The organism is Streptomyces sp. NPDC107550, assembly GCF_055639095.1.
Map to the genome: position 1 here is coordinate 225,234 of NZ_JBVKBC010000005.1, position 113,506 is coordinate 338,739.

At 70.7% G+C, this 113,506-nt stretch carries 104 protein-coding genes and 3 tRNA genes (2 of these 107 only partly in view); 61 read left to right on the forward strand and 46 right to left on the reverse strand.

Annotation, left to right across the window (positions count from 1 at the left end; all coding sequences use genetic code 11):
* Positions 1-1,440, reverse strand: partial view of a phosphomethylpyrimidine synthase ThiC gene (gene thiC / locus ACZ7LY_RS10060; protein WP_471624042.1) — the 5' portion only. It extends 369 nt beyond the left edge of the window; only the first 1,440 of its 1,809 coding nucleotides appear in the window; the start codon lies at positions 1,438-1,440; its stop codon lies beyond the left edge, outside the window.
* Between the two features lie 220 nt (positions 1,441-1,660).
* Here thiC and ACZ7LY_RS10065 point away from each other — a divergent pair, with 220 nt between their 5' ends.
* Entirely contained in the window at positions 1,661-2,992 is a 1,332-nt protein-coding gene (locus tag ACZ7LY_RS10065; RefSeq protein WP_471624043.1) for a YibE/F family protein, read from the forward strand.
* A 76-nt stretch (positions 2,993-3,068) separates the two neighbouring features.
* Here ACZ7LY_RS10065 and ACZ7LY_RS10070 read toward each other — a convergent pair whose 3' ends face one another.
* From ACZ7LY_RS10070 to ACZ7LY_RS10085, 4 genes are all read right to left on the reverse strand, one after another.
* A complete protein-coding gene (locus tag ACZ7LY_RS10070; RefSeq protein WP_471624044.1) occupies positions 3,069-3,539 on the reverse strand; it encodes an SsgA family sporulation/cell division regulator in 471 nt (156 codons plus the stop codon).
* A 101-nt stretch (positions 3,540-3,640) separates the two neighbouring features.
* Positions 3,641-4,417: an IclR family transcriptional regulator gene (locus tag ACZ7LY_RS10075; protein ID WP_471624045.1), complete on the reverse strand. Its 777-nt coding sequence runs from the start codon at positions 4,415-4,417 to the stop codon at positions 3,641-3,643.
* A gap of 235 nt (positions 4,418-4,652) precedes the next feature.
* Complete coding sequence (locus ACZ7LY_RS10080) at positions 4,653-4,868, reverse strand: DUF5326 family protein (protein WP_471624046.1); 216 nt, start codon at positions 4,866-4,868, stop codon at positions 4,653-4,655.
* Between the two features lie 160 nt (positions 4,869-5,028).
* Positions 5,029-5,346, reverse strand: coding sequence for a cupin domain-containing protein (locus ACZ7LY_RS10085; protein WP_471624164.1), 318 nt, complete (start codon positions 5,344-5,346; stop codon positions 5,029-5,031).
* 70 nt (positions 5,347-5,416) lie between these two features.
* Here ACZ7LY_RS10085 and ACZ7LY_RS10090 point away from each other — a divergent pair, with 70 nt between their 5' ends.
* The 8 genes from ACZ7LY_RS10090 (at position 5,417) to ACZ7LY_RS10125 (ending at position 11,474) form a co-directional block, all read left to right on the forward strand.
* Positions 5,417-5,794: a phage holin family protein gene (locus ACZ7LY_RS10090; protein WP_471624047.1), complete on the forward strand. Its 378-nt coding sequence runs from the start codon at positions 5,417-5,419 to the stop codon at positions 5,792-5,794.
* 22 nt (positions 5,795-5,816) lie between these two features.
* Positions 5,817-6,305 carry a low molecular weight protein-tyrosine-phosphatase gene (locus ACZ7LY_RS10095; protein ID WP_471624048.1) on the forward strand — a complete coding sequence of 163 codons (489 nt, stop codon included), beginning with the start codon at positions 5,817-5,819 and terminating at the stop codon, positions 6,303-6,305.
* 35 nt (positions 6,306-6,340) lie between these two features.
* Positions 6,341-6,757: a hypothetical protein gene (locus ACZ7LY_RS10100; RefSeq protein ID WP_471624049.1), complete on the forward strand. Its 417-nt coding sequence runs from the start codon at positions 6,341-6,343 to the stop codon at positions 6,755-6,757.
* 80 nt (positions 6,758-6,837) lie between these two features.
* On the forward strand, positions 6,838-8,280 hold the full coding sequence (locus ACZ7LY_RS10105; RefSeq protein ID WP_471624050.1) for a hypothetical protein: 1,443 nt from the start codon (positions 6,838-6,840) through the stop codon (positions 8,278-8,280).
* On the forward strand, positions 8,277-8,786 hold the full coding sequence (locus tag ACZ7LY_RS10110) for a hypothetical protein (protein WP_471624051.1): 510 nt from the start codon (positions 8,277-8,279) through the stop codon (positions 8,784-8,786). The genes ACZ7LY_RS10105 and ACZ7LY_RS10110 overlap by 4 nt, the downstream gene beginning before the upstream one ends.
* A 235-nt stretch (positions 8,787-9,021) precedes the next feature.
* Positions 9,022-9,927 (forward strand): LysR family transcriptional regulator, encoded by a 906-nt coding sequence (locus ACZ7LY_RS10115; protein ID WP_471624052.1) that lies wholly within the window; start codon positions 9,022-9,024, stop codon positions 9,925-9,927.
* Positions 9,928-9,986: 59 nt separating this feature from the next.
* Positions 9,987-10,469, forward strand: coding sequence for an NUDIX domain-containing protein (locus tag ACZ7LY_RS10120; protein WP_471624053.1), 483 nt, complete (start codon positions 9,987-9,989; stop codon positions 10,467-10,469).
* A 138-nt stretch (positions 10,470-10,607) separates the two neighbouring features.
* Positions 10,608-11,474 carry a GNAT family N-acetyltransferase gene (locus ACZ7LY_RS10125; protein ID WP_471624054.1) on the forward strand — a complete coding sequence of 289 codons (867 nt, stop codon included), beginning with the start codon at positions 10,608-10,610 and terminating at the stop codon, positions 11,472-11,474.
* A 158-nt stretch (positions 11,475-11,632) separates the two neighbouring features.
* Here ACZ7LY_RS10125 and ACZ7LY_RS10130 read toward each other — a convergent pair whose 3' ends face one another.
* The gene (locus ACZ7LY_RS10130; protein ID WP_471624055.1) at positions 11,633-12,841 is read right to left on the reverse strand and encodes an MFS transporter; all 1,209 of its coding nucleotides are present in this window, start codon (positions 12,839-12,841) and stop codon (positions 11,633-11,635) included.
* A gap of 144 nt (positions 12,842-12,985) precedes the next feature.
* Between ACZ7LY_RS10130 and ACZ7LY_RS10135 the strand changes: the two genes are divergently transcribed.
* Together ACZ7LY_RS10135 and ACZ7LY_RS10140 are read left to right on the forward strand one after the other, a co-directional pair.
* Positions 12,986-13,453, forward strand: coding sequence for a MarR family winged helix-turn-helix transcriptional regulator (locus tag ACZ7LY_RS10135; RefSeq protein WP_471624056.1), 468 nt, complete (start codon positions 12,986-12,988; stop codon positions 13,451-13,453).
* A 65-nt stretch (positions 13,454-13,518) separates the two neighbouring features.
* The gene (locus tag ACZ7LY_RS10140; protein ID WP_471624057.1) at positions 13,519-13,971 is read left to right on the forward strand and encodes a GNAT family N-acetyltransferase; all 453 of its coding nucleotides are present in this window, start codon (positions 13,519-13,521) and stop codon (positions 13,969-13,971) included.
* A 174-nt stretch (positions 13,972-14,145) separates the two neighbouring features.
* On the opposite strand, the gene ACZ7LY_RS10145 is transcribed toward ACZ7LY_RS10140, so the two are convergent.
* Positions 14,146-15,525 (reverse strand): serine hydrolase domain-containing protein, encoded by a 1,380-nt coding sequence (locus ACZ7LY_RS10145; protein ID WP_471624058.1) that lies wholly within the window; start codon positions 15,523-15,525, stop codon positions 14,146-14,148.
* 195 nt (positions 15,526-15,720) lie between these two features.
* On the opposite strand from ACZ7LY_RS10145, the gene def reads away from it, so the two are divergent.
* Both def and ACZ7LY_RS10155 read left to right on the forward strand, forming a co-directional pair.
* Entirely contained in the window at positions 15,721-16,386 is a 666-nt protein-coding gene (gene def / locus ACZ7LY_RS10150; protein WP_471624059.1) for a peptide deformylase, read from the forward strand.
* A gap of 221 nt (positions 16,387-16,607) precedes the next feature.
* Positions 16,608-17,846: a hypothetical protein gene (locus ACZ7LY_RS10155; RefSeq protein WP_471624060.1), complete on the forward strand. Its 1,239-nt coding sequence runs from the start codon at positions 16,608-16,610 to the stop codon at positions 17,844-17,846.
* Positions 17,847-17,927: 81 nt separating this feature from the next.
* Here the strand turns inward: ACZ7LY_RS10155 and dnaB are convergent, their stop codons facing one another.
* On the reverse strand, positions 17,928-19,400 hold the full coding sequence (dnaB, locus tag ACZ7LY_RS10160; RefSeq protein WP_471624061.1) for a replicative DNA helicase: 1,473 nt from the start codon (positions 19,398-19,400) through the stop codon (positions 17,928-17,930).
* 470 nt (positions 19,401-19,870) lie between these two features.
* Between dnaB and ACZ7LY_RS10165 the strand changes: the two genes are divergently transcribed.
* Positions 19,871-21,208, forward strand: a complete 1,338-nt coding sequence (locus ACZ7LY_RS10165) for an MATE family efflux transporter (RefSeq protein WP_471624062.1) — start codon at positions 19,871-19,873, stop codon at positions 21,206-21,208.
* A 302-nt stretch (positions 21,209-21,510) separates the two neighbouring features.
* On the opposite strand, the gene rplI is transcribed toward ACZ7LY_RS10165, so the two are convergent.
* From rplI to rpsF, 4 genes are all read right to left on the reverse strand, one after another.
* The gene (gene rplI / locus ACZ7LY_RS10170) at positions 21,511-21,957 is read right to left on the reverse strand and encodes a 50S ribosomal protein L9 (protein WP_471624063.1); all 447 of its coding nucleotides are present in this window, start codon (positions 21,955-21,957) and stop codon (positions 21,511-21,513) included.
* Between the two features lie 18 nt (positions 21,958-21,975).
* The gene (gene rpsR / locus ACZ7LY_RS10175; protein ID WP_003949403.1) at positions 21,976-22,212 is read right to left on the reverse strand and encodes a 30S ribosomal protein S18; all 237 of its coding nucleotides are present in this window, start codon (positions 22,210-22,212) and stop codon (positions 21,976-21,978) included.
* A 90-nt stretch (positions 22,213-22,302) separates the two neighbouring features.
* Positions 22,303-22,896, reverse strand: a complete 594-nt coding sequence (locus ACZ7LY_RS10180; protein WP_471624064.1) for a single-stranded DNA-binding protein — start codon at positions 22,894-22,896, stop codon at positions 22,303-22,305.
* Between the two features lie 72 nt (positions 22,897-22,968).
* Positions 22,969-23,259 carry a 30S ribosomal protein S6 gene (gene rpsF / locus ACZ7LY_RS10185; protein WP_005482942.1) on the reverse strand — a complete coding sequence of 97 codons (291 nt, stop codon included), beginning with the start codon at positions 23,257-23,259 and terminating at the stop codon, positions 22,969-22,971.
* A gap of 287 nt (positions 23,260-23,546) precedes the next feature.
* On the opposite strand from rpsF, the gene ACZ7LY_RS10190 reads away from it, so the two are divergent.
* The 3 genes from ACZ7LY_RS10190 to ACZ7LY_RS10200 all read left to right on the forward strand — a co-directional run bounded on the left by ACZ7LY_RS10190 (position 23,547) and on the right by ACZ7LY_RS10200 (position 26,318).
* On the forward strand, positions 23,547-23,870 hold the full coding sequence (locus ACZ7LY_RS10190; protein ID WP_471624065.1) for a hypothetical protein: 324 nt from the start codon (positions 23,547-23,549) through the stop codon (positions 23,868-23,870).
* Positions 23,871-24,060: 190 nt separating this feature from the next.
* Positions 24,061-25,182 (forward strand): peptidoglycan bridge formation glycyltransferase FemX, encoded by a 1,122-nt coding sequence (gene femX / locus ACZ7LY_RS10195; RefSeq protein ID WP_471624066.1) that lies wholly within the window; start codon positions 24,061-24,063, stop codon positions 25,180-25,182.
* A gap of 104 nt (positions 25,183-25,286) precedes the next feature.
* The gene (locus ACZ7LY_RS10200) at positions 25,287-26,318 is read left to right on the forward strand and encodes an alanine racemase (RefSeq protein ID WP_471624067.1); all 1,032 of its coding nucleotides are present in this window, start codon (positions 25,287-25,289) and stop codon (positions 26,316-26,318) included.
* Between the two features lie 95 nt (positions 26,319-26,413).
* On the opposite strand, the gene ACZ7LY_RS10205 is transcribed toward ACZ7LY_RS10200, so the two are convergent.
* Positions 26,414-27,955, reverse strand: a complete 1,542-nt coding sequence (locus ACZ7LY_RS10205; protein WP_471624068.1) for a glycosyltransferase family 87 protein — start codon at positions 27,953-27,955, stop codon at positions 26,414-26,416.
* Between the two features lie 176 nt (positions 27,956-28,131).
* A complete protein-coding gene (locus ACZ7LY_RS10210; RefSeq protein WP_471624069.1) occupies positions 28,132-30,852 on the reverse strand; it encodes a transglycosylase domain-containing protein in 2,721 nt (906 codons plus the stop codon).
* A gap of 371 nt (positions 30,853-31,223) precedes the next feature.
* On the opposite strand from ACZ7LY_RS10210, the gene ACZ7LY_RS10215 reads away from it, so the two are divergent.
* The 3 genes from ACZ7LY_RS10215 to ACZ7LY_RS10225 all read left to right on the forward strand — a co-directional run bounded on the left by ACZ7LY_RS10215 (position 31,224) and on the right by ACZ7LY_RS10225 (position 34,469).
* Complete coding sequence (locus tag ACZ7LY_RS10215; RefSeq protein WP_471624070.1) at positions 31,224-31,907, forward strand: PadR family transcriptional regulator; 684 nt, start codon at positions 31,224-31,226, stop codon at positions 31,905-31,907.
* Positions 31,908-31,950: 43 nt separating this feature from the next.
* Entirely contained in the window at positions 31,951-33,033 is a 1,083-nt protein-coding gene (locus ACZ7LY_RS10220) for an inositol-3-phosphate synthase (protein ID WP_471624071.1), read from the forward strand.
* A 125-nt stretch (positions 33,034-33,158) separates the two neighbouring features.
* Entirely contained in the window at positions 33,159-34,469 is a 1,311-nt protein-coding gene (locus ACZ7LY_RS10225) for an MFS transporter (RefSeq protein WP_471624072.1), read from the forward strand.
* Positions 34,470-34,555: 86 nt separating this feature from the next.
* Here ACZ7LY_RS10225 and ACZ7LY_RS10230 read toward each other — a convergent pair whose 3' ends face one another.
* The gene (locus tag ACZ7LY_RS10230; RefSeq protein ID WP_471624073.1) at positions 34,556-36,004 is read right to left on the reverse strand and encodes a CCA tRNA nucleotidyltransferase; all 1,449 of its coding nucleotides are present in this window, start codon (positions 36,002-36,004) and stop codon (positions 34,556-34,558) included.
* A 195-nt stretch (positions 36,005-36,199) separates the two neighbouring features.
* On the opposite strand from ACZ7LY_RS10230, the gene ACZ7LY_RS10235 reads away from it, so the two are divergent.
* The 7 genes from ACZ7LY_RS10235 to trxA all read left to right on the forward strand — a co-directional run bounded on the left by ACZ7LY_RS10235 (position 36,200) and on the right by trxA (position 45,945).
* On the forward strand, positions 36,200-38,557 hold the full coding sequence (locus tag ACZ7LY_RS10235; RefSeq protein WP_471624074.1) for a DUF6049 family protein: 2,358 nt from the start codon (positions 36,200-36,202) through the stop codon (positions 38,555-38,557).
* A 45-nt stretch (positions 38,558-38,602) separates the two neighbouring features.
* A complete protein-coding gene (murJ, locus tag ACZ7LY_RS10240; RefSeq protein ID WP_471624075.1) occupies positions 38,603-40,843 on the forward strand; it encodes a murein biosynthesis integral membrane protein MurJ in 2,241 nt (746 codons plus the stop codon).
* Positions 40,844-40,962: 119 nt separating this feature from the next.
* The gene (locus tag ACZ7LY_RS10245; protein WP_471624076.1) at positions 40,963-42,690 is read left to right on the forward strand and encodes a protein kinase family protein; all 1,728 of its coding nucleotides are present in this window, start codon (positions 40,963-40,965) and stop codon (positions 42,688-42,690) included.
* A gap of 31 nt (positions 42,691-42,721) precedes the next feature.
* Positions 42,722-43,459 (forward strand): RNA polymerase sigma factor SigM, encoded by a 738-nt coding sequence (gene sigM / locus ACZ7LY_RS10250; protein ID WP_471624077.1) that lies wholly within the window; start codon positions 42,722-42,724, stop codon positions 43,457-43,459.
* Positions 43,456-44,442 carry an anti-sigma factor gene (locus tag ACZ7LY_RS10255; protein ID WP_471624078.1) on the forward strand — a complete coding sequence of 329 codons (987 nt, stop codon included), beginning with the start codon at positions 43,456-43,458 and terminating at the stop codon, positions 44,440-44,442. Before sigM ends, ACZ7LY_RS10255 begins: the two co-directional genes overlap by 4 nt.
* A gap of 142 nt (positions 44,443-44,584) precedes the next feature.
* Positions 44,585-45,562: a thioredoxin-disulfide reductase gene (trxB, locus tag ACZ7LY_RS10260; RefSeq protein WP_471624079.1), complete on the forward strand. Its 978-nt coding sequence runs from the start codon at positions 44,585-44,587 to the stop codon at positions 45,560-45,562.
* 50 nt (positions 45,563-45,612) lie between these two features.
* Entirely contained in the window at positions 45,613-45,945 is a 333-nt protein-coding gene (trxA, locus tag ACZ7LY_RS10265; RefSeq protein WP_471624080.1) for a thioredoxin, read from the forward strand.
* A 114-nt stretch (positions 45,946-46,059) separates the two neighbouring features.
* Here trxA and ACZ7LY_RS10270 read toward each other — a convergent pair whose 3' ends face one another.
* From ACZ7LY_RS10270 to rpmH, 9 genes are all read right to left on the reverse strand, one after another.
* Positions 46,060-46,677 carry a GNAT family N-acetyltransferase gene (locus tag ACZ7LY_RS10270; RefSeq protein ID WP_471624081.1) on the reverse strand — a complete coding sequence of 206 codons (618 nt, stop codon included), beginning with the start codon at positions 46,675-46,677 and terminating at the stop codon, positions 46,060-46,062.
* A 298-nt stretch (positions 46,678-46,975) separates the two neighbouring features.
* Positions 46,976-48,106: a ParB/RepB/Spo0J family partition protein gene (locus ACZ7LY_RS10275; RefSeq protein ID WP_471624082.1), complete on the reverse strand. Its 1,131-nt coding sequence runs from the start codon at positions 48,104-48,106 to the stop codon at positions 46,976-46,978.
* Complete coding sequence (locus ACZ7LY_RS10280) at positions 48,103-49,179, reverse strand: ParA family protein (RefSeq protein WP_471624083.1); 1,077 nt, start codon at positions 49,177-49,179, stop codon at positions 48,103-48,105. The genes ACZ7LY_RS10275 and ACZ7LY_RS10280 overlap by 4 nt, the downstream gene beginning before the upstream one ends.
* A 371-nt stretch (positions 49,180-49,550) precedes the next feature.
* Positions 49,551-50,267 carry a 16S rRNA (guanine(527)-N(7))-methyltransferase RsmG gene (gene rsmG / locus ACZ7LY_RS10285; RefSeq protein WP_471624084.1) on the reverse strand — a complete coding sequence of 239 codons (717 nt, stop codon included), beginning with the start codon at positions 50,265-50,267 and terminating at the stop codon, positions 49,551-49,553.
* A gap of 106 nt (positions 50,268-50,373) precedes the next feature.
* A complete protein-coding gene (locus ACZ7LY_RS10290; RefSeq protein WP_471624085.1) occupies positions 50,374-50,886 on the reverse strand; it encodes a Jag family protein in 513 nt (170 codons plus the stop codon).
* 54 nt (positions 50,887-50,940) lie between these two features.
* Complete coding sequence (yidC, locus tag ACZ7LY_RS10295; protein WP_471624086.1) at positions 50,941-52,248, reverse strand: membrane protein insertase YidC; 1,308 nt, start codon at positions 52,246-52,248, stop codon at positions 50,941-50,943.
* 8 nt (positions 52,249-52,256) lie between these two features.
* Complete coding sequence (yidD, locus tag ACZ7LY_RS10300) at positions 52,257-52,607, reverse strand: membrane protein insertion efficiency factor YidD (RefSeq protein ID WP_471624087.1); 351 nt, start codon at positions 52,605-52,607, stop codon at positions 52,257-52,259.
* A complete protein-coding gene (gene rnpA, locus ACZ7LY_RS10305; RefSeq protein ID WP_471624088.1) occupies positions 52,604-52,975 on the reverse strand; it encodes a ribonuclease P protein component in 372 nt (123 codons plus the stop codon). Before rnpA ends, yidD begins: the two co-directional genes overlap by 4 nt.
* 20 nt (positions 52,976-52,995) lie before the next feature.
* Positions 52,996-53,133, reverse strand: a complete 138-nt coding sequence (gene rpmH, locus ACZ7LY_RS10310; protein ID WP_003949374.1) for a 50S ribosomal protein L34 — start codon at positions 53,131-53,133, stop codon at positions 52,996-52,998.
* Positions 53,134-53,517: 384 nt separating this feature from the next.
* Here rpmH and dnaA point away from each other — a divergent pair, with 384 nt between their 5' ends.
* The 9 genes from dnaA (at position 53,518) to ACZ7LY_RS10355 (ending at position 66,835) form a co-directional block, all read left to right on the forward strand.
* Entirely contained in the window at positions 53,518-55,776 is a 2,259-nt protein-coding gene (gene dnaA / locus ACZ7LY_RS10315; protein WP_471624089.1) for a chromosomal replication initiator protein DnaA, read from the forward strand.
* Positions 55,777-56,877: 1,101 nt separating this feature from the next.
* The gene (dnaN, locus tag ACZ7LY_RS10320) at positions 56,878-58,008 is read left to right on the forward strand and encodes a DNA polymerase III subunit beta (protein WP_471624090.1); all 1,131 of its coding nucleotides are present in this window, start codon (positions 56,878-56,880) and stop codon (positions 58,006-58,008) included.
* A gap of 189 nt (positions 58,009-58,197) precedes the next feature.
* Entirely contained in the window at positions 58,198-59,073 is an 876-nt protein-coding gene (gene gnd / locus ACZ7LY_RS10325; protein WP_471624091.1) for a phosphogluconate dehydrogenase (NAD(+)-dependent, decarboxylating), read from the forward strand.
* Positions 59,074-59,152: 79 nt separating this feature from the next.
* On the forward strand, positions 59,153-60,277 hold the full coding sequence (recF, locus tag ACZ7LY_RS10330; protein ID WP_471624092.1) for a DNA replication/repair protein RecF: 1,125 nt from the start codon (positions 59,153-59,155) through the stop codon (positions 60,275-60,277).
* Positions 60,274-60,831 (forward strand): DciA family protein, encoded by a 558-nt coding sequence (locus tag ACZ7LY_RS10335; protein ID WP_471624093.1) that lies wholly within the window; start codon positions 60,274-60,276, stop codon positions 60,829-60,831. Before recF ends, ACZ7LY_RS10335 begins: the two co-directional genes overlap by 4 nt.
* A 275-nt stretch (positions 60,832-61,106) precedes the next feature.
* A complete protein-coding gene (gene gyrB, locus ACZ7LY_RS10340) occupies positions 61,107-63,185 on the forward strand; it encodes a DNA topoisomerase (ATP-hydrolyzing) subunit B (protein WP_471624094.1) in 2,079 nt (692 codons plus the stop codon).
* 43 nt (positions 63,186-63,228) lie between these two features.
* Positions 63,229-65,847 carry a DNA gyrase subunit A gene (gene gyrA, locus ACZ7LY_RS10345; RefSeq protein WP_471624095.1) on the forward strand — a complete coding sequence of 873 codons (2,619 nt, stop codon included), beginning with the start codon at positions 63,229-63,231 and terminating at the stop codon, positions 65,845-65,847.
* 18 nt (positions 65,848-65,865) lie between these two features.
* A complete protein-coding gene (locus ACZ7LY_RS10350; RefSeq protein ID WP_471624096.1) occupies positions 65,866-66,639 on the forward strand; it encodes a DUF3566 domain-containing protein in 774 nt (257 codons plus the stop codon).
* 122 nt (positions 66,640-66,761) lie between these two features.
* A tRNA-Ile gene (locus ACZ7LY_RS10355) sits at positions 66,762-66,835 on the forward strand.
* A gap of 701 nt (positions 66,836-67,536) precedes the next feature.
* On the opposite strand, the gene ACZ7LY_RS10360 is transcribed toward ACZ7LY_RS10355, so the two are convergent.
* Positions 67,537-67,884 (reverse strand): DUF6344 domain-containing protein, encoded by a 348-nt coding sequence (locus ACZ7LY_RS10360; RefSeq protein WP_471624097.1) that lies wholly within the window; start codon positions 67,882-67,884, stop codon positions 67,537-67,539.
* Between the two features lie 317 nt (positions 67,885-68,201).
* On the opposite strand from ACZ7LY_RS10360, the gene ACZ7LY_RS10365 reads away from it, so the two are divergent.
* A complete protein-coding gene (locus ACZ7LY_RS10365) occupies positions 68,202-68,330 on the forward strand; it encodes a DLW-39 family protein (RefSeq protein ID WP_003999697.1) in 129 nt (42 codons plus the stop codon).
* 194 nt (positions 68,331-68,524) lie between these two features.
* Complete coding sequence (locus tag ACZ7LY_RS10370) at positions 68,525-70,081, forward strand: hypothetical protein (protein ID WP_471624098.1); 1,557 nt, start codon at positions 68,525-68,527, stop codon at positions 70,079-70,081.
* Here ACZ7LY_RS10370 and ACZ7LY_RS10375 read toward each other — a convergent pair.
* Both ACZ7LY_RS10375 and ACZ7LY_RS10380 read right to left on the reverse strand, forming a co-directional pair.
* Complete coding sequence (locus ACZ7LY_RS10375; protein WP_471624099.1) at positions 70,047-71,699, reverse strand: serine/threonine-protein kinase; 1,653 nt, start codon at positions 71,697-71,699, stop codon at positions 70,047-70,049. The genes ACZ7LY_RS10370 and ACZ7LY_RS10375 overlap by 35 nt on opposite strands.
* 583 nt (positions 71,700-72,282) lie before the next feature.
* Positions 72,283-72,831, reverse strand: coding sequence for a helix-turn-helix domain-containing protein (locus ACZ7LY_RS10380; protein ID WP_471624100.1), 549 nt, complete (start codon positions 72,829-72,831; stop codon positions 72,283-72,285).
* A 182-nt stretch (positions 72,832-73,013) separates the two neighbouring features.
* Between ACZ7LY_RS10380 and ACZ7LY_RS10385 the strand changes: the two genes are divergently transcribed.
* A tRNA-Ala gene (locus tag ACZ7LY_RS10385) sits at positions 73,014-73,086 on the forward strand.
* Positions 73,087-73,219: 133 nt separating this feature from the next.
* On the opposite strand, the gene ACZ7LY_RS10390 is transcribed toward ACZ7LY_RS10385, so the two are convergent.
* From ACZ7LY_RS10390 to ACZ7LY_RS10400, 3 genes are all read right to left on the reverse strand, one after another.
* The gene (locus ACZ7LY_RS10390) at positions 73,220-73,576 is read right to left on the reverse strand and encodes a hypothetical protein (RefSeq protein WP_471624101.1); all 357 of its coding nucleotides are present in this window, start codon (positions 73,574-73,576) and stop codon (positions 73,220-73,222) included.
* Between the two features lie 167 nt (positions 73,577-73,743).
* Positions 73,744-74,103 (reverse strand): PadR family transcriptional regulator, encoded by a 360-nt coding sequence (locus ACZ7LY_RS10395; protein WP_471624165.1) that lies wholly within the window; start codon positions 74,101-74,103, stop codon positions 73,744-73,746.
* A gap of 102 nt (positions 74,104-74,205) precedes the next feature.
* Positions 74,206-74,934: a DUF5324 family protein gene (locus ACZ7LY_RS10400; protein WP_471624102.1), complete on the reverse strand. Its 729-nt coding sequence runs from the start codon at positions 74,932-74,934 to the stop codon at positions 74,206-74,208.
* A 350-nt stretch (positions 74,935-75,284) separates the two neighbouring features.
* Here ACZ7LY_RS10400 and ACZ7LY_RS10405 point away from each other — a divergent pair, with 350 nt between their 5' ends.
* Both ACZ7LY_RS10405 and ACZ7LY_RS10410 read left to right on the forward strand, forming a co-directional pair.
* Positions 75,285-75,812, forward strand: a complete 528-nt coding sequence (locus ACZ7LY_RS10405) for a peptidylprolyl isomerase (protein ID WP_471624103.1) — start codon at positions 75,285-75,287, stop codon at positions 75,810-75,812.
* Between the two features lie 169 nt (positions 75,813-75,981).
* Positions 75,982-76,878: a rhomboid family intramembrane serine protease gene (locus ACZ7LY_RS10410; protein WP_471624104.1), complete on the forward strand. Its 897-nt coding sequence runs from the start codon at positions 75,982-75,984 to the stop codon at positions 76,876-76,878.
* A 310-nt stretch (positions 76,879-77,188) separates the two neighbouring features.
* On the opposite strand, the gene crgA is transcribed toward ACZ7LY_RS10410, so the two are convergent.
* Positions 77,189-77,446, reverse strand: a complete 258-nt coding sequence (gene crgA, locus ACZ7LY_RS10415) for a cell division protein CrgA (protein WP_471624105.1) — start codon at positions 77,444-77,446, stop codon at positions 77,189-77,191.
* Between the two features lie 153 nt (positions 77,447-77,599).
* On the opposite strand from crgA, the gene ACZ7LY_RS10420 reads away from it, so the two are divergent.
* The 6 genes from ACZ7LY_RS10420 to ACZ7LY_RS10445 are packed head-to-tail and all read left to right on the forward strand — an operon-like array spanning position 77,600 to position 82,311.
* A complete protein-coding gene (locus ACZ7LY_RS10420) occupies positions 77,600-78,391 on the forward strand; it encodes a DUF881 domain-containing protein (protein WP_471624106.1) in 792 nt (263 codons plus the stop codon).
* Between the two features lie 29 nt (positions 78,392-78,420).
* On the forward strand, positions 78,421-79,146 hold the full coding sequence (locus tag ACZ7LY_RS10425) for a class E sortase (RefSeq protein ID WP_471624166.1): 726 nt from the start codon (positions 78,421-78,423) through the stop codon (positions 79,144-79,146).
* A gap of 22 nt (positions 79,147-79,168) precedes the next feature.
* Positions 79,169-79,348 carry a hypothetical protein gene (locus tag ACZ7LY_RS10430; RefSeq protein WP_471624172.1) on the forward strand — a complete coding sequence of 60 codons (180 nt, stop codon included), beginning with the start codon at positions 79,169-79,171 and terminating at the stop codon, positions 79,346-79,348.
* Entirely contained in the window at positions 79,345-80,001 is a 657-nt protein-coding gene (locus ACZ7LY_RS10435; RefSeq protein ID WP_471624107.1) for an aminodeoxychorismate/anthranilate synthase component II, read from the forward strand. Before ACZ7LY_RS10430 ends, ACZ7LY_RS10435 begins: the two co-directional genes overlap by 4 nt.
* A 5-nt stretch (positions 80,002-80,006) precedes the next feature.
* Entirely contained in the window at positions 80,007-81,518 is a 1,512-nt protein-coding gene (locus ACZ7LY_RS10440) for a class E sortase (RefSeq protein ID WP_471624167.1), read from the forward strand.
* 52 nt (positions 81,519-81,570) lie between these two features.
* Positions 81,571-82,311, forward strand: coding sequence for a class E sortase (locus ACZ7LY_RS10445; protein ID WP_471624108.1), 741 nt, complete (start codon positions 81,571-81,573; stop codon positions 82,309-82,311).
* A 108-nt stretch (positions 82,312-82,419) separates the two neighbouring features.
* Here ACZ7LY_RS10445 and pknB read toward each other — a convergent pair whose 3' ends face one another.
* From pknB to ACZ7LY_RS10475, 6 genes are all read right to left on the reverse strand, one after another.
* The gene (pknB, locus tag ACZ7LY_RS10450) at positions 82,420-84,432 is read right to left on the reverse strand and encodes a Stk1 family PASTA domain-containing Ser/Thr kinase (protein ID WP_471624109.1); all 2,013 of its coding nucleotides are present in this window, start codon (positions 84,430-84,432) and stop codon (positions 82,420-82,422) included.
* Positions 84,433-84,634: 202 nt separating this feature from the next.
* On the reverse strand, positions 84,635-86,095 hold the full coding sequence (locus ACZ7LY_RS10455; protein WP_471624110.1) for a peptidoglycan D,D-transpeptidase FtsI family protein: 1,461 nt from the start codon (positions 86,093-86,095) through the stop codon (positions 84,635-84,637).
* Positions 86,092-87,519 (reverse strand): FtsW/RodA/SpoVE family cell cycle protein, encoded by a 1,428-nt coding sequence (locus tag ACZ7LY_RS10460; RefSeq protein WP_471624111.1) that lies wholly within the window; start codon positions 87,517-87,519, stop codon positions 86,092-86,094. The genes ACZ7LY_RS10455 and ACZ7LY_RS10460 overlap by 4 nt, the downstream gene beginning before the upstream one ends.
* A gap of 24 nt (positions 87,520-87,543) precedes the next feature.
* Positions 87,544-89,103, reverse strand: coding sequence for a Stp1/IreP family PP2C-type Ser/Thr phosphatase (locus ACZ7LY_RS10465; protein ID WP_471624112.1), 1,560 nt, complete (start codon positions 89,101-89,103; stop codon positions 87,544-87,546).
* A 131-nt stretch (positions 89,104-89,234) separates the two neighbouring features.
* Complete coding sequence (locus ACZ7LY_RS10470; RefSeq protein ID WP_471624113.1) at positions 89,235-89,753, reverse strand: FHA domain-containing protein FhaB/FipA; 519 nt, start codon at positions 89,751-89,753, stop codon at positions 89,235-89,237.
* Positions 89,754-89,763: 10 nt separating this feature from the next.
* Positions 89,764-90,603: an FhaA domain-containing protein gene (locus tag ACZ7LY_RS10475; protein WP_471624114.1), complete on the reverse strand. Its 840-nt coding sequence runs from the start codon at positions 90,601-90,603 to the stop codon at positions 89,764-89,766.
* 514 nt (positions 90,604-91,117) lie between these two features.
* Between ACZ7LY_RS10475 and ACZ7LY_RS10480 the strand changes: the two genes are divergently transcribed.
* Positions 91,118-91,201 (forward strand) — tRNA-Leu (locus ACZ7LY_RS10480).
* A 241-nt stretch (positions 91,202-91,442) separates the two neighbouring features.
* On the opposite strand, the gene ACZ7LY_RS10485 is transcribed toward ACZ7LY_RS10480, so the two are convergent.
* Positions 91,443-92,096 carry an FMN-dependent NADH-azoreductase gene (locus tag ACZ7LY_RS10485; RefSeq protein WP_471624115.1) on the reverse strand — a complete coding sequence of 218 codons (654 nt, stop codon included), beginning with the start codon at positions 92,094-92,096 and terminating at the stop codon, positions 91,443-91,445.
* A gap of 189 nt (positions 92,097-92,285) precedes the next feature.
* On the opposite strand from ACZ7LY_RS10485, the gene ACZ7LY_RS10490 reads away from it, so the two are divergent.
* The 4 genes from ACZ7LY_RS10490 (at position 92,286) to ACZ7LY_RS10505 (ending at position 95,819) form a co-directional block, all read left to right on the forward strand.
* Complete coding sequence (locus ACZ7LY_RS10490; protein ID WP_471624168.1) at positions 92,286-92,684, forward strand: winged helix-turn-helix transcriptional regulator; 399 nt, start codon at positions 92,286-92,288, stop codon at positions 92,682-92,684.
* A 261-nt stretch (positions 92,685-92,945) separates the two neighbouring features.
* Positions 92,946-94,412, forward strand: a complete 1,467-nt coding sequence (locus tag ACZ7LY_RS10495; RefSeq protein ID WP_471624116.1) for a DUF2252 domain-containing protein — start codon at positions 92,946-92,948, stop codon at positions 94,410-94,412.
* A gap of 120 nt (positions 94,413-94,532) precedes the next feature.
* A complete protein-coding gene (locus tag ACZ7LY_RS10500) occupies positions 94,533-95,339 on the forward strand; it encodes a J domain-containing protein (protein WP_471624169.1) in 807 nt (268 codons plus the stop codon).
* Between the two features lie 150 nt (positions 95,340-95,489).
* Positions 95,490-95,819 carry a rhodanese-like domain-containing protein gene (locus tag ACZ7LY_RS10505; RefSeq protein WP_471624170.1) on the forward strand — a complete coding sequence of 110 codons (330 nt, stop codon included), beginning with the start codon at positions 95,490-95,492 and terminating at the stop codon, positions 95,817-95,819.
* A 231-nt stretch (positions 95,820-96,050) separates the two neighbouring features.
* Here the strand turns inward: ACZ7LY_RS10505 and ACZ7LY_RS10510 are convergent, their stop codons facing one another.
* The 6 genes from ACZ7LY_RS10510 to paaA form a co-directional block, all read right to left on the reverse strand.
* Positions 96,051-97,214 (reverse strand): acyl-CoA dehydrogenase family protein, encoded by a 1,164-nt coding sequence (locus tag ACZ7LY_RS10510; RefSeq protein ID WP_471624117.1) that lies wholly within the window; start codon positions 97,212-97,214, stop codon positions 96,051-96,053.
* A 136-nt stretch (positions 97,215-97,350) separates the two neighbouring features.
* Positions 97,351-98,427, reverse strand: a complete 1,077-nt coding sequence (paaE, locus tag ACZ7LY_RS10515; RefSeq protein ID WP_471624118.1) for a 1,2-phenylacetyl-CoA epoxidase subunit PaaE — start codon at positions 98,425-98,427, stop codon at positions 97,351-97,353.
* On the reverse strand, positions 98,427-99,023 hold the full coding sequence (gene paaD / locus ACZ7LY_RS10520; RefSeq protein ID WP_471624119.1) for a 1,2-phenylacetyl-CoA epoxidase subunit PaaD: 597 nt from the start codon (positions 99,021-99,023) through the stop codon (positions 98,427-98,429). Before paaD ends, paaE begins: the two co-directional genes overlap by 1 nt.
* Positions 99,017-99,781 carry a 1,2-phenylacetyl-CoA epoxidase subunit PaaC gene (paaC, locus tag ACZ7LY_RS10525; protein WP_471624120.1) on the reverse strand — a complete coding sequence of 255 codons (765 nt, stop codon included), beginning with the start codon at positions 99,779-99,781 and terminating at the stop codon, positions 99,017-99,019. The genes paaD and paaC overlap by 7 nt, the downstream gene beginning before the upstream one ends.
* Positions 99,778-100,134: a 1,2-phenylacetyl-CoA epoxidase subunit PaaB gene (gene paaB, locus ACZ7LY_RS10530; RefSeq protein ID WP_471624121.1), complete on the reverse strand. Its 357-nt coding sequence runs from the start codon at positions 100,132-100,134 to the stop codon at positions 99,778-99,780. The genes paaC and paaB overlap by 4 nt, the downstream gene beginning before the upstream one ends.
* Positions 100,131-101,132: a 1,2-phenylacetyl-CoA epoxidase subunit PaaA gene (gene paaA, locus ACZ7LY_RS10535; RefSeq protein ID WP_471624122.1), complete on the reverse strand. Its 1,002-nt coding sequence runs from the start codon at positions 101,130-101,132 to the stop codon at positions 100,131-100,133. The genes paaB and paaA overlap by 4 nt, the downstream gene beginning before the upstream one ends.
* Before the next feature lie 331 nt (positions 101,133-101,463).
* Between paaA and ACZ7LY_RS10540 the strand changes: the two genes are divergently transcribed.
* The 3 genes from ACZ7LY_RS10540 to ACZ7LY_RS10550 are packed head-to-tail and all read left to right on the forward strand — an operon-like array spanning position 101,464 to position 104,451.
* The gene (locus tag ACZ7LY_RS10540) at positions 101,464-102,381 is read left to right on the forward strand and encodes a DUF5819 family protein (RefSeq protein ID WP_471624123.1); all 918 of its coding nucleotides are present in this window, start codon (positions 101,464-101,466) and stop codon (positions 102,379-102,381) included.
* Positions 102,378-103,601 (forward strand): HTTM domain-containing protein, encoded by a 1,224-nt coding sequence (locus ACZ7LY_RS10545; protein WP_471624124.1) that lies wholly within the window; start codon positions 102,378-102,380, stop codon positions 103,599-103,601. Before ACZ7LY_RS10540 ends, ACZ7LY_RS10545 begins: the two co-directional genes overlap by 4 nt.
* A 10-nt stretch (positions 103,602-103,611) precedes the next feature.
* Positions 103,612-104,451: a TrmH family RNA methyltransferase gene (locus ACZ7LY_RS10550; RefSeq protein WP_471624125.1), complete on the forward strand. Its 840-nt coding sequence runs from the start codon at positions 103,612-103,614 to the stop codon at positions 104,449-104,451.
* A 34-nt stretch (positions 104,452-104,485) separates the two neighbouring features.
* Here the strand turns inward: ACZ7LY_RS10550 and paaN are convergent, their stop codons facing one another.
* Positions 104,486-106,192: a phenylacetic acid degradation protein PaaN gene (paaN, locus tag ACZ7LY_RS10555; RefSeq protein WP_471624126.1), complete on the reverse strand. Its 1,707-nt coding sequence runs from the start codon at positions 106,190-106,192 to the stop codon at positions 104,486-104,488.
* Positions 106,193-106,442: 250 nt separating this feature from the next.
* On the opposite strand from paaN, the gene ACZ7LY_RS10560 reads away from it, so the two are divergent.
* Entirely contained in the window at positions 106,443-107,939 is a 1,497-nt protein-coding gene (locus ACZ7LY_RS10560) for a 3-hydroxyacyl-CoA dehydrogenase (RefSeq protein WP_471624127.1), read from the forward strand.
* On the forward strand, positions 107,936-108,517 hold the full coding sequence (locus ACZ7LY_RS10565; RefSeq protein ID WP_471624128.1) for a TetR/AcrR family transcriptional regulator: 582 nt from the start codon (positions 107,936-107,938) through the stop codon (positions 108,515-108,517). The genes ACZ7LY_RS10560 and ACZ7LY_RS10565 overlap by 4 nt, the downstream gene beginning before the upstream one ends.
* Before the next feature lie 382 nt (positions 108,518-108,899).
* Here the strand turns inward: ACZ7LY_RS10565 and ACZ7LY_RS10570 are convergent, their stop codons facing one another.
* Positions 108,900-109,400 carry an Lrp/AsnC family transcriptional regulator gene (locus ACZ7LY_RS10570; protein ID WP_471624129.1) on the reverse strand — a complete coding sequence of 167 codons (501 nt, stop codon included), beginning with the start codon at positions 109,398-109,400 and terminating at the stop codon, positions 108,900-108,902.
* A gap of 174 nt (positions 109,401-109,574) precedes the next feature.
* Between ACZ7LY_RS10570 and pdhA the strand changes: the two genes are divergently transcribed.
* From pdhA to ACZ7LY_RS10590, 4 genes are all read left to right on the forward strand, one after another.
* A complete protein-coding gene (gene pdhA, locus ACZ7LY_RS10575; protein WP_471624130.1) occupies positions 109,575-110,738 on the forward strand; it encodes a pyruvate dehydrogenase (acetyl-transferring) E1 component subunit alpha in 1,164 nt (387 codons plus the stop codon).
* On the forward strand, positions 110,735-111,757 hold the full coding sequence (locus tag ACZ7LY_RS10580) for an alpha-ketoacid dehydrogenase subunit beta (RefSeq protein ID WP_471624131.1): 1,023 nt from the start codon (positions 110,735-110,737) through the stop codon (positions 111,755-111,757). Before pdhA ends, ACZ7LY_RS10580 begins: the two co-directional genes overlap by 4 nt.
* A gap of 19 nt (positions 111,758-111,776) precedes the next feature.
* Positions 111,777-113,243: a dihydrolipoamide acetyltransferase family protein gene (locus ACZ7LY_RS10585; protein WP_471624132.1), complete on the forward strand. Its 1,467-nt coding sequence runs from the start codon at positions 111,777-111,779 to the stop codon at positions 113,241-113,243.
* Between the two features lie 247 nt (positions 113,244-113,490).
* On the forward strand, positions 113,491-113,506 hold the 5' portion of the coding sequence (locus ACZ7LY_RS10590; RefSeq protein WP_471624133.1) for an NTP transferase domain-containing protein. The gene runs 899 nt beyond the window's last position; only the first 16 of its 915 coding nucleotides appear in the window; its start codon is at positions 113,491-113,493; its stop codon lies beyond the right edge, outside the window.

Here is a 113,506-nt window from a genome sequence, read left to right on the forward strand (position 1 = left end):
CGCGGCGATCTTGTAGGTGATGACGCCGGTCTTCACGTCGTCCCTGTTGGGCAGGCCCAGGTGCTCCTTGGGGGTGACGTAGCAGAGCATCGCCGTACCCCACCAGGCGATCATCGCGGCGCCGATCCCGGACGTGATGTGGTCGTACGCGGGCGCGATGTCGGTGGTCAGCGGGCCGAGCGTGTAGAACGGCGCCTCCTCGCAGATCTCCTGCTGGAGGTCGATGTTCTCCTTGATCTTGTGCATGGGCACATGGCCCGGGCCCTCGATCATGGTCTGGACGTGGTGCCGCTTGGCGATGGCGTTCAGCTCACCGAGCGTACGCAGCTCCGCGAACTGCGCCTCGTCGTTGGCGTCCGCGATGGAGCCGGGGCGCAGCCCGTCGCCGAGCGAGTACGTGACGTCGTACGCGGCGAGGATGTCGCACAGTTCCTCGAAGTTCTCGTAGAGGAAGCTCTCTTTGTGGTGGGCGAGGCACCAGGCGGCCATGATCGAACCGCCGCGCGAGACGATGCCGGTCTTGCGGTTGGCGGTCAGCGGCACGTACGGCAGGCGGACGCCGGCGTGGACGGTCATGTAGTCGACGCCCTGCTCGGCCTGTTCGATGACCGTGTCCTTGTAGATCTCCCAGGTCAGCTCCTCGGCCTTGCCGTCGACCTTCTCCAGGGCCTGGTAGAGCGGCACGGTGCCGATGGGGACGGGGGAGTTGCGCAGCACCCACTCGCGTGTGGTGTGGATGTTGCGGCCGGTGGAGAGGTCCATGACCGTGTCGGCGCCCCAGCGGGTCGCCCAGGTCATCTTCTCCACCTCCTCCTCGATGGAGGACGTGACGGCGGAGTTGCCGATGTTGGCGTTGACCTTCACCAGGAACCGCTTGCCGATGATCATCGGCTCGATCTCGGGATGGTTGACGTTGGCGGGCAGCACCGCGCGGCCGGCGGCGATCTCCTCGCGGACGACCTCGGGCGCGACGTTCTCCCGGAGGGCGACGTACTCCATCTCCGGGGTGATCTCGCCCCGCCTGGCGTACGCGAGCTGGGTCACCGGCTGCCCGGGGCGGCCCCGGCGCGGCTGGCGCGGGCGGCCGGGGAAGACCGCGTCGAGGTTGCGCAGCCCGCCGCGCGGCGAGGTGTGCTTGATGCCGTCGTCCTCGGGGCGGACGGGGCGGCCCGCGTACTCCTCGGTGTCGCCGCGGGCGATGATCCAGTTCTCCCGCAGCGGCGGCAGCCCGCGGCGGACATCGGTGTCGACGTGCGGATCGGTGTACGGGCCGGAGGTGTCGTAGAGCGTCACCGACCGCCCGTTGGTGAGATGCACCTGACGGACCGGCACCTGGAGGTCGGGGCGCGAACCCTCGACGTACCCCTTGTGCCAGCCGATGGACTTCCCGGCCTCGTCAGCAGAGCTGGAGGCAGGCGTGCGTGCGTCCGTTGTGGTCATGAGACCTACTCCCTACGCCGGCATTACCCGGTAACAGGTTCGGCGGTCGACGCAGCCGTGTCCGTCCTGCCGTGTTTCACGTGAAACACGTACCCGACGAAGGTCAGCGCCCTCTCAGCCCGGTGCTCCGAGCTCCCGCGTGTACAAAGGTGCCTCCACGCTAGCGTCCCGCCGGACGCGCTGAACAGAGGGCCCCTGACGTTCTTGCGATGATCGGGCGGTGACGAGCCCTCAGCAGTCCCTGCCTCCGCCGCCCCACGGCCCGCACGGGCACTCCCACGGCCACGGGCCCGCCGCCCCGGTCTCCCTGCATCTGCGCAAGGTCATCGCGGCCGTGCTCATCCCGTTCTCGGCGGCGGTCCTCGTCGGGCTCGTCGTGCTGTGGCCGGGCGGGGCCCCGCCGCACGAGCGGACCGGCGTCGGCTTCGACCGGCAGACCCAGCAGGCCACGGTCGTCGAGGTGGCCCGGGTCTCCTGCGCCAAGGTGCACGCCTCCGGTTCGGGCCCGGTCGGCGAGCAGCCGCCGTCCGGCGACCCCTCCGCCGGGCGGCGCACGGGAAGGGTCTGCGAGAAGGCCCTGGTCCGCGTCGACACGGGCAAGGACAAGGGCCGCACGTTCACCGAGATCGTCCAGCCGTCCTCCCCGCGCCAGTTGCACACGGGCCAGAAGGTCGTGGTGTCCTACGCGCCGGACGCGCCGCACGACCTGCAGTACTCGGTGACGGACGCGAACCGGAAGCTCCCGCTCGCGCTGCTCGCCGGCATCTTCGCGCTGGTCGTGGTGGTCGTGGGGCGGATGCGGGGCGTCATGGCGCTCGTCGCCCTCGCGGTGAGCTTCATGGTCCTGACGTTCTTCATCCTGCCCGCGATCCTCCAGGGGTCGAACCCGCTGGTCGTGGCCATCGTGGGGGCGAGCGCCATCATGCTGATCGCGCTCTACACCTGCCACGGTCTGTCGGCCCGAACCTCGGTCGCCGTGCTCGGCACGCTGGCGTCGCTGCTGCTGATCGGGCTGCTCGGTTCGCTGTTCATCGGCTGGGCCGCGCTGACCGGGAACACGGACGACAGCACGGGCCTCATCCACGGGCTCTACCCGCACATCGACATGAGCGGTCTGCTGCTCGCCGGCGTCATCATCGGCTCGCTGGGCGTGCTCGACGACGTGACGGTGACGCAGACCTCGGCCGTGTGGGAGCTGCACGAGGCCAACCCGACGCTGGGCAGGCGCGGGCTGTACCGCGCGGCGATCCGGATCGGGCGCGATCACATCGCGTCGGTCGTCAACACGCTGGTGCTGGCGTACGCGGGCGCGGCGCTGCCGCTGTTGCTGCTGTTCTCGATCGCGCAGAGCAGCGTGCTCGACGTGACCAACAGTGAGCTGGTCGCCGAGGAGATCGTACGCACGCTGGTCGGCTCGATCGGCCTGGTGGCCTCCGTGCCGCTGACCACGGCGCTGGCCGCGCTGGTGGTCTCTGCCGACCGCCCGGGGTCCCACGGACCCGGCGGGGCCGCTCCGGTACGCGGTGGCAGAGGCCGGCGCCGCAAGCACTGACATGACGTGAGCGCGGAACTGCTCGGGCGCACCGCGCTGCTGAAGCGTTACGTCTGGCGGGCTGGGCCGGGGAAGCTCAGCCCGCGCTCTGTTCCTCGGCGAGGATGCGGTCGAGCGCCTCGTCGAGGTCGGCCTCGAAGTCGGCGAGCGCCTGCTCCTGACCGAGCGGGACGAGCTTGTCCGTACGGTCGAGGAAGGCGATCAGGGGCGCCACCCCGGCCCGGAACAGCGCCTGGTCCGCGCCGACCTGGAGTCTGATGTGCACCTCGCCCGGCAGTTCGCCGGTGCCGCCGCCGATTCCCGCGCTCCGCACGGGGGAGACCCGTACGTCTCCGTCCCCGGTCGCCCCGTTGACCCCGTCGACCAGGAGTTCCCGGCCGAACGCCCAGGTGACGGGCGCGTCCCCGGGAAGATGGAAGGTCAGCCGCACGGCGTACGGATCGGCGGGCTCGTACCGGAGCTCCACCGGAATGCGGAACGAGAGTTCCTCGGAGACGAGGAAGCTCATCATGACCTCTGCATGGACTGCTTGTACCGACTCGCGCATCGCCTACCCCGTCAACTTGCCGTCGATTGGCCAGGAATGGCCTTCCTGACACTGTTTGGCATCTTGCTCAACGTACACGACTCATTACAAGGAGTGAGTTTTCAGATGCTGATAGAGAAGGCGAGTGTCCCTACCAGCTTGCCGATCTCCTGCTGCAACTGCCGTGCGGTGGGCAGCAGTTTGTCGGCCTGTTGCAAAGGGAGCGAAATGGCCAAAGTGGCGGCGGTGGAGCCGACGGTGATCGGAAACGCGGCGCAGGCAGTGCCAAGCGCATATTCCTGCCGCTCGATGATGGGCTCCATGGGCCCCACTTGCCGCAATTTACGCAGCAGCGCGCGGTCGTCACGTACGGAGTACGGAGTGATGGAACGCACGGGATATCGGGCGAGATGATCCGCGCGGGCGGCCTCGTCGAGCTGGGAGAGCAGGCATTGGCCAATGGCGTGCGCGTGCCCGGTCTCACGGAAGTCGGCCCATTCCTCGACGGCCTTGTGGGCCGGAGTGTCGGCGACGGCGACGACCTCGATCTCGCCGTCGCGGTAGACCGCGAAGTAGACGGGTACGCCGATGCTGTCCCGCCAGTGCCGCAGCGCGTCCGTGATCATGCCGCGACGATTCTGCTGGGCCCCGCTGCTGCTCAGCCGCTCGGCGGCCTCGCCGTACACGTACACCCCGTTCTCCTTGCGGAGATAGCCCTCGTGGGCGAGCGTGCGCAGCAGGTGGTAGGCGGTGGGAAGGGCGAGTCCCGCTTCCCTGGCGAGCTGCTTGGCGGGGGCTCCGTCGTCATGCTCGGCGACCGCTTCCAGCAGCCGCAGAGCGCGCTGTACGGAGCCGATCAGCGTCGGCGGCGCTGCGGGCGGAGGGTCAGCCGTGGCCAAGGTGCACTCCCGGTACGAAAGGGTGATCCCCCGAGTACCCGGGCTCACGGGGGCGAAGCCGTCGGAATCCGGACTTTAACCCCTACCCACCGCGCGCGGGGAACCGGGACCCGAACTTCCCCCGGTCGTGCGAACCGTCGCCGGAAGCAACCAACCGGGCGCCCCCGCGCCGTCCGTCCCCGCGTACCGGAGCGCCCCGCGCGTCATCGAGCCCCGCGCGAGGCGCCCTTTGCCCTCACCAGTCACTGCGCGAGGAGGACGACCCCGCCATGAACTTCCGTACGACATAGACCAGTCCGCCGACCAGCGCGGCGAAGACCAGCAGCTTGAACAGCAGGCCGATCACGAAGCCGACGACGCTGGCGATCAGCCCGCCGAAGACGACCAGGGCGATGACCGGCACCGCGACCCACTTGACCCACCACGGCATCCCCGCGAATATCTCCTGCACTGCCCCGCTCCTTCGTTGACGAGCCCGTGACCGGGCCCTTTCGGCTTCGGCGTCTCTGGGACGTCCTGCATACGATGCTGACACGCCGAGGCCCGCCACGGGGGCTCCGGAGCCCTTGCCCTCCCCTGATCCGACCCCTAGGGAACCCCGGGGGTCCAGGTCAGCTCTCGGGCGGAGAGAACACCACCAGGACCCGCAGATCCTCGCTGATGTGGTGGAACTTGTGCGCCACGCCCGCCGGCACGTAGACCACGCTGCCCCGGGCGACCTGCGTCGTCTCCAGGCCGACCGTGATCGACGCCCGCCCGCTGACCACGAGGTATACCTCGTCCTGCTGGTGGGGCTGTTGCGGGTCGTGGTCCCCCGCGTCCAGGGCGTACAGCCCCACCGACATGTTCCGCTCGCGCAGGAACTGCAGATACGCGCCGTCATTGGCGGCACGCTCCGCCTCCAGTTCGTCCAGCCGGAATGCCTTCATCGCTGCCGCCATCCCCTCTCACCCGTCACGTCCACCACGATCGTGATCCACGTCTGCCACGATCAGACACATGAAGAATTTCGTAGTCAAGACGATCGCCAACGCGGGTGCGCTGGCCGTCGCCGTGTGGGTGCTCGACAAGATCACACTGACCGGCGACAGCACGGGCAAGAAGGTCGGCACGCTGCTCGTCGTGGCGCTGATCTTCGGGCTCGTGAATTTCCTCGTGAAGCCGGTGGTGAAGGTCCTCACCTTCCCGCTGTTCATTCTCACCCTCGGCCTGATCACGCTGATCGTGAACGCGCTGATGCTGCTGCTGACGTCGTGGCTCGCGGGCAAGCTGGACCTGAGCTTCCACGTCGACGGCTTCTGGACGGCCGTCCTCGGCGGCCTGATCATCTCGATCGTCTCGTGGGCGCTGAACGTCGTCCTGCCCGACGAGGACTGAGGGATTCCGGAGTACCGCTGAGATGACCTACCGCGTCTGTTTCGTGTGCACCGGCAATATCTGCCGCTCGCCCATGGCCGAGCACGTCTTCCGCGCGCGTCTGGAGGAGGCCGGCCTCGCCGCTCTGGTCGAGGCGGACAGCGCCGGCACGGACGGCTGGCACGTGGGCGAGGGCGCCGACCCGCGCACCGTCCGCGTCCTCACGGAGTCGGGCTTCACGGCGGACCATGTCGCCCGCCAGTTCGACCCCGCCTGGTTCGACCGCCTCGACCTCGTCATCGCCCTCGACCGGGGCCACCTGCGGACGCTGCGCGCCCTGGCCCCGACCCCCGAGGACGCCGCCAAGATCCACCTCCTGCGCTCGTACGACCCCGCGGCACCCACCGACCAGGACGTCCCGGACCCGTACTACGGCGCCCTGTCCGGCTTCGAGGACTGCCTCAAGCAGATCGAGTCGGCAACCACTGGGCTCCTGGAAACGGTCCACGCGAAGGCGGAGCGAGCCTTGTAAGGTGACGAACTGAGATCACACTCGGGGGAGGGGTCGTGACCGAAAGCGGCCGAGCATCAGACGGCGCCACGCAAACCCAGATGAATCTCAACCATCTGGCCCCGCTCGTCGGCAGCGGAGGCGTGCCATCTGGCGATAAGGACCTTGCATCCAGCCCTGAGCAGAAGAAGAAGGCTGCCGAGGCTATCGAGAAATGCTTGGAACCAGACACGCATAGTGACGGCAGACAGGCACGCGGAAGCACGGGTGAAGCCGCCAGGGAGTTCGAAAACTGGCTTACCGGAGCCGCCCTGAAGACCGCGCGCGATACGTGGAACGACCAGCTCACAACCCTGATCAACCGTCTCGGCTCAGAGAAAACCGCACTGCGCGCGACGAACACTATATTCCGGAACACTGATACGAGTGTAGAGCTGGGAGTACGAAAGTCCTCCTCGCTCGACTCGTTCTAAATACGCTTCCCGTTTCCCTGATTCCCATTACGAGCCTCGGTAACCACCGGAGTCGAGCAGTGGCAACGTACTACGAAATCATGAGCACCGACTTATCGAAGCTGACGGCGGCGGCCGATGACTGGGATGCAATGGCCAAAGACTTCGACAGGCTCGCGGGGACGTACAAGAAGGAGGTCCATGGCATCTCCCTTGGCACCTCGTGGGTAGGGATCAGCGCGAGTGCTGGCTCCGCGCGCTTCGACGTGACACTGAAGGAGTACCGAGGCGCGCAGAGTGAGGCGAAAGCCGTCGCCCATCTGCTCCGAGAGGCGTTCACTGAGTTCAGCCGTCTGCGGAAGCAGGTGGAGCACACCCGGGAAGCCGCTGTTAAGGCAGGCATGAGGGTGTCCGAGCAAGGCACCGTCACCTTCGATACGGCAAAGCTCGATCACTCGGAGTACGTCGCCTTCGCCCATGACCCTGGATACCAGGAGAGCGCCCGCGCAGCGGCCGCTGGCTGGGGTCAACAGCTCGACACGGCCGTCAAGGCGGTGAACGAAGCCGACGAGGGATTCAGGATCGCTCTCGTTGCGGTGATTCAGGACAAGAACCTCCTGGACGGCACCGTCAATGGATTCAACCGCGCGGCCGCGGCCTCCAACCCGTACCCCTCGCTTGCGGAGACGGCGAAGGCGCAACATGTACCCGAGGGGAAGAAGAAAGTCGCCGAGTGGTGGCGCAGTCTCGATCCGGTCACGCGCGGAATTTTGTGGCAGGAGAAGGGAGATGATCTACGCAAGAGGGGGGTCATGAGTCCGCTGTACGAGTGGCATCCGGCTGACGAGGGAGCTGGCGGCTTCGACACTGAGGAACCTTCTGGCCATGACCTCTGGATGCTCTCAGTGGCGCAGGGAATCGCTGCCGCCGGCGACATGAAGGGGGAGATTGATGCATCGCGCAATATGGAGCATTACCTCGGAAAGTCCGGTGAACCTCTCAACCTAGACGTGAACCGCATGCTCCGCGACGACCTCGACTTCCGGACAAATATCTCCCAGAACCACCTCGACAGAAACAGTGACGCGTGGCGGTCCACCGCGCTCGACGCCTTCGAGAAGGCAGGTGGCGACAAGACCGTGGTAGTGCCGGTGGAGAGCAAGGCAATTGGCGGCTACTTCAAGGACGGCAACTGGTTCCATGCTGTCGGCGGCCACCAGCAGAACGTCTCCGGCTTGGTCACCGTGACCCCTACTGACCATGGGAAGCCCAAGGTGACCCTCGACTATCAGGTCAATGTTTGGGACCGATACAACTGGGACGCGGGTAAGACGACCGAGTTCCCGGGAGGCATAGTCATCGCCGACAAGGACATGGCGCATCTGCACAAGGTTGGATTCGCTCGCGAGTACGACATGACTGGTAGCAGCTCTCCTCACAGCTACGATCTGAACAATGGTGGACACGCTGCCGTCGACCCGGGACATTCCGGACGCGAGGGAACCCGCGGGGACGTCTCGCGCGGGGACGAGGAGAAGCGGTGAGGGGCGCGAGGGCCGCCCGCCTCGGCGGAGTGGTCGCCGGGGCACTCCTGCTCGCCGCCTGTTCCGGTTCGGACTCCGGCCACGCCCGAGCGGGCGACGGCCGTGCCTCCCGTTGGGACGAGAAGGCGGGCGCCCCGCAGGCCGCGTCCTTCATGCACGTGTCCGTCCCGGACGACGCCACCCAGGTGCGGGGCGCCGTGCAGCTCAATCCGCGGGAAGACGTCTACGTGCTGTCCTTCGTGACCTCCCGGCACACGGCGAAGAAGCTCGCGGAGGACCTCCGCTCCGGGGAGCCGTTGAGCACGAAAGGCCCGTTCAGCTCGATGCCGGACGGCCTGTTCCGGCATCTCGGCCTTGCCGACCCGGAGAAGGCCGAGGGGGTGGGGTGGGTCGGCGTGTGTCCCCCCTGCGTGAACGATCATCGGCGCGCCAAGGTGCAGTGGATCGAGATGTTCACGGCGCCCCTGGCGAGCGACCGGTCGAGGGTCTTCTTGCAGGCGTTCTGATCCGAACAGCCGTAGCCGCGGCCTGCTCCGAGGAGGGAGCAGCCGGGCGCGCGTGCGTCGAGCGGACGGCCCGAGCCTCCCCCCTCGTGGCTCGGGCCGTCCCGGTTCCTGATGTGAAGAACCGCGCGAACAAGGCTAGTTGACTCTGTGTCAGTGTCCAATCACTCTAGCGACAGAGACCTATCGACATATTTATAGTGGAGCGCGCCCCAGGCATGGGAGGGAGGGCGTCGCCATGGATCTCGCCCTGCTGCGCACGTTCGTGACGGTCCATCGGGCCGGCTCCTTCACCCGCGCCGCCGCGCTGCTCGGCCTGTCGCAGCCTGCGGTGACCTCCCAGATACGCACGCTGGAGCGCCAGTTGGGGCGCCCCCTTTTCCTTCGCCAAGCGCGCGGGGTGACGCCCACCTCGATCGGCGACGAACTGGCACACAAGGCGGCGCCCCATCTGGACGCCCTGGTGGAGATCGCCGAGGCGGGGCTCGATGAAGAGTCCGAGGTCCGCACCCTGCATCTCGCGGGCCCCCCGGAGTTCACCGCCGAGCGCGCCCTGCCCGCGCTGACCGCGCTCACCCGCCAGGACGGCCACAGCGTCGCCCTGCGCGCGTCCTTCGGCACCGCCGAGGAGACGCTGGAGGGGCTCGCCGCCGGGCACCACGATCTGGCCATCACGACGGCCCGTCCGCGCGGCGCCCTGCTCTCCGCGACCCCGCTCTGCGACGAGGAGCACGTCCTGACCGCCGCGCCGCGCTGGGCGGCCCGCCTCGGCCCCGGACGGCTGCACCGCGACGCCGCGCCCTCGCTGGAGAAGTTCCCCGTGGTCGAGGTCCACGAGTCCCTGCCGTTGATCTCCCGCTACTGGGCCGCCGTCTTCGACGCGCGCCCCGCCGTCGCCGGCACGGTCGTCGTCCCCGACCTGCGCGCCGTGCTCGCCTGTGTCACCGCCGGCGCCGGTCTCGCCGTCCTGCCGCGCTATCTGTGCGCCCCGGCCCTGGAGCGCGGCGAGATCGTCGCCCTGCTCGACCCGCCGGTGCCACCGCTGCGCACGTACTTCCTCGCCCTGCGCACCGGCTCACTCGCCCTGCCGCACATCGCGCGGGCGCACGAATGGCTGCTGCGCGCCGCCGTCGACTGGTCGTGAGCTACGGCGCGTACGGGGCGGGATGTTTCACGTGGAACCGGCCGGGCCACATTTCTCCCATGACCGTACGACCCGTCGTCAAGCGCACCGCACGCGCCGTTCTGCTCGACGGCGACGACCTGATCCTCATCAAGCGGACCAAGCCGGGCGTCGATCCGTACTGGGTCACTCCTGGCGGAGGCGTCGAGCCCGAGGACACCACCGTCGTGGACGCCCTGCACCGCGAGGTCGACGAGGAGCTGGGCGCCAAGATCACCGACGTGGTGCCCTGCTTCGTGGACACCGTCGAGCACATCGGCGACGACGGCGGGGCCACCGGCGTGAAGGTCCAGCACTTCTTCGTGTGCCGCCTGGAGTCGATGGACCTGTCCCAGCGGCACGGCCCGGAGATCGACGAACCCTGCGGCGAGTACGAGATCGTCCGCGTGCCGTTCACCCGCGTCGGCATCGCCCAGGTGCACCTCGTCCCCCTCTCGCTGCGCCACTACCTGGACGGCAACATCGAGGGCGTCCGCGCGATGCACGCCCCCGACCTGGGCTGAGCCCCGCTGTTTCACGTGAAACAGCGCCGCCCGGCCGCCCACGAGCAGCCGGTGCCACGCGGGTACGTGGCCGAAAGCACGGGGTGCTCTGCCCAAAGCGGTGGACGGCACGGGTCCGCGTCCGTCAGCCTGACCTGCGTGTCGACACCAACCCTCTCCGACCTGCCCATCCGTCGTCTCACGCGCGCCGACCTCGTCGCCTGCGCCGATCTCGCCGAGGACCGGGGCTGGCCCCGCGAGGAACACAAATGGGGCCTGCTGCTCACGGCGGGCACCGGCTACGGCATCGACGACCCCGACGGCGGACTCGTCGGCGCCTTCGTCGTCACCGAGTACGGCATGCGCGAGCGCCCCGAGCTGGGCGCGATCGGCATGATGCTGGTCGCCGCCCGGCACGCGCGCCAGGGAGTGGGCCGCCGCCTGATGCGGTACGCGGTCGAACGCGCCGGCGCCACACCCCTCTCCCTGTACGCGACCCCGTACGGCCGTCCGCTCTACGAGGAGCTGGGCTTCAAGGTCACCGGGCAGGCGGAGATGGTGCGCGGCCGCTTCCGCCCGGGCGGGCCCGCGTCCGGCGTCGCCACCCGGCCTGCCACGGCGGAGGACCTGTCGGCGGTGCTGCGCCTGGACACCGAGGTGTTCGGCGTGGACCGCACGCATGTCATCGCGCGGCTGCCCGCGTTCGCGGATCAGTTCCGGGTCGCGGAGGACGGCGGCGAGCTGACCGGGTTCGCGGCGGCCTGGCCCAACAGGGACAACCACGTCGTCGGCCCGCTGATCGCCCGTGACACCGAGACCGCGAAGGCGCTGGTGACCTCGCTGGCGGCGGGGACGGAGCTTCCGCTGCGCACCGACGTCGACGTACGGCACGAGGAACTGCTCGGCTGGCTCAAGGAACGTGGCCTCGAAGGCATCGCCATGAACGCGACGATGACCTACGGCACCCCCGACCTCCCCGGCGACTGGACGCGCCGCTTCGCCCCTCTCACGGTGGCCGCGGGCTGACCCCGTCCGCCGTACGCACACCGCCCCCGTGCCCCGCGCTGACGCGCTGAGGGCCCGGGGGCGGTTCTGTGTGGATGTCTACGGCGAAGGAAGCCGCGTCCCGCGCGGGCGACGACGGCGGTACGGGACTGCCCGCCCCGCCGGCCCGTACGGCGCCGTCAGCGGTGTGCGGGCTCGGGCTGCCGCCGGCCCGCGGCGCCGGTCACGACCTGGCTCGGGACGGGCGCCCGGCGCTCCAGCGCGGCGGAGAAGACGGCGAGGACGAGGGCGCCGGCGGCGAGGGCGGCGCCGACCCAGTTCGGCGCGGTGTAGCCGAAGCCCGCGGCGATGACCATGCCGCCGAGCCAGGCGGAGAGCGCGTTGCCGAGGTTGAAGGCGCCGATGTTGACGGCCGAGGCGAGCGTCGGCGCGCCGGACGCCTGGTCGAGCACGCGCTTCTGGAGCGGCGGCACGGTGGCGAAGCCGAGCGCGCCGATCAGGGCGATGGTGATCGCGGCGAGGACCTTGTGGTGGGCGGTGACGGTGAACAGGGCCAGCACGACGGCGAGGGCGCCCAGCGACACGTACAGCATGGGCATCAGGGCGCGGTCGGCGAACCGGCCGCCGACGAGGTTGCCGCCGACCATGCCGAGGCCGAAGAGGACGAGCAGCCAGGTCACGGAGGTGTCGGCGTAACCGGCGACGTGGGTCATCATCGGCGCGATGTAGGTGATGGCCGCGAAGACGCCGCCGAAGCCGAGGACGGTCATCGCCATGGCGAGGAGCACCTGCACGTTCTTGAAGGCGGCCACCTCGTGGCGGAGCCGGGCGCCCTGCGGGCGGGGCAGGTCGGGGACGAGCTTGGCGATGCCGAGCAGGCCGACGACACCGAGCGCCGCGACGATCATGAAGGTGACGCGCCAGCCGACGGACTGCCCGATGAGGGTGCCGAGCGGGACGCCGACGACGTTGGCCACGGTCAGACCGGTGAACATCATGGCGATGGCGCCCGCCTTCTTCGCGGGGGCCACCAGTTCGGCGGCGACCACCGACCCGATGCCGAAGAACGCGCCGTGCGCGAGCGAGGCGATCACGCGGCCGATCAGCATCACGGAGAAGACGGGGGCGAGGGCGGAGAGCAGGTTGCCGACGATGAACAGGCCCATCAGCAGCATCAGCATCCGCTTGCGCGGCACGCGCGTGCCGAGGGCGGTCATGAGCGGGGCGCCGGCCATGACGCCGAGGGCGTAGCCGGTGACGAGGAAGCCGGCCGTGGGGATGGAGACGCCGAAGTCACCCGCGACCTCAGGGAGCAGTCCCATGATCACGAATTCCGTGGTCCCGATCCCGAAGGCCCCGATCGCAAGGGCGAGAAGCGCGATAGGCATCAGGGGGTTCCTTCCAGATGATTGCGGGTGCGCTTTACGAGTCCTCACAATAGTTGCAGACGCTGGCTAATCGCAAGCGCGGGCAATTTCGGTTCATCGACTACTCTGGGGTGAAGCCGCTCCGGGACGGAGGAACCACGCGCCATGACCGCCACAGACCCCGCACTCACCGCCCTCGCACAGGGCTGGTGCGCCCTTTCGCTGCTGCACGGGAGGATCGAGGCCCACATCGAGCGCGCCCTGCAGGCCGCGCACGGCCTCAGCGTGCGCGAGTACTCGCTGCTCGACGTCCTCAGCCGCCAGCACGACGGAGAGGGCGGCCATCTCCAGATGAAGCAGGTCGCCGACGCCGTCGTGCTCAGCCAGAGCGCCACGACACGGCTGGTGACCCGCCTGGAGGACCGCGGGCTGCTGCTGCGCTACCTGTGCCCGACCGACCGGCGCGGCATCTACACCAACGTCTCCGACGCCGGGCTCAAGCTCCTCGAAGAGGCCCGCCCGACGAACGAGGCCGCGCTGCGCGAAGCCCTCGACGCCGCCGCCGAGAACCCGGAGCTGGCCCCGCTGGTCCGCGCCGTGGAGGGGCTGCACGCCCCTGCGCTCCCGGCCTGATCCGGCACTTCCTGCGTGATCCGGCGCTTCCTGCGGCCCCGGGAGTGACGCCTAGGCTGCCGCCCATGACTGAACTCACGATCAGGCCGGCGGCGGCCGAGGACATCCCCGCGATCGTCGCGATGCTGGCGGACGACCCGCTCGGCGCCACGCGCGAATCCCCGGACGACCTCGCCCCGTACCTCGCCGCCCACGCCCGCCTGGCCGCCGATCCGCAGCAGCATCTGGTCGTGGCCGTACGCGACGACCGCGTGGTCGGCACGCTCCAGCTCACGGTCGTCCCGGGGCTCTCCCGTAAGGGCGCGACCCGCTCGATCATCGAAGGGGTGCGCGTCCACGCGGACGAGCGCGGCAGCGGTCTGGGCAGCCGACTCATCGAGTGGGCCGTCGACACCTCGCGGCGCCTGGACTGCCAGTTGGTCCAGCTCACCTCCGACGCCACCCGCACCGACGCCCACCGCTTCTACGAGCGCCTGGGGTTCGAGCCGTCCCACGTCGGATTCAAGCGCCGGCTCTGAGCCTCGCCCGTCGAGGTCGGCGGACAGTCGGGCGGCGGGGCGGCGGGGCGGAGCGGAGTTTCACGTGAAACGTCACCCCACCGCCCGTTTCACGTGAAACGTCACCCTGCCGCCCCACCGCCCGTTTCACGTGAAACCACACCCCACCATCCGTTTCACGTGAAACAACGGCACCTACCGCGGTACCCCGCGCCACCCCTCGGGGTCCACGCCACCCGGCACCGGGGCGTCGGGCGCGTACGGCTCGCGGGTGAAGACGAACGATCCGAGGTCCAGGTGGCTCACGCGGCCGTCGGCCCGGCGCACCGCCCGCAGCGACTCCCCCGCGTAGTAGCCGTCGAGGCCGGTCCAGGTGCCGTCGCCGTTCTCGCGGAAACGGGACCGCCGACCGGCCCCGGCGAGGGGGCCGAGCGTGATGCCCTCGGCGGTGACGCGCAGGGCCACGGGCTGCGTGCCCCAGTACCAGGGACCGGCCAGCTCCAGGACGGCGGGATCGACGTCGGTGAGGGGCCGCCAGGGTGCCGGGACGCGGGGCTCGGCCTCCGCGACGGTCTTCAGCAGGTCGGCGGCGACGGTCGGGGCGGGCACCCCGGACGTGCAGTTGACCAGGGCGACCGACACCAGGCCGGCCTCCTCGTCGAGCCAGAGCCCCGCCACGAAACCGGGCAGCGATCCGGTGTGCCCGGCGAGCAGCCGCCCGTCGCGCCGCACCACCTGCATCCCGAGCCCGTACGCGCTGTCCCAATCGCCGGGCAGGGTGGGGGCGTGCGGGGTGCGCATCTCCCGTACCGACTCCGCCCCGAGCACCCGGTCGTCGCCCGTGGTGAGGAACGAGCCGAAGACCGCCAGATCCCGTGCCGTGGACCAGAGTTGACCGGCGGGCGCCATCAGGCCCAGGTCTTCGTCCGGCTCCGGGAGCAACACGTCGGCGTACGGGTGCACGGCCCAGCCGCCCGCGTGCGGGGCCTTCGGCTGGGCGCTGGTCCGGGTCAGGCCGAGCGGTTCGAGGATCTCCGTCCGCAGCGCCTCCTCCCAGGGCATGCCGCGGAGCTTCTCCACGAGCGCGCCGAGCAACGTGTAGCCCGGGTTGGAGTAGTGGTGGCGGCGGCCCACCGGGTGCCGGAAGGGCTGTTCGCCGAGGACGTCGGCGAGGGTCGGCCGCAGCGCGGCGGACGACCGCTCCCACCACTCGCCCGGCGTCTCGGCCGCCAACCCGCCGGTGTGCGCGAGCAGTTCGGCGATGCTGACCTCGCCCGCCGCCGTCCCGGGCAGATGCCTCTCCAGCGGGTCGGCCAGATCGAGCAGCCCTTCGTCGCGCAGCCGCAGCACGAGCACGGCGGTGAACGTCTTGGTGATCGAACCGATCCTGTACTGCACGTTCTCGTCGGGCCCGTGTCCGTCCACGGAGGTCCGCGCCCCCGCCCACACGAGCCGCCCCTCCCGGGCGACGGCGCCGACGAGGGAGGGCGCCCGCCCCTCGGCCTGGGCGACGGCGAGGCGGTGCGTCAGGGCGCGCCGGGTGGCGGGCAGCAACTCATCAGGGGATGTCGTCATCCGCCCAGTCCACCCCGCCCCACGACACCCGTCGACCCGTTTCACCTACGGCGGATCATGCGGGACAGCACGCACTCCGGTGAAACCCGCTACGTTGCCCTCAGTCCGGCGGCAACACCAGGGAACAACGGGCCCGTTGGGGCCCGCCGGAGTCGGTGTGCCGCCCCGCAGGTCCGCCGCGCGCAGGGAGCCGCCATGTCGTCCGTCCACCACGAACCGCCCCGAACCATCGACCGGCGCGTCCGCGTGCAGGGGCGCCCGGTCGACGACTTTCCGGCGCGCGCACCGGAGTCGGAGCGCGGCACGTTCCGGCGGGTCACGGTGGTCGGCGAGGAGGTGCTGAACCGGCCCTGCCGAGAGGTCGAGGAGTTCGGCACGCCGGAGCTGTCGGCTCTGATCGACGACATGTTCCTCACCATGTACGTGGCCGACGGCGCGGGTCTCGCGGCGAACCAGGTCGGCGTGGACCTCCGCCTGTTCGTCTACGACTGCCCCGACGACTCGGGCGTCCGCCACGTCGGCCACCTCGTCAACCCCGTACTGGACCCGCCCGACCCGGCGAACCGGCGGCTCGTCGAGGACGCCGAGGGCTGCCTGTCCGTACCCGGCGCCACGATGACGGTCCCGCGCACGGACCACTGCGTCGCGCGCGGCTACGACAAGGCCGGCTCCCCGCTCGTCATCGAGGCGACCGGCTACTTCGCCCGCTGCCTCGAACACGAGACGGACCACCTCCACGGCCACACCTACCTGGACCGTCTCACCAAGCGCGAACGCAAGGACGCCGTGCGCCAGATGCAGGCCAACAGCGAAGAGGTCTTCGCCCGCCGGGAGAAGAAGGCAGCACGTCTCAGCCGGTGACGAGCCGGGGCGAGCGCGGCCCGGTCCGCTAGCCGCCCGCCGGCGACCGCGTCCCACCAGCGACCGGCTGATGGCGGACATACTCAGCGACTGGTCTGTAGGTTCCCGCTTTCGGTGTCAGGCGCCGAGGCTATGACTTGGACGTTCCCTTTGGGAGGGCTTCCTGAGGATCAGCCAGCGGTACTCGATCCCGTCAACACTCACCGCGATCGGAGAGCATCATGAAGAACAGGGCGTTGTGGCGTGTAGTTGACAACGAGAGTGGTAGTCAGTCCATCGTCAGCACGCCCTCCGAGGCCGTCGCGTTCGTCAACAGCCAGTTCGGCCCCGATGAAGAAGACGAGCCGTTCAGCATTACCGAGGTCGGCCCCCTTCTTCCCAAGCCGCTCGGGCTCATCACCGCATGGGCCGCCGAGAAAGACGGCGAGCGAACCGACGGACGTACTGCGCCGATCACCATCAGGCCCGTTGTGACGGACAACGCCAGCGAGTGCGATGACGTCGTGCTCTGGGGCGACGTGTACGTCTCCTGGGACTACGACATGTACACCGTCGAGGACCCCAACTCCGAGTACAACGAGGCTTACAGCGCAGCCGAGTTGAGCACCATCCTCGACGAGTACGCCGACAACTACGAGTACGCACCTGAGGGGCCCGACAGCCACAGGTGGCCGAAACCGGAAGAGTTGATCGCCTACGGCGCCCAGGAGTGTGCCAAGCGGTTCGGGCACCTTGATGACGACGCCCTCCTGTGGCTCGCTGCCACCCGCATCACGCTCGCCGTGTGGCGCAACACACCCGTCGAGAACTGGCATGCCGGGAGGAGTCCGCTCAACGACGGCACAATGATGCGGATCAACACGGCAACCACCCGATTCGTGCGTTCGATGCTGTCGTTCGATCATGTCGACTGGATCGGCCTCGGTCTCGCTATCGTCAACCCGTCCCGGGTTCTACCGACCGGGCAGTCTCTTCTCGAGCTCGGGCTGGCCTGCCACAATCCTGAGGACCCGGCGCACGAGGTTGATCCGCGCGAAGAACTAGCGGAGATGGCACAGGCAGCGATCTCGTGGGGGCGAAGGTGCTGCCTCAGCGAGAAGAAGTTCGGCCTGCGTACCCTGATCGAATCCTTCTGCGCGTCCGACAACGGCTGGTTCGGGACACCGAGTTGGGGGCGCATCGTCGATCGGTTCCTTACGGCTGTCGATGACCGGGAAAATGCGCACTGGCAGATGCACCGGGACGAGCCCTGGTTCGACGAGTGGTTCACCAACCGGCCGGCCGACATTGCGGACACCACAGCATTTCGTCGACTGCTCCTCGCCGGACCCGACCAGCTGTCCGAGGAGGCCGCCGAATGGTGCGTGGAAGGTGCCATCGGCTACGTCTGCCAGGACGACCATACAAACGACTGCTGGCAGTGTGGTATCTCGTCGACAACGGAGACTCCCACCGAGTGAATGCGGGCACCAGCATAGAAACATGAGTCGGATAGCGACTGAGAAAATGACACGGGACTTGAGAACCTATATACGGCACCGTCAGGTCTGGGCCATGTCCACGAAGCGGGAGTAGTGGCCCTGGAAGGCGACCGTGATCGTGGCAGTCGGGCCGTTACGGTGCTTGCCGACGATGATGTCCGCCTCGCCCGCGCGCGGTGACTCCTTCTCGTAGGCGTCCTCGCGGTGGAGCAGGATGACCATGTCGGCGTCCTGCTCGATGGAGCCGGACTCACGCAGGTCGGAGACCATCGGCTTCTTGTCGGTGCGCTGCTCGGGGCCACGGTTGAGCTGCGAGAGCGCGATCACCGGGACCTCCAGCTCCTTGGCCAGCAGCTTGAGGTTACGGGACATGTCGGAGACCTCCTGCTGGCGGGACTCGGAGCGCTTGGAGCCGCCGGCCTGCATGAGCTGGAGGTAGTCGATGATCACGAGTTTGATGTCGTTGCGCTGCTTGAGGCGCCGGCACTTCGCGCGGATCTCCATCATCGACAGGTTCGGCGAGTCGTCGATGTAGAGCGGCGCGGCCGACACCTCGGGCATCCGGCGGGCGAGCCGCGTCCAGTCCTCGTCGGTCATCGTGCCGGAGCGCATGTGGTGCAGCGCGACGCGCGCCTCCGCCGACAGCAGGCGCATGGCGATCTCGTTGCGCCCCATTTCGAGGGAGAAGATGACGCTGGGCAGGTTGTGCTTGATGGACGCGGCGCGCGCGAAGTCGAGGGCCAGCGTCGACTTGCCCATGGCGGGACGGGCGGCGATGACGATCATCTGGCCCGGGTGCAGGCCGTTGGTCAGCGAGTCGAAGTCCGTGAAGCCGGTGGGCACCCCGGTCATCTCGCCGCTGCGGGAGCCGATCGCCTCGATCTCGTCGAGCGCGCCCTCCATGATGTCGCCGAGCGGCAGATAGTCCTCGCTGGTGCGCTGCTCGGTGACGGCGTAGATCTCCGCCTGCGCCTTGTTGACGATCTCGTCGACGTCGTCGTCGGCCGCGTACCCCATCTGCGTGATGCGCGTGCCCGCCTCGACGAGCCGGCGCAGCACGGCCCGCTCGTGGACGATCTCCGCGTAGTACTCGGCGTTCGCCGCCGTGGGGACCGTCTGGACGAGGGTGTGCAGATACGATGCGCCGCCGACCTTGTTGATCTCGCCGCGCTTGGTCAGCTCGGCGGCGATGGTGATCGGGTCGGCGGGCTCGCCCTTGGCGTAGACGTCGAGGATCGCCTGGAAGATCGTCTCGTGGGCGGGCTTGTAGAAGTCGGCGCCCTTGAGGACCTCGACGACGTCCGCGATGGCGTCCTTGGACAGCAGCATGCCGCCGAGCACGGACTGCTCGGCGTCCAGGTCCTGCGGGGGCACCCGCTCGAACGTCGCGGGCCCGTCGTCCCAGCCGCCGTCGTCGCGGCCGCGCTCGTGCTGGTCGCCCCGGCCGCCTTCGCGGCGCCGGCGGGAGGACGGCAGACGATCACTGGGGCCGCTGTCGGCCCACGGGTCGTCCAAGGGCTCGGAGATACTCACCGGGCCACCTCCTCCCGTCCGCCGAGCGGACCTCGCCGTGCCTTCCATTCCTACGGCACGACACTGACAAATGTGCGGCCCGATTCCGCTTTCGACGCGTCGGTTTTGCGAGGTTTACGCAGTCGCGGAAACGTCTCGGGACAGGGCGGGCGCCGCACCACGTTAGGCCCGCGGGCACCGTCAGCCAATCTGGTTATCCACAGGCCATGTGGACGACGGGCCTCTCGCTGTGGAGAACCGGGGAAAACCTGTGCACGACTCAGTGGACAGCCCTGTGAACAAGCCCTCAGCGTTCCTCCCGCATAGGCTTTGACCTGGCACTTTGCCATCCACCGGCTGTGCAGAAGAAAAACTTTCCCAGTCGGCCCAAGATCACTTCGAACGCCGTTCCCCGCCGCGCGCTCCGCAGCCGTAAGTAAGGGTCACTAAGGCATTGCGAAGCTTACCTGTGGAAGATTAGATTGGTGCTCATGACACAGGCTCCCGCGAAGCCCAAGCCCGCGAGACGACGGCACGACCGTGAGATCGTCGCACTCGCCGTTCCCGCCTTCGGCGCACTCGTCGCTGAGCCTCTCTTCCTCATGGCCGACAGCGCCATCGTCGGCCACCTCGGCACCGCCCAGCTCGCCGGCCTCGCCATCGCCTCCGCGCTCCTGACGACCGCGGTCAGCGTCTTCGTCTTCCTCGCCTACGCCACCACCGCCGCCGTCGCCCGCCGCGTCGGCGCCGGCGATCTGCGCGCCGCCATCCAGCAGGGCATGGACGGCATCTGGCTCGCCGTCCTGCTCGGCGCCGCCGTCATCGCCGTCGTCCTGCCGACCGCCCCGGGCCTCGTCGCCCTGTTCGGCGCCTCCGACACGGCAGCCCCGTACGCGACGACGTATCTGCGCGTCTCCGCGCTCGGCATCCCGGCGATGCTCGTCGTGCTCGCGGCGACCGGCGTCCTGCGCGGCCTGCAGAACACGAAGACCCCCCTGTACGTCGCCGTCGCCGGTTTCGTGGCCAACGGCGTGCTCAACGCCGTGCTGGTCTACGGCGGGGGACTCGGCATCGCCGGCTCGGCCTGGGGAACGGTCATCGCCCAGTTCGGCATGGCCGCCGTCTACCTCGTCGTGGTCGTCCGCGGAGCCCGCCGGCACGGCGCCTCCCTGCGCCCCGACGCCGCGGGCATCCGCGCCTGCGCCCAGGCCGGGGCCCCGCTGCTCGTCCGTACGCTGTCACTGCGGGCGATCCTGATGATCGCCACGGCGGTCGCCGCCCGGCTCGGGGACGCGGATGTCGCCGCCCACCAGATCATCCTGTCGCTGTGGAGCCTGCTGGCGTTCGCGCTGGACGCCATCGCCATCGCGGGGCAGGCCATCATCGGCCGCTACCTCGGCGCCGACGACGCGGACGGCGCCCGGGACGTGTGCCGCCGCATGGTGCAGTGGGGCGTCGCCGCCGGAGTCGTACTCGGTGTCCTGGTCGTCGTCAGCCGGCCGCTGTTCGTGCCGCTGTTCACCAGTGACCACGTCGTCCAGGACGCGGCGCTGCCCGCCCTGATCGTCGTGGCGCTCTCCCAGCCCGTGTGCGGCATCGTGTTCGTGCTCGACGGCGTGCTGATGGGCGCGGGTGACGGCCCGTATCTGGCCTGGGCCATGATCATCACCTTGGCGGTGTTCACGCCGGTCGCCCTGCTGGTCCCGGTGCTGGGCGGCGGGCTCACGGCGCTGTGGGCGGCGATGACGCTGATGATGACGGTCCGGATGGCCACGCTCTGGGCCCGCTACCGCTCGGGCCGCTGGGCAGTGACCGGCGCGACCCGGTGACGGGCCCGAGGACGCGGCCGGGCGGCGACCTGCGGGTGCCCCAGACGGCAGGCGCCCCTGGCAGCGGGCACCCCAGACAGTAGACGCCCCGAAGAGCAACGCCAACGCCCGCCCCTGGCAGCGCCCCGCACGGCGACCCCGTTTCACGTGAAACAAGGCGCGAACCCCCGCCACGTCTGCCACGTTTCACGTGAAACAACGCGAAACAGCACGCCGGGCCACACCGGACCCTGGCAAGCACATGGGGCCGCACCCCGAAGGGTGCGGCCCCACATTCGCTTCAGCGCTGCTCAGGGCAGTGCTCAGGCAGCGACGACCTCGACGTTGACCTTGGCGGCAACCTCGGGGTGCAGACGCACGGTCGCCTCGTGGGCGCCCAGCGTCTTGATCGGCGAGCCCAGCTCGACGCGGCGCTTGTCGACCTTCGGGCCACCGGCGGTCTCGATCGCCGAAGCGACGTCAGCCTGGGTGACGGAACCGAAGAGACGACCGGCGTCGCCGGAGCGGACGGCCAGACGGACCTTGACGCCCTCGAGCTTGGCCTTGACCTCGTTGGCCTGCTCGATGGTCGCGATCTCGTGGATCTTGCGGGCGCGGCGGATCTGCGCCACGTCCTGCTCGCCACCCTTGGTCCAGCGGATCGCGAAACCACGCGGGACCAGGTAGTTGCGGGCGTACCCGTCCTTGACGTCGACGACGTCGCCGGCGGTGCCGAGGCCGGTGACCTCGTGGGTCAGGATGATCTTCATGAGTCGGTCACCCTTTCCTTATCGCGCGGTGGACGTGTAGGGCAGCAGCGCCATCTCACGGCTGTTCTTCACGGCCGTGGCGACGTCACGCTGGTGCTGCGTGCAGTTGCCGGTCACGCGGCGGGCACGGATCTTGCCGCGGTCGGAAATGAACTTCCGCAGCATGTTCGTGTCCTTGTAGTCCACGTACGTGACCTTGTCCTTGCAGAAAGCGCAGACCTTCTTCTTCGGCTTGCGCACAGGCGGCTTCGCCATGGTGTATCTCCTGTGTGATCAAGAATGTGGGTGCGAGCCCGTCCCCGTGGCGCGGCGGTCCCGTAGGACACCGCTCCTGAGGACTGGTCCCTAGAAGGGGGGCTCGTCCGAGTAGCCGCCGCCGGAGCTGCCGGAGCTTCCGCCCCAGCCGCCACCGCCGCCGCCCTGCTGGCCGCCGCCGGCCGGCGCGCTGGTCGCCCAGGGGTCGTCGGCGGGAGCACCGCCGCCGCCCTGCTGACCGCCACCGGGGCCTCCGCCCCAGCCGCCGCCCTGCTGGCCGCCGCCACCGCCGCCGCCGTAACCGCCCTGGCCACCGCGACCGCTGGTCTTGGTGACCTTGGCCGTGGCGCTGCGCAGGCTGGCGCCGACCTCGTCGACGTCCAGCTCGTAGACCGTGCGCTTGACGCCCTCACGGTCCTCGTAGGACCGCTGCTTCAGGCGGCCCTGCACGATGACGCGCATGCCTCGCTGAAGCGACTCCGCGACGTTCTCCGCCGCCTGACGCCAGACCGAGCAGGTCAGGAACAGGCTCTCGCCGTCCTTCCACTCATTGGTCTGCCGGTCGAAGGTGCGCGGGGTGGACGCGACACGGAACTTCGCGACCGCCGCACCGGAAGGGGTGAAGCGCAGCTCGGGGTCGTCGACAAGATTGCCGACGACCGTGATGACGGTCTCGCCTGCCATGGGGTACCTCTCGGCGGGATTGCTGCGGACTGCTTGCTGCTACTCGTGTCCCGAGCTCTGAACCGGCGAGGTTCAGTGGGTCTCGGGGCGGAGGACCTTGGTCCGGAGGACCGACTCGTTCAGGTTCATCTGGCGGTCGAGCTCCTTGACGACCGCAGGCTCGGCCTGCAGGTCGATGACCGAGTAGATGCCCTCGGGCTTCTTCTTGATCTCGTACGAGAGACGACGACGGCCCCAGGTGTCGACCTTCTCGACCTTGCCGTTGCCCTCACGGACGACGGAGAGGAAGTTCTCGATCAGGGGGGCGACAGCGCGCTCCTCCAGATCGGGGTCGAGGATGACCATCACCTCGTAGTGACGCATGTGGAACCCACCTCCTTTGGACTCAGCGGCCACGGTCGTTCCGTGGCAGGAGGGTTGTTATGCGTACGCAACCGTATCCGCCACCACTGACAATCGGCCCCCGCGAGGAGAACCTGGCTGTTCAGTGGGTATCCATCCCTTGGCGGGATGTGGGCAGACACCGATGCAGACGGTACAGACTACCCGCACCGCGGCTTCCGGTTGAAATCCGACAGCGTCCGGACGCAATCTGTACACATCGGGTGTGTACGGCGCTACGATGCGCCGCCTTCCGCAGGAGGTGCCACATGGCACAGGCAATGCGACCCAACAGCACGTCGGCGGGCTCTCTGCTCGCCACGGACGGCAAGGCCCATCCCCTCCCCGACACGCTGCTCGCGGTCACGGCGGTCCTCGGGGCGATCGCCATCATCACCTCGATCTGGAGCGGTCTGCACCTGCTCAGCTCGTGGACCGGCCTCGTCGGCATCCTGACCGGCGCCTACGGGCAGTTCGTCTCCGTGACCACCCGGGAGCGGTTCGGCCTGGTCCTCGGGCTCGGGGCGTCGGCCGTGGGCTTCTTCATCGGTATGGCCCACGGCGGCCTCTTCGGCGGCGTCATCGGCGGCTGACGCCCGCGCGGGGCACCGTAGAGGGCCCTCGGGCGGGTCAGGGAAGGCTTCCCGGCCCGCCCGAGGGCGGCTTCTTCTTGGACAGACCTCCATACGGCCAGTGAGGGCGCGCGCAGGGCGCAGTAGGCTTCGGCGCGAGAGCCGGAGCCCCTGTACCCATGGGGACACACCAGCCCGAGGAGCGCCCCGAATGAGCCTGACCCTGAGGACCATCAGCCGCGAGCAGCATCTGGCGTACATCCAGAGCCTGCCGTCGGCGAGCCACATGCAGGTCCCCGCATGGGCAGACGTGAAGGCGGAGTGGCGCTCCGAGAACCTCGGCTGGTTCGACGACAAGACCGGCGAGATGGTCGGCGCGGGCCTCGTCCTGTACCGCCAGCTCCCCAAGATCAAGCGGTACCTGGCCTACCTGCCCGAGGGCCCGGTGATCAACTGGTACGCGCCCAACCTGGAGGAGTGGCTGCGCCCGATGCTGGCGCACCTCAAGCAGCAGGGCGCCTTCTCCGTGAAGATGGGCCCGCCGGTCATCATCCGGCGCTGGGAGGCCACGTCCATCAAGAAGGGCATCCAGGACCCGGACGTGAAGCGCCTGCGCGACATCGAGGCGGACTTCATCGAGCCGCGCGCCTTCGAGGTGTCCGACAAGTTGCGCCGCATGGGCTGGCAGCAGGGCGAGGACGGCGGCGCCGGCTTCGGCGACGTCCAGCCGCGCTACGTGTTCCAGGTGCCGCTCGCCAACCGCTCCCTGGAAGAGGTCCACAAGAACTTCAACCAGCTCTGGCGCCGCAACATCAAGAAGGCCGAGAAGGCTGGCGTCGAGGTCGTCCAGGGCGGCTACCAGGACCTTGAGGAATGGCAGCGCCTCTACGAGATCACGGCCGTGCGCGACCACTTCCGGCCGCGCCCGCTCTCGTACTTCCAGCGCATGTGGACGGCCCTCAACAGCGAGGACCCCAACCGCATGCGGCTGTACTTCGCGCGGCACAACGGCGTGAACCTGTCCGCCGCGACCATGCTCGTCGTCGGCGGGCACGTCTGGTACTCCTACGGCGCCTCCGACAACATCGGCCGCGAGGTGCGCCCGTCGAACGCGATGCAGTGGCGGATGCTGCGTGACGCGTACGCGCTCGGCGCCACCGTCTACGACCTGCGCGGCATCTCCGACTCGCTGGACGAGACGGACCACCTCTTCGGCCTGATCCAGTTCAAGGTCGGTACGGGCGGGCAGGCGGCCGAGTACCTCGGCGAGTGGGACTTCCCGCTCAACAAGCTGCTGCACAAGGCGCTCGACATCTACATGTCGCGGCGCTGACGACCGCCGGGCCCGCGCCCGGCGCCCGGCGGCACCCTCACGCGCCGTCACCCCCCACGAACACCACGCCCTTTGACACTCCACGAAAGGTTCCGGGACCGGCCATGGCGCTCACGCTCTACGTCGACACCGCGCGCTGGCGGGCACATCACAAGCACGTGCAGGAGCAGTTCCCGGGTCTCGTCCCGGTCTGCAAGGGCAACGGCTACGGCTTCGGCCACGAGCGGCTCGCGGAGGAGGCCACGCGCCTCGGCTCCGACATCCTCGCCGTGGGCACCACGTACGAGGCCGCCCGGATCAAGGACTGGTTCAGCGGCGACCTGCTGGTCCTGACGCCGTTCCGGCGCGGTGAGGAGCCCGTCCCGCTGCCCGACCGTGTGATCCGCTCCGTCTCCTCCGTCGACGGCGTGCACGGCCTCGTCGGCGCCCGCGTCGTCATCGAGGTGATGTCCTCGATGAAGCGGCACGGGGTGAGCGAGGAGGACCTGCCGCAGCTCGCGCACGCCATCCAGGACATCCGCCTGGAGGGCTTCGCCATCCACCTGCCGCTGGACCGCACGGACGGCTCGGACGCCGTCGAGGAGGTCATCGGCTGGATGGACCGGCTGCGCGCGGCCCGGCTGCCGCTGCACACCATGTTCGTCAGCCACCTGAAGGCCGACGAACTGGCGCGCCTTCAGCAGCAGTTCCCGCAGACCCGCTTCCGCGCGCGGATCGGCACGCGGCTGTGGCTCGGCGACCACGAGGCGACCGAGTACCGGGGCTCCGTCCTGGACGTCACGCGCGTGTCGAAGGGCGAGCGGTTCGGCTACCGGCAGCAGAAGGCGGCCTCGGACGGCTGGCTGGTCGTCGTGGCCGGCGGCACCTCGCACGGCGTGGGCCTGGAGGCCCCGAAGGCGCTGCACGGCGTCATGCCGCGCGCCAAGGGCGTGGCGCGGGCCGGTCTCGCCACGGTGAACCGCAACCTGGCGCCGTTCGTCTGGGCGGGCAAGCAGCGCTGGTTCGCCGAGCCGCCGCACATGCAGGTCTCGATCTTGTTCGTGCCCTCCGACGCGGCCGAGCCGAAGGTCGGCGAGGAACTGGTCGCGCACCTGCGGCACACGACGACCCAGTTCGACCGGCTCGTGGACCGCTGACTTACGCGTCCTACGCATCCGTACGGCGAAAGGGCCGGGCACCTGTCGAGGTGTCCGGCCCTTTCCCATGGCGTCACGCGTGTACGGGGCTGCGCTCAGGGGGCGCGGAAGGGATCGCCGCCGACGGGGGGCTCGGCGCCCTCCGGCGCGCCCCAGGCCACCGCCCGCGCCCTCTCGTCCGGGGCGGCGCCGCCGTCCCGCCTCTGCGCCGTGGAGGCCGCCGGATGCCCGACGACGAAGCGGTCCGGGGCGCCGTCGAGGACCCCGCCCGACGGGTCGTCCTCGCCGGAGCGCCGCACGACGTCCCGCTCGGGGAACCAGCTGTCCCGTACGACGACGGCGCACAGGTACAGCGTGCCCACGAGGTGCACGGCGATGGCGAGCTGGTAGCCCTCGGTCGGCAGGCCCTGATGCTTGTCGCCACTGGTGGTGTAGGCGAGGTACATCCAGATGCCGAGGAAGTACGCGGTCTCGCACGCCTGCCAGATCAGGAAGTCCCGCCACTTGGGCCGGGCCAGCGCGGCGAGCGGGATGAGCCACAGCACGTACTGCGGTGAGTAGACCTTGTTGGTGAGGATGAAGGCGGCGACCACCAGGAACGCGAGCTGCGCGAAGCGCGGCCGGCGGGGGGCGGTCAGGGCGAGCGCGCCCACGCCCAGGCAGCCCAGCAGCATCAGCCCGGTGGCCAGGGTGTTGATGGTGCCGGTGTCCGGCGGGGTGTCCATGTGCTGCGTGATGACGAGCCAGACGGAACCGAAGTCGACGCCGCGTTCCTGGCTGAACGTGTAGAACTTCGACCAGCCCTGCGGCGCGAGGATCATCACGGGCAGGTTCACCAGCAGCCAGGCGCCGACCGCGCCCGCCGCCGCGCGCCCGAACTCCCGCCACCGGCCGGCCCGCCAGCACAGCACGAACAGCGGGCCGAGGAGCAGGACGGGGTAGAGCTTGGCGGCCGTGGCGAGGCCGAGCAGCACGCCGAAGGCGAGCGAGCGCCCGCGCGACCAGGCGAGCATCGCGGCGGCGGTCAGGGCGACGGCGAACAGGTCCCAGTTGATGGTGGCGGTCAGCGCGAACGCGGGCGCGAGAGCGACCAGGAGCCCGTCCCAGGGGCGGCGCCGGTGGGTGCGCGTGACGCAGACGGCGATGATCGCGGCGCAGATCATCAGCATCCCGGCGTTGACCATCCAGTACACCTGCTCCTGGTGCTGGATGGTGCCGCTGCCGGGGGTGAGCCAGGCGGCGACCTCCATGAACACGCCGGTCAGGACCGGGTATTCGAGGTACTCCATGTCGCCGCTGAGCTTGTCGAAGTACGGCACGAGCCCGTCGGCGAAGCCGCGCCCCTGGTAGAGGTGCGGGATGTCGGAGTAGCAGGCATGCGTGTACTGGGAGCTGGCCCCGTAGAACCAGGCGCCGTCGTAGCACGGGAACTTCTGCACCATGCCGAGCGCGAACATGCCGAGCATCACGAGGGCGATGACCCGCACCGGCGTCCACCACGAGCGCCCGAGCAGCGCGCGGCGACCGAGGGGGCCGCCGATGACCGCGCTGCCGGCGGCGGCCACCTCGTCCTCTCTGGTCGGCCGTACCGGCTCGGATGGCTGCGGGGTCGCGCGCGTCGTCTCTGCACTGGGCATGCGGCACATCCTGCCGTACGCGGCTGAGAGCGCGGTGGCACGTCCGGGAGAACGGTCGGCACGCGCCGAGCCCGCGAAACGGCGAGGGCCGCCGCACCGGATCGGTGCGGCGGCCCTGTGTTTCACGTGAAACACGCGCTGTTTCACGTGAAACACCCTGCGTCATGACGCGGTCGTCAGCCGCCTCCTCCGCCGAGGAAGCCGCCGCCGCCGTTGCCCTGGCCTCTCGGGTTGCCTTCACCGGCGGTGTCGGTCGGGCCGGGGGGCGACTGCGTGATCCCGCCGTCGGTCGCGCCTCCGTCGGAGGTGCCGCCACTCGGCTTGCCGTTGTCGTCGCAGGTCCAGTCCCACTTGTTGCACGACTCGGTGGGCGAGGGGGACGGCGGCTCCGTGGTCTTCGTCGGCGGCGGCGTGCTCGGCGCGGACGAGGACGGGGGAGGCGTGTCGGACGGCGTCGGCGTGGGGCTCGGCCGCTGGCCGATGACCGCGCCGATGGGCTCGGGGGTCGGGAACGGCTCGTTCGGATCGCCGGCCACGGCCTTGGCCATGTAGTCGTGCCAGATCTGCGCGGGGAACGAGGCGCCGTGGATCTTCTTCTGCCCGCCGACTCCGTACATCTCCAGGAACTTGCGGTTCTTGGCCTTCTCGTTGTCGTCCATCCGGTACATCGTGATCGCGGTGGACAACTGGCGGGTGTAGCCGACGAACCAGGCGGACTTGTTGCCGTCGGTCGTACCGGTCTTGCCGGCGACGTCCCGGCCCGGGAGCCGCGCCGCGGTGCCGGTGCCCTTGTCGACGACGGTCTTCAGCACGTCGGTGACGTTGTCGGCGACCTTGGGCTCGAAGGCGCGCACGGCCTTCGACTCGTGCCGGTAGACCGTCTCGCCCTCGTGGTCGACGGACTTCACGGAGTACGGGTCGTTCTGCTGGCCGCTGTTGGCGAAGGTCCCGTACGCGCCCGCCATGCGGATGGCGCTCGGGTCCGAGGTGCCCAGGGAGAACGAGGGATAGCCGCCGCCGGCGAAGCTGTCGTCCAGGATCCCCGCGCTCTTGGCGGCGTCCTTGACCTTGTCGAGGCCGACGTCCATGCCGAGCTGCACATAGGCGGAGTTCACGGACTCGCGCATGGCCTCGCGCAGATCGATCTGGTAGCTGGGCGGGTTGTAGGACTGCTTACCGTCGTTCGTCTGGTTCCACTGCTTGCCCTTCTCGTTGGTCCAGACGTCGCCGTTGTACTGCTTGATCTTCAGGCCGTTCTTGCCGCTGTACAGGCTCTTGGGCGAGACGATCGTGCGCATGCTCTCGTCCTGGTCGGCCGGCCCGTCGGGGTCCTTGACCCCGTACTTGAAGGCGGCGGCCAGCACGAACGGCTTGAAGGTCGAACCGACCTGGGCGCCGGTGACGTCGGCGTTGTTGGTGAAGTGCTTGGTCGCGTCCTCACCGCCGTAGATGGCCTCGATCGCCCCGTCCTTCGGACTTACCGAGGCGCCGCCGAACTGGACGTACTTGTCGACGTGCTCACCGTTGACGACCCGCTTGGGGTTCAGGTTCTCCTTGCGGACCTTCCTGACCGCCTTCTCGAGGTCGCGCACCTTGTTCTTGTCGAAGGTGGTGTGGATCTCGTAGCCACCGCGGTCCAGCTCGTCCTTGGTGATGTTGGTGTTCTTCGTGACGTTGGCCTTGGCCAGGTCGACCAGATAGCCGATCTGTCCGCCGAGCTGGGCGTTGGTGCGCGGGTTCTGCAGAGTGGGGAAGTCCTTGTACTTCCGGCGTGTCGCCTCGCTGAGCCGGCCGTCCTTGACCTCTTCGTTGAGGATCCAGCGCCAGCGGGCGGTGGCGCGGGCCTGGTTCTTCGCCGCCGTCGCGTTGATCGGGTCGATCTCGGGGGCGCCGGCCGGGTCGTAGTACGTGGCGCCCTTGAGGACGGCCGCGAGGAACGCGCACTGGCTCGGGTTCAGGTCCGAGGCGTCCTTGCCGAAGTAGGTGCGGGCCGCGGCCTGGATGCCGTACGCGCCGCGCCCGTAGTACGCGGAGTTCAGGTAGCCGGCCATGACCTTCTCCTTGGGCTCGGTCCGGCCGACCTTGATAGAGACGAGCAGTTCCTTGAACTTGCGGGAGAGGGTCTGCGACTGGTCGTCCAGCATCGCGTTCTTCACGTACTGCTGGGTGATCGTCGAGCCGCCCTGGGTCTGACCGCCCTTGGCCATGTTGACCACGGCGCGGGCGATGCCCATCGGGTCGACGCCCTTGTCGTCCTCGAAGGTCTTGTTCTCCGCCGACATGACGGCGTAGCGCATGGCCTTCGGGATGTCCTCGTACTTGATGATCTGCCGGTTGGTCTCGCCACCGGTGGCGACCATCTGGTCACCGTTGGACCAGTAGTAGACGTTGTTCTGCGCCTTGGCGGCGAGCGCCATGTCCGGTACGCCGACGAACGCGTATGCGATGCCCGCCGCGATCATCATGCTGCCCATGAAGCCGACGAACGTGCCCGTCACGAGCCGCCACGACGGCACCCAGCGGCGCCAGCCGTGCTTGTAGGCGCGCGGGTAGTCGATGAACCGCTTCTTCTCAGGACCGCGGCCTCTGCCGCGGCCGGGCCCCGCGGGGCCGCCGGGGCCGCCCGGCCCGCCGCCGCCGCGACGGCCGCCACCGGCTCCGCCGCGGCCGCCGTCGGGGGCTCTGCGCCTTCCTCCACCACTGCGCTGGGCACGACGGGCTTCGGCCCGGCCGCCCCAGGGGCGGTCCTCGCCTTCTCCGCCGTAGGAATCGGAGGGCGACCCGGTGCTGCCGCGCGGTGCCGCGCGGCGGCCCGACGATGCTCCGGAGGCTCCGCGACGGGCTGCGGCACGCCCGCCGCCCTGCGGCTGCGGCGGTTTGCGACGGTGCTCGCTCATCGAACGACTACTCCTCGGGCAGGCGCGGCTCGCGCGCCTGGACGGCGGCTGGTTTCCGGTCCCCCCGACGTACGGATGCGCCTCGTACGGCAGTCACCCGCACAGCATCCGAGACCACGACGCACACAGCCGTCACTTGGTTCCCGGTGGTCTGCATGGCGGACAGACTACGCACCGCCAAAACCATCCGAGGGTCTAAGTTCACCCCAAATCAGGCAAGTTGCATCCTATGAATCGGTGATGTGACGCCGTTCACCGTGTTCCCCCTTGTCGCAGCCGAAGGGTCGTTCTATCGTGCTGATGTATCGAGTCGATACATCAGCACGACATAAAGAGTCGATACACCGGGCCGCGACAGGGAGGAGGCGACGATGAGCCGACGTTCCGGCATCCTTGAGTTCGCCGTCCTCGGCCTGCTCCGCGAGTCCCCTATGCACGGCTATGAGCTGCGCAAACGACTCAACACATCGCTCGGCGTGTTCCGCGCCTTCAGCTACGGGACGCTGTACCCCTGCCTCAAGACGCTGGTCGCCAACGGCTGGTTGATCGAGGAGACGGGCAGCGCCCCCGCCGCCGCCACGGCGGCTCCGCTCACGGGGCGTCGCGCCAAGATCGTCTACCGGTTGACGGCGGAAGGTAAGGAGCACTTCGAGGACCTGCTCTCGCAGACGGGCCCCGACGCCTACGAGGACGAGCATTTCGCCGCGCGATTCGCCTTCTTCGGGCAGACGTCGCGTGACGTGCGGATGCGCGTCCTGGAGGGCCGGCGCAGCCGGCTGGAGGAGCGCCTGGAGAAGATGCGCGCCTCCTTCGCCCGTACGCGGGAGCGCCTGGACGACTACACGCTCGAACTGCAGCGGCACGGTATGGAGTCCGTGGAGCGCGAAGTGCGCTGGCTGAACGAGCTCATCGAGAGCGAGCGGACGGGCCGCGACCAGCGACGGTCGGGCCCGGGGGACGCCGCTCAGCAGCAGGACACATCTGGAGAGACGGGCGGCCTGCCCCGGCACCGGGACAGCACCCGGCCGGATCCGTCCGACGACACCGCCATGTGAAGTCCGCTCAGGACTTCACCAGTACACACAGGGAGCAACCGGAATGGGTTCGGTTCGCGTAGCCATCGTCGGCGTGGGCAACTGCGCCGCCTCGTTGGTGCAGGGCGTCGAGTTCTACAAGGACGCTGACCCGGAGACCAAGGTCCCCGGCCTCATGCACGTCCAGTTCGGCGAGTACCACGTCGGTGACGTCGAGTTCGTCGCCGCGTTCGACGTCGACGCGAAGAAGGTCGGGCTCGACCTCGCGGACGCCATCGGCGCCTCGGAGAACAACACGATCAAGATCTGCGATGTCCCGAACACGGGTGTCCAGGTCCAGCGCGGCCACACGCTCGACGGCCTCGGCAAGTACTACCGCGAGACGATCGAGGAGTCCTCCGAGGCCCCGGTCGACGTCGTCCAGGTCCTCAAGGACAAGCAGGTCGACGTTCTCGTCTGCTACCTGCCCGTGGGTTCCGAGGACGCCGCGAAGTTCTACGCGCAGTGCGCCATCGACGCCAAGGTCGCCTTCGTCAACGCTCTCCCGGTCTTCATCGCCGGCACCAAGGAGTGGGCGGACAAGTTCACCGAGGCGGGCGTCCCGATCGTCGGCGACGACATCAAGTCGCAGGTCGGCGCCACCATCACGCACCGCGTGATGGCGAAGCTGTTCGAGGACCGCGGTGTCCGTCTTGAGCGCACCATGCAGCTCAACGTCGGCGGCAACATGGACTTCAAGAACATGCTGGAGCGCGACCGCCTCGAGTCGAAGAAGATCTCGAAGACGCAGGCCGTCACCTCGCAGATCCGCGACCGCGAGCTGGGCGAGAAGAACGTCCACATCGGCCCGTCCGACTACGTGGCCTGGCTCGACGACCGCAAGTGGGCCTACGTCCGCCTTGAGGGTCGCGCCTTCGGCGAGGTCCCGCTGAACCTGGAGTACAAGCTCGAGGTCTGGGACTCCCCGAACTCGGCGGGTGTCATCATCGACGCCCTGCGCGCCGCGAAGATCGCCAAGGACCGCGGCATCGGCGGCCCGATCCTCTCCGCGTCCTCGTACTTCATGAAGTCCCCGCCGGTGCAGTACTTCGACGACGAGGCCTACGAGAACGTCGAGAAGTTCATCAAGGGCGAGGTCGAGCGCTGACCCACCCCTGAGGGCCGATGTTTCACGTGAAACACGCGAGACACCGACCGCCCGAGGGCAGCCGAGGCCCCCGGACGCACACGTTGTGCGTCCGGGGGCCTCGTCCGTGTGTGAGGCTGTGCCTCATGGTTGTCGTCCGTGACCTGCGCGTCCTGCTGCGCCTGCACGACTTCCGCCGCCTGCTCGCCCTGCGGCTGCTCTCCCAGGGAGCGGACGGCGTCTATCAGGTCGCGCTCGCCGCCTATGTCGTCTTCTCCCCGGAGAAGCAGACCTCGCCCGCCGCCATCGCCTCCGCGATGGCCGTGCTGTTGCTGCCGTACTCCCTCGTCGGCCCCTTCGCGGGCGTCCTGCTGGACCGCTGGCGCCGGCGCCAGGTCTTCCTCTACGGGAACCTGCTGCGCGCCGTGCTCGCCTCCGGGACCGCCCTGCTGATCCTCGGTCACGCTCCCGACTGGCTGTTCTACGCCTCCGCCCTGTGCGTCACCGCCGTCAACCGCTTCGTCCTGTCCGGGCTCTCGGCGGCACTGCCCCGGGTCGTCGACGGCGAGCGGCTCGTCATGGCCAACTCCCTCTCCCCGACCGCGGGCACGCTGGCGGCGACCCTCGGCGGCGGTCTGGCCTTCGCCGTCCGCCTGGTCGCCGCCGACTCCGACGCGGCCGTGGTCCTCGTCGCCGCCTTCCTCTACCTCTGCGCCTCTCTCGCCTCGCTGCGGATGAGCGCCGACCTCCTCGGCCCGGACCTCGGCCCCGGGCGCCCGCCCCTCGGCTCCGCGCTCACCCACGCCGCCCGGGACCTGATCCAGGGCGTACGGCACCTCGGGGCCCGCCCCGACGCGACCCGGGCGCTCACGGCGATGACCGTCATGCGGTTCTGCTACGGCGCCCTGCTCGTCACGGTGCTCATGCTGTGCCGGTACGCCTGGTCGACCACGCAGGCCCAGGGGCTGGCGCTGCTCGGGCTCGCCGTCGGTGTCTCCGGCGCGGGCTTCTTCGTGGCGGCCGTCGTCACTCCGGCCGCCGCCGGGCGCTTCGGTGCGGGCGGCTGGATCGCGGTGTGCGCCGCGGTCGCCGCCGTGCTGGAGCTGGCGCTCGGGCTGACCTTCGCACCGCACCCGACCCTGGTCGCGGCCTTCGTCCTCGGCCTGACGACCCAGGGAGCGAAGATCGCCACGGACACCATCGTGCAGGCGGCGGTGGAGGACGGCTTCCGTGGGCGGATCTTCTCCGTGTACGACGTGCTGTTCAACGTCGCGTTCGTCGGCGCGGCCGGGGTCGCCGCGCTGATGCTGCCGCCGGACGGCCGCTCGGTGCCGATGGTGGTCCTGGTCGCGGTCCTCTACGCGGCGGTCTCCCTCGGCATGGCCCGCTCCCTGCGGAAGACCCCTCGCAAGGACGCGGGGGCGGACAGCGACGACCATGTTTCACGTGAAACATGACGCCCCGCTCCTCGATGCGTGCGGCTCCGCTCACGACGACGGGGCTGTGTTTCACGTGAAACACAGCCCCGTCCTGTCGCCTTCGGTCAGTCCTGCGAGCGCCCGGCCCACCACTCCTTGAGCGCCGCCACCGCTGCGTCGTGCTCCATCGGCCCGTTCTCCAGGCGGAGTTCGAGGAGGAACTTGTACGCCTGGCCGATCACCGGCCCCGGGCCGACATCGAGGATCCGCATGATCTCGTTGCCGTCGAGGTCGGGCCGGATCGAGTCCAGCTCCTCCTGCTCCTGAAGCCGCTCGATGCGCTCCTCAAGGCCGTCGTAGGCGCGGGACAGCGCGTTGGCCTTGCGCTTGTTGCGGGTCGTGCAGTCGGAGCGGGTCAGCTTGTGCAGCCGCTCCAGAAGCGGTCCGGCGTCACGGACGTAGCGGCGCACGGCCGAGTCGGTCCACTCGCCGGTGCCGTAGCCGTGGAAGCGCAGGTGCAGCTCGACGAGTCGGGAGACGTCCTTCACCATCTCGTTGCTGTACTTCAGCGCGGTCATGCGCTTCTTCGTCATCTTCGCGCCGACCACCTCGTGGTGGTGGAAGGAGACGCGGCCGTCCTTCTCGAAGCGGCGGGTGCGCGGCTTGCCGATGTCGTGCAGCAGCGCGGCGAGCCGCAGCGTCAGGTCCGGGTCGCCGGTCTCCAGCGCCATCGCCTGTTCGAGCACGATCAGGGTGTGGTCGTAGACGTCCTTGTGGCGGTGGTGCTCGTCGCGCTCCAGGCGCAGCGCCGGCAGCTCGGGCAGGACGTACTCGGCGAGGCCGGTGTCGACGAGGAGCGTGAGGCCCTTGCGGGGGTGCGCGGACAGGATCAGCTTGTTCAGCTCGTCCCGGACGCGTTCGGCGGAGACGATCTCGATCCGGCCGGCCATCTCGGTCATCGCGGTGACGACCTCGGGGGCCACCTCGAAGTCGAGCTGCGCGGCGAAGCGGGCGGCCCGCATCATGCGCAGCGGGTCGTCGGAGAACGACGCCTCCGGCGTGCCCGGGGTGCGCAGGACCCGCGCGGAGAGGTCGGCGATGCCGCCGTGCGGGTCGATGAACTCCTTCTCGGGCAGCGCCACGGCCATCGCGTTGACGGTGAAGTCGCGGCGGACGAGGTCTTCCTCGATGGAGTCGCCGTAGGAGACCTCGGGCTTGCGCGAGGTCCGGTCGTACGCCTCCGACCGGTAGGTGGTGACCTCGATCTGGTAGCCGTCCTTCTGGCAGCCGACGGTGCCGAACGCGATCCCGACCTCCCACACCGCGTCGGCCCACGGCCGGACGATCTTGAGAACGTCCTCGGGGCGGGCGTCCGTGGTGAAGTCCAGGTCGTTGCCGAGCCGTCCGAGCAGCGCGTCCCGCACCGAGCCGCCGACCAGGGCGAGGGAGAACCCGGCCTCCTGGAATCGGCGGGCGAGGTCGTCCGCGACGGGCGATACCCGCAGCAGTTCGCTGACGGCGCGCTGCTGCACCTCGTTCAGGGCACTGGCGTTGTCTTCATTGGCGTTCGGCACAACAGGACAGGGTACGTGGCCGGGCCCGCCCCCACCCAACCGTCGCCGCGCAGGGGGGCGACGGGCACCCCGTACGAGCCCTACCCTGGCTTCACGATCTTGTGGGGCGGACCCGGGCACTCGATCACAGTGCTCCTCGTTACCATGCGTGGACACATCTGCGACCACTGACGACGACGAGGGACGGACGAGCGCGTGGCCGAGGCGGCAGACTTCTCAGGGACGAGTCCCTCCCCTGCCCGCCGACTGCTGCGGCGCACCGGATCGCTGCTGGCCGCGGCGCCCCTGCTGGCCGCCCTGCCGCTGCTGCCCGCCGCGCCCGCCCAGGCGGCGGCCCCGGCGACGGTGGCCGCGGCGCCGACCGGCACGAGCACCGTCGACGTCGCGGTGAACTCCCTGTCGCCCAGCGTCCCCACGGACGGCGACACCCTCACGGTGACCGGCACCGTCACGAACCGGGGCAAGCAGCCCGTCACCGACGCCCATGTCGGCCTGCGGGTCGGCTCCTCCTACGGGGGGCGCTCCGCGATCGACGCCGCCGCACGCGACAGCGCGGGCGGCGCCCCCGACGGCAACGAGGTGGCCAGCAAGTACGCGCAGAAGTTCGGGCGCCTGACGCCGGGCGTCGCGCAGCCGTTCTCGATCGCCGTGCCGGTCAAGGAACTGCACCTGGGCGCCGACGGCGTCTACCAGCTCAGTGTCGGCCTGATGGGCGAGACGGCGGCGCAGCGCTACCAGCAGACGCTCGGCATCCAGCGGACGTTCCTGCCCTGGCAGCCGGACGCCGCGGGCACCCGGACGAAGACCAGCGTGCTGTGGCCGCTCATCTCGGACACCCACCTCACCGCCGAGACCGGGACGAACGAGCGGCAGACGCCCGTCTTCGACGACGACCGGCTGGCCGAGCAGATCGGCCCCGGCGGCCGGCTCCAGCAGATGCTGGATCTCGGCAAGCAGCTCGACGTGACCTGGGTCATCGACCCGGACCTGCTGGCGTCGGTCGACGCGATGACGGAGACGTACCAGGTCAAGGACGCCGACGGGCAGCTCACGGCCGGCCGCCACCAGGCCGTCGCCAAGGCGTGGCTGGGCGAGTTGCAGAGCGCCGTGCACGGCCAGAAGGTCGTCACGCTGCCCTTCGCCGACCCGGACCTGGCATCGCTCGCCCACCGCGGCACGCGGCCCACCGGTTCGCTGGGGCGCCTCAAGGACGCGACGGACGCCGCCGAGTCCACCGTCGACACGATCCTGCATGTGAAGCCGGACACGTCGTACGCGTGGCCCGCCGAGGGCGCCGTGGACCGCGACATCGTCAAGGTCGCCACCTCCGCCGGCGCCGACAAGATCATCGCCAGGAGCGACAGCTTCCCGGAGCCCGACGCCCTGTCCTACGCGCCGTCCGCCGCCCGGCCCATCGGCGGCGGCGCCACGGCCGTCGTCGCGGACGCGCGCCTGTCGACCGCGTTCCAGGGCGACATGACGCGCGCGGAGAGTTCCACGCTCGCCGTGCAGCGGTTCCTGGCGCAGAGCCTGATGCTCGGCATGCAGAGCGACAAGCAGCGCAGCGTGCTCATCGCCCCGCAGCGGATGCCCACCGCGAGCCAGGCCCGGGCGATGGCACAGGCCGTCAAGGCGCTCCAGGACGGCACGTGGTCGCAGCCGCAGAGCCTCGCGGCGACCGTGAAGGCGAAGCCCGACCCGAACGCCTCGACACGCGTCCCCACCCGCTACCCGGCGGCGCTGCGCGCGCAGGAGCTGCCGCAGGAGGCGTTCGAGCAGGTCCAGGCGACGCAGAGCGCCCTGGAGAACTTCAAGGTCGTCCTCACCGACCAGTCCCGCGTGGTGACGCCGTTCGGCCGCGCGATGGACCGCGAGGTGTCCACGTCGTGGCGCGGACGCGCGGAACCGGCCCGCCACTTCCGCAACGGTGTCTCCTCCTACCTGTCCGGCGTCACCGACCAGGTGAAGCTGATCGACAAGTCCGAGGTCAAACTCTCCGGGCGCAGCGCGACCATCCCGGTGTCGGTGCAGAACAACCTGTGGCAGGACGTCGACCACCTCAAGCTGCGCCTCACCTCGGAGAACGGCACCCGCCTCAAGATCGCCGGCGGCACCTTCCAGGACCAGGAGGTGAAGATCGCCAGCGGGCACAGCCAGTCGGTGAAGTTCACCACCACCGCGAAGGCCACCGGCCCGGTGAAGGTCTACGCCCAGCTCTACACCGAGGACGACCAGCCGTACGGCCGTCAGCTCTCCTTCACCGTGAACGCCACCGAGGTCACCCCCGCGGTGATGCTCGTCATCGCCGGCGGCGTCCTTCTGCTGGTCCTGGCCGGTTTCCGGATGTACACCCAGCGCAAGCGGGCCGCGGCCGCGCGGGCGCCCGAGGAGGGCCCGGACGGCGAGGACCCGGCCCCGGCCGGGGCGGGCGCGGGCGACGCGCCGGACCCCGCGCAGGGGGCGGACGTTCCGCAGCAGCCGAGTGACCCGACGGCTGACACCGCCTCCGAAAGCACGGCCCCGTCGGGCACGGGTGAGAGAGTGGACCGTTGAGCGATGTCGTGGCCGGTGGGCCGGGGACGATGAGGTGGGGTTTCCATGAACGCGCCGTACAACGGTGACCGTGGCCAGGGCTCGGGCGGCTCTGCCTCGGGCGATGGCCACCCGTACGACGGCTCTCGCGGGACGGGCGGGCAGGTGCCGCCGCCGCAGTCCGCTCCCGACGCGTATCCGCAGGACGCGTACCTCCAGGACGCCTACGAGCGCGATCCGTACCGGGGCAACGACCTGTCGGCGCAGGACCCGGTGACCGAGGCGCTGTACGACCGCGCCGCGCACCCCCCGCCGCCCCCGGGCACCCACCAGCCGCAGCAGCCGCTGTACGCGCCGCCGCCGGCGAACCAGTACCAGCCCGACCCCCGCGTGTGGGCGCAGACGCCCGCGCCGGAGCCGGAGGGCCCCACCCAGTACCTGCCGTACGGCGACGACGCGCGCACCACGCAGTTCGTCGGCGTCGACGACCTCGTCACGGAGGCCGCCGAGGAGCGCCACGAGCCGGACGCGTTCGCGCACCTCTTCCGCGACCAGCAGCCCGGGCACGGCGGCGGCCGCCCGCCCGTGGAGCCGGTCGACACGCCGACCACGGCGCTCGGCCCGCCGGTCGCCCCGGCGCCCCCGGCCGCGCCCGTCGCGGCGACGCCGTCGAAGGGCGGTCGCGCCTCCGGCATCCTGAAGTCGAGCGCGGTGATGGCGGCGGGCACGCTCGTCTCCCGCCTGACCGGCTTCGTCCGCACGATGGTCATCACGGCGGCCCTCGGCACGCAGCTCCTCGGCGACACGTGGACCGTCGCGTACACGCTCCCGACGATGATCTACATCCTGACCGTCGGCGGCGGCCTCAACTCCGTCTTCGTCCCGCAGCTCGTGCGCGCGATGAAGGAGGACGAGGACGGCGGCGAGGCGTACGCGAACCGCCTGCTGACCCTCGTCATGGTGGCGCTCGGTGTGATCACCGCGATCGTCGTCGCGGGCGCACCGCTCCTGATCAAGCTGATGTCCGCCTCGGTGGCGACCGTCCCGGACGCCAACAACGTCGGCGTCGCCTTCGCCCGCTACTGCCTGCCCACGATCTTCTTCATGGGCGTGCACGTGGTGATGGGCCAGATCCTGAACGCGCGCGGGAAGTTCGGCGCGATGATGTGGACCCCGGTCCTCAACAACATCGTCATGATCTTCACCTTCGGGCTGTTCGTCTGGGTCTACGGCACGTCCGCCCACTCGGGGATGACGGTCTACAACATCCCGCCGGAGGGCATCCGCCTGCTCGGCATCGGCACTCTGCTCGGCCTGACCGTGCAGGCGCTGGCGATGATCCCGTACCTGCGCGAGACGGGCTTCCGCTTCCGGCTGCGCTTCGACTGGAAGGGCCACGGCCTCGGCAAGGCCGTGAAGCTCGCCAAGTGGACCGTGCTGTTCGTCCTCGCCAACCAGGCGGGCGTCATCGTCGTCACCCAGCTCGCCACCGCGGCGGGGAAGGCGGCGAACGCGCCGGGCACCGGCATCATGGGCTACTCGAACGCGCAGCTCATCTGGGCCATGCCGCAGGCGATCATCACCGTGTCCGTGATGGCCGCGCTGCTGCCCCGCATCTCCCGCGCCGCGCACGACGACGACTCGGGCGCCGTCCGCGACGACATCTCCTCCGGCCTGCGGACCTCGGCCGTCGCCATCGTCCCCGTGTCGTTCATGTTCGTGGCGCTCGGCATCCCGATGTGCACCCTGCTGTTCGGCTCCAGCGGCGTCGACTCCGCGCAGTCCATGGGCTACATCCTCATGGCGTTCGGCCTGGGCCTGATCCCGTACTCGGTGCAGTACGTGGTGCTGCGCGGCTTCTACGCGTACGAGGACACCCGGACGCCCTTCTACAACACGGTCATCGTGGCCGCCGTCAACGCGGCCGCCTCGACCGTCTGTTACCTGATCCTGCCCGCCCGCTGGGCCGTGGTCGGCATGGCGCTGTCCTACGGCCTCGCGTACGCGATCGGCGTCGGCGTCGCCTGGCGGCGGCTGCGCAAGCGCCTCGGCGGCGACCTGGACGGCGCGCACGTGGTGCGGACGTACGCGCGGCTGTGCCTCGCGTCGATCCCGGCGACGGTCATCGGCGGCGGAATCGGGTACGCGCTCACGAAGGTCCTCGGCCACGGGGCGCTCGGTTCGATCGCCGCGCTGGTCGTCGGCGGCGCCGCGCTGCTCGCCGTGTTCTACGTAGCGGCACGCAAGATGCGGATCGAGGAGCTGAATTCGATGGTCGGAATGGTCCGCGGTCGCCTCGGCCGCTGAATCGCCCGTAAGTCCGCGCAACCATCGGCACCCACCGTGTGTCGTGCATAGCACCGGACTGTGGGCACAATTGGCTAGGCGTCGCAGTGAGCGCAATGGATGGGGAGGCAGGAACGACGGTGGCGGAACGGAGCACGGCTGCCGTCGACGTGGCCGACAACGGCGGTGACGAACCGCTGGCCGCCAAGGCGGACAAGGCGGAGCAGGCCACGGCCGACGGTGTGGCCACGACCGGGGAGCGGGACGCGCCGAAGCGCGAGGAGCCCGCGGACACCGCGGAGACGGGGACGCATGTGAGCCCTGGCACGTCCGCGCCGCCCGAATTGCACAGCGGCCACAAGCTCGCCAGGCGCTACCGGCTCGAAGAGTGCGTCACCCGTCTGGACGGTTTCAGCAGTTGGCGCGCGGTCGACGAGAAGCTGCGCCGCGCCGTCGGCGTCCACCTCCTGCCGGCCGACCACCCCCGCGCGCGTTCGGTGCTCGCCGCCGCCCGCTCGTCGGCGCTCCTCGGCGACCCGCGCTTCGTCCAGGTCCTCGACGCGGTCGAGGAGAACGACCTCGTCTACGTCGTCCACGAGTGGCTGCCCGACGCCACGGAACTGACGGCTCTGCTGGCGGTCGGCCCGCTGGAGGCGCACGACGCCTACCAGATGGTCAGTCAGGTCTCCTACGCCATGGCCGCCGCGCACCGCGAGGGCCTGTCCCATCTGCGGCTGACGCCGAGCGCCGTGCTGCGCACCTCCACCGGCCAGTGGCGCATCCGCGGCCTCGCGGTCAACGCGGCGCTGCGCGGCATCACCACCGAGACCCCCCAGCGTGCCGACGCCGAGGCGATCGGCGCGCTCCTGTACGCCTCACTGACGCAGCGCTGGCCCTACGAGGACGACGCGTACGGCCTGGCCGGGCTGCCCAAGGACGTCGGTCTCATCGCCCCCGACCAGGTCCGCGCCGGCGTCCACCGGGGCCTCGCGGAGCTGGCGATGCGGGCGCTCGCCAACGACGGCGCGACCGCCTCCCGGCAGGAACCTCCGTGCACGACGCCGGAGGAGCTGGTGAAGGCGATCGGCGAGATGCCGAAGATCCGCCCGCCGGAGCCCGTGTTCACCGCGCCGCCCGAGTACCAGCGCACGACGTACCAGCAGGGCACGTACGCCCGCCCGGCGCCGCTGGGTGCCAGCCAGCCCGTGCCCACGCCGCCGCCCCCGCTGCAGAGCCGTACCGGCAAGGCCCTCAAGTGGGCCGTCTCCGCGCTGATCATCGCCGCGCTGGGTCTCGGCAGCTGGCAGTTGGCGGACTTGTTGATGGAACGCGGCGGAAAAGGCGGCAGCGAGACCCGGACCACCACCGAGGACGGCCGCAAGGACGACAAGAAGCCGGTGGCTAAGCCGCTGACGATCTCCGACGCGCAGGAGTACGTGGCCTCGGGCGGAGCGCAGTCCCCGGGCGACGTCGGCAAGACCTACGACGGCGACAAGTCCTCGTACTGGCGGACCAAGTCGTTCGTCGACGGCCCCGAGATGGTCATAAAGCCGGGCGTCGGCATCGTCTACGACCTCGGCTCCGCCAAGGACGTGTCGGCGGCGACCATAGGGCTCCGGTACGGCGGCGACCACACGACGGTGTCGCTGTACGCGGCCGACTCGATGCACCCCGGGTCAGTGGACGGGCTCAAGCGCATCGGCCCCAAGACCACGACGAGCGACACCACGGCGTCCGTGAAGGCCGACAAGCCGGTCAAGACGCGGTATCTCCTCGTCTGGCTGACCGCGCTGCCCCACGCGGGCCAGGATGGGTACAGCCAGGCCGGTTACAAGCAGGGCATCACGGACGTGAAGTTCACCGGCTGACCGGGGCTCGCCAGGGGGAGGGGGTTCGACAGTGGACGACGCCTACGGCGACGTGAGCGACAAGGACCTCCTCGCCCGTCATGTGGCGGGGGACAAGGACGCCTTCGGGGAGCTGGTGCGGCGGCACCGGGACCGGTTGTGGGCCGTCGCCCTGCGCACCCTCGGGGACCGCGAAGAGGCCGCCGACGCCGTGCAGGACGCGCTGATCTCCGCCTACCGTGCCGCGCACACCTTCCGCGGACAGTCCGCGGTGACGACCTGGCTGCACCGCATCACCGTGAACGCCTGCCTGGACCGGGCCCGCAAGGCGGCCTCCCGCCGCACCGCGCACGTGGACGACACCGAGCGCCTGGACCAGTTGCTGGAGCCCCACGAGTCCGCCGAGGCGCCCGCCGAGCGCGACGATCTGCACCGGCAGCTCATCGAGGCGCTCAGCGAGCTGCCCGCCGACCAGCGGGCCGTGCTCGTCCTCGTCGACATGCAGGGCTACCCGGTCGCCGAGGCGGCCCGCATCCTCGACGTGCCCACCGGGACCGTCAAGAGCCGCTGCGCGCGGGGCAGAGCCAGACTCCTGCCCCTTCTCACCCACCTCCGAGCCGACAGCGAAGAGGACCACGCGGAGAAGGGGAGCGGTGAGAGGGATGGTGAGCATCCAAGCGGGGGAAGGAACCGGACGCGGGGGACGTCCGTCCCACCCGCAGCGGGGCCTCGGGACGAGGCAGGACCAAGTGACGCGGCTGCGGTGAAGGGCGGAGGTGGGCGAGCGTGACTTCCACGACCGACACTGCTGAGCACCCGGAGGTCTCCGAGATCTCCGATCTCACCGAGGGGCTGCTGACGCCCTCGCGCGACGCCGAGATCCGCCGGCATCTCGACGCGTGCGTGCTGTGCGCCGACGTGCACGCCTCCCTGGAAGAGATTCGCGGACTGCTCGGCTCCATGCCCGGCCCGTCGCGGATGCCCCAGGACGTGGCGAGCCGCATCGACGCGGCGCTCGCCGCGGAGGCGTTCTTGGACCACCTTCCGCCCGCCGAGGCCGAATCCGACGATGTTTCACGTGAAACGTCGCTCGTCGTTTCACGTGAAACATCGGTCGAAGCGCCGACGCCCGCCGCTCATGAAGTGCCCGCACCCGCTGAGCGCGACGCGGAGACCGCAGGTGCCGCTGCTGCCTCGGGTGCCGGGGGTGCCGCCTCACGTCCCGTCGACCGCCCCGCCGGACACCCGCGCGCCGCCAAGGGACCCGGGCGGCGGCCTCGCCCCTCCCGGCGCCGTACGGGTGCGGCGATCGGTGCCGTGCTGGCCGTCGCCGCGATCGGGGTCGGCACCCTGCTGCTCCAGGACGACAACGGCGGCGCTCCCGCCACCGCGCACCGCTCACCGCAGCGCGCCCCCGCCGAGAGCTTCGCCGGGGCACCCCTCGGCGCGAAGGTGTCCGGCCTGCTCGGCGAGCAGGGGTCGCCGCCCCCCACCGGCGGGCGCTCCTTCGGCGCTCAGGAGGACGGGCCTTCCCTGAAGAAGGGCGCCGCCGTGTCCGTGCCCGCCTGCGTCCAGCTCGGCACCCGGCGCAACGAGGACCCGATCGCGGCCGAGGAAGGCACGTACGAGGGGAAGGCCGCCTACCTCGTCGTGCTGCCCCACCGGACCGACCCGGCGCGGCGGGTGACGGCGTTCGTCGTCGACTCCTCCTGCGTGGGCAAGGGCACCACCGCGGGCGAGGTGCTGTACCGCCACGACTACGCGCGCGGCTGAGGGGCACCCGAACGCACTCCCGACGTGCGCCCGGACACGTCGGGAATGCATGCCCCGTAGGATCCGTTGGGTGGGGTGAGAGTCCTGAGAGAAGGCTCCCCCGGCAGCACCCAGCAGTCCCGCAGAGACGAGGAATCAAGCCGTGAGCGACGTCCGAAACGTGATCATCATCGGCTCCGGGCCCGCCGGCTACACGGCGGCGCTCTACACCGCGCGCGCGTCGCTGAAGCCGCTCGTGTTCGAGGGCGCCGTCACCGCCGGTGGCGCCCTGATGAACACGACCGAGGTCGAGAACTTCCCCGGTTTCCAGGACGGCATCATGGGCCCCGAGCTCATGGACAACATGCGTGGCCAGGCGGAGCGCTTCGGCGCCGAGCTGGTGCCGGACGACGTGGTGGCCGTGGACTTGACCGGCGAGATCAAGACCGTGACGGACACCGCGGGCACCGTGCACCGCGCGAAGGCCGTCATCGTCACGACCGGTTCGCAGCACCGCAAGCTCGGCCTGCCGAACGAGGACAAGCTCTCCGGGCGCGGCGTCTCTTGGTGCGCCACGTGTGACGGGTTCTTCTTCAAGGACCAGGACATCGCCGTCATCGGCGGCGGCGACACCGCGATGGAGGAGGCCACCTTCCTCTCGCGCTTCGCCAAGTCCGTCACGATCGTGCACCGCCGCGACACCCTGCGCGCCTCGAAGGCCATGCAGGAGCGCGCCTTCGCCGACCCGAAGATCAAGTTCGTCTGGGACAGCGAGGTCGCCGAGATCAAGGGCGACCCGAAGCTCGAGGGCCTGACCCTGCGCAACCTCAAGACGGGTGAGACGTCCGAGCTGCCGGTCACCGGCCTGTTCATCGCCATCGGCCACGACCCGCGCACGGAGCTGTTCAAGGGCCAGCTCGACCTGGACGACGAGGGCTACCTGAAGGTGGAGGCGCCGTCGACGCGCACCAACCTGACCGGTGTCTTCGGCGCCGGTGACGTCGTGGACCACACCTACCGCCAGGCGATCACCGCCGCCGGTACCGGGTGCTCCGCCGCGCTGGACGCCGAGCGCTTCCTGGCCGCCCTCGCCGACGGCGAGCCCGCCGAGCCGGAGAAGACCGAGACCGCGATCGTCTGATCCCCCACACTTCCCTCCCGCATCCCCCTGAGAAAAAAGAGGAGCCCGCTGTGGCCGGCAACCTGAAGAACGTGACGGACGCCTCCTTCGAAGAGGACGTCCTCAAGAGCGACAAGCCCGTCCTGGTGGACTTCTGGGCTGCCTGGTGCGGCCCGTGCCGTCAGATCGCGCCGTCGCTCGAGGCCATCGCCGCCGAGTACGGCGACAAGATCGAGATCGTCAAGCTGAACATCGACGAGAACCCTGGCATCGCCGCCAAGTACGGCGTCATGTCCATCCCGACGCTGAACGTGTACCAGGGCGGCGAGGTCGCCAAGACCATCGTCGGCGCCAAGCCGAAGGCCGCCATCGTGCGCGACCTCGAGGACTTCATCACCGGCTGACCCCGCGGCGCCGTCCCACAGACGGCGCGATGTTTCACGTGAAACACGAAGGCGGGCCGACCCCCACGGGTCGGCCCGCCTTCGTCATGTCCGGCGGACTCGGGCCGTGCTGCCTCACAGCGGTCGCAGCGCCGGTTCCTTCTGTACCGCGCCGAGCAGACGGTCCAGCGCCATCTCGACGTCTTCCTTCCAGGACAGCGTCGTCCGCAGCTCAAGGCGGAGCCGCGGGTACGTGGGATGCGGGCGGACCGTCTTGAAGCCCACCGCGAGCAGATGGTCGGCGGGCAGCAGGCAGGCCGGCTCCTTCCACCGGGCGTCTCCGAACGCCTCGATGGCCTTGAAGCCGCGCCGCAGCAGATCCTTGGCGACGGTCTGCACGATCACCCGCCCGAGCCCCTGCCCCTGGTACCCCGGGCTGATCCAGGCGGTCATCAACTGGACCGCGTCCGGCGACACCGGGCTCGTCGGGAAGGCCGTCGCCCGGGGGACGTATGCGGGCGGCGCGTAGAGCACGTACCCCACCGGCTCGTCATCGACGTAGACGACGCGGCCGCAGGACCCCCACTCCAGGAGGACGGCGGAGATCCACGCCTCCTTCTCCAGCTCGGGCCGGCCGGCCTTTACCGCGGCCTCGCCGCTGACCGGGTCCAGTTCCCAGAAAACGCACGACCGGCAGCGCTGGGGGAGGTCCGGGAGGTTGTCCAGCGTGAGCGGTACGAGCCGACGCCCCATGAAGGCAGTTCCTCGCTTCCTTCGCCCGCTGCGACACGGGCGGCCGTCAGGGCGCTCCGTTCCCTCAGGAGGCTGCCGACGAAACCGCCGACCGCGCCCAGACCCAGACCCGCGGTCATCAGTCCGGTGCGGTTCACCGCTCGCATGACCCCGCCTCCCCTGTGAGGTGTCACCGGGTGGATGCGCCTGTTCGCATCGTAACCAGGAAGCGATTGCGCCGAAACCGTGAGAAAGCAAAGAGCGGGCCGTGTTCCGGTACACACCGGACACGACCCGCTCCGCCCGCGAGGGGCCCGTATCAGCCCTGGTCGTCGCCCTCGGCGTCGTCGGCGTCGACGGCCGCCTCGGGCAGACCGTTCTGAAGCACCGGGCCCTCGCCGGGGGCGAGCGTGCCGAGGATGCGCTCCAGGTCGTCCATCGAGGCGAACTCGACGACGATCTTGCCCTTCTTCTGCCCCAGGTCGACCTTCACCCGCGTCTCGAACCGGTCCGACAGGCGCGTCGCCAGCTCGCTCAGCGCGGGCGAGACCCGGCCGCCGGCGCGAGGGCCCTTCGCCCGGGCCGTGCTCTTGGGGTGCGAGCCCATGAGCGTCACGATCTCCTCGACCGCCCGCACCGAGAGCCCCTCGGCGACGATCCGGTGGGCGAGGCGGTCCTGCTCCTCGGAGTCCTCCACGGAGAGCAGTGCCCGCGCGTGCCCGGCCGACAGCACACCGGCCGCGACGCGACGCTGCACGGACGGGGAGAGCTTCAGCAGCCGCAGCGTGTTGGAAACCTGCGGGCGGGACCGGCCGATGCGGTCCGCGAGCTGGTCGTGCGTGCAGTTGAAGTCCTTCAGGAGCTGGTCGTAGGCGGCGGCCTCCTCCAGCGGGTTGAGCTGCGCGCGGTGCAGGTTCTCCAGGAGGGCGTCCAGGAGCAGCTTCTCGTCGTCCGTCGCCCGCACGATGGCGGGGATGCGCGCCAGGCCCGCTTCCCGGCAGGCCCGCCAGCGCCGCTCGCCCATGATGAGCTCGTAGCGCCCGGAGTCCACCTGCCGCACGACGACCGGCTGGAGCAGACCCACCTCCCGGATGGAGGTCACCAGCTCGGCGAGGGCGTCCTCGTCGAAGACGTCACGCGGCTGACGCGGGTTGGGGGAGATGGAGTCGAGCGGCAGCTCGGCGAAGTGCGCGCCCGCGGGGCTCATGAACTCCTCCGGCGTGCCGCTCGTCGCCCCGCCCGCCGGCTCCTCTGTTTCACGTGAAACATCAGCCTGCGCCAGCGAGGCGACCTTCGCCGCCGCCACACCGCGCTCCGCCGTCAGGACCGGAACCGCGCTCGGGGACGTCGAACCGCCCTGAGCCTGGGTCGCACCGTTCTTCTCGGGGGTGGGGGCCGCCGGGATCAGCGCACCGAGGCCGCGGCCCAGTCCCCTCCGTCGCTCGCTCACTGAATACCCTCCGACGTGCTGTGCTGGTCAAGTTGCGTGCCCGAGTGGGCCTGCTGGGCGTCGTAGTGGATGCCGACCCCGCGCAGCGCCATCTCGCGCGCGGCTTCGAGGTAGGAGAGCGCGCCGCTCGAACCCGGGTCGTAGGTCAGCACCGTCTGGCCGTAGCTCGGTGCTTCGGAGATACGGACCGAGCGGGGGATGCTCGTCCGCAGCACCTCGTCGCCGAAGTGGTTGCGGACCTCGTCGGCGACCTGGGAGGCCAGCCGGGTCCGGCCGTCGTACATCGTGAGGAGGATCGTCGACACGTGCAGGTTCGGGTTGAGGTGCCCGCGCACGAGGTCGACGTTCCGCAGGAGCTGGCCGAGGCCCTCCAGCGCGTAGTACTCGCACTGGATCGGGATCAGCACCTCGGCGCCCGCGACCAGCGCGTTGACCGTGAGCAGGCCGAGGGACGGCGGGCAGTCGATGAGGATGTAGTCCAACGGCTGCTCGTACGCCTGGATCGCCCGCTGGAGCCGGCTCTCGCGGGCCACCAGGGACACCAGCTCGATCTCGGCTCCGGCCAGGTCGATCGTGGCCGGGGCGCAGAAGAGACCTTCGACGTCCGGGACGGGCTGGACCACTTCGGAGAGCGGTCTGCTGTCGACCAGCACGTCGTAGATGGAGGGGACTTCGGCGTGGTGGTCGATCCCGAGGGCAGTGGAGGCATTGCCCTGGGGGTCCAGGTCGATCACCAGGACGCGGGCGCCGTGGAGCGCGAGCGAAGCGGCGAGATTGACGGTCGTCGTGGTCTTGCCGACGCCGCCCTTCTGGTTGGCCACCACCATGACGCGGGTCTGCTCGGGTCGCGGCAGGCCCTCGCCCGCACGACCGAGAGCTTCTACTGCCAGTTGGGCAGCGCGACCGATGGGTGTGTCGTCCATCGGGGTCGGTGTTTCACGTGAAACATCCTCCCCCGCCGACTCGGTACGGGGACCGGGGACCGGATCGGTCATCGGTCCCGCGATGTTGGCGTCGGACCGCAAGGATTCACTCTCCTCGACTTCAGGCTCGCAATGAACAGAGCCTCCCATGCCTTCGGGGTCGAGAACCAGCGAGGCCCGGTCTTCTGTGGACGAATCCCCTTCTGTGGAAAACTCCGCGCCCTGACCGAGTGATCCGAGGGGACGACGTTCACGGGGGGCGGCCGCCGCGCGGCCGCGACTGATGATGCCCTGCAGCAGTGAGCGACGTTTCACGTGAAACACGATGCACCGCGGCCCAGTGCGCTCCGGGGCGACACCCCGGGATGCGTACGTTTGACAGCTTGTGTGGAGTACCGCCGGTCGTCAGAGCGGATCAGCGGTACTCAGCGACGGCCCGTACCCGGCGGCCCGCTACGAAGGCACCGGTACAAACCACCGCTACGAAGGCACCAGTACGAAGGCACCGGTACGACAGGGGCTCAGCGCCGGCGGCGGGCGCGCCCCGTACGGGCCGCCTTGGCGCGCTTGGCGGCGAACCGCACACCGCCCGGGCTCTCGCCGACCTCGACCCGGACCACCGTGGACAGCGGGTCCACGACGCCCTCGCCGACGTGGAGCACGGAAGTCTCCACCGCGCCGAGCTTGCTCAGCGCGGCCCCGGCGCCCTTGATCTCCTCCTCGGCGGTGTCGCCCTTGAGCGCGAGCATCTCTCCGTACGGCCGCAGCAGCGGGACGCCCCACGCGGCGAGCCGGTCGAGGGGGGCGACGGCCCGCGCGGTGACGACATGGACGGGGGGCAGCTTGCCGAGGACTTCCTCGGCGCGGCCGCGCACCACGGTCACATGGTCGAGGCCGAGCAGTTCGACGACCTCGGTGAGGAAGTTCGTGCGCCGCAGCAGCGGTTCCAGGAGCGTGATCTTGAGGTCGGGACGGACCAGGGCCAGGGGGATGCCCGGCAGGCCGGCGCCCGAGCCGACGTCGCACACGGTGACGCCCTCGGGGACCACCTCGGAGAGCACGGCGCAGTTCAGGATGTGGCGCTCCCACAGGCGCGGCACCTCGCGCGGGCCGATGAGCCCCCGCTGCACGCCTGCGTCGGCGAGCAGCTCCGCGTACCGGACCGCGTCCGTGTAGCGCTCGCCGAATACCGCCCGGGCCTGCTCCGGCGCCGGGGGGAGCTGTGCTGCCTCCGTCACGGGGACCGTCCTTCCGTACCGCTCTACCGCTCTGGGTGGCTGACTATCAGGCTGACAAAGACCGGCCCCGCCTGCGAACAGACGGGGCCGGGACGAGACGTACCGCTCAGGCGGGCAGAACGACGACGAAGCGCTGCGGCTCCTCGCCCTCGGACTCGCTGCGCAGGCCGGCGGCCTTGACGGCGTCGTGGACGACCTTGCGCTCGAACGGCGTCATCGGCTGCATGCGGACCGGCTCACCGCTGCTCTTGGCCTCGGCCGCGGCCTTGGCGCCCTGCTCGGTCAGCTCGGCGCGCTTCTTGGCGCGGTAGCCGGCGATGTCGAGCATGAGGCGGCTGCGGTCGCCGGTCTCGCGGTGCACCGCGAGGCGCGTCAGCTCCTGGAGGGCTTCCAGGACCTCGCCGTCACGGCCGACCAGCTTGCTCAGGTCGCGGCTGCCCGCGTCGCCGACGATGGACACGGCGGCACGGTCCGCCTCGACGTCCATGTCGATGTCACCGTCGAGGTCGGCGATGTCCAGCAGACCCTCGAGGTAGTCCGCGGCGATCTCGCCTTCCTGCTCCAGGCGAGTCAGGGTGTCGCCACCCTCAGCGGGGGCCGAGGTGGTGCCTTCCGTCACGGGAGGGGCTCCTTCTTGCGTCGATGGCTTGCGCCGGCGTCGTACGTCGAGGTCTTACTTCTTGGACGGGGACTTGGGCCGCTGCGGGCCCTTGCGCTGTCCGGACTTGGCCTTGCTGCGCTGCTGGCCCCCGGCCTGCTTGGCGCCGCCGCCCGCTGCCTTGGCCGCCGGCTTGGCGTCCTGGGGAGCGTCCTTCTTCTCCAGGGACGGCTTCTCCTGGTCGGAGTCCTCCTTGGCCGCGCCCGCCGCGGTGGCCCCGGACTGACGCTGCGACTTCGACTGGCGCTTGGGCTGCTGCCGCTTGGGGGCGCCGCCGCCGGCGGGAGTCCCGTCCTCGTCGAGCACGGCGGTGGCGGACGTGCTCTGTGCCACCGTGCCGTCGGCCTGGGCGGCGAGACCGGCCTTGGTCAGACCGTTGATGAACTTGCGCTCGTACTCGTTGCGGTCGCGGCCCTTGGCGACGATGGCCTTGACGATGGCGCGCTCACGCTTGGTGCGGGTGGCGCTGTGCGTGACGACGTGCTTCTGCAGGCCCTCGAGCATCTTGGCCTGGGCCTTGGAGCCCGGGGTGGGGTTCCGGTTGATCACGTACATCTGCTGACCCATGGTCCAGACGTTGGTGGTCAGCCAGTAGACGAGGACACCGACGGGGAAGTTGATGCCCATGAAGAGGAAGATCAGCGGGAAGACGTACATCAGCATCTTCTGCTGCTGCATGAACGGCGTCTTCACCGTCAGGTCGACGTTGCGCGTCATGAGCTGGCGCTGCGTGTAGAACTGCGACGCCGACATCATCACGATCATGATGGCGGTGACGACGCGCACGTCGGTGAGCGACGAGCCCATCTTGGTGATGGTGTCCGCGCTGTCGTTGAACTTGGCGGCGAGCGGCGCGCCGAAGATGTGGGCCTTCTGGGCGCTGTCGAGCAGCGCCTGGTTGATGACGCCGACCTTCTTGCCGTCGGCGATGCCGGCCAGCGTGTGGTACAGCGCGAAGAAGAACGGCGACTGCACGAGGATGGGAAGGCACGAGGAGAGCGGGTTGGTGCCCGTCTCCTTGTACAGCTTCATCATCTCTTCGGACTGGCGCTGCTTGTCGTTCTTGTAGCGCTCCTGGATGGCCTTCATCTGAGGCTGGAGCAACTGCATGTTGCGCGTCGCCTTGATCTGCTTCACGAAGAGCGGGATCAGGCAGATGCGGATCAGCACCACCAGGAAGACGATGGACAGACCCCAGGCCCAGCCGGTGTCAGGGCCGAAGATGGCTCCGAAGACCTTGTGGAACTGGACGATGACCCAGGACACCGGGTACGTGAGAAACGCGAAGATGCCAGAAATCGCGTTGACGATATCGGAAATCATGTCCCTGATCAGGCTCCTTGGGCATGGGGCGGGGTCGCTGCGGACGGGCTGTCCTGGGTGGCGGTGCCGACGGCCTCATCTTCGGGGGCCGCTTTCTTGTCCCCGCGCAATGCGTCGCGGAGCATTTCGTGCCAGCGCGGCCGCTTACGCGGCGGAACGTGATCGACACCGCCGCGCGACCACGGATTGCATCGCAGGATGCGCCAGGCAGTCAGCGCCGTTCCCTTGATCGCACCGTGTCGGTCGATGGCCGTGTAGCCGTAGTGGGAGCACGACGGGTAGTACTTGCACACCGGGCCGAGCAGCGGACTGATCGTCCACTGATACAGCTTGATCAGGGCAAGCAGTGGGTATTTCATCGCGCGCCCCCTCCCAGTAGCCGCTGCAGGGCGGCGTCCAGGTCTCGGGCCAAGTGTGCGTGGGTGGCGTCGCCCGAGCCGGGCAACGCGCGTACGACTACCAGGCTACCTGGGGGCAACTGCGTCACTCGGTCGCGCATGAGGTGCCGAAGTCTGCGCTTCACCGCGTTGCGTACGACCGCTCCACCTACTGCCTTGCTCACGACGAAACCCGCACGCGGCGGGGAAACGCTCTCCCCGGGCGCGTGCGGGTCCGTTGAACCGCTGCGTAGATGGACGACGAGAAGCGGGCGTCCAGCCCGGCGTCCTCGGCGTACCGCGATGGCGAAGTCTTCGCGCCGCCTCAGCCGATGCTCGGTAGGCAGCACGTCATGACCTGATTACGCGGTCAGGCGGACAGGCGGGCGCGACCCTTGCCACGGCGGGACGCGAGAATCGCGCGGCCGGCACGGGTGCGCATCCGCAGCCGGAAGCCGTGGGTCTTCGCGCGACGACGGTTGTTCGGCTGGAAGGTGCGCTTGCTCACTCGGGGGCTCCAGAAGAAATCGTGTGGTGGCGGGACATCGCCTGGCTGTCACCGTGCGCCCACGAGTAGCTCGCGAATACGCCCGAGTGCACCGCTACACGGCCCGCAAGAACTGTGGATCGTGACCTTGCCCATCGGAGGCAGGCGGCAGCAGCCATCGACAACTCGACCTCGCCACGGTACGCGCGGCTACGCCATCCGGTCAAACCGACCGTACGCGGGAGACACTGTCCACAGGCTGGGGACAACAACTTGAACCGCAGCCGTCGCGCTGACTACCTTGGCTGAACTCCGATTCGTTCCCTTCTCACCACCCCACCCGATTTTCTGCCCGACCCGTCCCCAGAACCACACGTTCGTGGGACCAGCGAGAGAGCGTGCCCTGTGGCTGACGTACCTGCCGATCTTGCCGCAGTGTGGCCACGAGTTCTGGAACAACTCCTCGGTGAAGGTCGCGGGCAGGGCGTCGAGACGAAGGACGAGCACTGGATCCGGCGCTGCCAGCCGCTGGCGCTGGTGGCGGACACCGCGCTGCTGGCCGTGCCGAACGAGTTCGCCAAGGGCGTCCTTGAGGGCCGGCTCGCCCCGGCCGTCAGCGAGACGCTGAGCCGCGAGTGCGGCCGCCCGATCCGCATCGCGATCACGGTCGACGACTCCGTGGGCGAGCAGCCCGCGGCACAGCCCGCCCCGCCGGCCCCGCAGCAGCCCCGCTACGAGGAGGCCGAGCTGCCCCAGGCGCCGGCCGCATCGCAGGACAGTTACGACAGCCGTGACGCACGCGACTCCTATGAGACACGCGACACGTACGAGTCCCGTGAGACGTACGAGTCGCGTGAGCCGGGCCGGGAGCGCGAGACGTACGACGGCCGGGACGCACGGGACGCACGGGACACGCGCGACGGACGTGAGGCACGCGACGGACGTGACAAGCGGGACTCTCGTGACGCCTATGATGGCGGTTACGAGCGCGGCGGCCAGGGCCCCCGCGAGGACCAGCTGCCGACGGCCCGCCCCGCCTACCCGGACTACCAGCGCCCCCAGCCCGGCGCCTGGCCGCGCCCGCAGCAGGACGAGTACGGCTGGCAGCAGCCGCGGCTCGGCTTCCCTGAGCGCGACCCGTACGCCACGCCCTCGCAGCCGCAGCACGACTACCGCCAGCCCGAGCGGCCCCTGTACGAGCAGCAGTCGTACGAGCCCGAGCGCGGGCGCTACGACCAGCAGCCGGAGCGTTCTCCCTACGACCAGAAGCCGGCGGAGCGTTCCCCGTACGAGGACCGGGACCGCGACCGCGACCGGGACCGCGATCGTGACCGGGAACGCCCGGCGTACGAGGACCGTTCCACCTATGACGACCGCGCCGGTTACGAGGAGCGCCCCCCTTACGACGAGCGCGGTGGGTACGAGCCCGCGCACGAGCGCCAGCCCCGGCGCGAGCCCGGCGAGGGTCCGATGGGCCCCGGCCGGCACGGGCAGGACGGCGGTCCGCCGCCCGGTGTGGTGCCCGGCGGTCCCGCGGGACACGGCGGCGGCCCGGGCGGACGAGGCGTGCCCAGCGGCGCGCCGGGTCCGCTCGCCGCGCAGCCCGCGCCCGCGACGGGCCCGGGCGAGCCGACGGCACGCCTGAACCCGAAGTACCTCTTCGACACCTTCGTCATCGGCGCGTCGAACCGGTTCGCGCACGCGGCGGCCGTCGCGGTCGCCGAGGCGCCGGCGAAGGCGTACAACCCCCTGTTCATCTATGGGGAGTCGGGCCTCGGCAAGACGCACCTGCTGCACGCCATCGGGCACTACGCGCGGAGCCTTTATCCCGGCACGCGCGTGCGGTACGTCAGCTCCGAGGAGTTCACGAACGAGTTCATCAACTCCATCCGCGACGGCAAGGGCGACTCCTTCAGGAAGCGCTACCGCGAGATGGACATCCTTCTTGTCGACGACATCCAGTTCCTCGCGGACAAGGAGTCGACGCAGGAGGAGTTCTTCCACACGTTCAACACGCTCCACAACGCGAACAAGCAGATCGTGCTCTCCAGCGACCGGCCGCCCAAGCAGTTGGTGACGCTGGAGGACCGGCTGCGCAACCGGTTCGAGTGGGGCCTGATCACGGACGTGCAGCCGCCCGAGCTGGAGACGCGCATCGCGATCCTCCGTAAGAAGGCGGTGCAGGAGCAGCTCAACGCGCCGCCGGAGGTCCTGGAGTTCATCGCGTCCCGCATCTCACGCAACATCCGTGAGCTGGAAGGGGCGTTGATCCGGGTCACGGCGTTCGCGTCGCTGAACCGGCAGCCGGTGGACCTCGGCCTCACGGAGATCGTCCTCAAGGACCTGATCCCGGGCGGCGAGGACGCGGCGCCCGAGATCACGGCGACGGCCATCATGGCGGCGACCGCGGACTACTTCGGGCTGACGGTCGAGGACCTGTGCGGATCCTCGCGCAGCCGCGTGCTGGTGACGGCGCGCCAGATCGCCATGTACCTGTGCCGTGAGCTGACGGATCTGTCGTTGCCGAAGATCGGGGCGCAGTTCGGCGGCCGGGACCACACGACGGTGATGCACGCGGACCGCAAGATCCGTGCGCTGATGGCGGAGCGGCGCTCCATCTACAACCAGGTCACCGAGCTGACGAACCGCATCAAGAACGGCTGACGCAGCCGTACACACCCTGTGGGCGCCCCGCACCGGCCGAGACCGGCGCGGGGCGCCTTTCTGTGTGCTGCGTACGGAGTCCTTCGTACGGCTGCGTACGGCTTCCTGCCGCGTACGGCTTCTGCGTACGGCTCCTGAGGACGGCACGGCACGCCCGGGCCACTCCGGGACGCCACCCCGCGACGCTTCCCGCGCCCTCTGACGCCCCTCAGGCACCCCCACCGGAGCCCTTCAGCCCCCTCCAGCGCCCTCCCGGAGCCCCCGGACCGCCCGCGGCGGCTCTCCCGGACGGCTCACGCGCAGCCCTCGGTGTTCGATTTCCCGGCACGTTACGGGTGTTCTCCACAGATGTGCCGGGTTTCTCGGGTCCACACCCTGGGGACCGCGAAGTTGTCCATACTGCGTCCACAGCGCACGGTAGTGACGGATCATCAGCCCAGGTCAGAGGGGTGTGGATTCGTGGACAATCTTTCTCCACAGGCTGTGGACAGTTTTTTGTCCACAGGGGTGTGCATCGCGTTGTCCACCGCCGACCCACAGGATGACAGCCGTTGTGCACAGTGATCGGGAGCTTCTCCACACCGCTGTCCACTGTTCGGCAACGCGACGCGCCCCGTCACCGTCCCGAGTGAAAGGCGTCACACCAAGGGCGTCGATTGGCCTGTGGGGAACGCGGGTAAAGCTGGGGACGCACCTGGGGAGAAGTGGGCCTTGCCTGTGCATCGGGTGTGCAGAACTTTTCGCCGTCCACAGCAGGGGCCGGTTGTCCACCGCCCCGGCCCACAGGCGCAGTGGACAAAAAACCGGGACTGACCTGCGGAAACGCGGTTATCCACGGTTTCCACAGCCCCTACTACTACTCCCAACTAGAGAGAGCTGGGAATCCGTTTCGAAGTGGGGGCTGTGCACAACTCGCTGTCGGCGCCTCGACCGCGCCTCGGTGCGACTTGACCGAGGCGGGCAACGACTGTCAGTGCCGTGCGTCAGACTGGTCCCCGGAGTCCTCCCCCGCTGTGGGCCGAGCGACACCGGCGTCAGACGACGAAGACCGAAGACCAACGCAGGGCGAGAGCAGCCAGCAACAGCAGGAGGCGGCTTACGGTGAAGATCCGGGTGGAACGCGACGTACTCGCGGAGGCGGTGGCCTGGGCGGCGCGCAGCCTCCCGGCACGACCGCCTGCGCCCGTCCTCGCGGGCCTTCTGCTGAAGGCCGAGGAGGGCGCACTCAGCCTGTCGAGCTTCGACTACGAGGTCTCGGCACGCGTCTCCGTGGACGCGGAGATCGACGAAGAGGGCACGGTGCTGGTCTCCGGCCGCCTCCTCGCCGACATCTGCCGCGCCCTTCCCAACCGTCCGGTGGAGATCTCCACAGACGGTGTACGAGCGACCGTGGTCTGCGGCTCCTCGCGGTTCACACTCCACACGCTGCCTGTGGAGGAGTACCCGGCGCTGCCGCAGATGCCGACCGCCACGGGCACCGTCCCCGGTGAGGTCTTCGCCGCCGCCGCGTCGCAGGTGGCCATCGCGGCCGGCCGTGACGACACGCTGCCCGTCCTCACCGGTGTGCGCATCGAGATCGAGGGCGACACGGTGACGCTGGCGTCCACCGACCGCTACCGCTTCGCCGTCCGCGAGTTCCTGTGGAAGCCGGAGGACCCGGAGGCGTCCGCGGTCGCCCTGGTGCCCGCCAAGACGCTCCTGGACACCGCCAAGGCGCTCACCAGCGGCGACACGGTGACCCTCGCGCTGTCGGGCTCCGGCGCCGGTGAGGGCCTGATCGGCTTCGAGGGCGCGGGCCGCCGCACGACGACCCGCCTGCTCGAAGGCGACCTGCCGAAGTACCGCACGCTGTTCCCGACCGAGTTCAACTCGGTGGCCGTGATCGAGACCGCCCCCTTCGTGGAGGCCGTCAAGCGCGTCGCCCTGGTCGCCGAGCGCAACACGCCGGTCCGGCTCAGCTTCGAGCAGGGCGTGCTGATCCTGGAGGCCGGTTCCAGCGACGACGCACAGGCTGTGGAGCGGGTCGACGCCCAGCTCGACGGCGACGACATCTCGATCGCCTTCAACCCGACGTTCCTGCTCGACGGCCTGAGCGCGATCGACTCCCCGGTCGCCCAGCTCTCGTTCACGACGTCCACCAAGCCCGCGCTGCTGTCCGGCAAGCCGGCCGTGGACGCCGAGGCGGACGACGCGTACAAGTACCTGATCATGCCGGTGCGACTGTCCGGCTGAGGCCACCGCGGGCCGGCCGCTCAGGGTGCGTCTGAGCGGCTGTGCCCACAGGTGTGCGTGAGCGTCCGGGTTTAGGCTCGGACGCGGGTACGAGACCGGGCACGGGCCCCGTTCGCGCCTCCACGCGTGCGTGCGTTCTCGTACCGCTTCCGCACCACTCACGCCCCGTCGCAACGTAAGGAACCACTGATGGAGCTCGGTCTCGTCGGCCTCGGCAAGATGGGCGGCAACATGCGCGAGCGCATCCGCCGCGCAGGCCACACCGTCATCGGCTACGACCGCAACCCCGACCTCGCGGACGTCCACAGCCTCAAGGAGCTTGTGGACGGCCTCAAGGGCCCGCGCGTGGTGTGGGTGATGGTCCCGGCCGGCGCCGCGACCCAGTCCACCATCGACGAGCTGGGCGAGCTGCTCTCCGAGGGCGATGTCGTCGTCGACGGCGGCAACAGCCGCTGGACGGACGACGAGAAGCACGCCGCCGAGCTGGCCGCCAAGGGCATCGGCTTCGTCGACTGCGGTGTCTCCGGCGGCGTCTGGGGCCTGGAGAACGGCTACGCGCTGATGTACGGCGGCTCCGCCGAGGATGTCGCCAAGGTGCAGCCGGTCTTCGACGCCCTCAAGCCCGAGGGCGACTTCGGCGCGGTCCACGCGGGCAAGGTCGGCGCGGGACACTTCGCCAAGATGGTCCACAACGGCATCGAGTACGCCATGATGCAGGCGTACGCCGAAGGCTGGGAGCTGCTGGAAGCCGTCGACTCCGTGGACAACGTCCGCGAGGTCTTCCGCTCCTGGCAGGAAGGCACCGTCATCCGCTCCTGGCTGCTCGACCTCGCGGTCAACGCCCTGGACGGCGACGAGCACCTCGACAAGCTGCGCGGTTACGCCGCCGACTCGGGCGAGGGCCGCTGGACCGTCGAGGCCGCCATCGACAACGCGGTACCGCTCCCGGCGATCACCGCGTCGCTGTTCGCGCGGTTCGCCTCGCGCCAGGACGACTCGCCGCAGATGAAGATGGTCGCGGCCCTGCGCAACCAGTTCGGCGGCCACGCCGTGGAGAAGAAGTAGCCGTACGCCGTACGCGAAAGCGCGGGTGTACGCAGAGAACCGCTGTTCGGAGAACGTTGGGGGAGGTCGGCCCACGACCATGCACGTCACGCATCTGTCGCTGGCCGATTTCCGCTCGTACGCCCGGGCCGAGATCGCTCTCGACCCGGGCGTCACCGCGTTCGTGGGCCCCAACGGCCAGGGCAAGACGAACATCGTGGAGGCCGTCGGCTACCTGGCGACCCTGGGCAGCCACCGGGTCTCCTCCGACGCGCCGCTGGTGCGCATGGGCGCCGAGCGCGCTGTCGTACGGGCACAGGTGCGCCAGGGCGAGCGGCAGCAGCTCATCGAGCTGGAGCTGAACCCGGGCAAGGCCAACCGCGCCCGCATCAACAGGTCCTCGCAGGTCAAGCCCCGGGACGTGCTGGGGATCGTACGGACCGTGCTGTTCGCGCCCGAGGACCTGGCGCTCGTCAAGGGCGACCCGGGTGAGCGCCGGCGGTTCCTGGACGAGCTGATCACCGCCCGCTCCCCGCGCATGGCGGGCGTACGCGCCGACTACGACCGCGTCCTCAAGCAGCGCAACACCCTGCTGAAGTCCGCCGCGCTCGCCCGGCGCCACGGCGGCCGCACCATGGACCTCTCCACGCTCGACGTGTGGGACCAGCACCTCGCGCGCGCGGGCGCCGAACTGCTCGCCCCGCGCATCGACCTCATCGCCACGCTCCAGCCGCTCGCCGACAAGGCGTACGAGCAGGTGGCGCCCGGCGGCGGCCCGATCGCCCTGGAGTACAAGCCGTCCTCGCCCGACATCGCCGGCCACGCGCGCGAGGAGATGTACGAGCAACTGCTCGCCGCGCTCGAAGGCGCCCGCAAGCAGGAGATCGAGCGGGGCGTCACCCTCGTAGGACCGCACCGCGACGAGCTGCTGCTCAAGCTCGGGCGGCTGCCCGCGAAGGGGTACGCGAGCCACGGCGAGTCCTGGTCGTACGCGCTGGCGCTGCGGCTGGCCTCGTACGAGCTGCTGAAGGCCGAGGGGAACGAGCCGGTGCTCGTCCTCGACGACGTCTTCGCCGAGTTGGACGCCCGCCGCCGTGAGCGCCTCGCGGAGCTGGTGGCCCCCGGCGAGCAGGTCCTCGTGACCGCCGCGGTGGACGACGACGTGCCCGGAGTGCTGTCCGGCGCCCGGTACGCGGTGTCCGACGGCACGGTGGAGCGGCTGTGAGCGCCGGCGACGAGCAGCGCCCGGCGAAGGCCGACCAAGGCGTGGGGGTGCCCGAGCCGTCCGGCGTCGATCTCGCCCGGGTCGCGCTGCGGGCGGCGAAAGAAGCCGCACGCGCGCGTGGAGCGGCGGCGCAGCAGAAGAAGCAGGCGCGGCGCGGCGGTGGACTGCGCTCCGGGGCGCGGGCCGACGGGCGCGACCCGATGGGGCTCGGCGCCGCCATCAACCGGCTGATCACCGAGCGCGGCTGGGAGACGCCGGCCGCGGTCGGCGGCGTCATGGGCCGCTGGCCGCAGATCGTCGGCGAGGACCTGGCCAAGCACTGCGTGCCGCAGAAGTACGACGAGGACGAGCGCGTCCTGGTCGTGCAGTGCGACTCCACGGCCTGGGCGACGCAGGTCAGGATGCTGGCTCCGCAGCTGGTCAGGCGGCTGAACGAGGACCTGGGGCACGGCACGGTACGGCGTATCGACATCCGTAATCCGGGCAGTGGCGCGCGCCGTTACGGGCCCTTGCGCGCCCCCGGCAGCACCGGTCGTGACGACACCTTCGGGTGACCGCTCGATCACCGTAGCTGGGGGTTGACACCCTAAAGCGCTGAGTGCCGCTGTGAGCCTCTTGGAGCCCCGCACCGCATAGGGGGAGTCGGCCGAGACCGGTTGAGGGCGGCACATGCGGACTCAGGTACCGCCAAACCCCCATCACTGTCGGCGCTACCGGTACACTGGAAGACAATCCCGCCCCACTTGTGGGACGCACCGAGCAACGCTGACCAGGGCTTACCGAACCAACACGCCGCAGCCGCTCCGGCCACCAACCGGGAGCTTGGCTTGTGCTGTGCCAGAAAGGGCGCTTCGTGGCCGATTCCGGCAACCCCAACGAGAACATCCCGACCACCGACGGCGACGCGCACGCGCACGTGGGAGCCACAGACGCCTCCTACGACGCGAGCGCGATCACCGTCCTCGAAGGGCTGGACGCGGTCCGCAAGCGACCTGGCATGTACATCGGCTCGACCGGTGAGCGTGGCCTGCACCACATGGTGCAGGAGGTCGTGGACAACTCCGTCGACGAGGCGCTGGCCGGCCACGCCGACACGATCGACGTCACGATCCTCGCCGACGGCGGCGTGCGCGTCATCGACAACGGCCGCGGCATCCCCGTCGGCATCATCCCCTCCGAGGGCAAGCCGGCCGTCGAGGTCGTCCTGACCGTGCTGCACGCGGGCGGCAAGTTCGGCGGCGGCGGCTACGCCGTCTCCGGCGGTCTGCACGGCGTCGGCGTCTCCGTGGTCAACGCCCTGTCCACCCGGGTCTCCGTGGAGATCAAGACGGACGGCCACCGCTGGACGCAGGACTACAAGGCGGGCGTGCCGACCGCGCCGCTCGCCAAGCACGAGGCGACGACCGAGACGGGCACCGCCGTCACGTTCTGGGCCGACGGCGACATCTTCGAGACGACCGAGTACTCCTTCGAGACGCTGTCGCGGCGCTTCCAGGAGATGGCCTTCCTCAACAAGGGCCTGACGATCAAGCTGACGGACGAGCGCGAGTCGGCGAAGGCCACCGCGGGCGCCGACGCGAACGAGGCGGGCGACGACACCGCCTGGGAGCCGCGTTCGGTGACGTACCACTACGAAGGCGGCATCGTCGACTTCGTGAAGTACCTCAACTCCCGCAAGGGCGAGGTCGTCCACCCCACCGTGATCGACATCGAGGCCGAGGACAAGGAGCGCCTGCTCTCCGTCGAGGTCGCGATGCAGTGGAACACGAGCTACAGCGAGGGCGTCTACTCCTTCGCCAACACGATCCACACGCACGAGGGCGGCACCCACGAGGAGGGCTTCCGCGCCGCGCTGACCGGCCTCATCAACCGGTACGCGCGCGACAAGAAGCTGCTGCGCGAGAAGGACGACAACCTCACGGGTGACGACATCCGCGAGGGTCTGACCGCGATCATCTCGGTGAAGCTCGGCGAGCCGCAGTTCGAGGGCCAGACCAAGACCAAGCTCGGCAACACCGAGGCGAAGACGTTCGTGCAGAAGGTCGTGCACGAGCACCTCACCGACTGGCTGGACCGCAACCCGGTCGAGGCCTCGGAGATCATCCGCAAGTCCATCCAGGCCGCCACCGCGCGCGTAGCGGCACGCAAGGCGCGCGACCTCACGCGCCGCAAGGGCCTGCTGGAGACCGCGTCCCTGCCGGGCAAGCTCTCCGACTGCCAGTCGAACGACCCCACCAAGTGCGAGATCTTCATCGTCGAGGGTGACTCCGCCGGCGGCTCGGCCAAGTCCGGCCGCGACCCGATGTACCAGGCCATCCTGCCGATCCGCGGCAAGATCCTGAACGTCGAGAAGGCGCGCATCGACAAGATCCTGCACAACCAGGAGATCCAGGCGCTGATCTCGGCCTTCGGCACCGGAGTCCACGAGGACTTCGACATCGAGAAGCTGCGCTATCACAAGATCATCCTGATGGCGGACGCCGACGTCGACGGCCAGCACATCAACACCCTGCTGCTGACCTTCCTGTTCCGCTTCATGCGCCCGCTCGTCGAGGCCGGACACGTCTTCCTGTCCCGCCCGCCGCTGTACAAGATCAAGTGGGGCCGGGACGACTTCGAGTACGCGTACTCGGACCGTGAGCGTGACGCGCTGATCGCGCTGGGCCGGGAGAACGGCAAGCGCATCCGCGACGACTCGGTCCAGCGCTTCAAGGGTCTCGGTGAGATGAACGCCGAGGAGCTGCGCGTGACGACCATGGACCAGGAGCACCGCGTCCTCGGCCAGGTCACGCTCGACGACGCCGCCCAGGCCGACGACCTGTTCTCGGTCCTCATGGGTGAGGACGTCGAGGCCCGCCGCTCGTTCATCCAGCGCAACGCCAAGGACGTCCGCTTCCTCGACATCTGAGTCGGTCTTCCGCTGACCGCCGCAGAAAGGATCTTCACCAGCAATGGCCGACGAGAACACTGAGAGCACCCCTGCCGAGGAAGGCGCCATCGCCATGCGGATCGAGCCCGTCGGGCTCGAGACCGAGATGCAGCGCTCCTACCTCGACTACGCGATGTCCGTCATCGTCTCGCGCGCGCTGCCGGACGTACGCGACGGCCTCAAGCCCGTGCACCGCCGCGTCCTGTACGCCATGTACGACGGCGGCTACCGCCCCGAGAAGGGCTTCTACAAGTGCGCCCGCGTCGTCGGCGACGTCATGGGCAACTACCACCCGCACGGCGACTCCTCGATCTACGACGCCCTGGTGCGCCTCGCCCAGCCGTGGTCGATGCGGATGCCGCTGGTGGACTCCAACGGCAACTTCGGCTCCCCGGGCAACGACCCGGCGGCCGCCATGCGCTACACCGAGTGCAAGATGGCGCCGCTGTCGATGGAGATGGTCCGCGACATCGACGAGGAGACCGTCGACTTCACGGACAACTACGACGGCCGCTCCCAGGAGCCGACCGTCCTGCCCGCCCGCTTCCCGAACCTGCTGATCAACGGCTCGGCCGGCATCGCGGTCGGCATGGCGACCAACATCCCGCCGCACAACCTGCGCGAGGTCGCCGCCGGCGCCCAGTGGTACCTGGAGAACCCGGAGGCGTCGCACGAGGAGCTGCTCGACGCCCTCATCGAGCGCATCAAGGGCCCCGACTTCCCCACCGGCGCCCTCGTCGTCGGCCGCAAGGGCATCGAGGAGGCGTACCGCACCGGGCGCGGCTCCATCACGATGCGCGCGGTCGTCGAGGTCGAGGAGATCCAGAACCGCCAGTGCCTGGTGGTCACCGAGCTGCCCTACCAGGTCAACCCGGACAACCTCGCGCAGAAGATCGCCGACCTCGTCAAGGACGGCAAGGTCGGCGGCATCGCCGACGTCCGCGACGAGACCAGCTCCCGTACGGGCCAGCGCCTGGTCATCGTCCTCAAGCGGGACGCGGTCGCCAAGGTCGTCCTCAACAACCTGTACAAGCACACCGACCTCCAGACGAACTTCGGCGCCAACATGCTGGCGCTCGTCGACGGCGTGCCGCGCACCCTCTCGCTGGACGCGTTCATCCGGCACTGGGTGACGCACCAGATCGAGGTCATCGTCCGCAGGACCAAGTTCCGGCTGCGCAAGGCCGAGGAGCGCGCGCACATCCTGCGCGGCCTCCTGAAGGCCCTGGACGCCATCGACGAGGTCATCGCCCTCATCCGGCGCAGCGACACCGTGGACGTGGCGCGAGAGGGCCTCATGGGCCTCCTGGAGATCGACGAGATCCAGGCGAACGCGATCCTGGAGATGCAGCTCCGCCGGCTGGCCGCCCTGGAGCGCCAGAAGATCGTGCAGGAGCACGACGAGCTGCAGGCGAAGATCAACGAGTACAACCAGATCCTCGCCTCGCCGGTCCGCCAGCGCGGCATCATCAGCGAGGAGCTGGCCGCGATCGTCGAGAAGTTCGGCGACGACCGCCGCTCCAAGCTGGTCCCCTTCGAAGGTGACATGTCCATCGAGGACCTGATCGCCGAAGAGGACATCGTCGTCACCATCACGCGCGGCGGCTACGTCAAGCGCACCAAGACGGACGACTACCGCTCCCAGAAGCGCGGCGGCAAGGGCGTACGCGGCACGAAGCTCAAGGAAGACGACATCGTCGACCACTTCTTCGTGTCCACGACCCACCACTGGCTGCTGTTCTTCACCAACAAGGGCCGCGTCTACCGCGCGAAGGCGTACGAGCTTCCCGACGCAGGCCGCGACGCGCGCGGGCAGCACGTGGCGAACCTGCTGGCGTTCCAGCCGGACGAGGCCATCGCCGAGATCCTCGCGATCCGGGACTACGAGGCAGCGCCCTACCTGGTCCTCGCCACCAAGGCGGGCCTCGTGAAGAAGACGCCGCTCAAGGACTACGACTCGCCGCGCTCCGGCGGTGTCATCGCCATCAACCTGCGCGAGGCCGCCGACGGCTCCGACGACGAGCTGATCGGCGCCGAGCTGGTCTCCTCCGAGGACGACCTGCTGCTCATCAGCAAGAAGGCGCAGTCCATCCGGTTCACCGCGACGGACGACGCGCTGCGCCCGATGGGCCGTGCCACCTCGGGTGTGAAGGGCATGAGTTTCCGCGAGGGCGACGAACTGCTCTCGATGAATGTCGTCCGGCCCGGTACGTTCGTGTTCACCGCCACGGACGGCGGGTACGCGAAGCGCACCAACGTCGACGACTACCGCGTCCAGGGTCGCGGTGGCCTCGGTATCAAGGCCGCCAAGATCGTGGAGGACCGCGGCGAGCTGGTGGGCGCGCTGGTGGTGGAGGAGACCGATGAGATCCTTGCCATCACGTTGTCCGGCGGTGTGATTCGCACGCGAGTCAACGAGGTCAGGGAGACAGGCCGTGACACCATGGGCGTCCAACTGATCAACCTGGGCAAGCGCGATGCCGTCGTCGGCATCGCACGTAACGCCGAGGCCGGTCGTGAGGCTGAGGAAGTCGACGGCGACGTGCCGCAGGACGCGGACGACGCCCTCAACGACGAATCGGGCCAGGACACGAACCCGGCTGTCGGGACGGACGAGGGCGGGCAGTCCTCGGCCGAGTAGCGCGAGGAGAGAGTCATCGTGAGCGGAGCCACGGGCGCAGGCTCTACCGGGACATCCACCGGTACGGACACCGAGAGCGGCCGTGGCTCCGCTCATGACACCAACGGCTCTCAGAGCTCGAACAGCCTGAACGGCTCGAATGGCTCGAACGGCACGCACAGCTCGCACAGCTCGAACGAAACGCACCGCGCGCGTGGTGCGAACGGCTCACATGAGTCTCATGGATCTTCCCAGGGGGGAACTGTGACGGACACCCGAGGTCCGCAGACCCAGCAATACGCGGCGGGCGACGGCGGTCCTCTGCCCGGGGAGAGGCCGCAGCCGCAGCAGCAGGCCGGCCCTTACCACCCGCCCCAGGCGTATCAGAACACTCCGGGCGACGCGGTCCGCCGCCCCCGCACCGGGGCGCGCACGACTCCGCGCACGCGCAAGGCACGCCTGCGCGTGGCGAAGGCCGACCCGTGGTCGGTCATGAAGGTCAGCTTCCTGCTGTCCATCGCGCTCGGCATCTGCACGATCGTGGCGGCGGCCGTGCTGTGGATGGTCATGGACGCCATGGGTGTCTTCTCCACGGTCGGCGGCACGATCTCCGAGGCCACGGGCTCCAACGAGTCCAACGGCTTCGACCTCCAGTCCTTCCTGTCGCTGCCGCGCGTGCTGATGTTCACGACGGTCATCGCGGTCATCGACGTCGTCCTGGCGACGGCCCTGGCCACGCTCGGCGCGTTCATCTACAACCTCTCCGCCGGCTTCGTCGGCGGCGTCGAGCTGACGCTCGCCGAGGACGAGTGAGCGGGGCGCTGCGCCCGGCGTAGCGGCTGGTGGGCGGGCCGGACCTATCGATTTTGGGACTGGCCCCCCAGTGCGCTAATCTTCAGGAGTCAGCGCGCGGGACACACACCGCAGAGCGCGGCGGGGCTATAGCTCAGTTGGTTAGAGCGCATCCCTGATAAGGATGAGGCCACAGGTTCAAATCCTGTTAGCCCCACATCATGAAGACCTCCGGTCCACCAGGGCCGGGGGTCTTTTGTCGTTCCGGATTCTTCCTGGGTCAGCGGTTGCGCAGGCCGGCTACGACGATTCCGACCACCACCAAGACGCCCACCAGGACGACGAACCAGTCGGGCATCAACTCAAGGCCCTTGTACGCGAGGGGGACGGTCACGGGCTGCGCACCTCCTTGGGTGAGAACAGCTACCGGGTGCCCGTCCTCAGGCGCTCTATGGCGTCGCCTGTGCGTCTCAGGGCGCTCTCAGGGGTCTGGCTCGGACTCGGGTGCCGGCGCGCATGCGGAACGGGCCCGCGCAGCCGGAGAGGCTGGGGCCTGGCCTGGAGAGGCGTACGTTGCTTGCGCATGCGGGGCTTGCCGGTTCTCTAAGCGTGCGTGGGGTGGTGCTCGGAGGTTCTGTTCTTCGTCTGCTGTTCGCGTCGCGTCGGGGCTTCCGCGCGCTGTCCTGCGTACTCACGTGTACGTGTACGCGTACGCGCGCGTGGTCGTGCGGTAGTTGCTGTCTGCCGTCTGCTGCCCGCGCGGGGTGCGCCTGCTCGGCGGCCTCGTGGAGCTGTTTCCCGTACGTACGGCAGTGCACGTGGTGCTTGCTGTGTGCTGCGTGTGGTGGTGCTGGGTTGTGCGGTGTTGCGGGTACGTCAGTGCATCAGTCACGTCAGGTCTTGCGGGGTGGTGCGGGGCTACGGCTGGGCCGTGAGGGCTTCGTTCGCCAGCGCGGTGGTGTCGGCGGCGGCGCTGTCGCTCTGCTCGGTCTCGGCCGGCGGACGCTGGCGGTGGCTCGGGGCGGAACCGTGGGCCTCGGCGTGGATGCGCTGCTTCATCGTCGGCGGCAGGGACCTCTTGAATGCCCAGAACGGGCGGGCCGCCGCGACGCTCGCCGGGGCGCTGACCGCGGGCTTGCTCGCCTCCTCGGTCTGCTGTACCGGAGTGGCGGCGGTGGCCGGGGAGACCAGGCCGAGGGCGGAGAAGAGAGCGATGAAGGCGGAGATGACGACGGTCCACAGCGTCAGGACCTTGTTCCGGGCCATGACGACCTCACTTTCGGGTTGGGCGATTTGCGTACTTTCCTCATGATGTGTACGAGGAGTCCGAAGTGCGGGACCGACGCTCATGGCGCGTCGATCTTCCGATAAACAGCACTCGGATGGAGGTAAGGGGACGAAAGGTGCCGTGTGAGGCCGCGGAAGGGGCGCGCGGAGGGTGTGACGGTGGAGGGGAGACGTCCGCTTCTACTGCTTTTCGGCCTGCGGGAGTTGGGCCCCATCCAGGTCACCGATCGGTATCGGTCGGTGTGTATAGTCGGGCGCCAGAGGTCCCCTACGTCAAGGAAAGACGAGGTCGCGCGGTGAAGAAGCTTCTCCTGGTCGCACTGGCCGCCATCGGCGGGCTCCTCGTGTACCGCCAGATCCAGGCGGATCGCGCCGAGCAGGATCTGTGGACGGAGGCGACTGACTCCGTGCCCACGGGTTCGTGAGTATCGACACCAGACTCCGCGAAGCCCCGGTCGCTGCTAGCGGCCGGGGCTTTGTGCTGTGCGCGTACCGGTGTTCCGGCCTTCTGGTGCTTCGGCGTTCCGGGGTGCCGGGAGGGCGTTGCGGCGGCAAATGAGTGGCGGGATTCCGTCGCATGCCGGACAGTGCGGCTCCTCGGGCGGCAGGATGACCGTCCATGGGGAGACGGAACAGGCGGCCGGTACGAGGGCGGGGCGGCCGGGGCCCGGGCGCGGCCGTCGGCGCGGCGGGGCTGTGTGTGCTGCTCGCGGCGTCGGTGTCAGTGGCGGTGCCGGTAACGGTGGCAGCCGGGGCGGCGACCGCGCCGGACGCGGGGACGTACGTGTTCGCAAAGGACGCACAGCCCGTCGACGCCGCTGCCACCAGCGCTGACGCCGCGCGACTTGTACCCGGCGAGACCTACCGCAGCACTCTCGGAGCGGGCGCGAAGAGCGGCCCGGCCGCACGCTCCTTCTACCGCGTCGACCTCGACGGCGCCGCTGCCGCCTACGCCTCGGCCATCGCCGTCCCGCCGCAGGGCCGCTCCGCGCGCGCGGGTTACACGGACGGCATCACGCTCACGCTCCAGGACGCTCAGGGCCATCGGTGCGACGCGCGGCGGGCGACCTTCGGCGCCGGCGGCTTTCCGCGGCCCGTCGCGGCCGTCGCGGAACGACTCGTACGACCTGGCGTCCCCGGCGCGCGCTGCCAGACCGCCGGCACGTACTACATGGTGGTCGAACGCATGACCGCCTCCGATGCGTCGCGGGCTCCCTGGGGACTCGAACTGCACGTCGCCACCGAACCCGGCCTCGTCACGCCCCTCCCGACCGGCACGTCGTCCGCCTCGCCCTCCGCCTCCGCGTCCGCGCCGGGCGGCGAGGGCGTGCGGCGCAGTGGCGGCACCGGTTTCAACGACGCCCGCGCGCTCACGGACGGCGCCTGGGCCGATGACATCGCGCCTGGCCAGAGCCGCTTCTTCCGTGTTCCGGTGGACTGGGGGCAACGGTTGTCGGTGAGCGCGGAGGTGGGCAGCGGCGGTGGCCGGGGCGGGAGGTTCGTGCCGGGGGCGCTCGATGTGGCGCTGTACAACCCGGCGCGCGCCTCGGTGGCGTCCCGTCAGGCGGCTTACGGGGGTGGCGAGTCGGCCTCGACGACCTTCGCGCCGCTGCCTCCCGTGGCGTACGAGAACCGTTTCCTCTCCGGTGCTGACGGGCGGGCGGCGATGCGGTTGGCGGGCTGGTACTACCTGCGGGTCTCCCTGAACCCGGACGTCGCAAACGGCCTCGGCGCGGGTGCGACGGCGCGGGCCACGCTCCGGGTGACGGTCGACGGGGAGCCGGGGAAGGCGCCGGACTATGTGCGCGATCCGGGGGAGTTCCAGGTCACGGCGGCGGACCGGCGGGCGGCGCAGCGCGGGGACGGCGGGGCCGTGTGGGGCGCGTCGGGCGAGCCTTCGGCCCCGGCGTCGGCCTCCGCGTCGGCCTCCGCTTCGGGTACGGGGCCTGGTGCGGCCGGCGGTGCCGGGGGCTCGGGTGTCTCGGGTGCGGCGGCCGACGCGGCGGGCCGGAGCCCGGTCATGACGGCGGTGGGCGTCGCCGGGATCGGCACGGGGGCGCTGCTCGTGCTGTGGCTGGGCGGATGGCGGGCCCGGGATGTATGGCGATTGCGGCGGGCGGAGCGCGGGGCCCGGGGACGCCTCAGGTCTGCGTCAGCGCCCAGATTCCTACGGTGAAGCAGACCAGGGCGAGGAAAAGCACCGGGACCGCCACTCGAACGGGTGGCCCTGGACGCCGTCCGGGAACTCCTGCGTCGCGGCGTGCGTACAGAGAGTGACGACGTCGGGGGTTTGCTCGATGTACTCGGGTGGCCTGAGCGGCGTGGTGCGGGGGCGCGGGGACAGGGGGAGCGGCCGTGGGAGGGGACGGGGCGGAAGCGGGGCTTGGCGCGGGGCGAGAGACGGGGGGTGGCGCAGGACTGAGGGGCGCGGCGGCGGGCGGCGGCAGGTGGAAGCTACCCGTCTCCGACATGGCGGAGGTCTCCGAGGAGGCGGATGGCTCGGGCGTGGGGGAGGTCTCGGGTGTGGGGGAGGTTCCCGGTGCGGAGGAAGGGTGAGGGTGGCCTGCGGGCCGAGGTCGCGTTGGGTCGCTGACAGCGGGGGAAGGAGGGGGCGTCACAGGTAGGGGCGGGACGGCAGGCGGCGCGGGGAACGCCGGCGGTACGGGGAAACCGGGGGTGGGTGATGACGTGGGAGCGGGCGTTGGTCCGGGCGTGGGCGTGGGTGCGGGCGTTGGTCCGGGCGTCGGCGTCGGCGTGGGCGTGGAATTGGGTGTGGGAGGGAGCGTGGGAGCTGGGACGGGAGAGGGCGCTGACGTGGAGGTGGAGGTGGTTGTGGAGGAGGGAGCCGTGGCGGGGCCCTGATCCGACCCGGCAGGGGCCGGCCCGTGCGGGGAGCGGGCGCGGCGGCCTCGCGCGGCGGGGCCTTCCGGACCGAACCCGGGCGGCAGCGGCCCGAGATGGTCGAAGACCTCGATCAACTCGTCGTCGGGCCCTGGATCCGGCAGCAGTTCCGAGGCCGCGAGCAACGCCTTCCGCGCCCCCGTCGCCGTACGGAACCGCGCTTCCGGGTCGGGCTGGAGCAACCCGGCGAGCACGTCCCACAGCGGACCGGGCACCCCCCGCGGAGCGCTCGGCGTGCCGTGCTCGGCGAAGTGCTCGATGAGGGCCTGGGAGTCGGGCTTGGCGCCTTCGAGGAGGTAGAGGGCTACGAGGCCGGCGGCGAACAGGTCGGCGGGGAAGTCGGGTTCGGCGCCGAGGGCCTGCTCGGGAGCGATGTACCCGGGCGTGCCCAGCACGTGGTCCGTGACCGTCAGACGCGGCTCGTCCTTGCGCATGGCGATGCCGAAGTCCGACAGGCGCAGATGCGGCAGGCCCGTGCCGGTGGCGTCCAGCAGGATGTTGGCCGGCTTGATGTCCCGGTGCACGACCCCCTCGGCGTGCACGGCGGTGAGACCGGAAAGGAGCTGATCGAGCAGGACGCACACGAAGTACGGCGGCAGCGGCCCGTAGTCGCCGGTCAGGTGGGCGAGGGACCCGCCCGCGACGAGGTCCATGGTGAACAGGACCTTGTCGTCGTCCGCGGCCCAGCTGGCGGGGGCGAGGACGTGCGGGTGATCGATGCGCAGGGCCTGTTCGCGGACGAAGCGGAGCAGGGTGTGGGCGTCGCTCTGCTGGAGGACCTTGGCGGCGACATAGCGGCGGCGCCGGTGGTCCCAGGCTCGCCAGACCGCGCCGACTCCCCCGCGGCCGATCGGGTCGGCCAGTTCGTAGCGCCCGGCGAAGACCTCACCCATGGTCGTGCGTCGCTCCCCTCCCGGACCCGTGCTGCGCAGGCCCACTCGGTCGGACGGTTCCGGTCGAACGGCCGGTGCGGAGGGCCCCGGCCGGCGACGGACAGCCCGCCCGCCATGTCGATGCCGCGAGCGCCAGCGCCCCTCCGGAGCGCAGGCTCCGAGTCGGGGCGGGCCCGCGCTCGCGCACCGGACGGCGACCGGCGCCCCGGTCGGCTACCCCGAGCCCGCGGCCTCCCACCTCCGAACCCGGGCCCGCGAGCGCCCCGAGCCCACTGGCCCCCCGTCCCAATCCCACTGCCTCCCGGCGCCCCGAGCCCTGGCCCCCGTACCAACTAAATAGCGCACCGCACCCGTGTCCTGCTGTCGCGGCGATGTGTACCCGTACGGAGGCCCGCTCAACTCCCGCACGGCTCCCCGGCGTAAGCCAAATCCCCGGACCAGGGCTCCCCGGCGCCGGTTCAGCCCACCCGGCGCCCCCGCAAGCAGCCCCGGCGCTCAGCCGACCCACCCGGCGTCTCCCCGGCCCCGGCCCAGAACTTCCCTGCGCTGAACTGCCGCGCCCTGAACTCGCCCGCCCCCGGGTTCAGTTCTGGTGGGACTGGTAGTGGGCTACGGCGTCGGAGGTGCGGCCGGCGCCGTAGACGCGGAGGAACTCGGCCAGTTCGGGGTGGGTGGGGGCGAGGGAGTCGGCGGCGTCGATGATGTCGCCGGCCGCTGCCACGGACCGCAGGAGGGACTGGATCTCGCGGACGACGCGCTTGACGGTCGGGGCGCCGGAACCGGTGGAGGGCTGACCGGCGCTGGTGAGCACGGACCCGCCCTGGGACTTCTTGATCTCGTCCATGCGCTCGGTGGCCTCGGCGGCGCTGACGCTGCCGTCGGCGACCTGGCCGGCGAGGTCCTGGAGCAACTGGACGCGCTGGACCACCGCGGGGTTTCCGATCTTGGCCCGCTGGCCGCTCATGAGCTGGGACAGCATGGGCGCGGACAGGCCGAGGACACCGGCGAGGCGGGCCTGGTTCAGGCCCAGGTCTTCTATGAGGCGACGGAAGAGCGCCCCGAGGGGCTCCCCGTACCAGTTCCGCTGGAGCTCCCGGGCTCTAGCGGTAGCTTCCTGCTGTGCGGCGTCCATTGCGTCTCCCCATCGCTTCCCCAAGTACGGCCCTTCGCTGCCGCGAAGCACCGTGGGGCATCTTACGGAGAGTGGTCGTCCACCGGGACCCCCAATCCTTTTGCGAGATCCGGGGGATGACCCGGTACTCTGGTCTGCGGTGCTCGCCCGGGACGGGGTTGTCGAGGGGGCGCATCGTTTTCGGGGCCTTAGCTCAGTTGGTAGAGCGCTGTCTTTGCATGGCAGATGTCAGGGGTTCGACTCCCCTAGGCTCCACATCCCGAAAGGCTCCCTGACCTGCGTAAATGCCGGTCAGGGAGCCTTTGGTCTTTAGCCTTCAGCCTTTTGTATCCCAGCGCCCCAGAGTCCCAGTGCCCCAGGTGCCCGGGGCGCCGCGATGTCCGTTCGTTCAGACGACGGCGCCCGCCCTTCGGGCACGCCGGAACCGCCCGACCAGGTGGCCCGCTGTCCACGCCGTCGCCAGGGCCGTGGCCACGAGGGCGGCGCCGATGGGGGAGGCGGCCGGGGCGAGTACCCAGGGAGCCGTCGCCGTCAGGATCGCCAGGACGTGCCGGGGGCCGCTGCCCGGGCGGGGCGCCCTGACGCCGAGGGCGATCATCGCAGGGAGGAGCAGGGCGATCAGGCCGAGGGCCGGGGCGTTCTCTCCGGCGAGCGCGGCGGCGAGCGCGGGCAGCGCGGTGAGCACCGCCAGTGCCAGCGCGGGCCCGAGGTCGGAACGGACCCGGAGCGCGTACGCGGGCCGCACGACCGGCGTCCGCGGTGGCGGCGGCGTAGAGCTGCTGGATCTCGGGGCCGTGGGCCTCGCGGTACGCACGGGGATAGAGGGCGAGGACGCGCGGGCCGGCGCGGCGCTCGGGCGGCGGAACACCCGAGGGAACACACGGCGGAGACCACGGGGGAACGGGCGGGGGCTCATGCGGTGGCTCCCGCGGGGTTCGAGGCGGAGGCGGAGCGGCGGAGGCGGCGGGTGGCTTCGCGCGCGGTGGCGGTGAGCCGGCGGATCTCGTCGGTGAGGGTGGCGCGGCCCTCGGGGGTGAGGGTGTACGTGCGGCGCGGGCGGCCGTCGACGCGTTCCTCGCTGTGGATCTCGATCAGGCCCTCGTGCTGGAGGCGCTCCAGGGAGCCGTACAGGGTGCCGGCCCGCAGCTGGACCCGGCCCTGAGAGATCGTCAGGACCTCCTGTGCGAGGGCGTAGCCGTGGCGGGGGGCGTCCGCCAGGGCCGTGAGGATGAGCAGGGTGGTCCGCGCGCACGCGAAAGCCCCTCCCGCCAGGTCGGTTCCTGGTGAGAGGGGCTTGCGCGGAAGATGCCGCGGTGCCTGCCGGCGGCTGTCGGCTCCGGGGCCTGATCCGAAGAAAGGCCCTTGCCGGTGCTGTCAGCTCTTCTTGTCGTCGCCCGTGCCCGAGGAGCCGTCCGACTCCGCCTCGGCCTGCTTGGCCTGGACCTCGGGGTCGAGCAGGTCCTGCTCGCCGAACTGGCCGCTGCCGTCGACCGAGGTCAGCGGCGAGCTGTCCGGGACCTCGGTGGCGGCCGGGGGCTCCACCAGCCAGTCCGGGTTGGCCTGCTTGTCCCACCACCGCCACGCGGCGTACGCGCCGCCGGCGAGCACACCGGCGATGGCGAGGCCCTTGGCGAGCCGGCCGACGCGGGCCCGCCGCTCGTGCTTGCGCACCAGCTTGCGGACCTCCTTCGGCGAGACCTGTCCGCGCAGGGCGGCGAGCGCGGCGGCGCTGCGGGCCGTCGCCTCCTCGCGGGCGGGACCTGCGGCCGCACGCGCCTGTTCGATGCGCGGGCGGGAGTAGTCGGCGGCCTGGCGGGCGGCCTTGCGGGTGCGGGCCGCGGCCTCCTGGGCCGCGTGGTCGACCTTCGGCGGGACGTGCGTGCGAGCCTGCTCAAGACGCGGGGCGAGATGCGCCTCGTACTGGACGCGGGCCTGGTGCGCGGCCTGCGTCACCTTCGGGCCGAGCGCGCCGCGCGCCTCCTGCGCGTACTGCGCGGCACGGTCCTTGGCCGTCTCGGCGTAGGGCGCCACCGCCTCCGCGGCGTGCAGCACGCTGTCCTTGGCCGAGCCGGTCGCGGCACGCACGCTGTCGATGCGGGTCACGGGAACCTCCTCCTCGGTGGCGTACAGTTTTTCACCTTTCCACCGTTTTACGGATCATGCCTCACGGAAGCGCCAATGCGGTGGTAACGCGGTGGTAAGGCTTGCCAGGACTCAGTGAGCAGTGAGCACCGGTAAGCGGCTTTTCTGGGGCCTGGCGGCGACAGAGCCACGGTCCGTGGCGGTGTGCGCCGCTGCTGTCACGGGTTGACCGGTTCGCGGGTGCCGAAACCCTCCGTGCACAACCGGGTGCCGAGACCCTGCGCACACAATCCTGACAACTCCACCGGGGGCCGGGGCTCCTTCGCCGTGCGAGGATCGACGGCGGTACAACCATCGACGGAAGGCGGATCGTGGCCGAGCAGCTCTACGCCACACTCAAGACCAACCAGGGCGACATCGTGGTCCGTCTGCTGCCGAACCACGCGCCCAAGACGGTCAAGAACTTCGTCGAACTCGCCAAGGGCGAGCGGGAGTGGACCGACCCGACGACCGGCGAGAAGACGACGGCCCCGCTGTACGACGGCACGGTCTTCCACCGCGTCATCGCCGGTTTCATGATCCAGGGCGGCGACCCGCTGGGCAACGGCACGGGCGGCCCTGGCTACCAGTTCGGGGACGAGTTCCACCCCGACCTCGCCTTCACCGAGCCGTATCTGCTGGCCATGGCCAACGCGGGCCCCGGCACGAACGGCTCGCAGTTCTTCATCACCGTCTCGCCGACGGCCTGGCTGACCCGCAAGCACACGATCTTCGGCGAGGTCGCCGACGACGCGAGCCGGAAGGTCGTGGACGCCATCGCCAAGAGCCCGACCAACCCGCGTACGGACCGCCCGGTCGAGGACGTGAAGATCGAGTCGGTGACCGTCGAGACGCGCTGACCGAGGGAACCTTTTCGCCCCGCTCGTCCGTAAGGATGGGTGGGGCGACGTCACGTCCCGCCCGGTGCGGACACCGGCCCCGCCCCAGCCACCGGCCCCCGGCGCGGACACCGGCCCGCGCCCCCAGACCCGGCCCCCCAGCCCGTAGACCCGAGGTGACGAGACCGTCATGGACCAGGCGCCCGGCAGCCCGCAGGAACCGCAGGACGCGCAGGACCTGCCCGGTTGCTACCGTCACCCCGACCGCCCCACGGGCATCCGCTGTGTCCGCTGCGAGCGCCCGATCTGCCCGGAGTGCATGGTCAGCGCGTCGGTCGGGTTCCAGTGCCCCGAGTGTGTGCGCGGCGGTTCCGGTACGGGCCACGCGCCCACGGCGACCCAGCCGCGCACGCTCGCCGGCGGCCGGATCGCGGGCGACCCGCGCCTGATCACCAAGGTGCTCATCGGGATCAACGTCGCGGTGTTCATCGCGGTCCACGTCAGCAGCAGGCTGCTCGACGACCTCGTCCTCGTCGGCGCCTGGCCGCCCGCGCCCTTCGTGCCGAACCAGGGCGTCGCGGGCGGGGAGTGGTACCGGCTGGTGACCTCGATGTTCGCGCACACCGAGGTCTTCCACATCGGGTTCAACATGCTGAGCCTGTGGTGGCTCGGCGGCCCTCTCGAACAGGCGCTCGGCCGGGCCCGCTATCTGGCCCTGTACCTGGTGTCGGGGCTGGCCGGCAGCGCCGCCGTGTACATGTTCACCGCCCCGCAGACGCCGACGCTGGGGGCGTCCGGGGCGATCTTCGGCCTGTTCGGCGCGACGGCGGTCCTGATGCGCCGCCTCGACTACGACATGCGGCCGATCCTCGCGCTGCTCGTGATCAACCTGCTGCTGTCCTTCGGCCCCGGCCTGAACATCTCCTGGCAGGCGCACGTCGGCGGTCTCGTCGGCGGCGTGATCATCGGATACGCCATGGTCCACGCCCCGCGCGAGCGCCGCGCGCTCATCCAGTACGGGGTCTGCGCGCTGGTGTTCCTGGCGGTGGTCGTGATGGTCCTCGTCCGCACCGCGCAGCTCACCTGAGCCCGCTTCTCCACCGATGTCGACCGGTGTTGTCCACAGCGCGTGCGGAATGTTGTGCATGCGGCGGGGTACGCCGGTGCCCCTCGCCCCTGAGCTGGGTTTTCCCAGGAAGGGCAAGGGGCGAACAGATGACCGGCCGTAACCTCACCGGTCACACCGGCGTCAACACGCTGTGAGTTATCCACAGATCGTCTGACCTTTTCCCCCGCTGTGGAAACCCCTGTGGATAACTCAGTGGACAGCTCTGGGGAGAGCTGGCGGAAGAGGCCGTACGTGCGCTATGAGGTACGGGTGATACGGGCGAGGGGTGCTACTTCCACTGCGTGGAGACACCGAATCCGGCCGCGATGAAACCGAACCCGACCACGATGTTCCAGTTGCCGAGGGAATCGATCGGCATCGAGCCGTCGGACACGTAGAAGACCACGATCCAGGCGAGTCCGATGAGGAACATCGCCAGCATCACCGGGGCGACCCAGCCGCGACTGGTCAGCTTGATGTTCGCCGCCTGCTTCGAGGACGGCGGCGGCGTGTAGTCGGCCTTCTTGCGGATACGTGACTTCGGCACGAGTGGCTCTCCTGTCGATGCGCTGCGTGACCGCGCAGGGAAAGTGGGCTGGCTCCGGAGCAGCGTACAAGCGCAACGTCACAGCGGTCTGATCGCTCCCCCGGGCGTCCGTTAGCGTAGTGCTTCCGCGGCGGTGAAGGAGATAAGGGTACGTTGAGCAATTCTGCCGACCCTCGCACCGGCCGGGGTGAGGAGCCCGCGAAGGGCTCTCCCCGCGGTCGTTTCCGTCCCGTGCGCCTTCTCACAGTGGCTGTTTTCGCCCTTGCCGGGCTGATCTTCTTCACCAGCTTCAATACGGCCAAGGGCACCAATATCCGTACGGACACGTCTCTTCTGGAACTGTCCGACCTCATTCAGGAGCGCAGCCACAAGAACAAGGCGCTCGAAGAGGCCAATACGGGCGTACGGGACGACGTCGAGGCGCTCGTCAAGGGCGACGACGGTTCCACCAAGGCCGAGGACAAGAAGGTGGACGGCCTGGAGAAGGCGGCCGGCACCAAGAAAGTCACCGGCCAGGGCGTCTCCGTCACGCTCGACGACGCCCCGCCGAACGCCACGGCCAAGCTCCCCGGCTACCCCGAGCCGCAGCCCAACGACCTCGTGATCCACCAGCAGGACCTCCAAGCCGTGGTGAACGCGCTGTGGCACGGCGGCGCCACCGGCATCAAGGTCATGGACCAGCGGCTGATCTCGACCTCCGCCGTCCGCTGCGTCGGCAACACGCTGATCCTCCAGGGCCGCGTCTACTCCCCGCCCTACAAGATCACCGCGGTCGGCGACCCGGACAAGCTCAAGCAGGCCGTCGCCGCCTCGCCCCAGATCCAGAACTACATGCTCTACGTCAACGCGTACGGCCTCGGCTGGAAAGTGGAGGACGACGGGACGGTGACTCTTCCGGGTTACTCGGGCACAGTGGATCTCCACTACGCGCAGCCCGTGGAGTAGCGGGCGAGGAGCGGACACCGGGGGTGTCGGTGCGAGTCGTCATCAGGACGTTCAGCGAACTGTGCATCACCGTAGGCGCCCTGATCGTGCTGTTCGTCACGTACGTCCTGTTCTGGACCGGTGTGAAGGCAGACGGCGCGATGAACCGGCAGATCGACGACCTCCAGAGCCAGTGGGCCAGGCGCCCGGTCGCCACCGGCTCCCCCGCCGCCCCCGCGCCCAGCCCTTCCGGCGCGCCCGGCCCGTCCCCGACCGCCGCCGCCCCGCCCCAGCAGCCCGCGTACGCCGACGGGAAGCCGTTCGCCGTCATGTACATCCCGCGGCTTGGTTTCACGTGGAACAAGCCCGTGTTGCAGAACACCGAGGTCGCCACGCTCCAGAAGGGCCTCGGCCACTACGCGGGCACCGCGCGCCTCGGGCAGAAGGGCAACTTCGCGGTCGCCGGCCACCGGCGCACCTACGGCGACCCGTTCAAGGACTTCCCGAAGCTGCGCCCCGGCGATCCGGTCGTCCTCACCGACGGCACGACCTGGTTCACGTACGTCATCGACACCCAGCCCTACAAGACGCTGCCCGGCGATGTCGCCGTCATCGACCCCGTGCCGCGCAAGTCCGGGTACACCGAGCCGGGCCGCTATCTGACCCTGACGACCTGTGAGCCGGAGTGGGGCCACAGCCACCGGCTGATCGTCTGGGGGCATCTTGATTCCACTCAGCCTGTGGAGGCCGGGAAACCGAAGGCCCTGCGCCGTTAGTCTGGTCCGGTACGCAGACGGTGTGGAGGGAGCGTCCGGCATGTACGGCTGGATCTGGCGGCATCTGCCGGGGAACGTGTGGATCAAGGCACTGCTCGCGCTCGTGCTGGTCCTCGCGGTCGTGTATGTGCTCTTCCAGTACGTCTTCCCCTGGGCCGAGCCCCTGCTGCCCTTCAACGACGTGACGGTGGACGGCCAGTGAGCACCCGAGACTCCCGAGCGACGCGCATCCTCGTCGTCGACAACTACGACAGCTTCGTCTTCAACCTCGTCCAGTACCTCTACCAGCTCGGCGCCGAGTGCGAGGTCCTGCGCAACGACGAGGTCAGCACCGCGCACGCCCAGGACGGCTTCGACGGCGTGCTCCTGAGCCCCGGCCCGGGCGCCCCCGAACAGGCGGGCGTCTGCGTCGACATGGTCCGCCACTGCGCCGCGACCGGCGTCCCCGTCTTCGGCGTCTGCCTCGGCATGCAGTCGATGCAGGTGGCGTACGGGGGTGTGGTGGGCAGGGCGCCCGAGCTGCTGCACGGCAAGACCTCGCTGGTGCGGCACGAGGGCAAGGGCGTGTTCGCCGGGCTGCCCGACCCGTTCACGGCGACGCGCTACCACTCGCTGGCCGCCGAACCCGGGACCGTGCCGGACGCCCTTGAGGTGACCGCGCGCACCGAGGACGGCATCGTCATGGGCCTGCGCCACCGGGAACTGCCCGTGGAAGGCGTCCAGTTCCACCCCGAGTCCGTGCTCACCGAACACGGCCACCTGATGCTCGCCAACTGGCTCGCCGCCTGCGGGGACACGGGCGCCGTGGCCAGATCGGCGGGGCTCGCGCCGGTCGTGGGCAGGGCCTCGGCGTGACCGCGCTGCGCCCCGAGCAGCACGGCGGCGGTGAGTTCGAGGAGGCCGTGCGCCGCCTGGACGACCCGCTCAACGACCCGCTGCCGGGGCGGCACCCGTCGCCGTGGTTCCGCGCGCAGGACGCGCAGGACGGGCACGAGGGGCACGGTGCCCACGACGGGCACGACGGCTCGAACGCGGGCCCGCAGCAGCCCCAGCACGCCCAGGCACCGCACGCGCCCCAGGCTCCGTACGCGCCGAACGCGCCGTACGCACCCCAGCACCCCCACGCGCCGCAGGCACCTCAGGGCCCGCAGGAACCGTACGCCCCCCAGACCCCGCCCGCGCGGATCGAGCCCGAGCCGGAGTGGTACGACCCCGAGGGGTACGCCCAGAACTGGTACGGCAGCGCCCCGCCCCCCGCACAGCAGGCCGTCCCGCAGGTCCCCGTACCGCCGACCGGACCCGGCCCGCAGCACCCGGCTGCCCCCTACGACCCCCAGGCGTACGACCCTGCCTCCTACGACCCGGCGTACCCGCAGGCCCCGCGCGGCGACGAGACGGTGGCGCTGCGCTCGTCCGACGCGGGCGGCGGCGCCGGCGCGGGCGCCCGCCGAATAGCGCCCCCGGACCGGGACCACGCCCCGGACCACACCCCCGCCCCGGACCCCGACCCCGCGCCCCCCACCCCCCATGACGCGGACGCGGCGCCCGTCACCGGTGGGCGGGCCGAGCGGCGGCGGGCGGCGAAGAAGGGCGGCGGCAGGCGCCGCGCGTCCGGGCCCGCACCGGCCGACACCGCGTCCGACGACGACGGCCGGCCGCTGTCCCGCGTGGAGGCGCGCAAGGCGGCCCGCGCCGCCAAGCCCACCGCTGGTGTCGTGGCGAGCCGGGCCATAGGCGAGACCTTCATCACGCTCGGCGTGCTGATGCTGCTGTTCGTCACCTACCAGCTCTGGTGGTCCAACGTGCGGGCCCACAACATCGCGGGCAGCGCGCGCCATCACCTGGAGAACGACTGGGCGAGCGGCAAGCGCAAGGCCGGCGCCTTCGAGCCCGGACAGGGCTTCGCGATCCTCTACATCCCGAAGCTGGACGTCGTCGTACCGATCGCGGAGGGCATCAGCAAGACCAAGGTGCTCGACAAGGGCCTGGTCGGGCACTACGACAAGCAGAGCATCCCGACCGCGATGCCGGACGCGAAGACCGGCAACTTCGCCCTCGCCGGCCACCGCAACACCCACGGCGAGCCGTTCCGCTACATCAACCGGCTCAGCCCCGGCGACCCGATCGTCGTGGAGACGCAGGACAAGTACTACGTGTACAAGATGGCGAGCATCCTGCCGCAGACATCGCCGTCGAACACCGCCGTCATCAACCCGGTGCCGGCCGGCTCCGGGTTCACCAAGCCGGGCCGCTACATCACCCTGACGACGTGCACGCCCGAATTCACCAGTACGTACCGGATGATCGTCTGGGGCAAGATGGTCGAGGAGCGACCGCGCAGCAAGGGGAAGCCGGACGCGCTCGTCGGCTAGGCGACCATTCGGCAGCGGTTTCACTCACGGCACAGGACGGGGCGACAAGGCAGTGGCAGCGACGACCGACCACGAGGAAGAGGCCCCGGCGACGGCCTCCGCGCGCCCGCGCCCGCCCCGCCGCGGCCCCGTCGCCACCGCGGTCAGCCTCTTCGGCGAACTCCTCATCACGGGCGGCGTCCTGCTCGGCCTGTTCGTCGTGTACTCCCTCTGGTGGACGAACGTGGTGGCGGACCGCGCCGCGCACCGGCAGGGCGACAAGGTGCGCGACCACTGGGCCCAGGCGAAGGGACCCGGCGCGCTCGACACGAAGGACGGCATCGGCTTCCTGCACGTCCCGGCGATGAGCAAGGGCGAGGTGCTGGTCAAGAAGGGCACCTCGACCGAGATCCTCAACGACGGTGTGGCCGGCTACTACACGGACCCCGTGAAGGCGACGCTGCCCACCACCGGCAAGGACGGCAATTTCGCGCTCGCCGCCCACCGGGACGGGCACGGCGCCAAGTTCCACAACATCGACAAGATCGAGAAGGGCGACCCGATCGTCTTCGAGTCGAAGGACAAGTGGTACGTGTACAAGGTCTACGCGACGCTGCCGCAGACCACGAAGTACAACGTGGACGTCCTCGACCGGGTGCCCAAGGAGTCCGGCCGCGAGAAGCCGGGCCACTACATCACCCTGACGACCTGCACGCCCGTCTACACCTCCCGCTACCGGTACGTCGTCTGGGGCGAGCTGGCGCGCGTCGAGAAGGTCGACAGCGACCGCACCCCGCCCAAGGAACTCCGCTAGCCCCTGAACTCCCGCCGGCACCGATCCAGCGGGCACCCGCCACAGCGCTGAGCCCCGGACCCCTCCGTGACCGGAGGGCCGGGGCTCAGCGCTGGACAACGCTACGGGTCACTGGCCGAACGCGCCGCCGAAGAGACCGCCGCCGCCGTTGTCGCCGTTGTCCCCGCCGTTCCCGTTGTTGCCGTTGCCGCCGCCGATGGTGGTCAGCGTCACCGTCGTGTTCGCCGGGTCGGAGGGGGTGTTGGCCGCCGGGTCCTGCTGGATGACGCGGGCGTCGTCGCCCTGGTCGCTGCCGCCCGCGAACGTGACGTTCGTGAAGCCGGCGTCCTGCAGGATCTTCTTGGCGTCCTTGACCTTCTGGCCGATCACCGAGGGCACCGGCTTCTGCGCGGGCGCCTTGGCGACCTTGAGCTGGACCGTGGAGCCCGGCTCGGCCTGGCTGCTCGGGGCGAGCGACTGGGAGAAGACCTTGCCGGCCTCCGCCCCGTTCTCCTCCTCCGTGCAGGTGGCCTTGAGGTCGCTGTCCGCCAGCTGCTTCGTGGCCTGATCACAGGTCAGGTTGCCGCCCGACACGTTCGGCACGGTGACGAGCTGCTTCTTCTTGGCGACCGTCAGCGTGATCGTGCTGCCCTTCTCGACCTTCTTGCCCGAGCTGGGCGTCTGGTCGAGGACGGTGCCGGGGTCCTCGGTGCTGGACTCCTTGGACTGCGTCTCCACCGTGAACTTGTACCCCGAGCCCTCCAGCTTGGCGCGGGCGTCGTCCAGGCTGTCGCCGATGACGTACGGGACGGCGACCTTCGGCGCGCCCGTCGACATCCGGACGGTGATCGTGTCGCCCTTGGCGACCGAGCTGCCGTCGGCCGGGTCCTGCTCGCAGACCGTGCCCTTGGGCTGGGCCGCGCACTCCATCGAGTCGCCCTTGGAGACCTTCAGGTCGACGTTGGCCGCCTTCTTCTCGGCCGCGGCGTACTTCAGTCCGACGAGGTTCGGCGCGTCGATCTTGTCGCTGCCGGAGCCGCCGCCCATGAGGGACTTGCCGATGAAGATCGCGCCGACGAGCACGAGCAGCCCCGCGAGGATCAGCAGGATCGTCGACGTGCGGTTCTTGCCCTGCTTACGGCGGTCGGGGCGGTCGTCGTAGCCGTAGCCGCCGTCGTCCGGGTTGACCGGGGGCAGCATCGAGGTGGGGGCCGCGCCGCCGTTCTGCGGGCGCAGCATCGCCGTCTGCTGGTCGTCGCCGCCGTAGCCGACCGCGCCCATGGCGGCGGTCGCCGCGACGGGCTGGCCGTCCAGGCACGCCTCGATGTCGGCGCGCATCTCGTCGGCCGACTGGTAGCGGTAGTCGGGGTCCTTGGTCAGCGCCTTGAGGACGATGGCGTCCATCTCGGGCGTGATCTCGGAGTCGAAGACCGACGGGGGCTGCGCCTCTTCCCGTACGTGCTGGTAGGCGACGGCGACCGGGGAGTCGCCGACGAACGGCGGCCGCACGGTCAGCAGCTCGTACAGCAGACAGCCGGTGGAGTACAGGTCGGAGCGGGCGTCGACCTGCTCGCCCTTGGCCTGCTCGGGCGAGAGGTACTGGGCGGTGCCGATCACGGCCGCGGTCTGCGTCATCGTCATGCCGGAGTCGCCCATGGCGCGGGCGATGCCGAAGTCCATGACCTTCACCTGGCCGGTGCGGGTCAGCATGACGTTGGCCGGCTTGATGTCGCGGTGGACGATGCCGGCGCGGTGCGAGTACTCCAGGGCCTGGAGGATGCCGATGGTCATCTCCATGGCCCGCTCGGGCAGCAGCTTGCGGCCGCTGTGCAGCAGCTCGCGGAGCGTGGACCCGTCGACGTACTCCATCACGATGTACGGGATGGAGACCTGGTCGACGTAGTCCTCGCCCGTGTCGTAGACCGCCACGATCGCGGGATGGTTGAGCGAGGCGGCCGACTGGGCCTCCCGGCGGAACCGGGCCTGGAACGACGGATCGCGCGCGAGGTCAGCTCGCAGCGTCTTCACCGCCACGGTGCGGCCGAGCCGGGTGTCGTGCGCGAGGTAGACCTCGGCCATGCCACCACGGCCGAGCACCTGGCCCAGCTCGTACCGGCCGCCGAGGCGACGCGGCTCTTCCATGGTTACCTACCAGCCCTCTCCGTCGGTCCCGACCGTCCCGTGCGGGCTCTGCCGGTGTGCTGTCCGGGCATACCGTACCCGGCTTGCCCAGCGTGACCTGGCCACCACCGGGACCCGTGACAGGACCGGTATCGCCACGTGCGCCGATGTGAAGCCCGGGTGACCGGGCTCACAAGGAGCGGTGAACCAGGCACCGCCTACGTCACCGCTTGTTGCCGATGACCGCCTGCATCACGCTCTTGGCGATCGGCGCGGCCAGACCGCCACCGGAGATGTCGTCACGGTTGGCGCTGCCGTCCTCGACGACCACGGCGACCGCGACCGGCGAACCGGAGCTGGTCTTGGCGTAGGAGACGAACCAGGCGTACGGCTTCTCACTGTTGTCGACACCGTGCTGGGCGGTACCGGTCTTGCCACCGACGGTGACGCCGGGGATCTTGGCGTTGGTTCCGGTGCCGGTGTTGACGACGGTCTCCATCATCGACTGGAGCTTCTGCGCGTTCTCCTTCGACAGGGGCTCGCTCAGCTTCTTCGGCTCCGTCTTCTCGATGGTGTCGAGGCTCGGCGCCTTCAGCTCATCGACCATGTACGGCTGCATGAGCGTGCCGTCGTTGGCGATGGCCGAGGCGACCATGGCCATCTGGAGCGGGGTCGCGGCGGTGTTGTACTGGCCGATCGAGGACAGTGCCGTCTGCGAGGTGTTCATGTCGTCGTCGAACACCGAGGCGTTCGCGCGGACCGGGGTGTACTGCTCCTTGTTGAAGCCGAACTTGTCGGCCTCCTCGACCATCTTGTCGTTGCCGAGGTCGGCGCCGATCTTGCCGAAGACGGTGTTGCAGGACCAGCGCAGCGCCTCGCGCAGCGTCGCGTTCTTGCAGGGGATGTTGCCCTCGTTCTTCAGCGGGGTCGTGGTGCCCGGCATGGTCCACGGGAGCGGGGTGTCCGTCTTCTGGTCCGGCCCGTAGTTCCCGCTCTCCAGCGCGGCGGCGGCCGTCACCAGCTTGAACGTGGAGCCCGGCGGGTACGTCTCGCGCAGCGCGCGGTTCAGGAGCGGCTTGTCCTTGTCCTTGTCCAGCTTGGCGAACGTCTCGCCGTCCTGCGTGGAGTTCCCGGCGAACGAGGACGGGTCGTAGGACGGCGTGGAGGCCAGCGCGAGGATCTTGCCGGTGGACGGCTCGATCGCGGCGACCGCGCCCTTGCCCCGGTTCTTCAGACCGTCGTACGCGGCCTTCTGCGCGGCGGCGTTGAGGGTCGTGACGACATTGCCGCCCTCCTTCTTCTTGCCCGTGATCATGTCGAGCGTGTTGCGGAAGAAGAGGCGGTCGTCGTTGCCGGTGAGGATGCCGTCCTCGAGCTTCTCGATCTGGTTGGCGCCCACGACCTGCGAGGAGTACCCGGTGACCGGCGCCCACATGGGCCCGTCCTTCCAGGTGCGCTTGTACTTCAGGTCCGTACCGGACGTCGCCTTCGAGCCGGTGATCGACTTGCCGTCGACGATGATGTCGCCGCGCGGCTTCGAGTAGCGCTCGATGGTGACGCGGCGGTTGTCGTCGTCCGAGGCGAGCGAGTCGGCCTTGACGTACTGCAGCCAGTTGTCCCGGATGAGCAGCGTCAGGATGAGCAGCCCGCAGAAGATCGCGATGCGGCGCAGCGGCTTGTTCACGGTCGGACCACCTGGGTCATCTCGGCGTCGGGGCTGGGAGCGGGGGCGGGCGCCGGGCGGCGCGCGGTGTCGCTGATCCGGATCAGGATGCCGATGAGCGCCCAGTTGGCGATGACGGACGAACCGCCGTACGCGAGGAACGGCATCGTCATACCGGTCAGCGGGATGAGCCCCATGACACCGCCGGCGACGACGAAGACCTGGAGGGCGAACGCGCCGGACAGACCCACGGCGAGCAGCTTGCCGAACGGGTCGCGGGCGGCCAGCGAGGTACGGACGCCCCGCTCGACGATCAACGCGTAGATCAGCAGGATCGCCATCAGGCCGGCCAGGCCCAGCTCCTCACCGAAGGTGGCGAGGACGAAGTCGGAGTTGGCGGCGAAGCGGATCAGCTCGGAGTGGCCCTGGCCCCAGCCGGTGCCGAGCGTGCCGCCCGAACCGAACGCCCACAGCGCCTGCATGGCCTGCTCGGAGTGGCCCGGGGCTCCCTGGCGGCTGAGCAGGTACTCCTTCATCGGATCGAGCCAGGCGTCCACACGCTGCTGGATGTGGTGCTCGAAGCTGGCCACGCCGACCGCGCCGACCGCGGACATCAGCAGACCGAAGACGATCCAGCTGGTCCGCTCGGTGGCGACGTACAGCATGACGACGAACATCCCGAAGAACAGCAGGGACGTACCGAGGTCGGTCTCGAACACGAGGATGAGGATCGAGATCGCCCAGACCACGAGGATCGGGCCGAGGTCGCGCCCGCGCGGCAGGTACAGGCCCATGAAGCGGCGCGAGGCCAGCGCCAGCGCGTCCCGCTTCACCATCAGATAGCCCGCGAAGAAGATCGCCAGGACGATCTTGGCGAACTCACCGGGCTGGATGGAGAAGCCGCCGACGTGGATCCAGATCTTCGCGCCGTAGATGTTCTGCCCGAGCCCGGGCACGAGCGGCAGCAGCAGGAGCAGGACCGCGCCGACCATCGAGATGTACGTGTACCGCTGGAGCACCCGGTGGTCCTTGAGGAACACCAGGACGGCGATGAACAGGGCCATGCCGATGGCCGTGTACATGAGCTGCTTGGGCGCCGCGCTGCCCGCCTGATGGATCGACTGGAGCAGCTTCGACTGGTCGAGCCGCCAGATGACGACGAGGCCCAGCCCGTTCAGCAGGGTCGCCAGCGGCAGCAGCAGCGGGTCCGCGTACGCCGCGAACTTCCGTACGACGAAGTGCGCGACGCCCGCGAGCAGGCCGAGGCCGAGCCCGTAGCCGAGCAGGCCCGCGGGGAGCGTGCCGTCGATGGCCAGGCCCACGTTGGCGTACGCGAACACGGGGATGACCACGGCGAACACCAGGAGCATCAGCTCGGTGTTGCGGCGGCTGGGCGCGCCGATGGCGCCGATGGTCGACGTATGGGTCGTGGAACTACTACTCATGGCGTGCTGAGGCCCCCAACGGCTCTACTGCTGTGCGCACGCCTTGGCCAGCTGCTGCTCTTCGTCGGAGAGAGTGGGGCCAGGGGTGGGCGTGGGAGATGACGGTGACTTGGCCTTGCCGGACGGGGAGTGCGACGGGTTCGACGGGTTCGCCGTGGGGGCGGTGGTCGCCGTGCGGTACGACGCCTTGGACGCCGTGCCGCCGGTCGTGGTTCCGCCGGCCTCGCCCTCGCCGGTCCGCGCGTTCTTCTCGTTCTGCGCCTTGCGCTGCTCCGCCTGCTTGCGGCACGCGGTGGCCTGCGCGGACAGCTCGTCGATCTTGTCCTGGGCGGTGGCGAGGTCGCCCTCCGCGATCGTCTCCTCGACCTGCTTGCGCTGGTAGGGCGGCAGGTACTTGAGGCCGATCTCGGGGTGGTCCCGCTCCACCTTCGACAGGCTCACCCAGGCGAGATCCTGGTTGATGCCCCGGTACAGCGCCACGTGGTCGTTGTTGGAACCGACGAAGTACTGGGTCTGCGTCCAGCGGTAACCGCCGTACAGGCCGCCGCCGATGACGGCGAGGGCCAGCACGATGTAGAGCGATCTCTTGATCCACCGGCCGCGGCCGCGCGGCTTGGTGAAGTCCTCGTCGGAGTACGCGCCGAAGCCCCCGTCGGGTGCGTAACCGGCGCTGTCCCCGCTGCCGGGCGGGCCGAACTCGCCGCCCCCGCCGCCCTGCCGGGGCGTCTGCCGGCCGAGGCCCGCGGCGCGTCCCGCCGGGGTCTCCATGGCGCCCGCGTCGTGCGACTGGTGCTGGTTCTCCGCGACCGCGCCGACGATGACCGGGGCGTCCGAGATCTGGCCGGCGAGGGTGTCGCCGCCGTCGATGTCGAGGACGTCCGCGACGATCACCGTGATGTTGTCGGGGCCGCCGCCGCGCAGCGCGAGCTGGATCAGGTCCTGGACCGTCTCCTGCGGGCCCTGGTAGCTGGCGAGCGTCTCCTCCATCGTCTGGTGCGAGACGACACCCGACAGGCCGTCGGAGCAGATCAGATAGCGGTCACCGGCGCGCACCTCGCGGATGGAGAGGTCGGGCTCGACGTGGTCGCCGCTGCCCAGCGCCCGCATCAGCAGCGAACGCTGCGGGTGCGTGGTGGCCTCCTCCTCGGTGATGCGGCCCTCGTCCACGAGCCGCTGCACCCAGGTGTGGTCCTGCGTGATCTGGGTGAGCACGCCGTCGCGCAGCAGATAGGCGCGCGAGTCGCCGACGTGCACGAGGCCGAGGCGCTGGCCCGTCCACAGCAGCGCGGTCAGCGTGGTCCCCATGCCTTCGAGCTGGGGGTCCTCCTCGACCATCAGGCGCAACTGGTCGTTGGCCCGCTGTACGGCGGTGCCGAGCGAGGTCAGGATGTCCGAGCCGGGCACGTCGTCGTCGAGGGCGACGATGGTGGAGATCACCTCGGAGCTGGCCACCTCACCGGCGGCCTGGCCCCCCATGCCGTCGGCGATGGCGAGCAGGCGCGGGCCGGCGTAACCGGAGTCCTCGTTGCCCTCGCGGATCATGCCCTTGTGCGATCCGGCGGCGAAGCGCAGTGACAGACTCATGCGCACCTGCCCTGTTGACTCCGACTCCGGGTACATCCGCACGGTGCCCACCCTCCGGTCGAAAGCGGGCCGCGGTCCCCGGGGACCGCGTAGGCTCGCTCGCTCCGCTCGCGCCTATTCATGATGAAGCACTACTTCCGCAGCTCGATGACGGTCTTGCCGATGCGGATCGGCGCGCCCAGCGGGACCGGCGTGGGCGTCGTCAGACGGGTCCGGTCGAGATACGTGCCGTTGGTGGACCCGAGGTCCTCGACGATCCACTGACCGTCCCGGTCCGGGTAGATCCTCGCGTGCCTGCTGGACGCGTAGTCGTCGTCCAGGACGATCGTGCTGTCGTGCGCGCGGCCGAGCGTGATCGTCTGCCCCTGGAGCGCCACCGTGGTGCCGGTGAGGGTGCCCTCGGAGACGACGAGCTTGGTGGGGGCGCCGCGGCGCTGTCGGCCGCCGCCCCCGCTCTGCTGCTGGCGCTGCTGCGGCGGCGCGGACGCCTGGCGCTGCGCCTGCTGGCGCCCGCTGTCGCGGCGCGCGCCGCGCTGCGTGACGCGCGTACCGAACAGGTCGCTGCGGATGACCTGGACGGCCACGATGACGAACAGCCACAGAACGGCCAGGAAACCCAACCGCATGACCGTCAGGGTCAGCTCTGACATTGCCCCCGCTTCACCCTTCGGCTTGCCGGTAAACGATGGTGGTGGAGCCCACGACGATCCGCGAGCCGTCGCGGAGCGTAGCGCGGGTGGTGTGCTGCCCGTCCACCACGATCCCGTTGGTGGACCCGAGATCCTGGATCGTCGAGGGCGTTCCGGTCCGGATCTCGCAGTGCCGGCGCGATACGCCGGGGTCATCGATCCGCACGTCGGCCTCGGTGGACCGGCCGAGCACGAGGGTGGGGCGGGAGATCTGGTGGCGGTTGCCGTTGATCTCGATCCAGTGCCGCGTCCGGGAGCCCGGCATCGGGCCCGCGCCCGCGCCCGCGCCGGGACGCGCGCCCTGCTGCGCGGGGCGGCCGGGCGGCGGCGTGGACGGCATCGGCGGGGCCGCGGTGGGCTGCGGGTAGCCGTAGCCGCCGGGGGCCTGGTGGGGCCGCACGGGCGCGGCGGGGCGCTCGGGCTGGGCCTGACTGGTGGAGGACGCGAGGGTGCGGCTGCGGACCCGGTACAGACCGGTGTCCAGGTCCTCGGCCTTCTCCAGATGGACCTTGATGGGGCCCATGAAGGTGTAGCGCTGCTGCTTGGCGTAGTCGCGCACCATCCCGGACAGCTCGTCGCCGAGCTGGCCCGAGTAGGGGCTCAGGCGCTCGTAGTCGGGCGCGCTCAGCTCCACGATGAAGTCGTTGGGCACGACGGTCCGCTCGCGGTTCCAGATCGTCGCGTTGTTGTCGCACTCGCGCTGGAGCGCGCCCGCGATCTCCACGGGCTGCACCTCGGACTTGAAGACCTTGGCGAAGGTGCCGTTGACCAGACCTTCGAGACGCTGCTCGAACTTCTTCAGGACTCCCATGGGGCACCTCCTCCTGTGTAGCCGTCCTGCTTGCCGTTGCGCTTGCTGCCTTCTCGGTACCGCTTGCCGTCCTGGTACCGGCACCGGCACCGACTGCCGACTTGGTACTGCTTACTGATCGTATCCACGCGTCGGGAAATCGGCTGGTTCCCCCTGTCCGCCCGCTCGATGAGTGTCGACGCTCACAGCCTTTCTCCCGGCCCCTCCCGCACCCCTCTCACGAGGGATCGTAGAGGTGGCCTCCCGCCAGTGTCCCGTACGCGGCTGTGGACCGGGCCGGCTCCGCGGGGCTCGGCGGGACGTGGTGGGGCTCGGGTGGGACTCCGTAGGGCTCGGTGGGGCTCGCGTGCGGTCCCGTGGGCGACGGGCGGGCGTACGGGGGCCCGGGCTGTCAGGTGCCCTCGCCGGGGGCCGGGGAAACGGATGTGAATCCACCCCGGACAGCGTGCTAATCTTCTGCATGTCGACAGGCGCTCACCCCGCAAGGGGAAAGAGACCCGGAGACACACCCAATGCGCGGGTGGCGGAATAGGCAGACGCGCTGGATTCAGGTTCCAGTGCCCGAAAGGGCGTGGGGGTTCAACTCCCCCCTCGCGCACAGTCGAAACGGGCTGATCGTTCAGACGATCAGCCCGTTTCTGCGTTTCCCGGGCGGCGCCGCTGCGTCCGCCGGGGCCGGGCGGGGGCGGCGGCGCGGTGGCGTGGGCGCGGTGGCGGGAGAAGCCCCGCCGGCCGGGGCCTGCGGGGCTTCTTCGCGGGGCCTGTGGGGAGTTGGCCTTCGGGGTGCCGCCCTGCGGAGTGTCGGCCTGCCGGGTGGGGGCCTGTGGGTTATGTCACCTTCAGGCGGCGTGGCGGGTGGCGATCTCCTTCGCCTTCTGCTCGGCCGCCGCGAGGGACTGGTCGCGGGACGCCTCGTAGAGCGGGATCAGGTCGGCCATCGCCGGGTTCTGCGGGGCCATGGTCAGCTCCGGGACGATGAAGTGCAGGTCCAGGCCGAGGCTGTCGCGCAGGATCGCCTCCAGGTAGTTCTGCACGTACTCGAAGCCCTCGCGCGGGGTGCCCGGCGCGTACGAACCGCCCCGGCTGGCGACGACCGTGACCGGCTTGCCCTGCGCGGACGGGGCCGGGGTGCCCGAGGTGCGGCCCATCAGGATCACGTTGTCCAGCCACGCCTTCAGCGTCGACGGGATCGAGAAGTTGTACATCGGGGCGCCGATCAGGATCGCGTCCGCCTGCTCCAGCTCCTCGATGAGCCGCACGCGCTCCGCGAACGCCGCCGCCTGCTCTGGCGTGTGCTCCGCCGGGTCGATGAAGCCGGCCAGGTGCGCGTCGGCCGTGATGTGCGGCACGGGCTCGGCGTGCAGATCGCGGTAGATCACCGTCCCCTCCGGGTGCTGTTCCAGCCAACTCGCGCGGAACGCGTCCGTGACGGTGCGCGAGGCGGAGGCCGGGCCGGAGAAGAGGGACGAGTCGAGGTGCAGCAGCGTGGCCATGACGGTTCTCCAAGGGGTGGGAGCGAACTCGGGGCACTTCGTTCGAGTAGGTAACTAGTAATAGCATAGGGGCTTACTTTTTCTCACCCCCGTACGGGAGCGCAGTACGCTGGTCCCATGGCCGGGAACCGGGAAGAGACGCGCGACAAGGTCGATCCGTACGCCGGGGCGGGCGCCGGGGCCGGGGGGATGTGCGCCGCCGGGGCGGCGGGTGCCGGGGGCGCGGGGGGCGCCGGTGGTGGGGCCTGCTCGCCCGTCGACATCGGCATGACCCGGGTCTTCGGGCTGCTCGGCAAGCGCTGGACCGGGCTGATCGTCGCCGTGCTGATCGACGGTCCCGTCAACTTCGCCGCGCTGCGCCGGGCCATCCCCGGGATCAGCGAGCGGATGCTCTCCGACCGGCTGAGCGAACTGGGCGCGGCGGGTCTCGTCGTGCGCGAGGTCGACGAGGGCCCCCCGCTCCGGGTCGCCTACCGCCTCACCGTCGCCGGCATGGCCCTGCGCCCCGCGCTGCGGGAACTGAAGGAGTGGTCCGAGACGTATCTCGCGTCGGCGGACGGGACGTGCCCGGAGGAGTACCGGCGCTGAGGGGGGCGCGGGGCGGGGTGCGGGCCCGGTTCTGTGGTGCGCGGGGCCGGGTGGTGCGTCGGGGGCTGCTCGTAGTTTCCCCGGTGGCGGTGAGCGGGGGCAATTACCCGTTCGGGTGGGGGAGTTATGCACAGGCCGGGGGTTGTCCACAGGCGCTGACGGGGGCGTGGGGGCGGCGGTACCTTCGTGCGATCACGGCTGGACGCCGGGCGGTGCGGGTGCCGCGCGGGGGGTACGGGGAGGCGGTCAGGGGTGGGTGTCGTGCGGACGGTGAGGTTCGGGGGCGGGGAGCCCTCGGCGGCGGGGCGGGTGCTGCCTCGGGTGGACGGGTTCGCGGGGGCGGGTGAGGGTGCCGGGGGCTCGGGCTCGGATTTGGCCTCCGGTGTGGCAGCGGGGGGCAAGGCGGCCGGGAAGGCGTTGCGCCGGCGCGTACCGCGTTCCGCGCACGCGGAGTTCACCCTCGATCCCGGCCGCCCCGGCGCGGTCCGTGCCGTCGAGGAGTCCAACGCGGGCCGCATCCCCGCGCTGACGCCGATACGGGTGGGCCGCATGGCGGCGAGCCCCTTCGCGTTCCTGCGGGGCTCGGCGGGCCTCATGGCGTACGACCTCGCGCGTACGCCCGTCACCGGCATCGGCACCCAGGTGTGCGGGGACGCGCACGCCGCCAACTTCGGCCTGTACGGCGACGCCCGCGGCGGTCTCGTCATCGACCTCAACGACTTCGACGAGACCGCGCACGGCCCCTGGGAGTGGGACCTGAAGCGGCTCGCCGCCTCCCTCGTCCTCGCCGCGCGCGAGGCCGGCGCCGACGAGGACACCTGCCGCGCCGCCGCCCAGGACGCGGCCGGCGCCTACCGGCGCACGATGCGGCTGCTGGCCAAGCTGCCCGCCCTGGACGCGTGGAACGCGATAGCCGACGAGGAACTGGTCTCCCACACCGACGCCCACGACCTGCTCGGCACGCTCGAACGGGTCTCGGAGAAGGCGCGGAACAACACCAGCGGGCGGTTCGCCGCGAAGTCCACGGTGGCCGTGCCGGGCGGCGGACGCCGGTTCGTGGACGCGCCGCCCGTGCTGCGCTCCGTACCCGACGCGGAGGCGGCCGCTGTCGCCTCCGCGCTCGGGCCCTACCTCGACACGCTCCCCGAGGACCGGCGCCCGCTGCTCGGGCGGTACGCGATCCACGACGTGGCGTTCCGTGTCGTCGGTACGGGCAGCGTCGGGACCAGGTCGTACGTCGTGCTGCTCCTCGACCATCGCGGCGAGCCACTGGTGCTCCAGGTGAAGGAGGCGCGGCCCTCGGTGCTGCTGCCGCATCTGGCGCGGGCCGGGTTCGCGGCGCCGGCGGTGGAGCACGAGGGGCGGCGCGTGGTGCTCGGGCAGAAGCGGATGCAGGTGGTCAGTGATCATCTGCTGGGGTGGACCTCGGTGGACGGACGGCCGTTCCAGGTACGGCAGTTCAGGAACCGTAAGGGCAGCGTCGATCCGGCCGCGCTCGCCGCCGACCAGATCGACGACTACGCCCGTATGACCGGCGCGCTGCTGGCCCGCGCCCACGCGCACAGCGCCGATCCCCGGCTGACCGCCGGGTACTGCGGGAAGAACGCGGAGCTGGACGAGGCGGTGGGGGCGTTCGCGGTGGCCTGTGCGGAGGGGGTGGAGCGGGATCACGCGGAGCTGGTGCGGGGGGTTCGTGCGGGGCGGATTCCTTGTGAGGCGGGGGTCTGAGACGGGGGGCTGAGAGGGGGGCTGAGGGGCGGCCCTGGCGGGGCCGGGGTCCGTGGCGGCCTGCGGGCCCCCTGGCAGGGCTGGGCGGCGAGCGGTTGGCCTAGGGTGGGTGGGGTGACGATGCCGGAGAGTGGTGTGGCCGGGCAGCGGCCCGAGGACCGCCTGGAGCGGGCGGTACGCGCCGCGGAGCAGGCCCTGATCGAGTACGAGATCGCGGTGGAGACCTTCCGCGTGGAGGTGGAGAACTTCTCCCGCCTGCACCACCAGAAGCTCGGCCCGATGTACACCCGCCTCGACGAGTTGGAGGCGCAGATCGCGGAGGCCACGGCCGCCCGCACCGGCGACCCGGAGGATCTGCGCAAGGCCGACGAGGCGCGGGCGCGGGTCATGCCGATCCCGGGCGTCGAGGAGCTGTTCCACGGCTGGATGGACGGCGAGGGCCTGTCCCCGGAGGCGTCCGCGATGCTCACCGAGCAGTCCGTGCGCCCGCCGGAGCGGGTGCGGCCCAGCGAGGAGGCCCGCAAGCTCTACCGCGAGCTGGCCCGCAAGGCGCACCCCGATCTCGCCCCGGACGAGGAGGAGCGCGCCCGGCGCGACGAGTTCATCGCCCGGGTCAACGCGGCGTACGCGCGCGGCGACGAGGCGTTGCTGCGGGAACTCGCCGAGGAATGGGCCGCAGGCCCCGTACCGCCCGAGCGGCAGCCCTCGCCCAGCGAGGAGCTGTACGCCCGCCTGGAGTGGCTGGCCCAGCGCAAGGAGCTGCTGTCCGTCGTGGCGCGGGAGCTGGAGGAGAGCGCGATCGGGTCCATGCTGCGGATGGCGCCGGACGACCCGGACACGCTGCTCGACGAGATCGCCGAGCAGTTGCTCGCGCAGGTCGCCGAGCGCGAGGCCGAGCTGGAGCGGCTGACCGCCACCGGAGAGTGAGGCCCGTCCTGGAGGGCGCCCGCCCGCCCGGCCGTCGGCGAGTGAGGCCCGTCCGGGAGGGCGCCCGCCCGCCCGGCCGTCGGCGAGTGAGGCCCGTCCGGGAGGGCGGGGGCGTCGGGTAGCGTCGGGGGCATGGTTCTTGGATCTGGTGTGCCCACGGTCGGTGTCGACGAGCTCAAGGAGGACGCGTTCCTCCTCGACGTCCGTGAGGACGACGAGTGGCAGGCCGGGCACGCGGCCGGTGCGCTGCACATCCCCATGAGCGACTTCGTCGCCCGCTACGGCGAGCTGACCGAGGCGGCACCGCAGGACGGGCGGGTACACGTGCTCTGCCGCGTCGGCGGGCGGTCCGCGCAGGTCACCGCGTACCTCGTGCAGCAGGGCGTCGACGCCGTGAACGTCGACGGCGGCATGCAGGCATGGCAGTCCGCCGGCCGCCCGGTCGTCGACGAGCAGGGCGCCCCCGGCACGGTCATCTGACCGTCCACCGTGGTCTGACCGTCCGCTGGGGCCCGACCGCTTGCCGCGGCCTGATAGTTCGGTGTGGTCTGGTCGGTCGCCGTGATCTGGCCGCTTGCCGTGGTCTGGCCGGTCGCCGTGGTCCGACCGACTGCCGTTGTCCGGCCCCTTGCCGTTGTCCGATCGTTCGGTGCGGTCCGGCCGTTCGCCGTGGTCCGGCCGTCGCGCGGGTCTCGTCGCCGCCGCCCGGGGTCAGCCGAGGGGGTGCGTGGCCAGGAGTTCGCCGAGGGCTTCCTCGTACGCGGCGGCCGGGCCGAGCGAGAGTTCCAGGTGCTTGGCCCAGGCGTGGTAGCGGTGCAGCGGGTAGTCCGTGTCGGCGCCGAAGCCGCCGTGCAGGTGCTGCGCCGTCTGTACGACCCTGCGCACCCCGTCCGACGCCCACGCCTTGGCCACCGCGACGTCCCCGGCGAGGGGCAGCGCGCCTGGCGCCCCGCTGCTGAGCCGCCAGGCGGCCTGCCACAGCGTGGCCTCCATCGCGCGCAGGTCGATATAGCGGTCGGCGGCCTGCACGGCGACCGCCTGGAACGTGGCGATGGGGTGCCCGAACTGCTCCCGCTGCCCCGCGTACGCGCTGGTCATCCGCATCACGGCGGTGCCGACACCGAGGGCGAGCGCACAGGTGCCGGTGGCGAGCAGCGCGTGCAGCCGGGGCCACGCGTCGGCGTCGGTGAGGACGTGCCGGGCCGCCACCCGGGCGCCCTCCAGCCGCAGTTCGCCGAGCCGCTCCCCGTTCGTCGAGAACTGCTCGGCGTACGTCAGCCCCTCCCCGCCGCTCGCGGGCCCGGCCCCGGGCAGCAGCGCGAGGACCGTGTCGCCCTCGGCGGTCCGCGCCGGTACGAGGACCAGGTCCGCGTCGAACGCCCACGGCACCGCCGTCTGCACCCCGTCCAGCACCCAGGCCCCCTCCGCCCCGGCCGGGCCCTCCCGGCGGGCGGTGACGGCGAACGGCGCGGGGTCGTGCCCGGTGCGGCCTGCGGCGGCCACGGTCAGCACCAGCTCACCGCGCGCCGCCCGGGGCAGGATCTCCTGCCGTACGTCTTCGCAGACGTGGGCCCCCAAGGTGGCGACGGCGGCGCTGTGTTCGAGCAGGGGCAGCCGGGCGAGCACCGCCGACGCCTCGCGCAGCACCAGGCACAGCGCGATGGCGTCCAGGCCCGAACCCCCGTACCGCTCCGCCACCATCAGCCCCAGCAGATCGGCGTCGGCGGCCTTGGCCCACAGCGGGCGGTCGAACGTGTCGGCCACCGCGCCCGCCGTGAGCGCCGGGCTGGGCACCCCGTCCGGCGCGACCGGGCCGAACACCGCCCGCGCCGCCTCGGCCGCCGCCTGCTGCTCCTCGGAGAAGGTGAAGTCCACCGGGCTGTCCTCCCGTTCCTGCCGAACTGGCGCCTCCCGCCCACCGACACCCTTGCGGGCACCGGGAACTGACGGGGCGTCAAGATAGAACAGGTTCTACGAGAAGGGAACAGCGCCGGAGACGGGCGCGGTGGGCTCAGCGGTCGAAGTCCACCTCCACCGTCTCCGTGGTCGGATGCGACTGGCAGGCCAGCACATAACCCGCCTCGGTCTCCTCCGGCTCCAGCGCGAAGTTCCGGTCCATCCGCACCTCCCCCGTGACGAGGAACGCGCGGCACGTCCCGCACACCCCGCCCTTGCAGGCGTAGGGCGCGTCCGCCCGGTTGCGCAGGACCGTCTCCAGCACCGACTCGCCGTCCTGAGCCGGCCAACTGCCCGCACGCCCGTCGAGCTGTGCGGTCACCGTGCTGTGCGCGAGCGCCGGAGCGGCGGAACGCGGGGCCGGCCCGTCGTCCACGTGGAAGATCTCCTCGTGCACCCGGTCGCGGCGCACCCCGAGCCCGCGCAGGGCCCGCTCGGCGCCCTGCACCAGACCGAGCGGCCCGCACAGGTACCAGCCCGCCACGTCCGCCACCGGCACGAGCGCGGGCAGCAGCGCCGCGAGCCGCTCCTCGTCGAGCCGCCCCGAGGCGAGACCCGCCTGCTGTTCCTCCCGGGAGAGGACCGTGACCAGGTGGAACCGGTCCGGGTAGCGGTCCTTCAGGTCGGCGACCTCTTCCAGGAACATCGTCGACGCCGCCGTGCGGTCGCTGCGTATGAGGCAGAACCGCGCCGCAGGCTCCCGCGCGAGGAGGGTCGACGCGATGGACAGCACCGGCGTGATGCCGCTGCCGCCGACCACCGCCGCGTAGTGCCCGGGCGCCGGATCGAGCGTGAAACGGCCGGCCGGGGTCATGACCTCCAGCTCGTCCCCGGCGGCGATCTCCTTGTGCGCGTACGTGGAGAACGCGCCGCCGTCCACGAGCCGCACCCCCACCCGCAGCGTCCGGGGCGCCGCGTCCGCCGGGGCCGGGGAGCAGATGGAGTAGGTCCGCCGTATCTCCGCGCCGTCGGCCGTGCGGCGCAGCGCGAGGTGCTGGCCCGGGGTGAAGCGGTACGCCTCGCGCAGCTCCGGCGGGACGGCGAGGGTCAGCGCCACGGCGTCGTCGGTGAGCCGGTCGACCGCCTGGACCCGGAGCCGGTGGAAGCGGGCCCTGGCCGCTCCTTGCGCCATCACAACTCCTTGAAGTGGTCGAAGGGTTCACGACAGGACAGGCAGCGCCGCAGCGCCTTGCACGCGGTGGACGAGAACCGGCTGAGCAGTTCGGTGTCGGCACTTCCGCAGTGCGGGCACGTGAGCGGCTCGTACGGCGCCTCGGGCTCCCGGGCCCCGGGCCGCGCGCCGGGTGCGCCGGGGGACGCGAGCCGGGTCGGGCCGAGGGCGACGGTGACGGGGGCGTCCGGGGCGCGTGTGGTGCGGGGCGGGGCTATGCCGAACTCCCGCAGCTTGCGGCGGCCTTCGGGCGTGATGTCGTCCGTGGACCAGGCGGGGGAGAGGACCGGGCGGACCGTCACCTCGGGCACGCCGTGCTCGCGCAGTATCCGCTCGATGTCGACGGACATGGTCTCGATCGCGGGGCACCCCGTGTACGTGGGGCTCAGCTCCACCTCGACGCGGCCCGGGCCCAGGCTGTGCACGGCGCGCAGCACGCCCAGCTCGGCCAGGGTCAGGACGGGCAGCTCGGGGTCGGGGACCGTGCCGGCGAGCCGGCGCAGCTCCGCCTCCAGCGGACTCTCGCGCTCGCGCCGGTCGTCGGCGGTGGTCACCATGTCGCCCCCGGGTGGCTGCGGTGCAGGTGCTGCATCTCGGCGAGCATCCGGCCGAAGGACTCGGTGTGCAGCCCCTGGCGGCCCGCGCCCGCGCTCCAGGCGCCGGTCCGGGGCCCCTCGGGCACGGTCAGGGTCGCCTGGCGCAGCACGGCGGTCACCGTCGCCGTCCAACTGGCCTGCATCTCCTGCCAGTCCACCGGGACGCCCGCGACCGGCGCGAACAGCTCGCCCGTGTAGCGCCACAGGGCGTCCACCGCGCGCTGCATGCGGGCGTGGCTCTCCTCGGTGCCGTCGCCCAGGCGCAGGGTCCACTGGCGGGCGTGGTCCTGGTGGTAGGCGACCTCCTTGACGGCCTTGGCGGCGAGAGGCGCGAAGACGGAGTCGGAGTCGGCGTCGGCCAGTCGCGCGTACAGGAGCTGCTGGTAGGTGGAGAAGAAGAGCTGGCGGGCGATGGTGTGGGCGAAGTCGCCGTTGGGCTGCTCGACGAGCTGGGCGTTGCGGAAGGCGCGCTCCTCGCGCAGATACGCCAGCGCGTCCTCGTCGCCGGCCATGCTCAGCAGGACGCGGGCCTGGCCCAGCAGGTCGAGCGCGATGTTCGCCAGGGCGACCTCTTCCTCCAGGACCGGGGCGTGTCCGGCCCACTCCCCCAGGCGGTGCGAGAGCACCAGGGCGTCGTCGCCGAGGGCCAGCGCCGCCGCGCGCTCGTCCTCCGTGAGCGCGGCGGTCCCCGGGTCCGTCTGCTGCGCGGGCCGCGTCACAGGTGCTTCACCCCTTCCGGGATCTCGTAGAACGTCGGGTGCCGGTACGCCTTGTCGGCGGCCGGGTCGAAGAACGGGTCCTTCTCGTCGGGCGAGGAGGCGGTGATCGCCGCGGACGGCACGACCCACAGGGAGACGCCTTCGCCTCGGCGGGTGTACAGATCGCGCGCGTTACGCAGGGCCAGCTCGGCGTCCGGGGCGTGCAGGCTGCCCGCGTGGGTGTGGGAGAGGCCGCGCCGGGAGCGGACGAAGACCTCCCACAGAGGCCATTCGGCGGTGCCCGAGGTGCCCGGGGCGCTCGTGGCGGGGGCGGGGGCCGGGGTGCCCGCGGTTCCGGTGGTGGTGTCGCTCATGCCGCCCTGCCTTCACGGGTCGCTGCGTTCGATTGCTGCGCGGCGTGCTTGGCGGCGTGCGCCGCGGCGGCCTCGCGGACCCAGGCGCCCTCCTCGTGGGCGCGCCGGCGCTGGTTCAACCGCTGTTCGTTGCACGGTCCGTTGCCCTTGAGGACCGCCTTGAACTCCGACCAGTCGATGGGGCCGAAGTCGTGGTGGCCCCGCTCCTCGTTCCACCGCAGCTCCGGGTCGGGGAGCGTCAGGCCGAGGGAGGCGGCCTGCGGGACGCAGATGTCGACGAAACGCTGGCGCAGCTCGTCGTTGGAGTGGCGCTTGATCTTCCACTCCATGGACTGCGCCGAGTGCGCCGACTCGTCGTCGGGCGGGCCGAACATCATCAGGGAGGGCCACCACCAGCGGTCCACGGCGTCCTGCGCCATCGCGTGCTGCGCCTCGGTGCCCCGGCTGAGGGCGAGCAGCAGCTCGTACCCCTGGCGCTGGTGGAACGACTCCTCCTTGCACACCCGCACCATCGCCCGCGCGTACGGACCGTACGAGCAGCGGCACAGGGGGACCTGGTTGGTGATCGCCGCGCCGTCCACGAGCCAGCCGATGGCGCCGACGTCGGCCCAGGTCAGCGTCGGATAGTTGAAGATCGAGGAGTACTTCTGGCGGCCGGCGTGCAGCTTGTCGAGCAGCTCGTCGCGGCTGACGCCGAGGGTCTCGGCGGCGCTGTACAGATAGAGCCCGTGCCCGGCCTCGTCCTGCACCTTCGCCATCAGGATCGCCTTGCGGCGCAGGGACGGCGCGCGCGTGATCCAGTTGGCCTCGGGCTGCATGCCGATGATCTCGGAGTGCGCGTGCTGCGCGATCTGCCGGATGAGCGTCGCGCGGTAGTCGTCGGGCATCCAGTCGCGGGGCTCGACGCGCTCGTCGGCCGCCACCGCCGCGTCGAACGCGGCCTGGAATCCGGCGTCGCCGTCCGGCGGCGCGGTCTGCTGCGGAGCTGCTGTCGCCATGCGCGGTCCCCCTCGACCTCTCCCGACCGATCGTTCGGTTCGTTGGATTCAATGGTGGGGCGCGGCGCCGTAGGGTGTCAACCCTGAACCGCCCGGCCTGTGGATAACTCCGTGTGCCTGTGCTCGGCGGGCCCTCCCCAGTACCGTTCCGGTGCACGTCATGGCTCGGCCGCGGGCCCGGCGGACCGGCCACGCCCGGACGGGAACGGGCCGGAGCGCACGGGACGAGCGGGCGGGACGGGACGAGCGGGCGCGTCAGGGAGGCGCGGCGCATCGGGACGTGCGGGCATATCGGATGGGGCCGGGGCGGGAGCGGGAGCGGGGAGCACCGATGGAGACCGAAGCAGGCGCGGCGGGCGAGGCCGCCCGCCCGACACCGGGACCGGAGGCACCCCCGGCCACCCCGGCGCCCGCCACCCCGGCCGCCTCCGTGCCCCCGTCCGCCCCGGTCCCCGGCGACCCCGCGCCCGGCGACGGCCCCGCCCTCGGCGATCCCGCGCCCGGCGACGGCCCCGACCCCGCGCCCGGCGATCCACCGCTCCCGCCCCTCCCGCCGCCCCCGCCGAAGGGGATCGCGGCGCTCCGCTTGCCGTACCAGGTCGCCGCCGCGCTCGCCCTCGCCGTCGTGGCGATGGCCGCCTGCGTGCACCTGCTGATGGTGTTCTTCCATGTCGCGCCGCCGAACACGGTGAGCAAGCGGCACGGCTCGGTGGTCGACGCGTGGATCTACCCGGAGTTCGAGCAGAACTGGAAGCTGTTCGCGCCCAACCCCTTGCAGCAGAACATCGCCGTACAGGCGCGTGCCGAAATCCGCGCGGCGGGCGGCGGGCTGCGGGCGACCCGCTGGTTCGACCTGTCCCGGCTCGACGGCGAGGCCATCGACGGCAATCCGCTGCCCAGCCACACCCAGCAGAACGAGCTGCGCCGCGCGTGGGACGCCTATCTGAGCACCCATGACGCGCAGGACCGGCCGAGCGGCCTGCGCGGCACGCTCTCGGAGCAGTACCTGCGGCGCATCCTCGTGCTGCGTCTGGACCGGCTCGGCGCGGTCCGCTCGGGGGAGCGGATCGAGCGCGTCCAGGCGCGGTCGGTGACGACGACGATCGCCCCGCCGAAGTGGAGTGACGAGAAGGTGGACCAGAAGCCGTCCGTGCGCCAGGTGCCCTGGTGGACGGTGACCGCGTACGACGCGCCGCTCGGCACCGGCCGGGTCGTCCGCGTGCAGGGCCTGCCGGAAGGCGCCCGGTGAGCGCGGGCGGCCCGCCGGCGGGCTCCCTGGACCGGCGGCTGAGCGCGGGGCTCCAGCGGATCACCGCGCACGCGCTCGGCCCGTACCAGAGCGCGGTCATCCGGATCGGGTTCTCTGCCACGTGGCTGCTGTTCCTGCTGCGCGAGTTCCCGCACCGCCAGGAGCTGTACGGGCCGGACGGGCCGTGGAGCTGGGGGATGGCGCAGCAGCTCGTCGCGGACAACCACGCGTTCACGGCGCTCTTGTGGTCCGACGGGCAGGGCTGGTTCGAGACGGTCTACGCCGGTGCCGTGCTCGCGTCCGTGCTGCTGATGCTGGGCTGGCGCACGCGCACGATGTCGGTGCTGTTCATGATCGGCGTGCTGTCGTTGCAGAACCGCAGCGTGTTCATGGGCGACGGCGGCGACAACGTCATCCATCTGATGTCGATCTACCTGATCTTCACGCGCTGCGGGCAGGTCTGGTCCCTGGACGCCCGCAGGGCCGCACGCGCGCGTAGTGACGCGAAAGGCGCCGGGGCGGACCGCGCCGGGCCCGTGCTGTGGTGGGCGGCCGGGCTCGCCCTGTCGGCGCTGACGTTCACCGGGGACGCGGGCGCCGGCTGGCTGCTGCTGTTCTGGGCGCTGTGGCTCGCCCAGGGGCTGTGGTGGTACCTCGGCCGGCGCTCCCCCGACGGCGACTCCCGGCTGCTGTGCGATGTCGTCGCCAACCTCACGCACAACGCCGCGCTGCTCGTGATCATGGTCGAGGCGTGCCTCATCTACGCGACCGCCGGCTGGTACAAGATCCAGGGCAGCCGCTGGCAGGACGGCACCGCCGTGTACTACCCGCTGCACCTGGACTACTTCTCGCCCTGGCCCGCGCTGGGCGGCCTGCTGACCGCGTACGGGCCCGCCGTGCTGCTCGTGACGTACGGGACGGTCGCCGTGCAGGTCGCGTTCCCCTTCACGGTGTTCAACCGGCGGCTCAAGAACGTCCTGCTGGTGCTGATGATGTTCGAGCACGCGGTCATCGCGCTCGTGCTCGGGCTGCCGTTCTTCTCCCTCGCCATGATCACCGCCGACGCGGTGTTCCTGCCCACGTCGTTCCTGCGCCGGGTGGGCGGCGCGGCGGCACGCGCGCGTAGTCGCCTGTTCGGCGACCGGTCCGGTACGGCGGTGCCCGCACCCCGCGCCGGGGGCGAGGAGCGGGCGGAACCGGCCCCGGTCGCGCGCACGTAGGCTTTCCGCCATGAGCGGGACGAACACGGCGGGCCGGGACCAGTACCTTCCCGACGACCGCCCCGAACGGCTGAAGCGGACCGGCGCAGACGCCCTGGAAGGCGCGCTGCGGGCCTGGCACCGGGCGGCCGACACCGCGGTCCTGCTCGACGGTTTCCACGCCCTCAAGCACGCCCTGCGCTTCGGTGCCGACGTACCCGTGGCGCTCGCCACCGACCGGGCCGCGGCGCTCGCGCTGGCCGCGGACCTCGCGCCCGACGTCAGGGACGCCCTGGACGCGCTGCTCGTGGAGGTCGCCCCGGAGGCGCTGCGCGGACTCGTGCCGCGCCCGCATCCGACCGGGGTCGCCGCGCTCGCCGGCCGCCCCGCGCGCGAGGCGAACCTGGCCGCGCTGGCGCGCCCGGACCGCGCCACCCCCGTCGTCGTCCTCGACAACCCGCGCAACCTCGGCAACGCGGGCGCCGTCATCCGCCTCGCCGCCGGGTACGGCGCGACCGGCGTCGTCACCACCGGCAGCCTCGACCCCTGGCACCCCACGGTCGTGCGCGGCGGGGCCGGACTGCACTTCGCCACGGCCGTGGAACGGCTCGGAGCGGACGAACTGCCTCCAGGACCGCTGTACGCGCTCGATCCCGAGGGCGCCGACATCCGCGGCCTGACGCTGCCGGACGACGCCCTGCTCGCGTTCGGCTCCGAGCGCAGCGGGCTGTCGGACGGACTGCGCGCGCGGGCCGACCAGTTGGTGTCGCTGCCGATGCGGCCCCAGGTCTCCAGCTACAACCTGGCGACCAGCGTCGGCATGACCCTCTTCCACTGGAGCGCCCGCACGCACAGCAGCCAGGCTCCCTAGGGCCTCTCCTGAGCTCCTGAGCGGGCGCCCGCGCTCACGCCTCCTTGCGGACCTCGACGACCCGGAAGCGGTTCGCCACGAAGGCGCCGTCGCACAGGGCCGCGTTCGCCGCGGGGTTGCCGCCGGAGCCGTGGAAGTCGGAGAACGCGGCCGTCTGGTTCACGTACACCCCGCCCGTCAGGTTGAGCGACAACTGCGCGCACTCGTCGAGGCAGACCTCCTCGACGGCGTCCGCGACCTCGGCGGACGTCGTGTACGCGCCGACCGTCATCGCGCCCTTCTCGCGCACGGTACGGCGCAGCAGGTCGAGGGCGTCCTCGGTGGAGTCGACGGCGACGGCGAAGGAGACCGGGCCGAAGCACTCGCTGAAGAAGGCCGGGTCGGCGTCCGGGCCGTCCCAGACCTTGCGCGCGCCGTCCGCCTTCACGACGGCGGGCGTGCGCACCACGGCGTCCGGGAAGTCCGCGTTGGCGACCTCGCGGGAGGCGAGGGCGACCTCGCCGAGCCCGGCGGCGGCTTCAAGGCGGGCCTTCACGTCCGGGTTGACCAGGGCGCCCAGCAGCCCGTTGGCCCGGGCGTCGTCGCCGAGCAGGCCGTCCACCGCGCGCGCGAGGTCGGCGGTGACCTCGTCGTACGACTTGGGGCCCTGGTCGGTGGTGATGCCCGCGCGCGGAAGCAGCAGGTTCTGCGGGGTGGTGCACATCTGGCCGCTGTACAGGGACAGCGAGAACGCCAGGTTGGCCAGCATGCCCTTGTAGTCGTCGGTGGAGTCGATCACCACCGTGTTGACCCCGGCCTTCTCGGTGTAGACCTGCGCCTGGCGCGCGTGGGTCTCCAGCCAGTCGCCGAAGGACGTCGAACCCGTGTAGTCGATGATCTTGATCTCGGGCCGGACGGCCAGGGTCTTGGCGATGCCCTCGCCGGGCCGCTCGGCCGCGAGCGCCACCAGATTCGGGTCGAAGCCCGCCTCGGCGAGCACCTCGCGCGCGATGCGCACGGTGAGCGCGAGCGGCAGCACCGCGCGCGGGTGCGGCTTGACCAGGACCGGGTTGCCCGTGGCCAGGGAGGCGAACAGGCCCGGGTAGCCGTTCCACGTGGGGAACGTGTTGCAGCCGATCAGCAGCGCGATGCCGCGCCCGACCGGCGTGAACTCCTTGGTGAGGGCGAGCGGGTCGCGCTTGCCCTGCGGCTTGGTCCACTCCGCCGTCAGCGGCGTGCGGATCTGCTCCGCGTACGCGTACGCCACCGCCTCCAGGCCGCGGTCCTGGGCGTGCGGGCCGCCCGCCTGGAACGCCATCATGAACGCCTGGCCGCTGGTGTGCATGACCGCGTGCGCGAACTCGTGCGTGCGGGCGCTGACGCGGGCCAGGATCTCCAGGCAGACGACGGCGCGGGTCTCGGCGCCCGCCGCGCGCCACGCGCGCATGCCCGCGCGCATGGCAGGCAGCAGCACATCGGCGTCCACATGCGGGTACGTGACGCCCAACTCGATGCCGTACGGGGAGACTTCCCCGCCCACGAAGTCGTCGGTGCCGGGCTGGTCCAGGTCGAAGCGGGTGCCGAGCAGGGCGTCGAAGGCGGCCTTGCCCTCGGCCATGCTCAGGCTGCCGTCCTCCCCGTACGCCTTGGGGTGCTCGGGGTGGGGGGACCAGTACGCGCGCGTGCGGATCGCGTCCAGCGTCTGGTCGAGGGTCGGCCGGTGCTTGGCGATCAGGTCGTGCGCGGTGAGTTCGGCGGCCATGGCGGACCAACTCCTCCTCGGCGCCGGCTCCTCGGCGAGCCGGCCGGCTGGCGGGACGGGCAAGGGCGGCCCCGCCGGGCAGGGCCGCGGGAACAGGGCGGCACTGGGCAGGGACGGACAGTCAGAGCTAGAGTAACCGAACGATCGGTCGGGGCAAGGGGGTGCGGAAAAGCTGTGGAAAACCCGGCGGGCGCACCTGTGCACAACCCCGGAGACCTCCGGTGACGGGCCATGCGGAAGGATCGCGCACATGACACATGACCGCCTGGTCGGCGTGGTGGGCGCCGGCACCATGGGGCAGGGGATCGCCCAGGTCGCGCTGGTGGCAGGGCACCCGGTCCGGCTCTACGACGCCGCCGAGGGGCGTGCCGCGCAGGCCGTCGCCGGCATCGCCGCGCGGCTGGACAGGCTCGTCGAGAAGGGCCGCATGGACGCCGCCGAGCGCGCCGCCGCGGGCGCCCGGCTGAGCGCCGCCGAGACGCTCGCCGACCTGGCGGACGCCTCCCTGGTCGTCGAGGCCGTCGTGGAGCGCCTGGACGTCAAGCAGGAGCTGCTGCGCGCCCTGGAGGACATCGTCGCCGACGACTGTCTGCTCGCCACGAACACCTCGTCCCTGTCGGTCACCGCGATCGGCGGGGCGCTGCGCCTGCCCGGCCGCTTCGTCGGACTGCACTTCTTCAACCCGGCGCCCCTGATGCCGCTCGTGGAGGTCGTCTCCGGGCACGCCACCGAGGAGGCGGCGGCCACGCGCGCGTACGAGCTCGCGGGCGCCTGGGGCAAGACGCCGGTGCGCTGCGCGGACACCCCCGGGTTCATCGTCAACCGGGTCGCGCGGCCCTTCTACGCCGAGGCCCTGAGCCTGTACGAGGAGCGCGCGGCCGACCCGGCGACCATCGACGCGGTGCTGCGCGAGTGCGGCGGCTTCCGGATGGGCGCCTTCGAACTGACCGACCTGATCGGCCAGGACGTCAACGAGGCGGTGACGCGTTCCGTGTGGGAGGGGTTCTTCCGGGACCCCCGTTTCACGCCCTCCCTGGCGCAGCGCAGGCTGGTCGAGTCCGGGCGCCTCGGCCGCAAGACGGGCCAGGGCTGGTACGCGTACGGCGACGACGCCACCGCGCCCGTCCCGCACACCGCGCCGCCCGCCGACGCGCCCCGGCACGTGCGCGTGGTCGGCGATCTCGGGCCCGCGCAGGGGCTCGTGCCGCTGATCGAAGCGGCCGGGATCAAGGTCGAGCGTGAGGACGGCGGCCATCGGGATGCCACGATCGTGCTGCCGTGCGACGCAAGGCTGCGGCTGACGGACGGCTCCTTCGGCACCGGGGCCGGCGAGCAGCTCATCCACTTCGACCTCGCGCTCGACTACGCGCGCGCGACCCGGATCGCTCTCGCGCCCGGCGAGGACGTCACCGACGCCGAACTCGGGCAGGCGACCGGGCTGTTCCAGGCGCTCGGCAAGCAGGTCAGCGTCATCGGGGACGTGCCCGGCATGATCGTCGCCCGGACCGTGGCCCGCCTCGTCGATCTCGCGGTGGACGCCGTCGCGCGCGAGGTGGCCGGCGCGGAGGACGTCGACACGGCCATGCGGCTCGGCGTCAACTACCCGCGCGGGCCGCTCGACTGGGGGCGCGCGATCGGCTTCGAACTCGTCCTCGACCTGCTGGACGGCCTGAACGAGTGGTACCCGTCGGGCCGCTACGGCGCGTCGCCCGCGCTGCGCAGAGCGGCCTGGAAGGAGACGTCATGACCACCGCCCGACGCGACACCTACACGCCGGACACGCTGCTCGCCGTCGCGGTCACCGTCTTCAACGAGCGCGGCTACGACGGCACGTCCATGGAGCATCTGTCCAAAGCGGCCGGCATCTCCAAGTCGTCGATCTACCACCATGTGACGAGCAAGGAGGAGTTGCTTCGGCGGGCCGTGAGCCGGGCGCTCGACGGGCTCTTCGGCATCCTCGACGAGGAGCCCGCGCGTGTGGGGCGGGCCGTCGAGCGGCTGGAGTACGTCACGCGGCGCATGGTGCAGGTGCTCACCTCCGAACTTCCGTACGTCACGCTCTTGTTGCGGGTGCGGGGGAACACCGGGACGGAGCGGTGGGCCATGGAGCGGCGCCGGGAGTTCGACCATCAGGTCGCCGAGTTGTTGCGGGCGGCGGCGGCGGACGGGGATGTGCGGGGGGACGTCGATGTGCGGCTCGCTACGCGGCTGGTCTTCGGGATGATCAACTCCATTGTGGAGTGGTATCGGCCCGGGGGTGGGGCGCGGAGTGAGAAGGAAGTCGCGGATGCGGTGGTGGCGCTTGTCTTTCACGGGTTGCGGTAGCGGTGGCCCTTTTCGGCGGGCGTTGGGGAGTTCTCCGGTGGGCGTCCCTTTGAGGTGACCGTCTTTTGCGCAGTTCCCCGCGCCCCTGGGGGTTCTTGGGTGGGCGTCCCCTGCGGTGACCGGTTGCGCAGTTCCCCGCGCCCCTGATCGGGGTGCTTCGCGTGCGTGGTTGTTTGCGAGGCGGTGGGGGTTCTCGCGCAGTTCCCCGCGCCCCTGTCGGGGCACGTCCGTGCGCGGTCGTCTTTCGGCCGGTGGTGGGCTGGTCGCGCAGTTCCCCGCGCCCCTGGCGGGGCGCTTCTCGTGCGTGGTTATCTGCGGGGCGTGGTGGGCTGGTCGCGCAGTTCCCCGCGCCCCCTTACGGGGCGTAGCTGTAGGGCGACGGCTAGGTTTCGGGGCCCAGGTCTTCTTCCTCGAAGACCAGGAGCGTGCGGGTGCTGAGGACTTCCGGCATGGCCTGGAGCTTGGTGAGGACGAGTTCGCGCAGGGCGCGGTTGTCCCGCGTATGGACCAGGATCAGGACGTCGAAATCGCCGCTGACCAGCGCGATGTGCGCTGCTTCCGGCATCCCGCGGAGCCGGTCGCGCACCGTGCGCCAGGTGTTCTGCACGATCTTGAGCGTGACGTACGCGGAGGCGCCTTGGCCGGCCCGTTCGTGGTTGACGCGGGCGCCGAAGCCGCGGATGACGCCGTCGTCGATGAGGCGGTTGATGCGCGCGTAGGCGTTGGCGCGGGAGACGTGGACGCGCTCGGCGACGGACCGTATCGAGGCGCGGCCGTCCTTCTGGAGCATCTGGAGGATGTCGCGGTCGATGGCGTCCAGCGGGCGGACGGCAGGGTCCTGGGCCTCGTCCCCGGTGCCGTCGGCCATTTGTTCAGATGCCATGCGCCCGCGCCTCCCTACCATGGACGTAGTGCGTTCATCTCAGGCTGTGGAGAACCGTTTGTCCACAGCCTGGAGGTGCCTGTAGCCAAAATGTGCCGACGACCGAACAATCGGTAGGTGAGGCGCATCACACCGGACGCGCCCTCGAAGCCGCTCCCACGAGGAGGTGCCGTCATGACGGTCATGGAGCAGCGGGGCGCCCGCCGGACAGGCAGCCCCACCCCGCCGCCCGCCTGGCAGCCGCGCACGGACCCCGCGCCCCTGCTGCCGGACGCGGAGCCGTACCGGGTGCTGGGCACCGACGCCGCCGCGCAGGCCGACCCCGAGCTGTTGCGGGAGCTGTACGCGCAGGTGGTCAGGGGCCGGCGGTACAACGCGCAGGCGACGGCGCTGACCAAGCAGGGCCGGCTCGCCGTCTACCCCTCCACGACCGGCCAGGAGGCCGCAGAGGTCGCCGCGGCGCTCGCCCTGGAGGAGCGTGACTGGCTGTTCCCGAGCTACCGCGACACGCTCGCCGCCGTCGCCCGGGGCCTCGACCCCGTACAGGCGCTGACGCTGCTGCGCGGCGACTGGCACACCGGGTACGACCCGCGCGAGCACCGGATCGCGCCGCTGTCCACGCCGCTGGCGACGCAGCTCCCGCACGCCGTGGGCCTCGCGCACGCCGCCCGGCTCAAGGGCGACGACGTGGTGGCGCTCGCCATGGTCGGCGACGGCGGCACCAGCGAGGGCGACTTCCACGAGGCGCTGAACTTCGCGGCCGTCTGGCAGGCCCCGGTCGTCTTCCTCGTCCAGAACAACGGCTACGCGATCTCCGTACCGCTCGTCAAGCAGACCGCGGCGCCCTCCCTGGCCCACAAGGCCGTCGGGTACGGGATGCCGGGCCGCCTGGTCGACGGGAACGACGCGGTCGCCATGCACGAGGTGCTGACGGACGCGGTGGCACGCGCGCGTGCGGGCGGCGGTCCGACGCTCGTCGAGGCGATCACGTACCGCATGGACGCCCACACCAACGCCGACGACGCCACCCGCTACCGGGGCGACGACGAGGTCGAGCTGTGGCGGGGCCACGATCCGGTCCTGCTGCTGGAGCGGGAGCTGACCGGCCGCGGGCTGCTCGACGAGGACGGCATCGAGGCCGTGCGCGAGGGCGCCGAGGAGATGGCGGCGCGGCTGCGCGCCCGGATGAACGAGGACGCGCGGCTCGACCCGATGGACCTCTTCGCGCACGTGTACGCGCGCCGGACGAGTCAACTGAGTGAGCAGGAGGCCCAGTTGCGGGCCGAGCTGGACGCCGAGGCGGAGACGTCCGGCGGGGCGGAAGGGGAGCGCCGATGACCACCGTCGCCGACAAGCCGGCCGCGGGCGCCGCCACCAAGCCGGCCACCATGGCGCAGGCGCTCGGGCGCGCGTTGCGCGACGCGATGGCCGAGGACCCGACCGTGCACGTGCTCGGCGAGGACGTGGGCGCGCTCGGCGGTGTCTTCCGCATCACCGACGGCCTGGCCGCGGAGTTCGGTGAGGACCGCTGTACGGACACGCCGCTCGCCGAGGCCGGCATCCTCGGCGCGGCGGTCGGCATGGCCATGTACGGGCTGCGGCCGGTCGTGGAGATGCAGTTCGACGCGTTCGCCTATCCGGCGTTCGAGCAGCTCGTCTCGCACGTCGCGCGGATGCGCAACCGCACGCGCGGCGCGATGCCGCTGCCGATCACCGTGCGCATCCCGTACGGCGGCGGGATCGGTGGCGTCGAGCACCACAGCGACTCCTCCGAGGCGTACTACATGGCGACGCCCGGCCTGACCGTCGTCACGCCCGCCACGGTCGCCGACGCGTACGGGCTGCTGCGGCAGTCCATCGCCAGCGACGACCCGGTCGTCTTCCTCGAACCGAAGCGGTTGTACTGGGCGAAGGATTCCTGGAACCCGGGGCGTCCGGCGGACGTTGACCCGATAGGCACGGCAGTGGTCCGCCGCCCCGGGACCAGTGCCACGCTGCTCACGTACGGACCGTCTCTGCCCGTCTGCCTGGAGGCGGCGGAGGCGGCCCGCGCGGAGGGCTGGGACCTGGAAGTGGTCGACCTGCGCTCGCTGGTGCCGTTCGACGACGCGACCGTCGTCGCGTCCGTGCGCCGCACCGGGCGCGCGGTCGTCGTGCATGAGTCGGGCGGGTTCGGCGGGCCCGGCGGGGAGATCGCCGCGCGCGTGACCGAGCGCTGTTTCCACCATCTGGAGGCGCCCGTGCTGCGGGTCGCGGGGTTCGACATCCCGTATCCGCCGCCGATGCTGGAGCGGCACCATCTGCCGGGCGTGGACCGCGTGCTGGACGCGGTCGCGCGGCTCCAATGGGATCAGTGACGGGGAGGGGAGCGGGCTGATGGCGCAGGTACTGGAGTTCAAGCTGCCCGACCTCGGGGAGGGGCTCACCGAGGCGGAGATCGTGCGATGGCTGGTGCGGGTCGGTGACGTGGTCGCCGTCGACCAGCCCGTCGTCGAGGTCGAGACGGCCAAGGCGATGGTCGAGGTCCCGTGCCCTTACGGGGGTGTCGTCACCGCCCGCTTCGGCGAGGAGGGGGCGGAACTGCCGGTGGGGGCGCCGCTGTTGACCGTGGCGGTCGGGGCGGGGGCCCTGCCGGGCGCGGGCGGGGCGGGGGATGAGGTCGGTTCGGGCTCGGGTTCGGGTTCGGGTTCTGGCTCGGGTTCGGGTTCTGGTTCGGCTGCCGGTGCGGGGTCCAGTTCGGGTTCCGGTTCGGGTTCGGGCTCCGGTTCGGTGTCGGGTTCTGGGGGTGGGGCCGGGGGCAGGAGTGAGGGCTCTGGGAATGTGTTGGTGGGGTACGGGACTGCCGCGCCGCCCGCGCGGCGGCGCCGGGTGCGGGTCGGGGCGGGTGCCGCTCCGGTCCAGGAGGTCGCCGTCGTTTCCCGTGGGCCCGTGCCCGTGATCTCGCCTCTGGTGCGGCGGCTGGCCCGGGAGAACGGGGTGGATCTGCGGGCGCTGACCGGTTCCGGGCCCGAGGGGCTGATCCTGCGGTCCGATGTGGAGCGGGCGATTTCCGGGGCTTCGGGTGCGGTGACGGGTGCTACGTCGGACGCTGCGCTGGGTGCGGTGCCGGGTGGCGAGACCTGGGCCGGGGAGCAGGGGGGCGGGGTTCATCGGACGCCTTTGCGCGGGATCCGGGGTGCCGTCGCGGAGAAGCTGGCGCGGAGCCGGCGCGAGATACCCGATGCCACGTGCTGGGTGGACGCGGACGCGACGGAGCTGTTGCGCGCGCGGGCCGCGATGAACGCGGCGACGGGGCCTTCGGCGGGCCTGAAGATCTCCGTGCTGGCGTTGTTCGCGCGGATCTGCACGGCCGCGCTCGCGCGTTACCCGGAGTTGAACGCGACGGTGGACCTTGAGCGCCGGGAGATCGTCCGGCTGGACGCCGTGCACCTCGGGTTCGCGGCGCAGACCGAGCGCGGGCTCGTCGTGCCGGTCGTGCGGGACGCGCAGGCGCGGGGGGCGGAGTCGTTGAGCGGGGAGTTCGCCCGGCTGACGGAGGCCGCGCGGGGCGGGACGCTGACTCCGGGGGAGCTGACCGGGGGGACGTTCACGTTGAACAACTACGGGGTGTTCGGGGTGGACGGGTCGACGCCGATCATCAATCATCCGGAGGCGGCGATGCTGGGGGTGGGGCGGATCACGGCCAAGCCGTGGGTTCATGACGGGGAGTTGGCGGTTCGGCAGGTCGTGCAGTTGTCGTTGACGTTCGATCACCGGGTGTGTGACGGGGGGACCGCGGGTGGGTTCCTGCGGTACGTGGCCGACTGCGTCGAGCAACCGGTCGTTCTGCTTCGGGGGGTTTGATCTGGCGCCGGGGTTGGTGAGGGCGGTGGGGGTGGTGGGGTTGTGGGGTGGCTGGCGGTTCGTCGTGGCTGGTCGCGCAGTTCCCCGCGCCCCTGAGGGGGTTGTTGTCGGCGGAGCTGGTGGGGTGGCTCGGTGCCGGGGCGTGGGGTTGTGGGGTGTGTGACGGTTCGTCGTGGCTGGGCGCGCAGTTCCCCGCGCCCCTGACGGGGCTGGGCTGCGGCCTCTGTGTCGGCTGCATACTCGGGGGATGGATGCGTATGACG

Excerpts from the sequence above, each read along its gene's own strand:
- ACZ7LY_RS10090 (WP_471624047.1), top strand. The coding sequence starts at position 5,417 with ATGAAGAATTTCGTAGTCAAGACGATCGCCAACGCGGGTGCGCTGGCC.
- recF (WP_471624092.1), top strand. The coding sequence starts at position 59,153 with ATGCACGTCACGCATCTGTCGCTGGCCGATTTCCGCTCGTACGCCCGG.
- gnd (WP_471624091.1), top strand. The coding sequence starts at position 58,198 with ATGGAGCTCGGTCTCGTCGGCCTCGGCAAGATGGGCGGCAACATGCGC.
- paaD (WP_471624119.1), bottom strand. The coding sequence starts at position 99,023 with ATGGTGACCACCGCCGACGACCGGCGCGAGCGCGAGAGTCCGCTGGAG.
- ACZ7LY_RS10215 (WP_471624070.1), top strand. The coding sequence starts at position 31,224 with ATGAGCCGACGTTCCGGCATCCTTGAGTTCGCCGTCCTCGGCCTGCTC.
- ACZ7LY_RS10200 (WP_471624067.1), top strand. The coding sequence starts at position 25,287 with ATGGCGCTCACGCTCTACGTCGACACCGCGCGCTGGCGGGCACATCAC.
- ACZ7LY_RS10540 (WP_471624123.1), top strand. The coding sequence starts at position 101,464 with ATGGAGACCGAAGCAGGCGCGGCGGGCGAGGCCGCCCGCCCGACACCG.
- pdhA (WP_471624130.1), top strand. The coding sequence starts at position 109,575 with ATGACGGTCATGGAGCAGCGGGGCGCCCGCCGGACAGGCAGCCCCACC.
- ACZ7LY_RS10105 (WP_471624050.1), top strand. The coding sequence starts at position 6,838 with ATGAGCACCGACTTATCGAAGCTGACGGCGGCGGCCGATGACTGGGAT.
- ACZ7LY_RS10225 (WP_471624072.1), top strand. The coding sequence starts at position 33,159 with ATGGTTGTCGTCCGTGACCTGCGCGTCCTGCTGCGCCTGCACGACTTC.
- ACZ7LY_RS10500 (WP_471624169.1), top strand. The coding sequence starts at position 94,533 with ATGCCGGAGAGTGGTGTGGCCGGGCAGCGGCCCGAGGACCGCCTGGAG.
- pknB (WP_471624109.1), bottom strand. The coding sequence starts at position 84,432 with ATGGAAGAGCCGCGTCGCCTCGGCGGCCGGTACGAGCTGGGCCAGGTG.
- ACZ7LY_RS10360 (WP_471624097.1), bottom strand. The coding sequence starts at position 67,884 with ATGGCCCGGAACAAGGTCCTGACGCTGTGGACCGTCGTCATCTCCGCC.
- ACZ7LY_RS10130 (WP_471624055.1), bottom strand. The coding sequence starts at position 12,841 with ATGCCTATCGCGCTTCTCGCCCTTGCGATCGGGGCCTTCGGGATCGGG.
- ACZ7LY_RS10070 (WP_471624044.1), bottom strand. The coding sequence starts at position 3,539 with ATGCGCGAGTCGGTACAAGCAGTCCATGCAGAGGTCATGATGAGCTTC.
- yidD (WP_471624087.1), bottom strand. The coding sequence starts at position 52,607 with ATGAAATACCCACTGCTTGCCCTGATCAAGCTGTATCAGTGGACGATC.
- rplI (WP_471624063.1), bottom strand. The coding sequence starts at position 21,957 with ATGAAGATCATCCTGACCCACGAGGTCACCGGCCTCGGCACCGCCGGC.
- ACZ7LY_RS10280 (WP_471624083.1), bottom strand. The coding sequence starts at position 49,179 with ATGGGAGGCTCTGTTCATTGCGAGCCTGAAGTCGAGGAGAGTGAATCC.
- ACZ7LY_RS10165 (WP_471624062.1), top strand. The coding sequence starts at position 19,871 with ATGACACAGGCTCCCGCGAAGCCCAAGCCCGCGAGACGACGGCACGAC.
- ACZ7LY_RS10560 (WP_471624127.1), top strand. The coding sequence starts at position 106,443 with ATGACACATGACCGCCTGGTCGGCGTGGTGGGCGCCGGCACCATGGGG.
- ACZ7LY_RS10570 (WP_471624129.1), bottom strand. The coding sequence starts at position 109,400 with ATGGCATCTGAACAAATGGCCGACGGCACCGGGGACGAGGCCCAGGAC.
- ACZ7LY_RS10270 (WP_471624081.1), bottom strand. The coding sequence starts at position 46,677 with ATGGGGCGTCGGCTCGTACCGCTCACGCTGGACAACCTCCCGGACCTC.
- paaB (WP_471624121.1), bottom strand. The coding sequence starts at position 100,134 with ATGAGCGACACCACCACCGGAACCGCGGGCACCCCGGCCCCCGCCCCC.
- yidC (WP_471624086.1), bottom strand. The coding sequence starts at position 52,248 with ATGATTTCCGATATCGTCAACGCGATTTCTGGCATCTTCGCGTTTCTC.
- ACZ7LY_RS10145 (WP_471624058.1), bottom strand. The coding sequence starts at position 15,525 with ATGACGACATCCCCTGATGAGTTGCTGCCCGCCACCCGGCGCGCCCTG.
- ACZ7LY_RS10410 (WP_471624104.1), top strand. The coding sequence starts at position 75,982 with ATGGACCAGGCGCCCGGCAGCCCGCAGGAACCGCAGGACGCGCAGGAC.
- murJ (WP_471624075.1), top strand. The coding sequence starts at position 38,603 with ATGAACGCGCCGTACAACGGTGACCGTGGCCAGGGCTCGGGCGGCTCT.
- ACZ7LY_RS10095 (WP_471624048.1), top strand. The coding sequence starts at position 5,817 with ATGACCTACCGCGTCTGTTTCGTGTGCACCGGCAATATCTGCCGCTCG.
- ACZ7LY_RS10370 (WP_471624098.1), top strand. The coding sequence starts at position 68,525 with ATGGGGAGACGGAACAGGCGGCCGGTACGAGGGCGGGGCGGCCGGGGC.
- paaN (WP_471624126.1), bottom strand. The coding sequence starts at position 106,192 with ATGGCCGCCGAACTCACCGCGCACGACCTGATCGCCAAGCACCGGCCG.
- ACZ7LY_RS10380 (WP_471624100.1), bottom strand. The coding sequence starts at position 72,831 with ATGGACGCCGCACAGCAGGAAGCTACCGCTAGAGCCCGGGAGCTCCAG.
- ACZ7LY_RS10465 (WP_471624112.1), bottom strand. The coding sequence starts at position 89,103 with ATGAGTCTGTCACTGCGCTTCGCCGCCGGATCGCACAAGGGCATGATC.
- gyrA (WP_471624095.1), top strand. The coding sequence starts at position 63,229 with ATGGCCGACGAGAACACTGAGAGCACCCCTGCCGAGGAAGGCGCCATC.
- ACZ7LY_RS10120 (WP_471624053.1), top strand. The coding sequence starts at position 9,987 with ATGACCGTACGACCCGTCGTCAAGCGCACCGCACGCGCCGTTCTGCTC.
- paaA (WP_471624122.1), bottom strand. The coding sequence starts at position 101,132 with ATGGCGACAGCAGCTCCGCAGCAGACCGCGCCGCCGGACGGCGACGCC.
- ACZ7LY_RS10490 (WP_471624168.1), top strand. The coding sequence starts at position 92,286 with ATGTGCGCCGCCGGGGCGGCGGGTGCCGGGGGCGCGGGGGGCGCCGGT.
- ACZ7LY_RS10190 (WP_471624065.1), top strand. The coding sequence starts at position 23,547 with ATGGCACAGGCAATGCGACCCAACAGCACGTCGGCGGGCTCTCTGCTC.
- ACZ7LY_RS10485 (WP_471624115.1), bottom strand. The coding sequence starts at position 92,096 with ATGGCCACGCTGCTGCACCTCGACTCGTCCCTCTTCTCCGGCCCGGCC.
- ACZ7LY_RS10180 (WP_471624064.1), bottom strand. The coding sequence starts at position 22,896 with ATGGCAGGCGAGACCGTCATCACGGTCGTCGGCAATCTTGTCGACGAC.
- ACZ7LY_RS10585 (WP_471624132.1), top strand. The coding sequence starts at position 111,777 with ATGGCGCAGGTACTGGAGTTCAAGCTGCCCGACCTCGGGGAGGGGCTC.
- femX (WP_471624066.1), top strand. The coding sequence starts at position 24,061 with ATGAGCCTGACCCTGAGGACCATCAGCCGCGAGCAGCATCTGGCGTAC.
- def (WP_471624059.1), top strand. The coding sequence starts at position 15,721 with ATGTCGTCCGTCCACCACGAACCGCCCCGAACCATCGACCGGCGCGTC.
- rpsR (WP_003949403.1), bottom strand. The coding sequence starts at position 22,212 with ATGGCGAAGCCGCCTGTGCGCAAGCCGAAGAAGAAGGTCTGCGCTTTC.
- ACZ7LY_RS10550 (WP_471624125.1), top strand. The coding sequence starts at position 103,612 with ATGAGCGGGACGAACACGGCGGGCCGGGACCAGTACCTTCCCGACGAC.
- ACZ7LY_RS10375 (WP_471624099.1), bottom strand. The coding sequence starts at position 71,699 with ATGGGTGAGGTCTTCGCCGGGCGCTACGAACTGGCCGACCCGATCGGC.
- ACZ7LY_RS10580 (WP_471624131.1), top strand. The coding sequence starts at position 110,735 with ATGACCACCGTCGCCGACAAGCCGGCCGCGGGCGCCGCCACCAAGCCG.
- ACZ7LY_RS10470 (WP_471624113.1), bottom strand. The coding sequence starts at position 89,753 with ATGTCAGAGCTGACCCTGACGGTCATGCGGTTGGGTTTCCTGGCCGTT.
- ACZ7LY_RS10155 (WP_471624060.1), top strand. The coding sequence starts at position 16,608 with ATGAAGAACAGGGCGTTGTGGCGTGTAGTTGACAACGAGAGTGGTAGT.
- ACZ7LY_RS10115 (WP_471624052.1), top strand. The coding sequence starts at position 9,022 with ATGGATCTCGCCCTGCTGCGCACGTTCGTGACGGTCCATCGGGCCGGC.
- ACZ7LY_RS10140 (WP_471624057.1), top strand. The coding sequence starts at position 13,519 with ATGACTGAACTCACGATCAGGCCGGCGGCGGCCGAGGACATCCCCGCG.
- ACZ7LY_RS10085 (WP_471624164.1), bottom strand. The coding sequence starts at position 5,346 with ATGAAGGCATTCCGGCTGGACGAACTGGAGGCGGAGCGTGCCGCCAAT.
- ACZ7LY_RS10220 (WP_471624071.1), top strand. The coding sequence starts at position 31,951 with ATGGGTTCGGTTCGCGTAGCCATCGTCGGCGTGGGCAACTGCGCCGCC.
- ACZ7LY_RS10460 (WP_471624111.1), bottom strand. The coding sequence starts at position 87,519 with ATGAGTAGTAGTTCCACGACCCATACGTCGACCATCGGCGCCATCGGC.
- ACZ7LY_RS10565 (WP_471624128.1), top strand. The coding sequence starts at position 107,936 with ATGACCACCGCCCGACGCGACACCTACACGCCGGACACGCTGCTCGCC.
- ACZ7LY_RS10475 (WP_471624114.1), bottom strand. The coding sequence starts at position 90,603 with ATGGGAGTCCTGAAGAAGTTCGAGCAGCGTCTCGAAGGTCTGGTCAAC.
- paaE (WP_471624118.1), bottom strand. The coding sequence starts at position 98,427 with ATGGCGCAAGGAGCGGCCAGGGCCCGCTTCCACCGGCTCCGGGTCCAG.
- ACZ7LY_RS10205 (WP_471624068.1), bottom strand. The coding sequence starts at position 27,955 with ATGCCCAGTGCAGAGACGACGCGCGCGACCCCGCAGCCATCCGAGCCG.
- ACZ7LY_RS10210 (WP_471624069.1), bottom strand. The coding sequence starts at position 30,852 with ATGAGCGAGCACCGTCGCAAACCGCCGCAGCCGCAGGGCGGCGGGCGT.
- rpsF (WP_005482942.1), bottom strand. The coding sequence starts at position 23,259 with ATGCGTCACTACGAGGTGATGGTCATCCTCGACCCCGATCTGGAGGAG.
- ACZ7LY_RS10135 (WP_471624056.1), top strand. The coding sequence starts at position 12,986 with ATGACCGCCACAGACCCCGCACTCACCGCCCTCGCACAGGGCTGGTGC.